The 112,195-nt window shown below is 64.8% G+C and carries 108 protein-coding genes, 1 tRNA gene, 1 other RNA gene and 4 pseudogenes (2 of these 114 cut by a window edge); 55 read left to right on the top strand and 59 right to left on the bottom strand.

All coding sequences use genetic code 11. The features are described 5' to 3' along the window. The 7 genes from VZ068_RS20035 to VZ068_RS20005 form a co-directional block, all read left to right on the top strand. A protein-coding gene (locus VZ068_RS20035; protein WP_349656284.1) for an HpcH/HpaI aldolase/citrate lyase family protein crosses the window boundary here: on the top strand, positions 1-777 show its 3' portion. It extends 99 nt beyond the left edge of the window; 777 of the gene's 876 nt are visible here — the last part of the coding sequence; its start codon lies beyond the left edge, outside the window; the stop codon is at positions 775-777. A 686-nt stretch (positions 778-1,463) separates the two neighbouring features. Further along, complete coding sequence (locus VZ068_RS20030; RefSeq protein WP_349656283.1) at positions 1,464-3,962, top strand: ribonucleoside-diphosphate reductase subunit alpha; 2,499 nt, start codon at positions 1,464-1,466, stop codon at positions 3,960-3,962. Positions 3,963-4,138: 176 nt separating this feature from the next. Next, on the top strand, positions 4,139-5,182 hold the full coding sequence (locus VZ068_RS20025; protein ID WP_024940691.1) for a ribonucleotide-diphosphate reductase subunit beta: 1,044 nt from the start codon (positions 4,139-4,141) through the stop codon (positions 5,180-5,182). 118 nt (positions 5,183-5,300) lie between these two features. After that, positions 5,301-6,071: an ImmA/IrrE family metallo-endopeptidase gene (locus tag VZ068_RS20020; protein WP_349656282.1), complete on the top strand. Its 771-nt coding sequence runs from the start codon at positions 5,301-5,303 to the stop codon at positions 6,069-6,071. A 13-nt stretch (positions 6,072-6,084) separates the two neighbouring features. After that, positions 6,085-6,579, top strand: coding sequence for a flavodoxin (locus tag VZ068_RS20015; protein WP_349656281.1), 495 nt, complete (start codon positions 6,085-6,087; stop codon positions 6,577-6,579). After that, the gene (locus VZ068_RS20010) at positions 6,551-6,877 is read left to right on the top strand and encodes a thioredoxin family protein (protein ID WP_349656280.1); all 327 of its coding nucleotides are present in this window, start codon (positions 6,551-6,553) and stop codon (positions 6,875-6,877) included. Before VZ068_RS20015 ends, VZ068_RS20010 begins: the two co-directional genes overlap by 29 nt. Before the next feature lie 468 nt (positions 6,878-7,345). Beyond that, positions 7,346-7,753: an acyl-CoA thioesterase gene (locus VZ068_RS20005; RefSeq protein ID WP_349656279.1), complete on the top strand. Its 408-nt coding sequence runs from the start codon at positions 7,346-7,348 to the stop codon at positions 7,751-7,753. Positions 7,754-7,759: 6 nt separating this feature from the next. On the opposite strand, the gene VZ068_RS20000 is transcribed toward VZ068_RS20005, so the two are convergent. The 4 genes from VZ068_RS20000 to VZ068_RS19985 form a co-directional block, all read right to left on the bottom strand. Beyond that, a complete protein-coding gene (locus VZ068_RS20000) occupies positions 7,760-8,275 on the bottom strand; it encodes a hypothetical protein (protein WP_043889539.1) in 516 nt (171 codons plus the stop codon). A 935-nt stretch (positions 8,276-9,210) separates the two neighbouring features. After that, positions 9,211-10,149, bottom strand: a complete 939-nt coding sequence (gene panE, locus VZ068_RS19995) for a 2-dehydropantoate 2-reductase (RefSeq protein ID WP_349656278.1) — start codon at positions 10,147-10,149, stop codon at positions 9,211-9,213. A 201-nt stretch (positions 10,150-10,350) separates the two neighbouring features. After that, positions 10,351-11,163, bottom strand: a complete 813-nt coding sequence (locus VZ068_RS19990) for an ABC transporter permease (protein ID WP_259157341.1) — start codon at positions 11,161-11,163, stop codon at positions 10,351-10,353. Continuing rightward, the gene (locus tag VZ068_RS19985) at positions 11,160-12,155 is read right to left on the bottom strand and encodes an ABC transporter ATP-binding protein (protein ID WP_349656277.1); all 996 of its coding nucleotides are present in this window, start codon (positions 12,153-12,155) and stop codon (positions 11,160-11,162) included. The genes VZ068_RS19990 and VZ068_RS19985 overlap by 4 nt, the downstream gene beginning before the upstream one ends. A gap of 35 nt (positions 12,156-12,190) precedes the next feature. Between VZ068_RS19985 and VZ068_RS19980 the strand changes: the two genes are divergently transcribed. Continuing rightward, positions 12,191-13,018 carry a ferredoxin--NADP reductase gene (locus VZ068_RS19980; protein ID WP_349656276.1) on the top strand — a complete coding sequence of 276 codons (828 nt, stop codon included), beginning with the start codon at positions 12,191-12,193 and terminating at the stop codon, positions 13,016-13,018. A gap of 78 nt (positions 13,019-13,096) precedes the next feature. On the opposite strand, the gene dmeF is transcribed toward VZ068_RS19980, so the two are convergent. Next, positions 13,097-14,092 (bottom strand): CDF family Co(II)/Ni(II) efflux transporter DmeF, encoded by a 996-nt coding sequence (gene dmeF / locus VZ068_RS19975; RefSeq protein ID WP_349656275.1) that lies wholly within the window; start codon positions 14,090-14,092, stop codon positions 13,097-13,099. Between the two features lie 65 nt (positions 14,093-14,157). On the opposite strand from dmeF, the gene VZ068_RS19970 reads away from it, so the two are divergent. Then, positions 14,158-14,430: a metal/formaldehyde-sensitive transcriptional repressor gene (locus VZ068_RS19970; RefSeq protein WP_349656274.1), complete on the top strand. Its 273-nt coding sequence runs from the start codon at positions 14,158-14,160 to the stop codon at positions 14,428-14,430. 107 nt (positions 14,431-14,537) lie between these two features. Here the strand turns inward: VZ068_RS19970 and VZ068_RS19965 are convergent, their stop codons facing one another. After that, positions 14,538-16,094: a beta-xylosidase gene (locus tag VZ068_RS19965; protein ID WP_349656273.1), complete on the bottom strand. Its 1,557-nt coding sequence runs from the start codon at positions 16,092-16,094 to the stop codon at positions 14,538-14,540. A gap of 318 nt (positions 16,095-16,412) precedes the next feature. Between VZ068_RS19965 and VZ068_RS19960 the strand changes: the two genes are divergently transcribed. The 5 genes from VZ068_RS19960 to VZ068_RS19940 are packed head-to-tail and all read left to right on the top strand — an operon-like array spanning position 16,413 to position 20,804. Continuing rightward, complete coding sequence (locus VZ068_RS19960) at positions 16,413-17,000, top strand: hypothetical protein (RefSeq protein WP_349656272.1); 588 nt, start codon at positions 16,413-16,415, stop codon at positions 16,998-17,000. After that, entirely contained in the window at positions 16,997-17,197 is a 201-nt protein-coding gene (locus VZ068_RS19955) for a helix-turn-helix transcriptional regulator (RefSeq protein WP_349656271.1), read from the top strand. The genes VZ068_RS19960 and VZ068_RS19955 overlap by 4 nt, the downstream gene beginning before the upstream one ends. Positions 17,198-17,252: 55 nt before the next feature. Next, positions 17,253-18,836 (top strand): alpha/beta hydrolase, encoded by a 1,584-nt coding sequence (locus VZ068_RS19950; RefSeq protein WP_349656270.1) that lies wholly within the window; start codon positions 17,253-17,255, stop codon positions 18,834-18,836. Positions 18,837-18,867: 31 nt separating this feature from the next. Continuing rightward, positions 18,868-19,614 (top strand): ATP-binding cassette domain-containing protein, encoded by a 747-nt coding sequence (locus VZ068_RS19945; RefSeq protein ID WP_259157300.1) that lies wholly within the window; start codon positions 18,868-18,870, stop codon positions 19,612-19,614. Next, positions 19,611-20,804, top strand: a complete 1,194-nt coding sequence (locus VZ068_RS19940) for an ABC transporter permease (RefSeq protein WP_349656269.1) — start codon at positions 19,611-19,613, stop codon at positions 20,802-20,804. Before VZ068_RS19945 ends, VZ068_RS19940 begins: the two co-directional genes overlap by 4 nt. 396 nt (positions 20,805-21,200) lie before the next feature. Here the strand turns inward: VZ068_RS19940 and VZ068_RS19935 are convergent, their stop codons facing one another. The 5 genes from VZ068_RS19935 to VZ068_RS19915 all read right to left on the bottom strand — a co-directional run bounded on the left by VZ068_RS19935 (position 21,201) and on the right by VZ068_RS19915 (position 28,795). Next, on the bottom strand, positions 21,201-22,211 hold the full coding sequence (locus tag VZ068_RS19935) for an energy transducer TonB (RefSeq protein ID WP_349656268.1): 1,011 nt from the start codon (positions 22,209-22,211) through the stop codon (positions 21,201-21,203). Between the two features lie 136 nt (positions 22,212-22,347). Further along, a complete protein-coding gene (locus tag VZ068_RS19930; protein ID WP_349656267.1) occupies positions 22,348-23,913 on the bottom strand; it encodes a tryptophan halogenase family protein in 1,566 nt (521 codons plus the stop codon). A gap of 10 nt (positions 23,914-23,923) precedes the next feature. Continuing rightward, positions 23,924-24,937, bottom strand: a complete 1,014-nt coding sequence (locus VZ068_RS19925) for a cupin-like domain-containing protein (protein WP_259157295.1) — start codon at positions 24,935-24,937, stop codon at positions 23,924-23,926. Beyond that, positions 24,927-25,628 carry a SapC family protein gene (locus tag VZ068_RS19920; RefSeq protein ID WP_349656266.1) on the bottom strand — a complete coding sequence of 234 codons (702 nt, stop codon included), beginning with the start codon at positions 25,626-25,628 and terminating at the stop codon, positions 24,927-24,929. Before VZ068_RS19920 ends, VZ068_RS19925 begins: the two co-directional genes overlap by 11 nt. Positions 25,629-25,780: 152 nt before the next feature. Further along, positions 25,781-28,795: a TonB-dependent receptor gene (locus VZ068_RS19915; protein WP_349656265.1), complete on the bottom strand. Its 3,015-nt coding sequence runs from the start codon at positions 28,793-28,795 to the stop codon at positions 25,781-25,783. 490 nt (positions 28,796-29,285) lie between these two features. On the opposite strand from VZ068_RS19915, the gene VZ068_RS19910 reads away from it, so the two are divergent. The 4 genes from VZ068_RS19910 to VZ068_RS19895 all read left to right on the top strand — a co-directional run bounded on the left by VZ068_RS19910 (position 29,286) and on the right by VZ068_RS19895 (position 35,096). After that, complete coding sequence (locus VZ068_RS19910; RefSeq protein ID WP_259157292.1) at positions 29,286-29,975, top strand: glutathione binding-like protein; 690 nt, start codon at positions 29,286-29,288, stop codon at positions 29,973-29,975. Positions 29,976-30,468: 493 nt separating this feature from the next. Beyond that, positions 30,469-32,706, top strand: a complete 2,238-nt coding sequence (locus VZ068_RS19905) for a S9 family peptidase (RefSeq protein WP_349656264.1) — start codon at positions 30,469-30,471, stop codon at positions 32,704-32,706. 63 nt (positions 32,707-32,769) lie between these two features. Next, positions 32,770-33,243 carry a cytochrome c oxidase assembly factor Coa1 family protein gene (locus VZ068_RS19900; protein WP_349656263.1) on the top strand — a complete coding sequence of 158 codons (474 nt, stop codon included), beginning with the start codon at positions 32,770-32,772 and terminating at the stop codon, positions 33,241-33,243. A 68-nt stretch (positions 33,244-33,311) separates the two neighbouring features. Continuing rightward, positions 33,312-35,096 carry a DUF885 domain-containing protein gene (locus tag VZ068_RS19895; RefSeq protein WP_259167076.1) on the top strand — a complete coding sequence of 595 codons (1,785 nt, stop codon included), beginning with the start codon at positions 33,312-33,314 and terminating at the stop codon, positions 35,094-35,096. 99 nt (positions 35,097-35,195) lie between these two features. On the opposite strand, the pseudogene VZ068_RS19890 reads toward VZ068_RS19895, so the two are convergent. The 16 genes and pseudogenes from VZ068_RS19890 to VZ068_RS19815 form a co-directional block, all read right to left on the bottom strand. Further along, positions 35,196-35,564 (bottom strand): annotated as a pseudogene (locus VZ068_RS19890) (Type IV secretion system protein virB6); the annotation flags it as partial. A 4-nt stretch (positions 35,565-35,568) separates the two neighbouring features. Further along, the gene (locus tag VZ068_RS19885) at positions 35,569-36,918 is read right to left on the bottom strand and encodes a DUF6792 domain-containing protein (RefSeq protein WP_349656262.1); all 1,350 of its coding nucleotides are present in this window, start codon (positions 36,916-36,918) and stop codon (positions 35,569-35,571) included. Then, the gene (locus VZ068_RS19880; RefSeq protein WP_349656261.1) at positions 36,915-37,562 is read right to left on the bottom strand and encodes a hypothetical protein; all 648 of its coding nucleotides are present in this window, start codon (positions 37,560-37,562) and stop codon (positions 36,915-36,917) included. The genes VZ068_RS19885 and VZ068_RS19880 overlap by 4 nt, the downstream gene beginning before the upstream one ends. Positions 37,563-37,691: 129 nt before the next feature. Beyond that, a complete protein-coding gene (locus VZ068_RS19875) occupies positions 37,692-38,030 on the bottom strand; it encodes a hypothetical protein (RefSeq protein WP_349656260.1) in 339 nt (112 codons plus the stop codon). 159 nt (positions 38,031-38,189) lie between these two features. Further along, positions 38,190-38,708, bottom strand: coding sequence for a DUF4189 domain-containing protein (locus VZ068_RS19870; RefSeq protein ID WP_349656259.1), 519 nt, complete (start codon positions 38,706-38,708; stop codon positions 38,190-38,192). A gap of 291 nt (positions 38,709-38,999) precedes the next feature. Further along, complete coding sequence (locus tag VZ068_RS19865) at positions 39,000-39,179, bottom strand: hypothetical protein (protein ID WP_349656258.1); 180 nt, start codon at positions 39,177-39,179, stop codon at positions 39,000-39,002. Positions 39,180-39,384: 205 nt separating this feature from the next. Further along, positions 39,385-39,924 (bottom strand): DUF4189 domain-containing protein, encoded by a 540-nt coding sequence (locus VZ068_RS19860; protein WP_349656257.1) that lies wholly within the window; start codon positions 39,922-39,924, stop codon positions 39,385-39,387. 181 nt (positions 39,925-40,105) lie between these two features. Then, positions 40,106-40,255: pseudogene (locus tag VZ068_RS19855) on the bottom strand (Type IV secretion system protein virB6); the annotation flags it as partial. A gap of 71 nt (positions 40,256-40,326) precedes the next feature. Further along, positions 40,327-40,665 carry a DUF4189 domain-containing protein gene (locus VZ068_RS19850; protein ID WP_349656256.1) on the bottom strand — a complete coding sequence of 113 codons (339 nt, stop codon included), beginning with the start codon at positions 40,663-40,665 and terminating at the stop codon, positions 40,327-40,329. A gap of 212 nt (positions 40,666-40,877) precedes the next feature. Beyond that, a pseudogene (locus tag VZ068_RS19845) lies at positions 40,878-41,231 on the bottom strand (Type IV secretion system protein virB6); the annotation flags it as partial. A gap of 178 nt (positions 41,232-41,409) precedes the next feature. Next, on the bottom strand, positions 41,410-41,916 hold the full coding sequence (locus VZ068_RS19840; RefSeq protein WP_349657762.1) for a DUF4189 domain-containing protein: 507 nt from the start codon (positions 41,914-41,916) through the stop codon (positions 41,410-41,412). A 17-nt stretch (positions 41,917-41,933) separates the two neighbouring features. Further along, a pseudogene (locus VZ068_RS19835) lies at positions 41,934-42,320 on the bottom strand (Type IV secretion system protein virB6); the annotation flags it as partial. 106 nt (positions 42,321-42,426) lie between these two features. After that, entirely contained in the window at positions 42,427-42,957 is a 531-nt protein-coding gene (locus tag VZ068_RS19830; RefSeq protein WP_349656255.1) for a DUF4189 domain-containing protein, read from the bottom strand. A gap of 24 nt (positions 42,958-42,981) precedes the next feature. Further along, on the bottom strand, positions 42,982-44,124 hold the full coding sequence (locus VZ068_RS19825; protein WP_349657761.1) for a type IV secretion system protein: 1,143 nt from the start codon (positions 44,122-44,124) through the stop codon (positions 42,982-42,984). 60 nt (positions 44,125-44,184) lie between these two features. Beyond that, a complete protein-coding gene (locus VZ068_RS19820; protein ID WP_259167059.1) occupies positions 44,185-44,961 on the bottom strand; it encodes a hypothetical protein in 777 nt (258 codons plus the stop codon). A gap of 364 nt (positions 44,962-45,325) precedes the next feature. Next, positions 45,326-45,766, bottom strand: a complete 441-nt coding sequence (locus VZ068_RS19815; RefSeq protein ID WP_259167058.1) for a hypothetical protein — start codon at positions 45,764-45,766, stop codon at positions 45,326-45,328. A gap of 307 nt (positions 45,767-46,073) precedes the next feature. Here VZ068_RS19815 and VZ068_RS19810 point away from each other — a divergent pair, with 307 nt between their 5' ends. The 3 genes from VZ068_RS19810 to VZ068_RS19800 all read left to right on the top strand — a co-directional run bounded on the left by VZ068_RS19810 (position 46,074) and on the right by VZ068_RS19800 (position 50,303). After that, on the top strand, positions 46,074-46,316 hold the full coding sequence (locus tag VZ068_RS19810; protein WP_208621455.1) for a hypothetical protein: 243 nt from the start codon (positions 46,074-46,076) through the stop codon (positions 46,314-46,316). Between the two features lie 88 nt (positions 46,317-46,404). Continuing rightward, positions 46,405-47,394, top strand: a complete 990-nt coding sequence (gene hemB / locus VZ068_RS19805) for a porphobilinogen synthase (protein ID WP_349656254.1) — start codon at positions 46,405-46,407, stop codon at positions 47,392-47,394. A 374-nt stretch (positions 47,395-47,768) separates the two neighbouring features. Then, positions 47,769-50,303: a sulfite reductase flavoprotein subunit alpha gene (locus tag VZ068_RS19800; RefSeq protein WP_349656253.1), complete on the top strand. Its 2,535-nt coding sequence runs from the start codon at positions 47,769-47,771 to the stop codon at positions 50,301-50,303. A gap of 864 nt (positions 50,304-51,167) precedes the next feature. Here the strand turns inward: VZ068_RS19800 and VZ068_RS19795 are convergent. Next, positions 51,168-52,049 carry a TolB-like protein gene (locus VZ068_RS19795; RefSeq protein WP_349656252.1) on the bottom strand — a complete coding sequence of 294 codons (882 nt, stop codon included), beginning with the start codon at positions 52,047-52,049 and terminating at the stop codon, positions 51,168-51,170. A 52-nt stretch (positions 52,050-52,101) separates the two neighbouring features. Between VZ068_RS19795 and aroE the strand changes: the two genes are divergently transcribed. From aroE to VZ068_RS19755, 8 genes are all read left to right on the top strand, one after another. Continuing rightward, positions 52,102-52,953, top strand: coding sequence for a shikimate dehydrogenase (gene aroE, locus VZ068_RS19790; RefSeq protein ID WP_349656251.1), 852 nt, complete (start codon positions 52,102-52,104; stop codon positions 52,951-52,953). 10 nt (positions 52,954-52,963) lie between these two features. Continuing rightward, on the top strand, positions 52,964-53,317 hold the full coding sequence (locus VZ068_RS19785; RefSeq protein WP_349656250.1) for a hypothetical protein: 354 nt from the start codon (positions 52,964-52,966) through the stop codon (positions 53,315-53,317). Further along, on the top strand, positions 53,314-53,541 hold the full coding sequence (locus VZ068_RS19780) for a hypothetical protein (RefSeq protein WP_349656249.1): 228 nt from the start codon (positions 53,314-53,316) through the stop codon (positions 53,539-53,541). The genes VZ068_RS19785 and VZ068_RS19780 overlap by 4 nt, the downstream gene beginning before the upstream one ends. Before the next feature lie 281 nt (positions 53,542-53,822). Further along, entirely contained in the window at positions 53,823-55,958 is a 2,136-nt protein-coding gene (dinG, locus tag VZ068_RS19775) for an ATP-dependent DNA helicase DinG (protein WP_349656248.1), read from the top strand. 530 nt (positions 55,959-56,488) lie between these two features. Beyond that, on the top strand, positions 56,489-57,994 hold the full coding sequence (katB, locus tag VZ068_RS19770) for a catalase KatB (RefSeq protein ID WP_259157275.1): 1,506 nt from the start codon (positions 56,489-56,491) through the stop codon (positions 57,992-57,994). Positions 57,995-58,051: 57 nt separating this feature from the next. Further along, a complete protein-coding gene (locus VZ068_RS19765; RefSeq protein ID WP_259167048.1) occupies positions 58,052-58,627 on the top strand; it encodes an ankyrin repeat domain-containing protein in 576 nt (191 codons plus the stop codon). A gap of 614 nt (positions 58,628-59,241) precedes the next feature. Continuing rightward, positions 59,242-59,568 (top strand): hypothetical protein, encoded by a 327-nt coding sequence (locus VZ068_RS19760; protein WP_349656247.1) that lies wholly within the window; start codon positions 59,242-59,244, stop codon positions 59,566-59,568. Between the two features lie 95 nt (positions 59,569-59,663). Next, positions 59,664-59,888, top strand: coding sequence for a hypothetical protein (locus tag VZ068_RS19755; RefSeq protein ID WP_029221791.1), 225 nt, complete (start codon positions 59,664-59,666; stop codon positions 59,886-59,888). A 34-nt stretch (positions 59,889-59,922) separates the two neighbouring features. Here VZ068_RS19755 and VZ068_RS19750 read toward each other — a convergent pair whose 3' ends face one another. After that, positions 59,923-60,228 (bottom strand): NIPSNAP family protein, encoded by a 306-nt coding sequence (locus VZ068_RS19750; protein ID WP_259157270.1) that lies wholly within the window; start codon positions 60,226-60,228, stop codon positions 59,923-59,925. 125 nt (positions 60,229-60,353) lie between these two features. Here VZ068_RS19750 and dusA point away from each other — a divergent pair, with 125 nt between their 5' ends. From dusA to VZ068_RS19720, 6 genes are all read left to right on the top strand, one after another. Then, positions 60,354-61,358, top strand: a complete 1,005-nt coding sequence (gene dusA / locus VZ068_RS19745) for a tRNA dihydrouridine(20/20a) synthase DusA (protein WP_349656246.1) — start codon at positions 60,354-60,356, stop codon at positions 61,356-61,358. A gap of 335 nt (positions 61,359-61,693) precedes the next feature. After that, on the top strand, positions 61,694-61,996 hold the full coding sequence (locus tag VZ068_RS19740; RefSeq protein ID WP_039427763.1) for a hypothetical protein: 303 nt from the start codon (positions 61,694-61,696) through the stop codon (positions 61,994-61,996). A 71-nt stretch (positions 61,997-62,067) separates the two neighbouring features. After that, entirely contained in the window at positions 62,068-62,751 is a 684-nt protein-coding gene (locus VZ068_RS19735; RefSeq protein ID WP_002808458.1) for a response regulator transcription factor, read from the top strand. 75 nt (positions 62,752-62,826) lie between these two features. Beyond that, complete coding sequence (locus VZ068_RS19730; RefSeq protein ID WP_211287651.1) at positions 62,827-64,197, top strand: sensor histidine kinase; 1,371 nt, start codon at positions 62,827-62,829, stop codon at positions 64,195-64,197. A gap of 204 nt (positions 64,198-64,401) precedes the next feature. Next, positions 64,402-65,910 carry a DUF1800 domain-containing protein gene (locus tag VZ068_RS19725; RefSeq protein WP_349657760.1) on the top strand — a complete coding sequence of 503 codons (1,509 nt, stop codon included), beginning with the start codon at positions 64,402-64,404 and terminating at the stop codon, positions 65,908-65,910. A gap of 67 nt (positions 65,911-65,977) precedes the next feature. Beyond that, complete coding sequence (locus VZ068_RS19720) at positions 65,978-67,165, top strand: DUF1501 domain-containing protein (protein WP_349656245.1); 1,188 nt, start codon at positions 65,978-65,980, stop codon at positions 67,163-67,165. A 370-nt stretch (positions 67,166-67,535) separates the two neighbouring features. Here the strand turns inward: VZ068_RS19720 and VZ068_RS19715 are convergent, their stop codons facing one another. Together VZ068_RS19715 and VZ068_RS19710 are read right to left on the bottom strand one after the other, a co-directional pair. Continuing rightward, a complete protein-coding gene (locus VZ068_RS19715; protein WP_349656244.1) occupies positions 67,536-68,291 on the bottom strand; it encodes a M90 family metallopeptidase in 756 nt (251 codons plus the stop codon). Between the two features lie 8 nt (positions 68,292-68,299). Next, positions 68,300-68,614 (bottom strand): hypothetical protein, encoded by a 315-nt coding sequence (locus tag VZ068_RS19710; protein ID WP_349656243.1) that lies wholly within the window; start codon positions 68,612-68,614, stop codon positions 68,300-68,302. Positions 68,615-68,689: 75 nt separating this feature from the next. On the opposite strand from VZ068_RS19710, the gene birA reads away from it, so the two are divergent. The 4 genes from birA to VZ068_RS19690 all read left to right on the top strand — a co-directional run bounded on the left by birA (position 68,690) and on the right by VZ068_RS19690 (position 71,588). Further along, positions 68,690-69,670 (top strand): bifunctional biotin--[acetyl-CoA-carboxylase] ligase/biotin operon repressor BirA, encoded by a 981-nt coding sequence (birA, locus tag VZ068_RS19705; RefSeq protein WP_349656242.1) that lies wholly within the window; start codon positions 68,690-68,692, stop codon positions 69,668-69,670. Continuing rightward, a complete protein-coding gene (locus tag VZ068_RS19700) occupies positions 69,667-70,395 on the top strand; it encodes a type III pantothenate kinase (protein ID WP_259167037.1) in 729 nt (242 codons plus the stop codon). The genes birA and VZ068_RS19700 overlap by 4 nt, the downstream gene beginning before the upstream one ends. A 242-nt stretch (positions 70,396-70,637) precedes the next feature. Beyond that, positions 70,638-71,480, top strand: coding sequence for an SPOR domain-containing protein (locus VZ068_RS19695; RefSeq protein ID WP_259167036.1), 843 nt, complete (start codon positions 70,638-70,640; stop codon positions 71,478-71,480). Between the two features lie 32 nt (positions 71,481-71,512). After that, positions 71,513-71,588 (top strand) — tRNA-Thr (locus VZ068_RS19690). A 464-nt stretch (positions 71,589-72,052) separates the two neighbouring features. Here VZ068_RS19690 and tmk read toward each other — a convergent pair. The 5 genes from tmk to VZ068_RS19665 all read right to left on the bottom strand — a co-directional run bounded on the left by tmk (position 72,053) and on the right by VZ068_RS19665 (position 75,641). After that, a complete protein-coding gene (gene tmk, locus VZ068_RS19685) occupies positions 72,053-72,733 on the bottom strand; it encodes a dTMP kinase (protein WP_259167035.1) in 681 nt (226 codons plus the stop codon). A gap of 479 nt (positions 72,734-73,212) precedes the next feature. Then, a complete protein-coding gene (locus VZ068_RS19680; RefSeq protein ID WP_046965241.1) occupies positions 73,213-73,752 on the bottom strand; it encodes a GTPase in 540 nt (179 codons plus the stop codon). Then, positions 73,749-74,666, bottom strand: a complete 918-nt coding sequence (locus VZ068_RS19675; protein ID WP_259157190.1) for a hypothetical protein — start codon at positions 74,664-74,666, stop codon at positions 73,749-73,751. Before VZ068_RS19675 ends, VZ068_RS19680 begins: the two co-directional genes overlap by 4 nt. A gap of 94 nt (positions 74,667-74,760) precedes the next feature. Then, positions 74,761-75,120, bottom strand: coding sequence for a roadblock/LC7 domain-containing protein (locus VZ068_RS19670; RefSeq protein WP_259157189.1), 360 nt, complete (start codon positions 75,118-75,120; stop codon positions 74,761-74,763). Positions 75,121-75,188: 68 nt separating this feature from the next. Continuing rightward, positions 75,189-75,641 (bottom strand): roadblock/LC7 domain-containing protein, encoded by a 453-nt coding sequence (locus VZ068_RS19665; protein ID WP_259157187.1) that lies wholly within the window; start codon positions 75,639-75,641, stop codon positions 75,189-75,191. Between the two features lie 319 nt (positions 75,642-75,960). On the opposite strand from VZ068_RS19665, the gene rocF reads away from it, so the two are divergent. The 7 genes from rocF to VZ068_RS19630 all read left to right on the top strand — a co-directional run bounded on the left by rocF (position 75,961) and on the right by VZ068_RS19630 (position 82,715). Further along, positions 75,961-76,884 (top strand): arginase, encoded by a 924-nt coding sequence (rocF, locus tag VZ068_RS19660; protein ID WP_349656241.1) that lies wholly within the window; start codon positions 75,961-75,963, stop codon positions 76,882-76,884. Positions 76,885-76,993: 109 nt separating this feature from the next. Beyond that, positions 76,994-77,146 (top strand): entericidin A/B family lipoprotein, encoded by a 153-nt coding sequence (locus VZ068_RS19655; protein ID WP_039421598.1) that lies wholly within the window; start codon positions 76,994-76,996, stop codon positions 77,144-77,146. 78 nt (positions 77,147-77,224) lie between these two features. Then, positions 77,225-77,359 (top strand): entericidin A/B family lipoprotein, encoded by a 135-nt coding sequence (locus tag VZ068_RS19650; protein ID WP_005989324.1) that lies wholly within the window; start codon positions 77,225-77,227, stop codon positions 77,357-77,359. A gap of 246 nt (positions 77,360-77,605) precedes the next feature. Then, positions 77,606-77,815: a CsbD family protein gene (locus tag VZ068_RS19645; RefSeq protein ID WP_016904514.1), complete on the top strand. Its 210-nt coding sequence runs from the start codon at positions 77,606-77,608 to the stop codon at positions 77,813-77,815. Positions 77,816-77,987: 172 nt separating this feature from the next. Beyond that, positions 77,988-79,277, top strand: a complete 1,290-nt coding sequence (locus VZ068_RS19640; RefSeq protein ID WP_349656240.1) for a tryptophan--tRNA ligase — start codon at positions 77,988-77,990, stop codon at positions 79,275-79,277. Positions 79,278-79,476: 199 nt separating this feature from the next. Continuing rightward, a complete protein-coding gene (locus VZ068_RS19635) occupies positions 79,477-80,415 on the top strand; it encodes an MBL fold metallo-hydrolase (protein WP_349656239.1) in 939 nt (312 codons plus the stop codon). Between the two features lie 647 nt (positions 80,416-81,062). Further along, positions 81,063-82,715: a M28 family metallopeptidase gene (locus tag VZ068_RS19630; protein ID WP_349657759.1), complete on the top strand. Its 1,653-nt coding sequence runs from the start codon at positions 81,063-81,065 to the stop codon at positions 82,713-82,715. A 112-nt stretch (positions 82,716-82,827) separates the two neighbouring features. Here the strand turns inward: VZ068_RS19630 and VZ068_RS19625 are convergent, their stop codons facing one another. Further along, on the bottom strand, positions 82,828-83,223 hold the full coding sequence (locus VZ068_RS19625) for a Rap1a/Tai family immunity protein (protein WP_259157162.1): 396 nt from the start codon (positions 83,221-83,223) through the stop codon (positions 82,828-82,830). A gap of 135 nt (positions 83,224-83,358) precedes the next feature. Here VZ068_RS19625 and VZ068_RS19620 point away from each other — a divergent pair. From VZ068_RS19620 to rarD, 3 genes are all read left to right on the top strand, one after another. Beyond that, positions 83,359-83,435, top strand: a non-coding RNA gene (locus tag VZ068_RS19620) — sX9 sRNA. Between the two features lie 303 nt (positions 83,436-83,738). Then, positions 83,739-84,635, top strand: a complete 897-nt coding sequence (gene yedA / locus VZ068_RS19615; RefSeq protein ID WP_046965234.1) for a drug/metabolite exporter YedA — start codon at positions 83,739-83,741, stop codon at positions 84,633-84,635. Next, positions 84,632-85,549, top strand: a complete 918-nt coding sequence (rarD, locus tag VZ068_RS19610) for an EamA family transporter RarD (RefSeq protein WP_349656238.1) — start codon at positions 84,632-84,634, stop codon at positions 85,547-85,549. Before yedA ends, rarD begins: the two co-directional genes overlap by 4 nt. A gap of 48 nt (positions 85,550-85,597) precedes the next feature. Here the strand turns inward: rarD and VZ068_RS19605 are convergent, their stop codons facing one another. The 5 genes from VZ068_RS19605 to VZ068_RS19585 all read right to left on the bottom strand — a co-directional run bounded on the left by VZ068_RS19605 (position 85,598) and on the right by VZ068_RS19585 (position 91,695). After that, positions 85,598-86,713 carry an alpha/beta hydrolase gene (locus VZ068_RS19605; RefSeq protein ID WP_349656237.1) on the bottom strand — a complete coding sequence of 372 codons (1,116 nt, stop codon included), beginning with the start codon at positions 86,711-86,713 and terminating at the stop codon, positions 85,598-85,600. A gap of 169 nt (positions 86,714-86,882) precedes the next feature. Further along, positions 86,883-88,208 carry an ABC transporter permease gene (locus tag VZ068_RS19600; RefSeq protein WP_349656236.1) on the bottom strand — a complete coding sequence of 442 codons (1,326 nt, stop codon included), beginning with the start codon at positions 88,206-88,208 and terminating at the stop codon, positions 86,883-86,885. Positions 88,209-88,215: 7 nt separating this feature from the next. Then, positions 88,216-89,376: an ABC transporter permease gene (locus VZ068_RS19595; RefSeq protein ID WP_259167029.1), complete on the bottom strand. Its 1,161-nt coding sequence runs from the start codon at positions 89,374-89,376 to the stop codon at positions 88,216-88,218. A 12-nt stretch (positions 89,377-89,388) separates the two neighbouring features. Continuing rightward, positions 89,389-90,078 carry an ABC transporter ATP-binding protein gene (locus tag VZ068_RS19590; RefSeq protein ID WP_259157154.1) on the bottom strand — a complete coding sequence of 230 codons (690 nt, stop codon included), beginning with the start codon at positions 90,076-90,078 and terminating at the stop codon, positions 89,389-89,391. A gap of 372 nt (positions 90,079-90,450) precedes the next feature. Then, a complete protein-coding gene (locus tag VZ068_RS19585; protein ID WP_349656235.1) occupies positions 90,451-91,695 on the bottom strand; it encodes an efflux RND transporter periplasmic adaptor subunit in 1,245 nt (414 codons plus the stop codon). Positions 91,696-92,128: 433 nt separating this feature from the next. On the opposite strand from VZ068_RS19585, the gene VZ068_RS19580 reads away from it, so the two are divergent. From VZ068_RS19580 to VZ068_RS19570, 3 genes are all read left to right on the top strand, one after another. Then, a complete protein-coding gene (locus VZ068_RS19580) occupies positions 92,129-93,316 on the top strand; it encodes a sensor histidine kinase (protein ID WP_349656234.1) in 1,188 nt (395 codons plus the stop codon). Between the two features lie 88 nt (positions 93,317-93,404). Continuing rightward, entirely contained in the window at positions 93,405-94,007 is a 603-nt protein-coding gene (locus VZ068_RS19575; RefSeq protein WP_259167026.1) for a response regulator transcription factor, read from the top strand. Positions 94,008-94,360: 353 nt separating this feature from the next. Further along, a complete protein-coding gene (locus tag VZ068_RS19570) occupies positions 94,361-95,149 on the top strand; it encodes a ThuA domain-containing protein (RefSeq protein ID WP_349656233.1) in 789 nt (262 codons plus the stop codon). A gap of 325 nt (positions 95,150-95,474) precedes the next feature. Here VZ068_RS19570 and VZ068_RS19565 read toward each other — a convergent pair whose 3' ends face one another. Next, positions 95,475-96,017 (bottom strand): cytochrome b, encoded by a 543-nt coding sequence (locus tag VZ068_RS19565; RefSeq protein ID WP_349656232.1) that lies wholly within the window; start codon positions 96,015-96,017, stop codon positions 95,475-95,477. After that, complete coding sequence (locus VZ068_RS19560; RefSeq protein WP_349656231.1) at positions 96,014-97,105, bottom strand: catalase family peroxidase; 1,092 nt, start codon at positions 97,103-97,105, stop codon at positions 96,014-96,016. Before VZ068_RS19560 ends, VZ068_RS19565 begins: the two co-directional genes overlap by 4 nt. A 148-nt stretch (positions 97,106-97,253) precedes the next feature. On the opposite strand from VZ068_RS19560, the gene VZ068_RS19555 reads away from it, so the two are divergent. Together VZ068_RS19555 and VZ068_RS19550 are read left to right on the top strand one after the other, a co-directional pair. Continuing rightward, positions 97,254-97,784, top strand: coding sequence for a sigma-70 family RNA polymerase sigma factor (locus tag VZ068_RS19555; RefSeq protein WP_349656230.1), 531 nt, complete (start codon positions 97,254-97,256; stop codon positions 97,782-97,784). Beyond that, positions 97,781-98,539, top strand: a complete 759-nt coding sequence (locus VZ068_RS19550) for an anti-sigma factor (protein ID WP_349656229.1) — start codon at positions 97,781-97,783, stop codon at positions 98,537-98,539. Before VZ068_RS19555 ends, VZ068_RS19550 begins: the two co-directional genes overlap by 4 nt. A gap of 85 nt (positions 98,540-98,624) precedes the next feature. Here the strand turns inward: VZ068_RS19550 and VZ068_RS19545 are convergent, their stop codons facing one another. The 8 genes from VZ068_RS19545 to VZ068_RS19510 form a co-directional block, all read right to left on the bottom strand. After that, positions 98,625-98,984, bottom strand: coding sequence for a hypothetical protein (locus VZ068_RS19545; protein WP_349656228.1), 360 nt, complete (start codon positions 98,982-98,984; stop codon positions 98,625-98,627). A 17-nt stretch (positions 98,985-99,001) separates the two neighbouring features. Then, the gene (locus VZ068_RS19540; protein ID WP_259157137.1) at positions 99,002-100,372 is read right to left on the bottom strand and encodes a leucyl aminopeptidase family protein; all 1,371 of its coding nucleotides are present in this window, start codon (positions 100,370-100,372) and stop codon (positions 99,002-99,004) included. Between the two features lie 39 nt (positions 100,373-100,411). After that, positions 100,412-101,149, bottom strand: a complete 738-nt coding sequence (locus VZ068_RS19535) for an HAD family hydrolase (RefSeq protein WP_259167020.1) — start codon at positions 101,147-101,149, stop codon at positions 100,412-100,414. Positions 101,150-101,258: 109 nt separating this feature from the next. Beyond that, positions 101,259-102,365 (bottom strand): AI-2E family transporter, encoded by a 1,107-nt coding sequence (locus VZ068_RS19530; RefSeq protein ID WP_259157135.1) that lies wholly within the window; start codon positions 102,363-102,365, stop codon positions 101,259-101,261. A 169-nt stretch (positions 102,366-102,534) separates the two neighbouring features. Continuing rightward, a complete protein-coding gene (locus VZ068_RS19525; protein WP_349656227.1) occupies positions 102,535-102,918 on the bottom strand; it encodes a hypothetical protein in 384 nt (127 codons plus the stop codon). Continuing rightward, the gene (locus VZ068_RS19520) at positions 102,915-103,400 is read right to left on the bottom strand and encodes a phage holin family protein (RefSeq protein WP_349656226.1); all 486 of its coding nucleotides are present in this window, start codon (positions 103,398-103,400) and stop codon (positions 102,915-102,917) included. The genes VZ068_RS19525 and VZ068_RS19520 overlap by 4 nt, the downstream gene beginning before the upstream one ends. 3 nt (positions 103,401-103,403) lie before the next feature. Continuing rightward, complete coding sequence (locus tag VZ068_RS19515; RefSeq protein ID WP_046965216.1) at positions 103,404-103,766, bottom strand: hypothetical protein; 363 nt, start codon at positions 103,764-103,766, stop codon at positions 103,404-103,406. 115 nt (positions 103,767-103,881) lie between these two features. Beyond that, on the bottom strand, positions 103,882-105,318 hold the full coding sequence (locus tag VZ068_RS19510; RefSeq protein WP_349656225.1) for a Do family serine endopeptidase: 1,437 nt from the start codon (positions 105,316-105,318) through the stop codon (positions 103,882-103,884). 242 nt (positions 105,319-105,560) lie between these two features. Between VZ068_RS19510 and VZ068_RS19505 the strand changes: the two genes are divergently transcribed. Then, positions 105,561-106,400, top strand: coding sequence for a histidine biosynthesis protein HisIE (locus VZ068_RS19505; protein WP_349656224.1), 840 nt, complete (start codon positions 105,561-105,563; stop codon positions 106,398-106,400). Between the two features lie 467 nt (positions 106,401-106,867). Here the strand turns inward: VZ068_RS19505 and VZ068_RS19500 are convergent, their stop codons facing one another. The 7 genes from VZ068_RS19500 to VZ068_RS19470 form a co-directional block, all read right to left on the bottom strand. Further along, positions 106,868-107,530: a DUF3313 domain-containing protein gene (locus VZ068_RS19500; RefSeq protein WP_349656223.1), complete on the bottom strand. Its 663-nt coding sequence runs from the start codon at positions 107,528-107,530 to the stop codon at positions 106,868-106,870. A gap of 55 nt (positions 107,531-107,585) precedes the next feature. Further along, entirely contained in the window at positions 107,586-107,876 is a 291-nt protein-coding gene (locus tag VZ068_RS19495; RefSeq protein WP_349656222.1) for a hypothetical protein, read from the bottom strand. Between the two features lie 298 nt (positions 107,877-108,174). Then, positions 108,175-109,365: an ATP-binding protein gene (locus VZ068_RS19490; protein WP_349656221.1), complete on the bottom strand. Its 1,191-nt coding sequence runs from the start codon at positions 109,363-109,365 to the stop codon at positions 108,175-108,177. Beyond that, on the bottom strand, positions 109,362-110,027 hold the full coding sequence (locus VZ068_RS19485; protein ID WP_104612320.1) for a response regulator transcription factor: 666 nt from the start codon (positions 110,025-110,027) through the stop codon (positions 109,362-109,364). Before VZ068_RS19485 ends, VZ068_RS19490 begins: the two co-directional genes overlap by 4 nt. A 147-nt stretch (positions 110,028-110,174) precedes the next feature. Further along, entirely contained in the window at positions 110,175-111,062 is an 888-nt protein-coding gene (locus tag VZ068_RS19480) for a TIGR01777 family oxidoreductase (RefSeq protein ID WP_349656220.1), read from the bottom strand. A gap of 285 nt (positions 111,063-111,347) precedes the next feature. Further along, positions 111,348-111,941: a DUF4142 domain-containing protein gene (locus VZ068_RS19475; protein WP_259157116.1), complete on the bottom strand. Its 594-nt coding sequence runs from the start codon at positions 111,939-111,941 to the stop codon at positions 111,348-111,350. A gap of 76 nt (positions 111,942-112,017) precedes the next feature. Further along, positions 112,018-112,195, bottom strand: partial view of a hypothetical protein gene (locus tag VZ068_RS19470; protein ID WP_349656219.1) — the 3' portion only. It continues 89 nt past the right edge of the window; only the last 178 of its 267 coding nucleotides appear in the window; its start codon lies off the right edge, out of view — the gene reads right to left on this strand; it ends in the stop codon at positions 112,018-112,020.

The raw sequence follows: 112,195 nt of genomic DNA, 5'->3' as shown, positions 1-112,195 counted from the left end.
TCGCTGATCGCTTGCACCGAGGATGCGGTGTCGTCCACCGACCTGCCGCATGCGATGAGTCACATCCGACGCACCTTGCCGACCTTGCCGCCACGGTCGCACGGCCCGCTGCGGTTCATTCGCCCGCGCAATGCTGAAGTGCTTGGGCAACTGCTGGCGATGCACGACATCGATCGCGTACACGGGTTCGTGCTGCCCAAGATCGATACCGACACGCTGGGCGCCTATGAGCGGCAGCTGGCCGATCACGATTTCTGCATCATGCCGACCCTAGAGACGCCGCAGGCGATGGATCCGCTGGGGCAGCGCGAGATTCGTGCCTGCCTGCAGGGTAGCCCGTTGAGTTCGCGGGTGCTGGCGGTGCGTATCGGCGGCAACGATCTGCTGAGCATGCTGGCAATGAAGCGGGTGCGCGGCACCACGATCTACGACACGCCGGTGGGCCTGGTCATTCAGCAACTTGTCCTTGCATTCCGGCCGTATGGCTTTCAGCTCACCGCGCCGGTCTACGACTTCTTCGATGATCCGCAGACATTGCGGCGTGAACTTGCCATCGATACCGCGATGGGGCTGGTCGGTAAGACCGCGATCCATCCGATGCAGATTCCCGTGATCGAGGACGGGCTGCGGGTCAGCGACGAAGACCTGCGCGCTGCGCGCGAGGTGCTCGGCGCCACCACGGCCGTCTTCAAGTCCAACGGCGGCATGGTCGAGAAGGCCGTCCACACGCGTTGGGCGCAGGCCATCATTGCGCGACAGGCCATCGTGGCGCTTTGAACGAATGAGTCGCAGCCGGCGCAGTCGGGCCAGCAGGTGCATGGCATGGACTGGCGCGCGGTGTGAGGCTGGGTGGCTCCCTTTGTTGAGCGGCAGGGGCGCGCAGAACTGTGACCGCCGGGGCCAGCGTATGTGCGGCCGCCAGCCCAACCGGACCCAACTGGTCAGCAAAAATGCCGGTTTAGGGCTTGACTGCGCAGTCCACTTGGACGGGTTCGCAGCCTTCCGCCGACCGTTCGTCAGACAGTGCTTTGTCCTGCAAGGGTTTACGGGATTTTCCTACATTTGGTGTTGACCCCTCCGGGGGACCCCACTATCTTGGGGGAGTCGGTGGTTGGTCGCCCAAGGCGTCCGGACCAGTGAGAGCATTGATTTGCAGCAGGTTGCCCATCAAACGCCTCTCCGCGGCGGCAGCAACGAACGATCACAGCCATCCGGGCGTCGCCTGGAGCGGGCGGCGTGGTCTCGTTGCTCCGCTGTTGTTTCGCCACCGACCACTGCGCGACAGCACACCGCGCGGTGGCGGCCGTGGAATCTCCGGTAAGGAGATGGCTGGTAAGGCGATGCCGCCGCAGACCGTGGGTCTTGCGTGCTGGTCGTCGCGTACCGCCATCGCTGTCCAGGGAGTCCGGATCCGGCCGCAGCCCGTCCCCGAGCGGGTTCGTGTGCCTACGCATGGAGGACGCATGACCACCAACGACACCCTTGCCGCGATCGCCGCCGGTACCCTAGCCACACCCAGCGTTCCCGCCAGTGTCAGCGCGCCCGGTTGCGGCGCGCCGGAGTTGACCGACCCGTCGGACGTCGTGCCGCCCCCCCGCCAAGCCATTGCAATGCACGCACAGACCATCGAAGAACAAGCCGTCGCCACCTGGATCACCAAGGAAGCCGGCAACCGCAAGATTCCGTTCGAGGCCGAGCGCCTGGATCGCGCGATCGACCAGATCCATGCCGAGTTCCCGCAGCTGGACGTGGCCGACTACAAGCGCTCGGTTTTCGGCTTTGTCGAGCGCAAGGACAGCGTCAACGCCGACGACCTGGTCGACCATCTGATCCGCGAGGCCGAGGCCCGCGTCGATCTGACCACTCCGGAGTGGGAACACTTCGCTGCGCGCCTGTACCTGCGCCGCCTGTACAAGCGCGCCAGCCGCAACCGTTTCTACGACGCCAGCCAGAAGTACGGCTCGTTCGTCGGCCTGCAGGAGAGCCTGGCCGACCGCAATGTCTATTCCAACGACATCCTGCGCCGCTACTCCAAGGACGAACTGATCGAAGCCGGCAAGATGATCGAGCCCGAGCGCGACAAGTTGTTTGCCTACAACGGCCTGTACCTGCTGGCCACGCGCTACCTGGCCACCGACAACTCGCGCGGCGTGTTCGAGCTGCCGCAGGAGCGCTGGCTGACCATCGCGCTGTACCTGATGCAGGACGAGATCGGCAATGGCAAGGGCAGCCGCGAGCGCCGCATGCAGCTGGTGGGCGAGGCCTACTGGGCGCTGTCCAACCTGTACATGACCGTGGCCACCCCGACCCTGGCCAATGCCGGCAAGGTCGGCGGCCAGCTGTCGAGCTGCTTCATCGACACCGTCGACGACAGCCTGCAGGGCATCTACGACTCCAACACCGACGTGGCGCGCGTGTCCAAGCACGGCGGCGGCGTGGGCGCGTACCTGGGCTATGTGCGTTCGTCGGGTTCGGCAATCCGCGGTGTGTCCAATTCCTCCGGCGGCGTGGTGCCGTGGATCAAGCAGCTCAACAACACCGCGGTGTCGGTGGATCAGCTGGGCCAGCGCAAGGGCGCCATCGCGGTCTATCTGGACATCTTCCACCGCGACATCGAGTCGTTCCTGGATCTGCGCCTGAACAACGGCGACCAGCGTCTGCGTGCGCACGACGTGTTCACCTCGGTATGCATCCCCGACCTGTTCATGGAAGCGGTCGAGCGCCGCGGCGACTGGTATCTGTTCGATCCGCACGAAGTGAAGCGGATCAAGGGCTGGTACCTGCAGGACTTCTACGACGAGAAGAAGGGCGACGCCAACAGCAGCTTCCGTCGCAAGTACGAAGAAGTGGTGGCCGACGAGCGCATCACGCGCAAGACGGTCAAGGCGATCGAAATCTTCAAGCGGATCATGGTCAGCCAGCTGGAAACCGGCAATCCGTTCATGTTCTATCGCGACGAAGTCAATCGCAAGAATCCGAACAAGCACGAGGGCATGGTCTATTCGTCCAACCTGTGCACCGAGATCCTGCAGAACATGAGCCCGACGCGGATGATGCAGGAGATCATCAGCGGCAATCAGATCGTCACCACCAAGAAGGCGGGCGACTTCGTCGTGTGCAACCTGTCCTCGATCAACCTGGGCCGCGCGATCATCGCGCAGGACGACCAGGCCGATCTGCTGGGCGCCGATGTGCTGGAGCGGCTGATCCCGATCCAGGTACGCATGCTCGACAACGTGATCGACCTGAACCAGTTGCCGGTGCCCCAGGCCACCATCACCAACCAGAAGTACCGCGCCATTGGCCTGGGCACCTTCGGTTGGCACCATCTGCTCGCGCAGAAAGCCATCCATTGGAATGCCAAGGAAGCCGAGGACTACAGCGACGAGCTGTACGAGCGCATCAACTACCTGACCATCCAGGCAAGCATGGAGCTGGCCAAGGAAAAGGGCACCTACAGCGTGTTCCGCGGCAGCGACTGGCATAACGGCGAGTACTTCCGTGCGCGCGACTACAACAGCCCGCAGTGGCTGGAGCTGTCGGCGCAGGTGTCGGTCAATGGCGTGCGCAATGCCTGGATGCTGGCGGTGGCGCCGAACATGAGCACCGCGCAGATCGCCGGTTCCACCGCCTCGATCGACCCGATCTACAGCGCGTTCTATTACGAAGAAAAGAAGGACTTCCGTCGTCCGGTCGCCGCTCCGGGCCTGTCGCTGGAAACCTGGCCGTACTACGAGAAGGGCGCCTACAAGGTCGACCAGTTCGCCAGCGTGCGTCAGAACGCGCGTCGCCAGCGCCACGTCGACCAGTCGATCAGCTTCAACTTCTACGTGCCCAGCACCATCCGTGCGAGCACGTTGCTGGACCTGCACATGACCGCCTGGCGCGAAGGCTTGAAGACCACGTACTACGTGCGCTCCAACGATATCGATATCAGCGAGTGCGAGTGGTGCAGTAGCTAAGCGCATTCGCGCTTCGCTTCCACGGTTCGCGTTGCGAACCGTGGACCCTGCTTCACCAGCTCCCACACCCCGCGCCTTTGGCGCGCCCCCTGACTCAGGGGGCTTTCCTCCAGAATGATTGCTGTCGTCGTCTCCGCTGCACGCGCGCGCGACGCCTGAAACACGAGTAGAAATCCATGTCCGCAACACCGCTTGAGCGCATCAAGATCCTGGAGCCGCGTCACCCCAACCGCTCCACCGCCATCATCAATGGCGAAACCTCCGGCATCCTCAACTGGAACGATATTCCGTACCCGTCCTTCTATCGGGCGTATAAGGAGCTGTCGACCAACTTCTGGATCCCCGACGAGGTGGACATGAAGGGCGACGCGCGCCAGTACAACGAGCTGTCGGCGCGCGAAAAGAACGCCTACGACTCGATCATCGGCCTGCTGGCCACGCTGGATTCGCCGCAGACGCGCTTCATCTACAACGTCGCCGAATACATCACCGACCCGGCCGCGCACGCCAATGCCGCGATCATCGGCCAGCAGGAAGTGATCCATAACGAGAGCTACAGCTACGTGCTGGCCTCGATCACCGGCCTGGCCGATCAGAACCGCGTGTTCGAGATCGCGCGCACGCATCCGACCATCATCAAGCGCAATGCGCCGATCATGGGCGCCTACGAAGACTTCATGCGCGACAAGACGGCCGAAACGCTGATCCGCGCGCTGATCCAGTCCTCGATCCTGGAAGGCATCAATTTCTATTCCGGTTTTGCGTATTTCTACAATCTGGTCCGCCAGAACCGCATGACCGGCACCGGCAAGATCATCAGCTTCATCAACCGCGACGAGCTGGCCCACTCCAAGTTCATCAGCGAGCTGATTCGCGCCATCATCGGCGAGAACCAGGCATTGCAGGGCGACCAGCTCACCGATTACGTGCATAAGGCGTTCGAGCACGCGATCGACCTGGAAACCCAGTGGACCGCCGAAGTGCTGGACGGCATCGACGGTATTGATGTCGACGAGATGATCCGCTACGTGAAGTACCGCGCCAACAAGATGGCCGGCATGCTCGGCATCGAGAAGCTGTACGAAGGCGCCAACGACAACGTGATGCCGTGGATCAAGGCCTACGCCGACAACTTCACCGAAACCAAGACCGACTTCTTCGAAATGCGCAATGCCAGCTACAAGAAGACCAATTCGGATAACGGCTTCGACGACCTCTGAGGCGGAACTATCAACACCTCTCTGTAATTTCACTTACAAGTACGGGGGCACCATGAGCAAGCGATTGGATCCACGCATCTCATCTAGTCGCATGCGACTGGGGAACCCGTACGCGCACATGGAAGAAATTGAGGAGTGCTGGCAAGCGAGCAATGGCCAGAATCGCTATCGATTTGCGAGTTCGGACGGTAAGGCCTTCTCTACAAAGAAAAGCCATAGCTTTGAGTCGATAGAAGCACAGACTAAAGAATTGCAACGCGCGATTTGGAAGAAGCGGACAGATCTCGGGCTGAGCCAGAACGTGCACCCGATTGACGTCTTAGACCCACAGCTTGCCGCAGAGCTTCTGGGCTTCGACTTCACCCTTCATTCTAGTCTTGGCTGGATGGTCAACGGCAGCCGCCAAGTCTCGGTTGCGGGCATGATTGATCAAACGACTCGATCCATCCAAATCGCAACGGATGCTGATCCGAGAGTCATGCGTTTCACTGCTGCTCATGAGATCGGCCACGCAATTCTTCATCCCGATCAAACAGGGCTACATCGGGATCAGCCGTTAGACGGAGTTCGGCAAGCGCGCAATCGAACCGAACTTGAGGCAGATAAGTTCGCTACCTACTTTTTGCTGCCAGAGAAACTTCTCACTGAAGAATTTAATTCTCGCTTCCTGGGTGTTTTTGCCCTAGATGAGCAGACCGCATTTGCTCTACTGAGCAAGCCTATTTTCAAAGTGATTGAAGCTCTTCCGACTCTTCGTCACGTCTCTAGGAAGCTTGCGAGTGCGAGTTATTACAACGGCTCCCACTTCATATCGTTGTCCGAGTCTTTTGGAGTCAGCGTCGAAGCAATGGCCATCCGACTTGAAGAACTGAAACTCGTTATTGAGTGATTGCTTCTCCGAGATGCGCATCCTCCTCGCCCACACCTCGCTGAGCGGTAACACCCGCGACGTCGCCCGTGCGATCCACGCGCGCTGCGAAGAGCTGGGCCATGCGGTCACCTGGATCGATGCCGACGTCCAGACGCTGGAGCAGGCGTGCTCGAACGATGCCGAGCACGATCTCTACATCCTCGGCAGCTGGAGCATCAACGCCGGGCGCACGCCGCCGGAGATGAAGCGCTTCATCGAAGAACTCGTGAATGCGGTCGGTAAGCCGGAGCACCTGGCGGTGTTCGGCACCGGCGAGACGCAGTGGGGCGAGGAGAACTACTGCGGTGCGGCCCGGCGCATCGCCGCGTTCTTCGGCACGCGCTACCCGCGGCTGGAGATCGAACAGATGCCCCACGGCGAACGCGACGCCACCAAGATCCAACGCTGGACAGACCACATTCTTGCCCTCACTGATACACCGTTCGAGAACACCCCCCATGCAGACGCTCCACGCCACCACCCCTGACGACTACGCCGCTGCCCTGGCCGCGCATCCGCGCTTACTTGTCGACTATTACAAGGACAATTGCCCGGGCTGCAAGATGCTCGACATGTCGTTGACCAAGTTCGCCGCCAGCGAGGACGCCGCGGGCGTCGCTCTTCTCAAGGTGAAACTGGAAACAGTTGGCGAGGAATTCTTTCGTGGCCTGGGCTTGCGGCAGACGCCGACCTTGGCGTTGTTCAAGGACGGCTCCGAGGTGGCACGCCTGCCCGGCTTCCAGTCGCCGGCGCAGGTGGAAACCGCGGTCAAGACCAGCCTCTGAGCGATCGCTTGTGCGGCGCACATACGGCCAAGCGCTAGCAAGCATTGCGCTCTCGTAGGAGCGGACCCGGCCGCGACAGCTGCCCACGGTGGCCCTACGCTTTCACTACACTCACTACACTCACTACACTCACTACACTCACTACACTCACTACACTCACTACACTCACTACACTCACTACACTCACTACACTCACTACATTCGCTACACCGATACCGACACCGTGGTTTGCGCATGGACGCGCACGTTCCTGGTCATTTGCTCGCCGGTCGCACGCGACAACGGCATGATGACCCAAGACAGCACGAGTGCCTCGCATTGCGTAGCGTCATCGCCTTCACCTCGCGTTGATCAGGCTATCGTTGTGCTTTCAACGCGCGTGGCATGTCGAAAGTGTGCGCGCCACACATCGGCCCCCCGGCCGCATTGCCTGCTTGCCGTTTGTCCCTTCTTCCCTTGGATCCCACGATGTCAGACAGCTTGCAGACCCAGCCACCGATCGAAGCGCGCATGGCCGAGATCGTGTTCCCCAACCACACCAATCATATGGGCACCTTGTTCGGTGGCCAGGCGTTGGCGTGGACGGACAAGGCGGCGTTTCTGGCCGCGTCGCGCTATGCGCGCCGCACCGTGGTGACCGCGCGCTCGGACCAGGTGGATTTCAAATTGCCGATCCGCCAGGGCCAGATGGTGGAGACCATCGCTCGGGTGGTGTCGGTGGGGCGCAGCTCGATCAAGGTGGAAGTGGAACTGATCGCCGAAGACCTGCTCAGCGGCGCACGCGAGCTGTGCACGCGCGGCAACTTCGTGATGATCGCGCTGGGTGACGACGGCAAGCCAACCACGGTGCCGCCGCTGCCAGCCGTCAGCAGCTGACGGCGCTTATTCCTCGACCTCGCGATCCTCGCGCTTGGTTTCTTCCATCGCCTCTGGCTCCAGCTCTTCGGCACTGCGATTGAGTTTGACGAACACGCCCCAGGCGATCAGCAACAGCGCCGCGCACAGACCCACCGCTGCGGCGTACGGCAGCTTGGCCGGGTCGTCGTGCATCAGCTCGAAGATCGACACCAGCGTCTCGATCGCCAGCGCGATCACGATCACCACGAAGAACCGCGACAGGTAACGCCGCACGCGCGTAGGGCCGCTGACCTTGACATCGCGCAGGATTTCTTCTTCGAAGATGGTCTGGCCCAGTTCCAGCGTCACCAGCGCCACGGTGAGCAGGCCGATCGCCTCCAGCACCACGTTGAAGCGGTCGCGCACCACCATGTCGCCGCCCGGGGTAAAGCCATGCCACAGCTCCAGCCCGGCCATCGCCACCAGCCCCGCCGCGCACAGCACAAAAAACGCCAGGATCACGAAATGACCGGCACGGAACAGGTGGCTGAGCAATTTCATGATGACGACGACGATGGAGGGTTGCAGAGCATCGTGTGCGTGGCGTCGTGGCAGCGCGAAGGCTGCGCCAACCAGGCCCGCCCTCATCCGGCGCCTTGCGCCACCTTCTCCCGCCAGCGGGAGAAGGGAGGGGATCTGCGGGGAGCAGGCGGTGGGGTTGCGAGGAGGTCGCTGTGGCGGCGTGACGGCTGCGGCGAGCGGACGCGCCCTCATCCGGCGCTTTGCGCCACCTTCTCCCGCCAGCGGGAGAAGGAAGAGGTCTGCGGGGAGTAGGCGGTGGGGTTGCGAGGAGGTCGCTGCGGCGGCGCGAAGGCTGCGGCGAGCGGACGCGCCCTAATCCGGCGCTTTGCGCCACCTTCTCCCGCCGGCGGGAGAAGGGAAGGAATCTGCGGGGAGCAGGCGGTGGGGTTGCGAGGAGGTCGCTGCGGTGGCGTGACGGCTGCGGCGAGCGGACGCGCCCTCATCCGGCGCCTTGCGCCACCTTCTCCCGCTGGCGGGAGAAGGGAAGGGATCTGCGGGGAGCAGGCGGTGGGGTTGCAAGGAGGTCGCTGCGGCGGCGCGAAGGCTGCGGCGAGCGGACGCGCCCTCATCCGGCGCCTTGCGCCACCTTCTCCCGCCGGCGGGAGAAGGGACGGAATCTGCGGGGAGCAGGCGGTGGGGTTGCGAGGAGGTCGCTGTGGCGGCGTGACGGCTGCGGCGAGCGGACGCGTCCTCATCCGGCGCCTTGCGCCACCTTCTCCCGCCGGCGGGAGAAGGGAGCTGCGCCAGCGGGAGCAGAGATTTGTTGGTGCCAAGCGGCGAAGGAGCACGTGGGTCGCTCCTCCGGTCACGCAGCGGTAGCTACCATTTCCTTCTCCCGCCTGCGGGGGAAGGTGCCCGAAGGGCGGATGGGGGCAATGCATGCGCAACATGCGCAACGTCGCCCGCCATACCCGTCAGCTCTGCCGCAAGACCTGATACGCCTGCAGATGCACATTCGCCGCCATCAGCAGCGGCGCGTTGCGTCCGGTTTCGCGTACGCGCCTGAGCATGTCGCCGACGATCTGCGCCGCTTCCACTTCCTGGCCGGCTTCCAGGTCGCGCAGCATCGAGGCCTTCAATGGCGAGTCGACCTGCAACAGCGTCTGCAACGCCTTGGCGCGCGCGGCTTCCGGAATCGACTGGCCGGCTGCGTCGGCGGCCCACAGGCATTCGTTGTACAGGCCGTTGATCAGCGCACGCCCGTCGTCGGTGGCCACGATCGCCCCGACCGGCGCACGCATCAGGCAGGTGGCCGCCGCCAGCGCGGTGAGGAAGCTGTACTTGATCCACTGCTCCTGCGCGATCTGCGCGCTGGCCACATGATCGATGCCTGCCTGCGCGCACAGCGCAGCAATCGCCTGCACGCGCACCGATGCGGCATTGCCATCGCGCTCGCCGAAGGTGATCGCCGCCGGCTTGCCCAGGTGCAGGATCTCGCCGTGCGCGCCCTTGGTCGCGCTGATGAAGCACAGCCCGCCCAACACCCGCGCCGCACCGAAGCGTTCGTCCAGCGCCGCGTAATGGCACAGGCCGTTGAGGATCGGCAGCACCGTCGTGTGCTCGCCGACCGCCGGTGCAATCGCCTCCAGCGCGCTGTCCAGGTCGTAGGCCTTGCAGCTGAGGATCACCAGATCGAACGGACGCTGCGCCACCAGCGCCGGCAGATCCTGCGCAGTGATGGTTGCCACCGGCAGATCCGCATCGCCCAACGGGCTGCGGATGCGCAGGCCATCGGCCTGCAGCTGCGCCGCCCGTGCATCGCGCACCAGAAAGGTCACATCGACACCGGCCTGCGCCAGGCGTCCGCCGAAATAGCCGCCGGTACCGCCGGCACCCAGGATCAAGATACGCATGAAAAATTCCTTTCAACTTAATTCGAACGCGCAGACGTCAGCTGTTATTTCAGCCGGATCGGGGATCCTCGGTCGGCATCAGGCTCTGGCGGAATCGCCGGAGCCTTTTGTTTTTACGGGAAGCACTTCAACCCATAGCCGAGATAACGGCCAGCCGCATCCTTGGTCTAACTTCCACGATGTCGTCGCTGTACTGCACGCTCAGCTCCGCAAACCCACGCCACGGCGCAGCAGCCACAGCGCCAGTGCGCTGAGCACCGCGACAAAGCCCAGCATCAGCGCATAGGCCACCCAGATCGGCACGTCCGAGCTGCCTAGCAGGCCATAGCGGAACGCGTTGACCATGTAGAAGATCGGATTGGCGTGGGTGGCCGCTTCGGCCCACGGCGGCAGCAGCTTCACCGAATAGAACACGCCGCCCAGGTAGGTCAGCGGGGTCAGGATGAAGGTCGGCACGATCGCCACGTCGTCGAACTTCTTGGCGTAGACCGCGTTGACGAAGCCGGCCAGCGAGAAGATGGTCGCGCCCAGCAGCACGGTGGTCAGCGTGACCAGCGGATGCGGGATGCGCACCGGGGTGAAGAACATCGCGATGATCAGCACCAACGCGCCCACCATCACCCCGCGCAGCACCGCGCCGGACACGTAGCCCCACAGGATCACCCAGTTGGGCATCGGGCTGACCAGCAGCTCTTCCACATGCCTGCCGAACTTGGCGCCGAAGAAACTGGAGGAGATGTTGCCGTAGCTGTTCTGGATCACGCTCATCATCACCAGGCCCGGCACGATGAACTGCATGTACGAATAGCCGCCCATGTCGCCCACGCGCGAGCCGATCAGCCCGCCGAAGATCAAAAAGTACAGCGTCATGGTGATGGCCGGCGGTACCAGGGTCTGGCCCCAGATGCGCAGGATGCGCTGCACTTCGCGGCGGACGATGGTGCCCAGCGCAATCCAGTTGCGTTGGCGGGATGTGGCGGGCGTGACGGACATCGACGGCTCCGAAGGGCTCATGGGTGACCTGCCGGGCGCACGGGCGCCGCTGCAGCAGGGGCCGGGGTGGCGAGGCTCTCGCCGGGCCCGGTCAGGCGGACGAACAACTCTTCCAGGCGATTGCTCTTGGTGCGCATCGAGCGCACCCGGATGCCGGCATCGCCCAGCGCGGCGAACACGCGGTTGAGGTCCATCGCGCGCGGCATGTCCAGATCCAGCGTGTGGCCGTCGATGGCGGTGAGCGTGGTGCCTTCGATCGCCGGCAACTGCGCCGGCAGCTCACCGTCGATATCGAACAGGAAGCCTTCCACGTCGAGCTTGGCCAGCAGTTCGCGCATCGGCCCCTGGGTGACGATCTGGCCGTGGTTGATGATGGCCAGGTTGCGGCACAGGTGCTCGGCTTCTTCCAGGTAATGCGTGGTCAGGATGATGGTGGTGCCCGACGCGTTTATCTCCTTGAGCACGCGCCACATGTCGCGGCGGATCTCGATATCCACGCCGGCGGTGGGTTCGTCCAGGATCAGCAGGCGCGGCTGGGTCATCATGGCGCGGGCGATCATCAACCGCCGCTTCATGCCGCCGGACAGCGTGCGGCTCATCACCTGGGCCTTTTCCCACAGATGCGCCCGGCGCAGCTCCGCTTCGGCCAGGCGCTCGGCTTCCGCACGCGGCATGCCGTAGAAACCGGCGTAGTTCACCAGGATGTCGAAGGGTTTTTCGAACAGGTTGAAGTTGACCTCCTGCGGCACCAGGCCGATCAGTCGCATCGCCTCGCTGCGATGGGCGACCAGATCGGTGCCGAACACCTCCACCTGCCCGCCGGACAGGTTCACCAGCGAGCTGATGATGCCGATCAGGGTGGATTTGCCCGCGCCATTGGGGCCGAGCAGGGCGAAGAAGTCGCCCGGCGCCACATCCAGCGAGACGCCCTTGAGCGCCTGGGTGCCGTTGTCGTAGGTCTTGCGCAGATCGCACACGCGCAGGGCGGGCGCACTGGGAGAGGGTGAATTCAAGATGGTCCTTCGCGCCGGGGTGCCGGCGCAGCGAGTTGCAGCCCGTTATTATAGAAGCCCGTGGGGGTTCGCCCCGATCACAGACTGTCCCAAATACGTTCGTGCCCGTTCAATTCCCCCTCAAGCTTGTCGACCGGCGCATGATTGCGCCCACCGTGGCCCACTGCCAGTTCGTGCGTGACGACGGGCAGCCGCTGGATTTCCAGCCCGGGCAGTTCATCCAGATCCACTTCAACGGCGCCGATGGCACCCCGACCAAGCGCAGCTATTCGCTGGCGACCATCCACGATCACGCGTTCGGGCCGGGCGAGGCGGTGGATATCGCGGTGAGTTTCGTGCCCGGCGGCTCGGCCACCGCGCTGTTCGAAGGCCTGCAGATTGGCGACCAGGTGCAGGCAAGCGGCCCCTACGGGCGTTTCTGCCTGCCACCGGGCGATGCCAACCAACGTTATGTGCTGATCGCCACCGGCACCGGCGTTACCCCGTACCGCTCGATGTTGCCGCTGCTGGCCGAGGCGATCGCCACCCGCGGCGTGCAGGTGCTGCTGCTGCAGGGCGCACGCACGCCGGCCGAGCTGTTGTACGGCGACGACTTCCGCGCGTTTGCCGATGCGCACCCGCAGTTCCGCTACGTGCCGTGCTTGTCGCGCGAGCTGCCTGCCGCGCCGCATGCCGATGTCCGGCATGGCTATGTGCAGCAGCATCTGCCCGAATTCGCGCCCGATGCGCAGACCGATATCGCCTACCTGTGCGGTAACCCGGACATGGTGGATACCTGCGTCGAGGCGCTGAAGGCTGCCGGCCTGACGAATGCGCAGATCCGTCGCGAGAAATACGTCAGCCCGACGCCGCCGAAAACCTGAGCACCCAGGTCTTCGGCGCAGCGGTACCCTCGGCAACTGCACCGCATGCAACGTGCATGCGGTTGCGAACACGCGGTGCTATGCCTGCGCTGCATGCAGCGCAGGGCGCTGCAGCTCGACGGTGATGTGCACCAGTTCTTCGTGGATCTGCAAGGCGTTGCGCACCGTATCGGCGTCGATGTCGGCAGCAGTCACCAGGCTGACGATGCAGGCGTAGCGGTCGCTTCCGACCCGCCAGACATGCAGGTCGGCGATGTCGATCGCATGTGGGAGTTCGGCGATGACCTGCCTCACTTCCGCCACTACCGGCGCGTCCATCTCCGCATCCAGCAGCACGCCGCCGGTGCTGCGCAGCAGCCCCCACGCCCACGCGGTGACCAGTACCGCACCGACGATGCCCATGATCGGATCCAGCCACGTCACGCCCCAATGCATGCCCGCGACCAAGGCCACGATCGCCAGCACCGAGGTGGCGGCATCGGCCACCACGTGCAGATACGCCGCGCGCAGATTGAGATCGGCGTGACCGTGGTGGTGGTCATGATCATGCTCACCATGACCATGACCATGACCATGACCATGACCATGACCATGGTCGTGACCGTGATGATGCCCATGCGAGTCGCGCAACCACCACGCACAGATCAGATTCACCAGCAGGCCGACGACCGCGATGACCGTCGCTTCCTGGTAGTGAATGGGCTTGGGCGAAAACAGCCGTTCCACCGACTGGAACGCCATCAGGCCGGCGACGCCCAGCAGCAGCATCGCGCTGGTATAGCCCCCCAGCACCTCGACCTTCCAGGTACCGAAGGTAAAGCGCACGTCGCCGGCATGGCGCCGCGCGAAACGGTAGGCGAACAACGCCAGTCCCAGCGCAAGCGCGTGCGAGCTCATATGCCAGCCATCGGCGAGCAGGGCCATGGAGTTGAGCGTCCAGCCGCCGACGATTTCCACCACCATCATGGCCACGGTCAGGATCACCGCCTTGCGGGTGCTGCGCTCCGCCAACGGGTTGGTGCCGGCAAAGCGGTGCGACTGCGCGCAGTGGGGCGCGGTGTGCGTGGTCGACATCGGTGGGAGCTCTGGCTACGATACCCCCATAGGGTATCTGAGATACCCCCATGGGGTATAGCGCAATGTCACATCTGAACCACGACAAATCCAAGCTGCTGGCGCGCGTGCGCAGGATCCGCGGCCAGGTGGAAGGGCTGGAGAAAGCCTTGGCGCAAGACGTGGACTGCACCGCGCTGTTGACCCAGGTCGCCGCTTTCCGTGGTGCGGCGCAAGGGCTGATGGTCGAGCTGCTCAGCGAGCACCTGCGGCATCACGTAGCCGCGCCGGACGTGCTGGGCGACAGGGAGCTGGCGGTCGACGATGTCGCCGCCATCCTCAAGACCTATCTGAAGTGACCTCGCCGCTGGTGTGATGGCGCGCCACCGATTGCCTGCGCACCAGCGTCCATCGCTGCGCTGCCAGCCACCGCGATGGCGTGGCTGCAGCCTCGATTGCGCATCGCTCAGCGCGGTTGCAAGGTCACCAGCACGACATCGTTGCTACGCATCGGCACGCTGACCTCCACCACGCCATCGGCGCCGACACGGATGCGTTTGTCCTGTTCGGGCGTGTCGCGCGTTGCCTGCTGCAGTTGGCTCAACTGTTTCTGGTTCAACGCCTTGGGCAGGCCCATGTCGATGTACAGCGACAGCGGGTCGTTACGCCGGTAGCCGGTCTTGCGCACCTGCAGCTGGTATGTGCCCGCTGGCACATGCGTCACGCGCATGCGCAACGGTGCGCTATCGGTGGCGGCGACCAGCTTGGTATAGAACGGGGTATTGCTCACCGCCTGCACCGGCTGCTGCCAGTCCCACACCAGCGCGGCGATGCGCTTGCCATCCACCGCCGCCAGCGCATGCGCATCGGCCAGCGGAATCTCGCGGCCCTGCAGCGCGTTCAAATACTTGTAGGCAAACCATGCCGGCTTGCGAATGCCTTCGCGATTCATCAGCCCGAAACCGCCGTGGAACGGCGTCGGTGGCGGGCCGGGTTCTTCGAACAGATCGGTATAGGTCCAGTAACTCATGCCCTGCACCAGGCCTTGCACCTGCTTGAGCTTGGTCAGGATATAAGGCGCATTGACATAGCTGTCGTGGACATAATCGCGCGGCGTGTAGCTGCTGCTCCACTCGGTGAAATACAGCGGCAGATCCGGAAATGGCGAGGCCTGGATCTGCGCGTGCACGCGGCGCACATCGCCGACGATGGCATCCGGCGATGCGGACAGTTTGACGTCCTGCTTGCCGTCTTCATCGAGAAAGCCGCCGTCCACGCCGTAGGTATGCGTGGTGACGAAGTCGATGGGCAACTTGTTCCTGGCAACGAAAGTCAGCAGTTCCGGCACCCAGTCCGCACCGGCGGTGGATGGGCCGCCAACGCGCAGCTGCGGGTCGATCGCCTTGATCGTGCGTGCGGTGTTGGCATACAGATCGAAATAGGCCTGCTGATCGGCGTTTTCCCAGAAATCCTTCAGATTCGGCTCGTTCCACACCTCGAAATACCACTGCCGCACTTCATCGGCACCGTAGCGGTCGCGGATATGCCGCACATACGCATCGATCAACTGGGTCCATTTGGCCGGATCCGGATGCGAGGTATTGCCCTTCCAGTAGAACAGCGTTTGCTCGGAGGTCTTCATCGCAGCTGGGGTAAAGCCCAGCTCGACAAACGGGCGGATGCGCTTGGCCAGCAATGCGTCGTAGAGCTGATCCAGCTTGGTCCAGTCGTAGACCAGTTTGCCGTCCACCTGCTTGACGGTGCCAAGCGCATCGTGGAAGACATCGTGGAAGCGGAGATAGCGAAATCCCAATTCCTGCACGGCAGGCACCAGGTGCGCCTGCGTATCGGCGCGGATCAGCGTGCCCGGAAAATCCGAGCCTACCGACAGCGTGGCGAAACGATCCACCGGTGCGCCGGCGGTGGAAAGATCCACCTGGATCGCGCGCGGCGTGGTGTGTTGCGCCATTGCAGGGGCCGTCACGCAGCCCAGTATCGCTGCCAACAAAAAGTCCAATCGCATTGCCGCTCCCGCCCATGTTCGAGCATGTAGCGTAACGCACGTGCGGCGATGCACTGCAGCCGAGCGCGATCAAGTCGGCCGGACAGCATCCGAAGACGCGGCTGCGCCCAGTCTGATGTGTCAAGGGTGCTTGACAGGGCGGGCCAGCGCGCGCATCTTTCCTGTCAAGCAAACTTGACAGGCGAGTGACATGCAGCGGCAGGGTCGACACGTGCACGATTGGCACCACCGCTTATTGTCGCGACCCACGCGAACCGCTGCCCTGTGCTATCACGACGGTCCGCCGTCGCCGGCGATCACGGTGCCGGGACGCGGCGCATGACCCGCTGCAAACGCAATGCGCTGCTCCTGTCCTGCCTTGGCGTGATCCTGATCTGCATCGGGCTGCTTGGCTTGTGGCAACTGCTGCCATTGACCCATTACATCGCCGGGCTCAGCGTCGGCCTCGGCGTGTCGTGTCTGGCGCTGTCGCTGCTGATATGGATATCGCGCGGCGACATGCGCGACAGCACCCGCCCGGCACTGGCAAGGCGCTATCAGCGCGAATTCGGGTTCCCGATGCTGCTGTACGTGGTGGTGATGCTGCTGTGGAGCTACCTGCTTGAGCAGGTGGGTTCGAACTGGGCGCGGGTACTGATCGCCTTGCTGCCGGCACTGCTGGTCATGCTGGTGATCCGTGCGGTGGCGCGCTACGTGCGCGACTCGGACGAGATGCAACGGCGCATCGAACTTGAATCGATCGCCATTGCCGCCGGTCTGGTCAGTGGTGGCTATATGGCCGCCGGATTTCTGCAGGCCGCCAAGCTGATCGACGTCCCGGCAAGTGCGGCGATGCTGTTCGTGTTTCCGATGCTGTGCGCCATCTACGGTGTCACCAAGGGCATCAACGCCCGTCGCTTTGAATGAATAGCCGCGTGCGCGAACTGCGCGAAGCCAGCGGCTGGTCGCAAGGCGAGTTGGCCGAGCAGCTGGGCGTGTCGCGGCAAACCGTCAATGCGTTGGAGACCGGCAAATACGATCCCAGCCTGCCGTTGGCGTTCCGCATCGCACGCCTGTTCGGCGAGCCGATCGAGCACGTGTTTCTTTACGAAGATGGTCAGTAGTTGCGGCGGTCACACGCGACCGTCGGCAACGTCAGGGAATGGGCACCAGGAGAGGATGGACATGCTGAAACAACTGAATGTGGCCGCCGCGGTGCTGGCTGCGCTGCTGGCGGCAGGATGCCAGCGTGCAGAGCTGCCTGCTGCCGGCAATGCCGGCGCATCCAAGCCGGGCGTGGCACAGCCGCACACGACGGACACGCATGAAGGCAGTGCGGCCGGCAATCGTTATGGCCGCCTGCAATTTGCACCGTGCACGCTGAGTTCCGGCAGCGCGGCGGGCAACATCGAAGCGCAATGCGCGCAGTTGCACGTGGCGGAAAATCCGGCCGCGCCGAAGGGGCGGCAGATTGCCTTGAAGATCGCCTGGCTGGAAAGCGACGCCGGTGGCGGCAGCAAACCGGATCCGGTGTTCTTCATCGCCGGCGGGCCGGGGCAATCGGCGACGCAGGTCGCCGCGATCGTGGACATGGGTTTGCATGAGGTACGCAAGCAGCGCGACATCTTCCTGGTCGACCAACGCGGCACCGGCGGTTCCCACCCGCTGGAATGTCGCGATGCGGCCGGCAAGCCGCTGGAAATGGGCGGTGGCGCCGCAGCCAGCGTGACCCAGCTCACCGACTACGCGCGGCAGTGCGCAGACGGTTTACGCAGCGACGCCGACCCGCGTTATTTCACCACCACCGAGGCCATCGCCGATCTGGATGCGGTACGCGCAGCGCTGGGTGTTCAGCAGCTCAACCTGATCGGCGGCTCCTACGGCACGCGCGTGGCACAGCAGTACGCAATGCATTATCCGCAGCACACGCGCAGCGTGGTGCTCGATGGCGTGGCGCCCAACGATCTGGTGATCGGTGGCGAGTTTGCGCGCACCTTCGAAGATGCGATCGCGTTGCAGACCAAGCAATGCGCATCCACGCCGGCATGCGCCAAACGCTTCACGGTCGATACGCGCAGCCAGCTGCGACAGGTGGTCGAGCGCTTGCGCCAGGCGCCGGTGGCCGTGGACTATCGCGACCCGCGCACCGGCGCGCTGCGTCACGAGCAGGTGACCGCCGACACGGTGGTGGGGTTGGCGTTCGGATTTTCGTACGCACCGGAAACCGCGTCGCTGCTGCCGCTGGTGCTGGACGAGGCTGCCGCAGGCCGCTATGCGTCGCTGATGGCATTGGCGCAGATGAGTGCGTCGGACATGTCCGATCAGATGAATCGCCCGATGCAATGGTCGGTGTTGTGCAGCGAGGACGCCGGGCGCTATCGCGTGCCCACGGACAAGGACGCCACGTTGCTGGGCAACGAGGTGGCCGAGATGTTCTTCGCCCCGTGCAAGGTCTGGCCCTCCAAGCCGGCGCCGGCCGATGCCGCCAGGCCGTTCGTATCGACGCTGCCGGTCTTGCTGCTGTCCGGCGAGCTCGATCCGGTGACACCGCCACGCTACGCGCAACGCGTCTTGCAGGGTCTGCCCAACGGCCGCCACATCATCGCGCCCGGGCAGGGGCATGGCGTATTCCGACTCGGCTGCATGCCCAAGGTGTTGAGCCAGTTCTTGCAGAGCACCGACGCCAAGGCCCTGGATGCCAGCTGTGTGGCCAGCCTCAACAACGTGCCCGCGTTCACCTCGTTCAACGGATGGGAACCATGAGCCGCATCGACCACGCCACGGAGGCGCACGCATGATCGTCGTCGAGAATCTGCACAAGTCGTTCAAGACCAAGACCGGGCTGGTGAAGGCGGTCGATGGGGTCAGTTTCAGCGCTGCCGACGGCCAGATCACCGGGCTGCTCGGTCCCAACGGTGCGGGCAAGACCACCACCTTGCGCATGCTCTACACCTTGATGTCGCCGGACCAGGGGCGCGTCGCCGTGGATGGCGTGGACGCCGCGCACGACCCGGTGACGGTACGCCGTGCACTGGGCGTCTTGCCGGACGCACGCGGTGTGTACAAGCGGTTGAGCGCACGCGAGAACATCGCCTACTTCGGCGAGTTGCACGGCATGTCGCGCAGCCAGATCGCAGAGCGCACGCGGGTATTGTCCAGCGCATTGGACATGGACGACATTCTCGACCGCCAGACCGAAGGGTTCAGCCAGGGGCAGCGCACCAAGACCGCCATTGCACGCGCGTTGGTGCACGACCCGCGCAACGTGATTCTGGACGAGCCCACCAATGGCCTGGACGTGATGACCACGCGCGCGATGCGTGGCTTTCTGCAGCAGCTGCGCGCAGAAGGGCGCTGCGTGATCTTTTCCAGTCACATCATGCAAGAGGTGGCGGCGCTGTGCGACCGCATCGTCATCATCGCCAAGGGCACGGTGGTGGCATCCGGCAGCGCCGACGAACTGCGCGCGGCGACCGGTGAAGACAACCTGGAAGACGCCTTCGTCAAGGCGATCGGCTCGGAAGAAGGACTGCACGCATGAGCAAGCGTTCCCTGTTGGCCACGTTGTGGACGGTGCTGCGCAAGGAACTGCGCGACATCTCGCGCGACCGCCGTACCCTGGCATTGGCGTTGCTGCTCTCGCCATTGCTGTATCCGATCCTGATCCTGGGCATGGGCGCGCTGAGCGAAAGCCGCGTGCGCACGCAGATCGACAAGCCGCTGGACATCCCCACCCTCGGCCGCGAACACGCTCCCAACCTGGTGCGGTTTCTGGCCGCGCAGGGACTCAACGCGGTGGACGCACCGGCCGATCTGACCGCGGCGATCCGCAACCAAGATGTGGACGTGGCGCTGCGCATCAGCGACAGCTATGCCGACGATTGGCGCGAAGGCCGTCCGGCGCTGGTGGAAATCATCAAGGACAGCACCCGCCGCGAGGCCGATGTGCCCAGCATGCGCCTGCAGGCAGCGCTGAGCGGCTACAGCCAGCAGGTCGGTGCGTTGCGTCTGTTGGCGCGTGGCATCGATGCGCAGGTAGGCCGGCCGCTGGAAGTCGCCGCACAGGACCTGGCCACCGCCGAAGCCAAGCGTGGCCAGATGATGGCGATGCTGTTACCGGTGTTGCTGGTGATCACCTCGTTTCTGGGTGGCGCCTCGCTGATCCTGGATGCCACCGCCGGCGAGCGCGAACGCCAGTCGCTGGAGCCGTTGCTGGCCACACCGGCGCCGCGCAGTGCGATCGTCAGCGGCAAGATCGTCGCCGCCTGCGTGATCGGCATGGTGTCGTTGTTGCTCACGCTGCTGGCGTTCAAGCTGAGTGCGCAGTTGTCCACCTCGAACCTGGGGCGCCAGCTCAATGTCGGCTTTTTGCCGATGCTGCAGATGCTGTTCATCCTGGTGCCGATGCTGTTTATCGGTACCTCGCTGCTGACCTATCTGGCTGCCGCTGCCAAGAGCATGAAGGAAGCGCAGGCGCACATGACCTGGCTGCTGCTGCTGCCGATGCTGCCGGGCTACGCGCTGATGGCGTATCCGCTGAAGACCCAGCTATGGCACTTTGCGGTGCCGTTCCTGGCGCAGAACCAGATGCTGCTGAAGGTGATTCGCCACGAGCAGATCAACGCGCAGACCTGGGCGGTGTATCTGTTGGCGGGCTTCGGTGTGGCCGCAGTGTTGTGGTACGCGGCGGTGCGTCGTTATCACCAGGAGCGGCCGGCGATTTCCGGCTGATGTGTCCTTCTCCCGCCCGGAGAAGGTGGCGCGCAGCGCCGGATGAGGGGACGGATTGCCAATACGAATGCGCGGTGACGCATGTTGATGTTGAATGATTGAACGTCCTTGTTGTCTGCTTAGGGCGTGACGTCCACTTGGCCGCCGTACCCTCACCCCAACCCCTCTCCCGCAGGAGAGGGGCTTTACTCCTTCTCCCCTCGGGAGAAGGTGCCCGAAGGGCGGATGAGGGGACGGATGGCCAGCCAACAAAAAGCCCGCATCGCTGCGGGCTTTTTGTTGGGCGCCTGGTATTTGCCAGAAGTGCAGTGCATCAATCGTCAGCAACCATCAATCATCAACTATCAACAACCAACGCAGCCGCGTGCAGAGCCACGCAATCGCCCAGCCACCCACTCAACCACCTGGATTGAACGACAACGTACGCCGCGTGGTCACCGGTGCGGCAACCGGCTCGAAGCGCCAGCGCTTGACCGCATTGAGCGCTTCGCGGTCGAACACGCGCGGCGGGTTGGCGCGCAGCACGCGCGAGGCGGTGATCGAGCCGTCGGTACCGACCGTGAGCTCGACCAGCACTTCGCCCGATGTGCCGGCGCGCAGCGCTTCGGGTGGATAGCGCGGTGCCGGGGTGCTGATCGGACGCAGCGATTGCGCAGCCGGCGCCGCAGCGGCGGCGGCCGCTGCCGGGCGTGGTGCGGCCGGGGTCGGGGCAGGGGCCTCCGCCTGACGGCGGGCGGCGGCCTGGCGCTCGGCTTCGGCGGTCTGCTGGCGGGCGGCTTCCTGCTGGGCGGCAATCTGCTGGGCAGCGGCGGCTTCGCGGGTCTGCTGTTCGGCCAGACGCTTCTGCTCGGCGGCCTGCTTGGCCTTGTCCTCGACCAGCTTCTTGGCCTGCTCGGCGTCCTGCTCGGAGCGGTTGGCGGCGGTCTTCATGCCCGTCTCCAGGCCCGACTTCAGGCGCGGCAATGCCGGTGCCTTGGGGTCGACCTTTTCGATCAGTGCGATCAGGCGCTGCGCCTCTGGAAATTCTTCGCGGCTGATGCCTTGTTCGGCGGCGATCAGCGTGTACGGCAGCAGATCGGTCAGCGCGCTGTTGACGGTGGCGTCCTGCGGCTGCTTCTCGCGCAGGGCCAGGTAGTACTCCACCGCGTTGTCGCCGGCCGGGGCGTACATGCGGTTGTCCTGCAGCGCCTTGGTGGCCGATTCGCGCAACTGGTCGGCGGCCATCGACTGCACCTGTGGCGACACCGCGGTGGCGGGCGTCGGTGCCGCCGGTGCCGCCGGCGTGGCGCCGGTGGAAGGCGTGGTGGTGGCGGCCTTGTCTTCCTGCTTGGAGCAGGCAGCCAGGCCAACCAGCAAAATGACCGGCGCGATCCGGCGTGCCATACGGCCCTGTGTCAGATCCAACATGCGTCCCCCTTACCCCGAGTGCGAAAGATAACGTTGCGGCGAGCGCCGGCCATTGTTCCCGCAATGGACGGCAATGCCGCAATCTAGCATTGCTGGGGCGGTGTAAGCCAAGGGTTGCCGCAGCCGGATGCGAAATTCATCCCGCCGGGGCCGCCAGCGCCGCATCCGATGGCATGCGCCGGGCCGGGTCGGGCAGCGGCTGGGCCGGGCAGTGGCGGCGCAGGAAATCCGCATGCGGCGGCAACGTGGCCACGGTCGCGTCCACGCGCTGGCGGATGCTCTGCAGAAAATGGCTCAGCTCCGCATCGCCCATCAGGTCGGCGACCGGGTGGTGCTGCTGCGGGGTGATGCCCTGGCCCAGCATCACCTGCACCCAGGAGTTCTCCGCAAACAACTCGTTGCCCTGGTGGAACACGCGCCCGCTCTGGCGGAACAGCTCCATGCGGTGGCGCAGCGAGTCGGGAATCTCCATCGCCGCGCAGTCGCGCCAGAACGGCGTGTCGCGACGATCGGTGGCGTGGTAATGCAGGATCACGAAATCGCGGATATGCGCGATCTCGTCGGCCGCCTGGCGGTTGTATTCGGCGATGTCGACCGCGTTGACCACCTGCGGGAAGGTCTGCAGCAAGCGGACGATGCCGCGCTGGATCAGGTGGATGTTGGTGGACTCGATCGGCTCCAGGAAGCCGCTGGCCAGCCCCAGCGCCACGCAGTTCTTTTCCCATACGCGGTGACGCTGATTGGGGGTGAAGCGCAGCGCCCGCGGTTCGGTCAGCGCGCGCCCCTGCAGGTTGCGCTCCAGCACCGCCCGGGCACTGTCCTGATCGGTATAACGGCTGGAATACACGATGCCGTTGCCCACCCGGTGCTGCAGCGGAATGCGCCACATCCAGCCCGACTGGTCGGCACGCGACCGCGTATAGGTCACCGGCGGGCCCACCGATTCGGTCTGCACCGCCAGCGCGCTGTCGGCAAACAACCAGCGCGACCAATCCTCGCTGCCCACGCCCAGCGTCTTGCCGATCAGCAATCCCGCAAAGCCGGTGCAATCGATGAACAGGTCGCCTTCCACGCTGGTGCCGTCCTGCAGCGTCAGCGCGGTGAGATAACCGCTGTCCGGGTCGGTCTGGACCTGGCCGATGCGCCCTTCGAGACGCTTTACGCCAAAGCCTTCGCTGAAGCGGCGCAGGAAGCGCGCATACAGGCCCGCATCCAGGTGGTAGGCGTAATTCATGCCGCCGTTGGGCAGGTGCGCAAAGCGTCCTTCCTGGGCGGCGCGCAGTTCCAGGCAGTAGTCGCCGAAGTCGCGTGCCACCCCGCGCTGCCGGCCCTTCAACCAGAAATGCTGGAAGCCCGCGCTCCAGTGATCGGTGCCGGTGTGACCGAAGGAGTGGATGTAGTGCCTGTCCACATCGCGCCAGTGCTCGAAGCCGATGCCGAGCTTGAAGGTGGCCTGGGTGGCGGCCATGAAGGTCGCCTCGTCGATCTCCAGCAGCCGGTGGAAGGTGACCAGGCTGGGGATGGTGGCTTCGCCCACGCCCACCGTGCCGATCTCGTCCGACTCCACCAGGGTGATCTGCAACTGCCGGCCCAGCAGCTTGGACAAGGCCGCGGCAGCCATCCAGCCGGCAGTGCCGCCACCGGCGATGACCACGCGCCGTACCGGGCGCTGCTGGGGGGGCAAGGGGGCGGCGTGCGACATGGTCAGTCCTTCAGCGGTTCAAGCGTTGCAGCAGGCGCGCACGCAGGCTGCGGGCGCGGTTATCGTCCATCGGGGCCAGCACACCGCGCGCTGCGTCGGGCACATGCGCGGCAGTGTCGGCATCGGCGTCGAACACGTAATGCCGGAACACCTCCTGCCAGGTGGCGCGTTGCTCGGCCGGCAGGTCGCGGACGGTCAGCAAGGCCAGCATCAGCGCGTTCATCGGCGAATCCATGTAGGCCGGGCTTTGTCGCCACCAGAAATTGACCAGCACGTTGAAGCTCTCCAGCGCCTGGACGTGGTGCCACCACATGCTGGGAATGAACAGCGCATCGCCCGGTTCCAGCTCGGCCACCAGCGCCTGCTGCAGCGCCTGCGCATAGCGCGGAAAGCGCTGCAGATCCGGTGCGGCGATATCCACCAGGCTGACCGGCTGCCCGGCCGGGGTCAGATCCAGCGGGCCGATGTACAGATTGCGCAACTGCTCGGGCGGAAACAGCGTGAAGCGGCGGCGCCCGGCGACGACGCAGGCCAGGTTGTCCGGCAGATCCTGATGCGCGGCGATACGGGTGCGGTTGCCGATCCAGATGCTGGCCAGCGGCTCGGCCTGCGGCAGCGCGATGGGATTGGCCGCACGCAGGCCGGGCAGGTAGGTGTCCAGCGTGGTGGAGCCGACATAGATCGCCGGCGGCTGCGCGTTGTGCAGGTCGCGCAACAAGGTGTCCAGCACCACCGCCAGCGGCACGCGCTCGGGGCGGAAATTGAAGCCGCTCATGTCCGGGTTATAGAAGAACCGTCCGTCGATCTCCGGCGGCCCGACCTGCGCCACCACTGCCTCGCCGCGATCGAACCCACGCAGGTACGCAGCGGCCGCCTGCGCGGATTGCGCACCGGCGCGGGCCAGCGGCCAGTCGCGCACCAGTCCGCGCAACACCAGCGGCGTGGTCGAGCGCAACAGCGCCGGATCCAGCTGCTGCGGGTCCAGGCCGTGGCGCTCGTCGATGGCGCGCGGCTCAGCGGGCATGGCGGCGATTCAGGCGTTCGAGCAGGGGGCGGAATTGCGCCACCGAGGCCACCGCCATGTACAGCGGCTCCAGATCGCCATGCCGGTGCAGGTCCAGCAGCGCGGTCTTGCCGAGCGCGCGCAGGCGTTCTTCGTGCACGGTGTGCAGACCGGCCAGCCGGCAGTCCAGGCCGTTGTCGAGCGTGGCTTCGAACACGAACGGTTCCAGCAACTCGTAGCGCAACAGGCGCTCGACGAAGGCATCGCTCGCCGCCAGCCCATCGTGCAGCGTGCGCAGCAATTGGCTGATGTGATACAGGAAATCGGTAGTGCCGCCGTGTTCGCGGAACAGCAGCTCGCCTTCCTGGGTGCTGATGCGCGGACTGTCCAGATCCACGTGCACCATCGGCCCTTCCGGTTGCTGGCCGATCAGGAACGGTTGGCGCTGAATCGCCAGCGGGACATACGGCGCATCCCAGCGCGCGCCATCCAGAAACAGGTTCTCGCCCAGGCGCAATCCCAGCAGGGCCAGCGGCTGAAAACGCCCGCTGTCGCTGCGGTGGAACACGATCGGGTACTGGCCCTGCAGCTGGCGGAATTCCTGCGGAAACGTCGCCGCCGACATCACGTCATCGCCATAGGCGGCGCCATGGGCGGTGATCACGCGCAGATCGCGGTGATCGAGATTGTTCAACAACACGGCATTGGTCATGGGGGTCGCCATATCACGCGGGGGCGCGCGGCCCATGCTTGGACAGTTACCCCTCGCGCGGCAAGTGCCGGTGCAGTGCTGCACCTGTCGCAGGAAGGTCGTGCAGGCCCCCCGGCAGACGCGCTGCCGGGGTGCTCGGTACCGCAGTTACATCACCAGAACTTGTAGCGCAGGCCCAGCATGTAGCGCGGGCCGGTCTGGGTGGCGTAGACGATCTGGTTCTTCTGCCTGCCGTGCTGGCGCTGCACCTCGTCGGTGAGGTTGATCGCCTCCAGGCTCAGCGACAGGTTCTCGTTCCACTGGTAGCCGATGCTCAGATCCAGCTGGCCATAGGCTTCGGTGTAGACCGGATTGGGCTGGCCGCTACCGTCGAAACGCGCGGCCAGGAATTCGTCGCGCCAGTTGTAGGCCGCACGCACCTGCCACTTGTCCTTGTCGTAGAAGCCGACCACGTTGGCCGAATCGCTGAGCCCTTCCAGCGCGAACTGCTCGCCGATCACCGCGTTGTTGTAGGTCAGCCCGGAATCGACCATGGTGTAGTTGGCCGACACGCCGAAGCCGCTGGCGCCGAACATGTGCTGCAGGTTGAATTCCCAACCGTCCAGCGAGGCCGAGCGCTGGTTGGCCGGCGCGGTGATGGCGAAGTTGGCCACCGGATCGCCGGGCTGCCCGCTGATCACGCCGGTGGCATTGCCGTTGGCGTCGTCGGCCCCGCGCACCACGCCCGGCGCGCCGCCGCGGTTGCGGAAGATGTAGTTGCGGATACAGGTCAGGTCGGCCGAGGCGCAGCCGTTGCCCAGCGCTTCGTTCCAGTACGCGCCGCCCACCGGGGTGTTCAATCCCAGCGAGGTGTCGTTGCGCGTGGTCACGCCGATGTAGTTGTCGATGTTCTTGCGGAAGAAGCCCACCGAAGCGTAGCTGGCATCGCTGTAGTACCACTCCAGCGAGAAATCGATGTTGTGCGAGAGCAGCGGCTTCAGGCCCGGGTTGCCTTCCTGGCCGGTGCCGCCTTCCAGGCGCGCGATCTGGTTGAGCGTCTGCCCGCCCTGGATATCGCCCCAGCCGGGCCGGCCGATGGTTTCGCCGTAGCTGCCGCGCAGCACCAGGTCTTCGGTGAGCTTGAAGCTCAGGTCCAGGCTGGGCAGCCAGTATTCGTACTTGCCGCTGCCGCCGGCGAACGCTGAGTCGGCCAGGCGGATCGGCAACTCGTTGTTGGCGACCCAATCGATGCCCACTGCCACCGGCACCAGCGCCTGCGCGTCCACCTTGGTTTCTTCGTAACGCACGCCGGCGGCCAGGCTGATCGGCACGCGCAGATCGTCCCAGCTGTTGTTCCACTGCAGGTAGGCGTTCTTGGATTTCTCGGTCACGCGGCGGTCGGTGGTGAACTCCGGCGAGATGCGGTACAGCGCGTCATCGCCGGCGGCTTGCGCGGCGGCCTGACGTGCGCGCTCGAAGTCGAACAGGAACAGCTGGTTGAACTGCGCCGGGTTGCCGCTGCCGCCGATCGCATCGAAGTACTGCGCAAACGCACTGGGAATCCACAGATCGTCCGGATAATCGGCCGCAGTGCCGTTGCCGCCCCAGGTATCGCGCTGCACGTTGGAGAACGCCGAGCGGTTCTTGACCTCGGTGCTGCCGATACCGAACTTCAACTGCGAATAATTCTCGAAGGTGAAGTCGCCGTTGACCTGCGCCTGGTCGATCTCGGATTTCATGTAGCTGTTGCGGAACGCCGAGCCGGTGACCAGCGTGCGCGAGGGGTCCAGTCCGTTCAGGCCGAAGCCCAGCTGCTGCTGCAATACCGGGAAATCCTTGCTGAAATCCACCACCGAGGTGCCGCGGTAGAAACCCGACACGCCCAGCGAGTTGCTCGACCCATACGGGCTGTCCGCACCGGCTTCGGCGGTGGAGCGGTGGATGTCGAAGTTGAGCTTGAACTGGTCGTTCACCGCCCAATCCACATTGAAGCCCAGCGACTTGTTCTGGTTGCGCGTGGCCGCGTTGGAGCCGGCGGTGGCCAGATCGCTGGTGGCCGGGTTGACGATTTCCGAATACGTGATCGGACCGGCCACCGGGCCGTTGGTCCAGGCGCTGGCCGACGGCCCGTAGTTGAACCACACCGACATTTCGTTGCGCTGCTGCTGGATCTTGTTTTCCGAATACGTGTAATCCAGCGTGGTGGTGATGTTGTCCAGCGGCTTGTACTGCAGTACCAGCTGGCCGTTGGTGCGCTGGCGTTCGACGCCGACCACGCGGTAGTTGAGGTTCTGCGGCACCGAATAGATATCGTTGGGGCCGGGGCGGTTGACGATGTTCTCCGAACCCGGCGTACCCGGCTGCGGAATGGTGCCGTAGGCGGTGGAATCGCCACGGAATGCGCGCCAGCCATTGGGCACGCCGACCTGGCTGTAGCCGAAGTCGCGCTCCTGGTAGCTGCCGCTCAGCGACACGCCAAAGCGGCCATCGTCCGAGGTGGTGCTGAAGATGCCGGAGATTTCCGGCGTCAGCGAATCGCCCTGCAGGCGGCCGGGCAGGTTCTCGTTGGACGCATCGTGCACGCCCTTGAGGCCCACGTTGGCATGCATGCCCGGGTTGTCCAGCGGCCGGGCCGTCTTGATGTTGATGGTGGCACCGATGCCGCCGGTGGGCGTGCTGGCGCGGCTGGTCTTGAACACCTCGATCCCGGAGATCGACTCCGACGCCAGGTTGGCGAAGTCGAACGCACGCGAGTTGGAGGCGTTGGATTCTTCGATGCTGGCGCCCGGCATCTGCCGGCCGTTCAACAGCACCAGGTTGAAGTCCGGGCCGACGCCGCGCACGGTGACGCGCGAGCCTTCGCCCAGCGAGCGGTCGATCGACACGCCGCTGATGCGCTGCAATGACTCGGCCAGGTTGGTGTCGGGGAACTTGCCGATGTCCTCGGCCACGATGCCATCGACGATGCCTTGCGCATCGCGCTTGACGTTCATCGACGAGGTGAGGCTGCCGCGGATACCGCTGACCTGGACGGTATCGAGCGTGGCAGGGTCGGCCTGGCTGGAGCCGGGGACGGTGGATGCCGACTGCGGCGCAGGCGCGGTCTGCGCGGCAAGCGGCGTCGACAATGCGAACAGCAAGGCAGACGTCAAGCGCCGCGTGCGCGGCAGGGTGCGTAGCTCTCTCACGATGATTCCATCCCCAAGCAAGGAAAAGCCGGCCCCGAGCGGGACAGGCAAAAGGTCGACCAGCAATCGCGCATTTGTTAGCGCCGGCTTAACGAAGTCAATTTGCAGTGCAGCATCGGCCGCGAGCCACTGGCGTCACACATCGTTCCAGTCAGGGCACCGACCGATACACGCGCACGCAACGGCTTGGCCGTACCATCGAACGGCGATGGGGCAGTGCCTCAGCGCTGGGACGTGGCAGGGGTCATTCGGAATCGGCGACGGCTCGCAGCCCCCAGGCTCGCGCGAATCCCCGATTCCACTGCCGCATCCTGTTGCGAAGGACCATCGCTGCGACCGACAGGACGGCCCCGCGTGCACCGGCGAACACCGCCGGCACACAGGTCGGCCTGGCCGCAAGGTCGCTGCCGATCTCACGACGCGTGCCTGCGCGCGTTGGTGGCCGCCTCGTTGTCCCCGTCGCGCATCACCCTCACGTACCGGAGCACGCATGATCGACCTGTATTACTGGCCCACCCCCAACGGCCACAAAGTCACCTTGTTCCTGGAAGAATCCGGGCTGGACTACACCCTCAAGCCGGTCAATATCGGCAAGGGCGAGCAGTTCGAGCCGGCGTTCCTGCAGATTTCGCCCAACAACAAGATGCCGGCCATCGTCGACCATGCCCCGGCCGATGGCGGCGGGCCGCAGAGCGTGTTCGAGTCCGGCGCGATCCTGCTCTATCTGGCCGAGAAGACCAGCCGCTTCCTGCCACGCGACGCCCGCGGCCGCATCGCCGCACTGGAATGGCTGTTCTGGCAGATGGGCGGGCTGGGCCCGATGACCGGCCAGATGGGCCACTTCAACGTCTACGCCCCCGAAAAGATTGCCTATGCAATCGACCGCTACAACGCCGAGGTACGCCGCCTGCATGGCGTTCTCGACAAGCGCCTGGCCGATCATGCGTTCCTGGCCGGCAACGATTACGGCATCGCCGACATGGCCAGCTATCCATGGATCGAGGTCTATGCCGACATCCGCCCCGATTACGCCGACTTCCCGCACCTGAAGCGCTGGCACGACGCCATCGCCGCGCGTCCGGCAACCCAACGCGCGTATGCGCTCAAGGAGCAGGTCAACCCCAACGCCGGCAAGCCGCTCAGCGACGAAGAGCGCAAGCACCTGTTCGGCAAGCGTTGAGGCAAAGCGGCAGGAGCGCTCGCGCAACAGGCCATACGGCGAGAGCGGCGACTGTTGCAGCTGCGCAGCAACAACCACCGCAAAACCGCATCAACAAGCAACAAAGACAAGCAGCAAGCAGCATCACGGGTTGGCAGAGGCATGCGCATGCATGACCCGTGCACAACACAAGCCCGGCGCCTCGAGCCCCTCTCCCCCGGGAGAGGGGTTGGGGTGAGGGTACGCAAGTAGCGCCAGACCCACCGCCCCCGCAAGCTGCGCCGCATGAAATGCGCACCTCTCATCGACAGCGCGTCAACTGCAACCACCAGTCCACAGGCATCTCTGCTCGCCGGAAAGCAGCGTCACCAACAACCCCAGCACCACGCTGCAGCACACGCGTACCGCCGCGCGTACATCCCTCATCGCGCGCGCGCCATCGCCGCCCATCGCCGCGCTTCTCAAACACCCCACGCGCCCGCATCCTGTGCGCTATCCCAAGACAGGATCTTCGATGCGCGCCCTGTTCGCCGCTCTTGCCCTCATGCTCAGCACCGTCCCCATGGCCCACGCCGAAAAACTCACCCTGGAGGCCATCACCGGCCCGCTGCCGCTGTCCGGTCCGACCTTGCTCAAGCCCAAGGTGGCTCCGGATGGTTCGCGCGTGACCTTCCTGCGCGGCAAGGACAGCGACCGCAACCAGCTGGACCTGTGGGAATACGACATCGCCAGCGGCCAGACCCGGCTGCTGGTCGATTCCAAGGTGGTGCTGCCCGGCACCGAAACGCTCAGCGATGTCGAAAAGGCCCGCCGCGAGCGCCAGCGCATCGCCGCGTTCAACGGCATCGTCGATTACCAGTGGGCGCCGGATGCGCAGGCGCTGTTGTTCCCGCTGGGTGGCGAGTTGTATCTGTACGACCTGCACAGGACCGGCGCTGCCGCAGTGCGCCAGCTGACCCACGGCGAAGGCTTCGCCACCGACGCCAAGCTCTCGCCCAAGGGCGGCTTTGTCAGCTTCGTGCGCGAGCGCAACCTGTGGGCGATCGACCTGGCCAGCGGCAAGCAGCTGCAGCTCACCAGCGACGGCAGCCAGACCATCGGCAACGGCGTGGCCGAGTTCGTCGCCGACGAAGAAATGGATCGCCACACCGGTTACTGGTGGGCGCCGGACGACTCGGCGATCGCCTTTGCGCGCATCGACGAATCGCAGGTGCCGGTGCAAAAACGCCCGGAGGTCTATGCCGACCATACCGAGGTGATCAGCCAGCGCTATCCGCAGGCCGGCCAGCCCAACGTGGCGGTGCAGTTGGGTGTGATCGCACCACGCACCGGTGCGGCGCCACGCTGGATCGACCTGGGCGACAACGCCGATATCTACCTGGCACGCGTGGATTGGCGCGATGCACAGCGCCTGACCTTCCAGCGTCAATCGCGCGATCAAAAGACGCTGGAGCTGATCGAGACCACGCTGGCCAGCGGCAGTCAACGCACGCTGATCACCGAAACCTCGCCGACCTGGGTGCCGCTCCACAACGATCTGCGTTTTCTCAAGGATGGCCGCTTTGTCTGGAACTCCGAACGTAGCGGTTACGAACATCTGTACCTCGCCTCCGAAGACGGCACCACGCTCACGCCGCTGACCTCCGGCGCCTGGGTGGTGGACGCGCTGCTGGCCGTCGACGAGCAGGCCGGCCTGGTGTACTTCGCCGGCAGCAAGGAGTCGCCCACGCAAACGCAGCTCTACGCGGTGCCGCTGGCCGGCGGCGTCATCGAAAAACGCTCGGCCTCCAACGGCACGCATGCGGCCAGCTTCGCCAACAACGCCAGCGTGTATGTCGACAGCTGGTCCAACACCACCACACCACCGCAGATCGAGCTGTTCCGCGCCAATGGCGAAAAAATCGCCACGTTGCTCAAGAACGACCTGGCCGATCTGCAACATCCCTATGCCAGGTACCGTGATGCACAGCGCCCGATCGGTTTCGGCACGCTGACCGCAGCCGATGGCAAGACTCCGTTGCACTACCGGCTGACCAAGCCGGACAACTTCGACCCGAGCAAGCGCTACCCGGTCATCGTCTACGTCTACGGCGGTCCCGCGGCACAAACCGTGCTCGATGCCTGGCCCAGCCGTGGCGATGCGTTGTTCGATCAATATCTTGCGCAGCGTGGCTACGTGGTGTTTTCGCTGGATAACCGCGGCACCCCGCGACGCGGCCGCGACTTCGGTGGCGCGCTGTACGGCAAGCAGGGCACGGTGGAAGTGGACGACCAGCTGCAAGGCGTGGCCTGGCTCAAGGCGCAGCGTTGGGTGGACCCGGCCCGCATCGGCGTACAGGGCTGGTCCAACGGCGGCTACATGACGCTGATGCTGCTGGCCAAACACAGCGACGCCTACGCCTGCGGCGTGGCCGGCGCACCGGTCACCGATTGGGGCCTGTACGACACCCACTACACCGAGCGTTACATGGACCTGCCGGCCGGCAACGCCGCCGGCTATCGCAACGCGCGCGTCGCCACCCATCTGGATGGCCTGCACGCCAGGCTGCTGCTGATCCACGGCATGGCCGACGACAACGTGCTGTTCACCAACTCCACCGCGCTGATGAGCGAGCTGCAGCAACGCGGCACGCCGTTCGAGTTGATGACGTATCCAGGCGCAAAGCACGGCCTGTCCGGCAGTACTGCGTTGCACCGTTACAAGACCGCCGAGGCGTTCTTGCAGCGCTGCCTGATGCCGTCGCAGCAGTAGACGCTCGCCGCTTCGTTCCAGGTCTCGCCTGCCGTTTTCCCCTGCATCTGCGCAAGGAGTGCCATGTCGCTGCCGCCACCCATCCCCGCTGCATCGCCGCAGCGCCCGCGCGCTGTCGATGTCTGGAGCCGGCATTGGAAGTGGGTCGTGCCCGGTATCGGCGTGGCGTTGTTCGTGCTGCTGGCATTGGTGATCGGCGCGCTGATCTACGCGATTGCCGCAGTGGTGAAATCCAGCGATGTGTACCGCGACGCGCTGCGCATCGCCAAGGCCGATACGCAGGTCGTGCAGACCCTGGGCACGCCCATCACCGAAGCGCTCCTACCCGATGGCAGCATCAGTTACGTCGGCGACATGGGCGAGGCGCATTTCAGCGTGGGCCTGCATGGGCCGCGCGGGAACGGCAGCGTGCAGGTGGATGCCACACGCCGGCATGGCCGTTGGACCTACCAGACACTGACCTTCGCCGGCACCCATGGCGGCCAGATCGATATGCTGCCGGCCACAGCATCGCCACCGCAGCCCTGCCTGCCATGACCTAAGGCAGATTGCCGCGGCCGTTGCAGATGGGTAGGGTCGCGCTACTCAATTCGCGGATCTGCCTCATGAAGCCACTCGTTCTCGCCGTTGCGCTGGCGCTCGGTTCCTCGTTGCCGTTGCAGGCACAGACCGGCAAGACAGCGCCGACACAACCCGCCAGCCCGGCCTGGGTACAGACCAGCAACGGCTATGCGCAGATCCTGCTCAACGCGCAGGCACCGTTCCAGCCCGAATACGCCAGTTTTTTCGGCGTGCCCGGCTATGACGACCAGGTCGTCGACCTGGGGCCGGACAACGCCGCGCGTTATCGCGATGCCATGCGCAAGGCGCGCGCCACGCTGCAAACCAAGCTGACCACCGAGCGCGATGCCAACGTGCGCCAGGACCTGCAGATCATGATCGGCGCCGCCGAGCAGAACATCGAAGGCAGCGAGCTCAACGAGCGCTATCTGTTGCCCTGGAGCGACGCGCCTGAGGCGGTCTTCAGTGGCCTCAACGGCCTGCTGTCCGACCAGACCGTGCCTGAGCGCCGCGCCAAGGCGCTGGACCGCCTCAAGCGTTACGTCGGCCTGGTGCCGGGCAGCACACCCACCACCACGCTGGCGCGCCAGCGCTACGAGGAAAAGCTGGGCAACAAGGCGTTGCTGCAGCCCACCCAGCGCGAAGTGGAGCAGGCGCTGGCCAACGTGGACACCTACGTCGCCGGCATCGGCGAGCTGTTCGCCAAGTACAAGATCGCCGGCGCCGACGAAGCGCTCAAGGCCATGTCCACCCAGCTCAAGGACTATGCCGCCTGGACTCGCAGCACCGTGCTGCCCAAGGCACGCAAGGACACCCGCCTGCCGGAACCGCTGTACGCGTACCAACTCAAGCAGGTGGGCATCGATATCGCCCCGCAGCAGCTGATCCAGCGCGCGCAACTGGAATTCATGGAGACCCGCTCGGCCATGCGCCAGCTGGCCCCGCTGGTGGCCAAGGCCAAGGGCGTGCAAGGCGCGGATTACGTGCAGGTGATCCGCGCGCTCAAGGGCAACAAGATCGCCGACGACCAGCTGGAAACCCACTACCGCGGCGTGATCGACCAGATCGACCCGATCATCCGTCAGCAGCGCATCGTCGATGTGCCCAACCGCCCGATGCAGATGCGCCTGGGCAGTGCCGCCGAAAGCGCTGCGCAACCTGCGCCGCACTTCCTGCCCGCGCCGTTGATCGGCAATACCGGCCAGCAGGGCCAGTTCGTGCTGCCGCTGGGCAACCCATCCGCCGAGGGCGGCAAGAAAGAGCAGTACGACGACTTCAACTTCGGCTCGGCCGCCTGGACGCTCAGTGCGCACGAAGGCCGCCCCGGTCACGAACTGCAGTTCACCGCCATGGTCGAACGCGGCGTGTCGCTGGCGCGCAGCATGTTCGCGTTCAACTCGGTCAACGTCGAAGGCTGGGCGCTGTATGCCGAAGCCGAAATGGTGCCGTACGAACCGCTCGACGGGCAGCTGATCGCCCTGCAGTTCCGCCTGTTGCGCGCTGCCCGCGCCATGCTCGACCCGATGCTCAACCTGGGCCTGATCGACCGTGAACGCGCCCGCCAGGTGCTGGAAGACGACGTCGGCCTGTCGCCGGCGATGACCCGCCAGGAACTGGACCGCTACACCGTCCGCGCCCCCGGCCAGGCCGGCAGTTACTTCTACGGCTACACCCGCATCCTCGAACTGCGCATGCGCACCGAACTGGCCCTCGGCAAAAAGTTCGACCGCCTGGCCTTCAACAATTTCCTGCTCGACCAGGGCCTGCTACCACCGGATCAGCTGGCCAAGGCGGTGGAAACGCAGTTCATTCCGGCGCAGCAGAAGTAATCACGGTACTCGCTGTTCTAGATGCCAGTTCCTGGCAAACAAGCGCCTGGTCAGATCGCGCGCTGAAACGCGCGATCTGGTTCCGGGCCGTGTTGGCTTAGCCAACAGCGCGATCTGGATGTAGGCCAGGGTCTCGTCGATGGCATCGGCGGCGGTGCCTTCCTTGCCGGTAAAAAGGGTGTGGATCTGCTGATCCAGATTCTGGGTCGTGTTTTGGCGCAGCATGGCGCCATTGCGCCCGGTGCCGAGGCAAGGCTGATGATGAGGACCACCTTGCCGGCCTTGATCATGGTGGCCATCGCACTCTCGCGCGATTGCCCGGTGGCGATGCAATAGCACAGAATCAGCACCCACAGCGGGTCACCGTCAGCGCAATGGTGCTGACCCACTTCATGCACGGCCCATCAACGCCAAGCCAAAGTCCTGGAAGGTAGGGCTGACATCGTCGTTGTCGATCAGCCGCGCCATCGCCCTACATTACACGCGTCGGTGTCGGCGCTGTCATCTCCGGCTGCGCCCGTTGCGCATCCAGTGCGCGCAACTGCTGCTGGCTCTCTTGCAACGGCGGTGCCTCCGCCGCCAGATCCACTTTGGCACGGAACCCCGGCGTATTGCCGACGATCCAGGCATTGCCCTCTTGCATGGTCACGCTGCGCAGCTGGTGGACGTCGACGATGCCGGCGCGTTTGGCTTCCACAGTCGCATGCATGGCCATGGCATCGGACGTGCCCTGCGGCAACTTGCTGTGGATGGAGCGGTACAACGGATCATTGGACATGGCCTCCGCGCCCGGATCTACGCAGCGCTCTGGGGTACTGCCCAGCGGCAGCTTCCAGCCAGGGGCCACATAGACCGGTTTGTCTTCGCGCTCCATGCGCTGCTGCGTTTCCTTCCAGCGCTCGGCTGCCATCTCCTCCGCGCCGGCACCAGGGGCCAGTGTGCCATGTAGGTGTTTGATGGCATCGGGTAAGTTCATCGATTGGGCGCTGCGCGATGCCAGGGTCAGGCCGCCGCGCAAGAGCGCCACATCGCCACGGTACTTGTCGATCATCGGTGCGTACTGATGCGCCAGCTGTTGCGATTTGGAGTCTTCCAGTACCGATCGATCTGGCTTGCCATTGCCGTCAACGGGCAGGAAGTTATGCATGCGATGCGAATCGCCCAACTCCAAAGCGGCAAGCGGGTTGCGGTCATCCAGCACACTGCGGTCGTTGGCATAACCGGCCTTCCGCAATGTGGTCACTTCTTGTGGCGTGGCGTAGATCTTGACCTGGCCATAATGCTCGCTGGCAGCACTGACCGCATCGCCAGCCATCACGTGATTGATGACATCGGTGCCGCCTTCGGGGATGCGCCGGTCCAGGCTGACCGCGCCGTAGGCGTTGAACGTCTCGCCTTTGAGGCCGAAGTGGTGTGCGGTCACCTGGGCCAAGTCGCCGCCAAGCGAGTGGCCGGTGACGGTGACTTCCACCGTTTCACCGTCCTTACCGAGTTTTTGTGCATAGACCAACGCCTGCTTAGTCAACTCAATTGCTTCGGCGGCCTGGCGATTGTGACGTGCTGCGACCATGCCGCCATCGGCGTAAACACCGTCCTGCTTAAGCTCGCGCTCAGTCTCGGTGCCACGATGGGCGACGATGATCTCGTTGGTATCGATCCGCTGGTAGACCATGCCTTGATAGCCTGAAGGGCTGTCTACATACTCGAGGCGCTTGTAGGTAATGCCGCCAATATTTACAGGGCGACTAACCGGGCCTGTTTCTCGCGGCTCCTGATAAACATCGTCAGAGAGAGCGGCATATTGCTGGCTCGTAAGGCTCATCGGGTCACCTTTTCAGTAGTCAGGGTGACTTTGAAGATGTCATTACGGGCATTGTCATTGAATTGGTCGATTCTTGATCTGCCGCTGTCAGGGAAGTTCTCTACATCTTCCTTCGGGTAGCGTCCTTTCCAAAAGTAGGTAGCCTTTGGAGCTTTGCTGTAAATCTCGTCCTTAAACAGGGCGGGCTGAAAGCGTGTGTCTTCATGCTTTTCGGAAGCTTTCAGGGAGATTCCAACTCCGTCTAACTCAAAATAACACGTCCCCTTGCCATAATAGTCCGCATCTACCATGCCGTCGGCATAGACCGTGCCAACATACGTGGATGCATTTATCCTCTCAAAGTGGATGGGAACTCCGTCTTCACCAGACTTGTTCCACACGCCGGCAACGGGTTCGATTGGCGTGCATTGCGTGTGGTTGGTCATCTGGTAGAACGCCGTACCCGAGACCCACTCGAACGGCCCCGGCGCATCCTCGATTGTCATCGTGATCCGGTACGCTTGCGTCGGATGCGGGTTCTTCCGGTAAGTCGGATCGCTGGTCGTCGCGTCGGCTTTTGAGGATGGGGTAGTTATGGGTTTGCATCCTGCAAGGAGAAGGGGCATGAGGATGAAAGCGAAACGACCGATAATCTTGGGATTCATTGGAAATGCTGTCGCTGCCTGTGCGCATTGCGCAATCGAGGAAATGCAGTTTTGGCCCGGATTGGGCGATTCGCTGATCCCGACATCGCACTAGTGCGGCGACGCGAACTTCCCAGGACCAGCATAGGTTCAAAGGACACCTCGAACAACCCCGCCTGATCCAATGCGGCCCATGCACGATACTGCCCTGTCATTCGAAAAATCAGCAAGCTGACATGTTCGGACACGCCCCCAGCTGGCCCATGCAATGGGTGTGGCGCTCTTTCGGCTCGCGGCCATGTTGTAGCAGACCTTGCATGCGTTGGATGACACTTCGAGCTTGTCATCCGGGTCATCAATGAACAGGAAATTGTTGTAGCGGACCTTGCATCCATACGTCGAATAGCAGGCGGCGCCGAAGCTATGCCGTACAAACTTTAAGGGCCAATCGGCCACGGTATTATCAGGTTTTGCATAGGCAGCGTTCATAGGGTTGCAACCTGTCAAAAAAGTAGGGCAAAGCAGAGTAGGGTTTTTATAAATAGGTGCTGCATAACGAGCTTGGTCTCTGGCAGATTTTCAATTCTGTTATAAGTCGTGCTCGCGTGCAATAAATCAATTTACACGTTGGTGTTATCTATAGAGTTCCTAGAACTCTTCAAAAATTGGCTCTGAGCATGCAGAATAAATAACCTTGCATTGCATTGTAGGATTTCTCCTTTCGCAAATTTTTAAAGCTTCTTTAATTGCGTTTTCTTGGCCTGGTTGTCGTGCGAACTGAACATATCCGTTCGGATCTGGCTTCCCATTACTCTGAGGTTCACCTATTGCTGTACATTGGTTGCGATAAGTAACAACAATGTTGCAGTTGTCTGCGCCTAGCTTCGTACATCTTGCAAGAGCTTCTTTTTTTGCGGAAGATTCGCTAGGTAATCCCGTTGGCACGCCGTAATTCGGAACCCCATCAATAGTTCCTAGCGCAATAGCACCCCAAGTCTTAATCCATTTTCCGCTTGGGCGAGGTCGCGACTGTTGAGTGGATTGAGGTATAGGAGCACATGCAACTGCGCCCTGACCGCCAATTGGGTATTGCCCGGATGGACAGCCTTGTTCCGCTAATGCGGAACAAGGAATTATTAGAAAAAAAATAAATAATAGTCTCAACATCGGCGCTACCTTCTAATCAGCTCTTAGGCGATTCGGTTGTCTGTACCTGAATTTGATAACCTCGCGAACCAGCTGCAGCCGTGACAGCACTACTGGCAGAGGATCCCGAAACTCGGCCGGCACTCAGGTCTGCTGGTCGAGATTCTGGGGTAGATCTGGCTCCATCATCACTGCGCGCTGGTGTGTAAGACCCAGGCGGCTGTCCCTGTGACCCGGGTGCAGCACTGCTAGCACCAGCGGTACCAAATGCCGAGTACGCCATAAACATTCCCATGCTTCCCTGCCACAGTGCTACCGCAATAGTGGGCATGGGATGATGAGGGTGGCCAGCAGCAAGCTGGTACCGCCTTGTTGCAAGGCTTGCGAGCTCAGGCCTTCCGTATTGTTACCCATCAGCCCGGTGATGCCTTTGGCAACCCAGAGCGCGATGGCGACCTTGGTGGCGAGCTTGAGCACGATGGCCGAAGTCACACTAATGCATACGTACTGTGATCAGTCTAGGCTGTAAAACGTTCCCGAAGAAATCCCTTGGCTAGACGCCGAAAAGCTATGGGGAATTTGCAATTATCGTGATTTTGCCTGAAATGTAAGCGGAGACAAGAGTAGGATGGCTAAACGCATACTATTTCATAGCCATTCCGGCCGTTCTATGAGTCTGTGTTCCATTTAAAATAATTCAAAACTTCTCAAAAATTTGCTCAGAACAAGCGGTGTGAATTATTTTGCACTCAGCGCCTGGATTTTCCTCGCTGCATCCACGAAGGGCTGCGCCTTTTGCAAGCTGTTCGGTAGGCTGCCTTGAAAACTCAATAATACCATCAGGTTTTGGCGATCCTTCGATTTGAGGTTCACCTATGGACATGCATTGATTACGAAAAGTCGTCGAGGGCCGACACCCCTTGGCGCCTGACTTGTTGCATCTATCCAAAGCTTCTTTTTTTGCTGCGTCTTCTGAGGCGAGACCAACCGGTACGGCATACAGGGGTTTGTCGTCCAATATACCAACTGCAACCGCACCCCAGGTTTTTAGCCACTTTCCTGCTGGGCGTGGGGGCTGGTTTTTGTTTTGTTGATAATATCCTTGAGGAATAGGCCCGCAAGAGGTAACTCCTGCCCCAGCTTGTGCGGGAATTTGTCCAGCTGGACAGCCCTCCTCTGCCATTGCTGAGGTGGCTGCCAGTAGGCTGAAAAGTAACGTTATCGTCCGTATGATCATATATTCTCTTTGGAGTGCGCTCAAACGACTCGACTATTATCGGTAGCATTTGCTGCTCCGCGCGATCCGGGCGCAGCTAATGCTGGAGTGCTGCCAGAAACTCCCGATGTTCGTACGGCACTTAAATCGCGCATTTCTGTTTGATCATTGTTTCTTGGCCCATCATTTCCTCGTTGGTGAGGATATAAGACCCTGCGGGCTGCCCTTGTGGACCAGGTGACGAAGCTCCACCTCCGCCAAATGCTGAGAAGTGCATGAAGCTGCTCATGCTTCCTCGCCACAGCGCTGCCGCAACGGTTGGCATCGTGATGATGGCTGCGGCTATCATGAGTAACGTTGACGCCGTCTTGCACCTATTGGATTGCAAGCTACTTTCCATATCCAATACAAAAAATAATAGAATCAGAATTCTTGAAAAAATTGTTCTGTGCAATTCCTATATACAATTTTACATTCGATGTTAGCGGTAGCGGCGTTCTCGCTTTTGCAGTTTCTTAATGCTATCCCACTCGCCTTTGAGATCGTTGCAGCGCCGGTGAATCTTACAAATCCTTGAGAAAGAGGTTTTCCATCGATTTGTGGTTCGGCAATGACTGCGCACTGATTTTCATAAGAAAGCGCAATTTCACAATTATCCTCGCCATGAGATGCGCAGCGTCTTAGAGCATCCTGTTCCGCTTCTGATTTCGAGATTTTGCCCGAGGTAACCCCATAGCTCGTAGTCGAATCGATTGAACCCATGGCAATCGCCCCCCATGTTTTTATCCACTTTCCACTTGGGCGAGATTCTTGCTGAGCACTTCCCTGTGAGATTGGGGCGCATGCGATTGCTCCTTGACCCCCAATTGGGTATTGCCCCGCCGGGCACCCGCCTTCAGCCTTCGCTAGAGGTGAAAAGCAAATAATCAAAACTAGTAAGAGGAGTGTAAAGTGGATTCTCATAACTATTTCGCTCAAGTGAAGCGGCTGTTGTTATTGGCTGCACTCCTCGAACCGCTACCTTCTTGCGGCGTGGAGGTTTGTAGTGATCCTGAGTAATTATGACCACTTGGCATCTGGCGTGAGGTTTCTGGAGTAGAGGTGTTACTTCCGCCATGCTGGGGAACATACGACCCCGGTGGCTGTCCCTGTGGCCCGGGTGCAGCACTGCTAGCACCAGCGGTACCAAACGCCGAGTACGCCATAAACGTTCCCATGCTTCCCTGCCAGAGCGCTGCCGCGACGGTAGGCATGGTGATGATGAGGGTAGTCGGCAGTAAGCCGATACCACCTTGCTGCAAGGCTTGCGAGCTCACGCCTTCCGTATTGTTACCCATCAGCCCGGTGATGCCTTTGGCAACCCAGAGCGCTGAAATTTTCAAATTAGCCTCCAGCCTAAGTGTTGAAGACGCGATCCTGGCCGTCTTGCCCATCACTGCTATGGCCAATTCCTGCGACTGACCGGTGGCTAAACGACAGCCTCCAAGCATGTTACGGTCTAAATTCTCAAAACTCTTGAAAAACTTGCTCGGAACAGGCTGTGTGAATAACCTTGCACTGAGCACCGGGATTTTCCTTCATGCATCTACGTAGTGCCTCGGCGCTCGCCTTTCCTTCCGTGGGTTGTCCTGAGAATTGAATAATTCCATCGGGCTTTGGCAAACCATCAACTTGAGGTTCGCCAATAGCCATGCACTGATTTCTAAAAGTCGCTCCTATTCGGCAGCCTTGAGCGCCCGACCTGTTGCAGCGCGCCATCGCCTCTCGTTTTGCTTCAGCTTCTGAAGCAAGTCCAACTGGGACACCGTATCGAGGTGTAGCATCTAGTACACCTACTGCGACTGCGCCCCAAGTCTTTAGCCACTTTCCAGTAGGACGAGGCTGCGTGACTGTGGGTCGGTCTTGCGGAATAGGTGCACATGAGATCGCTCCCTGTCCTCCAATTGGATACTGGCCAGCCGGGCAGCCTTGCTCTGCAAATGCCGGAAAAGACAGGGCTATCCCCAGAAGCATTATTGTAGCTTTAAGCATTAGTAATTCTCTGCAAAGAAAAGCTCGACGAGCCGATTGGTGTCGTTAGTCGGCGCGATCCTACGCGAACCGGGGGCTGCGGGGCTAGATGTGGCAGTGGTGCCGCCGGAAACTCGCCCAGCATTTAGGTCCGGCATGTTCATTTGCTCATGCGTTGCACCATCTCTCGGTTTTTGCGACGGCGTATAAGACCCTGGTGGCTGCCCCTGAGGCCCCGGAGAAGCATTGCTGGCACCAGCGGTACCAAACGCCGAGTACGCCATAAACGTTCCCATGCTTCCCTGCCATAGCGCTGCCGCGACGGTAGGCATGGTGATGATGAGGGTGGTCAGCAGTAAGCCGATGCCGCCCTGCTGCAAGGCTTGCGACTTAAGGCCTTCCCCATCGTTGCCCATCAATCCATTGATGCCTTTGGCTACTCGCTTGGGAATCTTTGCTTAATTGACTCAGTGGCGCGAGGTGATTGGCAATCAAGATGCTGAATTGAGAAAATCAGAATTCTTCAAAAATTGGCTCTGAGCATGCAGAGTAGATGACCTTGCATTGCATTGTTGGATTTCTCCTTTCGCAACTTTCTAAGGCCTCTTTAACCGCGTTTTCTTTGCCTGGTTGTCGCGCGAATTGAACGTAGCCATCTGGATTCGGTCGTCCGTCGCTTTGCGGTTCACCTATGGCTGTACATTGGTTTCGGTAAGTTGCAACAATATGGCAGTTGTTTGCGCCTAGCTTTGTGCACCTTGCAAGAGCTTCTTTTTTTGCGGAGGCTTCGCTAGCTAATCCCGTCGGTACACCGTAATTCGGAACCCCATCTATAGTTCCTAATGCAATAGCGCCCCAAGTTTTAATCCATTTTCCAGTAGGGCGCGGAGATGGGTTGTTTTTATAGTATCCCTGAGGTATCGGTCCGCATGAGGTAGGTCCACCGCCTGCCTGTGCAGGAATTTGTCCGGCAGGACACCCCTCTTCAGCGGTTGCTATGTCGATAAAATTTAATAAAAATAAGATCAATATTATCTTATGCACTACGACTCTCCAATGGCTCAAAACCTAAGCTATTCGATTTCCGTCGTTTGCCAGTCCGCGCGTACCAGAAATCTGGGGTGGCTGGTTGTCCGACGGAAGACCTGAAGCCCGACCAGCATTAATATTTGCAGGTCTTGCCTCGGGCGTGGATCGCGCGTCATCATCGCGTCGAGCAGGCGTATAAGACCCTGCGGGCTGCCCTTGTGGACCAGGTGACGAAGCTCCACCTCCGCCAAATGCTGAGAAGTGCATGAAGCTGCTCATGCTTCCTTGCCACAGCGCTGCCGCAACGGTTGGCATCGTGATGATCACTACAGTCAGTAACATCCCGATACCGCCTTGCTGCAAGGCTTGCGAGCTCAGGCCTTCCGTATTGTTACCCATCAGCCCGGTGATGCCTTTGGCAACCCAGAGCGCGATGGCGACCTTGGTGGCGAGCTTGAGCACGATGGCCGATACCACCGAGAGCATCGACATCGAGAATAAGGTGCCGATCACATAGAACAGCCACTTCTTGAAGAGATCCTTGGTTGCATCAAACATCAGTGCCAGGATGAAGATGGGGCCAACGCCGACCAGGAACGCCATCGTGAACTTGAACAACAGCAGCATGGCGCCTGCCGCCATCGCGGGACTTGCTGTGCCAAATCCGGCAAGCAGCATGGCATTGCTCTTCTTTTGAAGCGCCTCCGGATCGTCGGAGTCGATGTTCACCACATCCACGGCGGCCATCGCAAGCTGCGTATAGCCAAGATTTTCGTCGATTGCATCGGCTGCTGACGTACCGCTTTCGCCTGTGAACAGTTCGTGGATCTCCTTATCCAGGTTCTGCGTCATCGTCTTGTGCAGCATCGCGCCGTTGCTTCCCACCGCGGTGGCGATACTCAGGATAAAGACGATTTTCGCGGCCTTACCCATGGTCTCCATTGCCGAATTGCGAGACTGCCCGGTCGCTAGCCGATAGCCAACGACCATCACCCACAGCGTGACCAAAATCATGGCGATTACGCTCACCCACGTCATGGCACGGCCGATGAGCTCCATACCGAACGTGTCGATTTCCTTATTTAGGTAATCATTGATCAGCTTGAAAAAAACATAGTCGCCAATGCCTACATCGGCCATCGGCTTAAGCCAACTCAATGCACCCTGAAAAACGCTGTCCATAACCGCCCCGATTTGATCCTGAAAAACTGCCTGCCGTGCATGACAAATGTGCAAGTGCATTCAATCAACTGATAATGCCGCCTTCAAAGCAGCAGCCTGTACCAGCTGGGTGACCAGTGGAATGCCGCCCTCCTTATTGCCATCAAAGGCGCGCTTGGTCAGCTTTCGCTGGTCGCCTTTCAAGGAAGCCTCGTAGTAGTCGTAGGCCTTCAATTTTGCCTGCCAGTAATCGAGCTCCATCGAGTTCTGCGCCACAAAGCGTGCGACCTCGTTGTCATTTGCGGCAAGCGCGCCCTGGCTGGTTCCGACGCCTTTCCGTTGCGACTGAATCCTCTGATCGAACTCTTTGTTGCGCTGAATCAATCGTTTGAGCATGCGGACAGATTCGTTGTAGCGCGCGTTGTCAGTCATCACCATCAGCTGACAGATCTTGGTCTGCTCAGTCACGAGGTTGCCATCCATGTTGGGCAGCATGTTTTTGATGCTTGTCATAATGCCTCCCAGGCCACCGCCTGTACCAGAGCATGCTGCTGCCATCCCGTAGTTGAGATCGCGCTCGACGAAGTTGTCTTCCAACTTCGTAACGCTCAAGTTCAGGCTCTGCAGCCTGATCAGCTGTTGCTGGTAATGCGCATATTCCTTCTGGTATTGCGAAATGGTCTCCTTCCAGCGCGATAATTCCTTTCCGTATTCACCCAAAATGCTTTCCAGCGTCAGCGGGTCATGGGTAATCACCCCCTGTGCATTTGCTTGACCCGCACAAAGTCCCACGGCGAGGAACAAGCCTGCTGCAAGGCGGGAAAACGGGGCGCGCGAACGACGGACATGGTCAGTCATGGCAAGTCTCACTGAATTAGCTTGATACGGAAAGAAAGACAGACGGCAGCCCCGACCGGTCCTCTCGGCGGCTTTCCTGAGAGCGGACCCAAGGCTGCCGATGCAGCGATAGACGCCCGCGCTGGCGCTACTGTCAGCGCTGAAATTGTTCGTTTGAGTGCCTGCCACGGCCATCTTCCTTGTGTGCGGTTAAACGCAGGTCTGCCGTAAGGTGCCACAGAGCTAACCGCATTTCCAGACTTTTAATGCCTATCACCTGATGAATGTCTTCAGATTCTCGGCAGGAGCCCGTTCCAGGCGACGTGCGTCCTAACTGCTCGTCCTCGCAAGGAATCTCCGGCGCGCTGCCGTCCTGAAGCGACTCTCAGGGTTCTTTGGTGGCCGTCTCCCTGGCCCCCGCCGGCACCCAGATCGCCATACCCGCCGCACGCTTCTGGGTGGTCGGGATGCCGATGCCCAGGCCGCCACCGACGCGGCCGCCGTAGCTGCCGCCGCCGACCGACAGGCCGCCGCCGGAGCGTTCCGAGCCGACGCCGACAATGACCACGCCGTTGGCGCCCAGCTTGGCGGCTTCGCGCTTGAGGCGTTGCACGGCGGCATCGGTCTGGCCCTGGGTACCGAAACCAGCGGCGCTGGTGGATTCGAGCTGGGCGATCTCCACCGAGCCGACCGGGGCATGCGAATAGACCTGCACCTGGGCGGGGTCGATCGGGGCGCGTGCCTGGCCGAGCATCACCTTGGAGCTGCTGGCGCAGCCGGCCAGCAGCAGGGCCAGCGCGGCGCCGACGACGAAATGCCTGTTCATGATGTGGCCCCCTGGAAGATGGTGATGACGGCGATGATCCGGCGCCCTGACTGAAGAGTGGCTAACACGACGCGGCAAGACGACGTGCCACCTGGCGGCGACGACGCCATGGTCCTGGCAGCACTCTGAAACCCATCGGACGCTGTCGCACACTAGCCACGCCCGTGTGAGGCTGCCGCCAAGCCGCCAAGCCGCCAAGCCGCCAAGCCGCCAAGCCGCCATTGGTCAGGGTGACCACCTGCCCACGCCGTGCGGACGGTCGCGCCGGTATGCTCGCGCTTTGTTCAAGGAGAGGTGGCACGTGGGATTGATCAGTCTGTTGTGGGGGATCGTGGCGCTGCTGTGGATGGTGCTGGCCTTCATTCCGCTGCTGGGCTGGGGCAACTGGTTCCTGATTCCGTTCGCGGCAGTGGGTGCGTTGATCGCGGCGATCGCACTGTTGTTTACCTCGGCCGGCCATCGTGGCCGCGCCAAGACCGGCCTGCTGCTCAACGGTCTGGTGATCGTGGTCGGGGTGATCCGCTTGAGCCTGGGCGGCGGCGTGATCTAGCCGTTGCAGCGCTGCGACAGTGCGTCGCAGCGGCGTCCGCAGCAAGGTGGCGGGCGTAGACTTGTGGGCTGTCACAAGGAGCCTTGTCATGGCCCACCCGCACTATCGTCCCCGCCGCATGCGCCACGATGCGTTTTCGCGCCGCCTGATGCGCGAAAACACCTTGACCACCGATGACCTGATCTGGCCGGTGTTCGTGCATGAGTTGTCCGGCCGCGCGCCTATCGCCTCGATGCCGGGCGTGGAGCGGCTGTCGCTGGACGAGCTGCTGCGCGAAGCGGAAAACGCGCTGGAACTGGGCATTCCGGTGATCGACCTGTTCCCGGTGATCGACCCGGCCGGCAAGAGCCTGGATGCGGCCGAGGCCTGGAACCCGGATGGCCTGGCGCAGCGTGCGGTGCGCGCGCTCAAGGCGCGCTTCCCGGAGCTGGGGGTCATGACCGACGTGGCGCTGGACCCGTACACCACCCACGGCCAGGACGGCATCATCGACGCCAAGGGTTATGTGCTCAACGAGATCACCGTCGACGCGCTGGTCAGGCAATCGCTGTCGCATGCCGAAGCGGGTGTGGACATCATCTCGCCCTCGGACATGATGGATGGCCGCATCGGTGCGATCCGTCGCGCGCTTGATGCCGACGACCATCTCAACGTGCGCATCATGGCGTATTCGGCCAAGTACGCCTCGGCGTTCTACGGCCCGTTCCGCGATGCGGTCGGCAGCGCCGGCAATCTGGGCAAGGCCGACAAGACCACCTATCAGATGGACCCGGCCAACAGCGACGAGGCCATGCGCGAGATTGCGCTGGACCTGGAAGAGGGCGCGGACATGGTGATGGTCAAGCCGGGCATGCCGTACCTGGATGTGGTGCGCCGGGTGAAGCAGGAATTTCGCGTGCCGACCTTCGCCTACCAGGTCAGCGGCGAGTACGCGATGCTCAAGGCGGCTGCCGCCAACGGCTGGCTGGACGAACGCCGCTGCGTGCTGGAAGCGCTGATGGCCTTCAAGCGCGCCGGTGCCGATGGCGTGCTGACCTATTTCGCACCGCAGGTGGCGCGCTGGCTGCGCGAAGGTTGAGCGCGTTTAGACGTGCTGCGTGAGAGGCGTTGTGGTGGCATCTTTCGTGGATGCCGCTCAACGCGCATTCGATGCGGTGAAGAGGGCATCCAATGGTCGTGTCGGATCTTCCGCGTTGTTGCACGGACCGGCAGCGCCGGCCTGTTGTGCGCGGTAGCGGTTCGATCTGATCCACGCGATCTGCTGCTATTTCCTGGCACATCGCCGGCTTAGGGCCGCAGGCCGGCCACCGGGCGCCTGATCGCGATGCGCAAGCAGCGTGGCTGGCCAGGGCTGCCTGCAAGACGACGCATTCGCCATCGATCTAGGCGCGCCGACTGCGATAACGATTCTCATCTACAATAGCGAGCCCTGCTGCTTCAGGTTGTTCGCGCGTGTTCAAGACGGTTCTGTTCCAACTGCACTGGCTGCTCGGCATCACGGCCGGGTTGGTGCTGTCGGTGATGGGCGTGACCGGCGCGCTGATGTCCTTCGAAAACGAAATCGTGCGGCTGGCCAACCCGGCCATCGCGCAGCTGGCCGTGCGGCATGCCGCCGACGAGCGCGCGTTGCCAGTGGATGTGTTGTTGCAGCGGCTCGACCTGACTCCGCGCGATGCAGGAAAACAGCAGGCGGTGACACGCATGCTGATCGACCCCACCGGCGCGCGGCCTTCCACCGCACGTCTGGCAGGCAAGGGCGGCGGGCGCGTGTACTTCGACCCTTACACCGGCGAGCGCGTTGCCGCGCCGCGCTTGAGTGGCGCGTTTGCGTTTATCGAAGACCTGCACCGCCATCTGACTGCGGGCAAGCGCGGCCAGGCAGTGACCGGGGCATGTACCTTGATCCTGCTGTTTTTCTGCGCGTCCGGGCTGTATCTGCGTTGGCCGCGGCGCTGGTGGAGCCTGCGGACCTGGTGGGCGGTGGAATGGCGGCGGCAGGGGCGCAGTTTTCTGTGGAGCCTGCATGCGGTGTTCGGCACCTGGTGCCTGCTGGTCTACCTGCTGGTCGCGCTGACCGGGCTGACCTGGTCGTACGACTGGTATCGCGACGGCATGGTGGCCTTGCTCGGCAAGGAGCCGGCCATGCGCGGCGACGGGGGCGAGCATCGGCCGGCGACGGTGGATTTCGCGCGCGTGCAGCGCACTCTGGACGGTATCCCGGGCACCCATCACGCCGCGTTGGATCTGCGGGTCCCCACCCGTGCCGGGCAGCCGATGAGCGTACGGTTCTTGCCGGACCGGCCCGACCACGACCGCGCCTACGACAATCTGGAAATCGACGCCGCCAGCGGCGCCTTGCTGCGTCGCCAGGATTACGCGCAGTTGCCGCGCGGCCAGCAGTGGCTGGTGAGCATGTTCCCCCTGCACTCGGGCAGTTTTTTCGGATTGCCGGGGCGCATCGTGGTGATGCTGGCGAGCATCGGCATGTCGGTGTTCTTCATCAGCGGCTGGATGCTGTACCTGGATCGCCGCCGCAAGAAGCGCGAGTTGCGCGCCGCACGCGTGCTGCTGCAGGGCGCGCCGCCGGCCTCGCAGGCCGAGCCGTGGTTGATCGCCTTCGCCAGCCAGAGCGGCTTTGCCGAGCGGCTGGCCTGGCAGGCGGCCGGGCATCTGCAGGCGGCCGGCCTGCCGGTGCAGGTGCGCGCGCTGGCGCAGGTGGATGCGCCGCAGTTGCAGGCCACCCGGCACGCCTTGCTGGTGATCAGCACGTTCGGCGATGGCGAGCCGCCGGACGCGGCGCGCGGATTCGAGCGCGAACTGCTGCGCCAGCGCATCGCCTTGCCGCAGCTGGCTTACGCGGTACTGGCACTGGGCGACCGCCAATATGCGCAGTTTTGCGGATTTTCGCGGCGCATCGAGCAGTGGCTGGACGCGCAGGGCGCACGCGCGTTGTTCCCCGCCGTGGAAATGGACAACGCCGACCCGCAGGCGCTTGCGCAATGGCATGCGCAGCTGGCGCAGATTGCCGGCGCGCCGGTGGCCGCTGTCGCGCTGACGCGGCCGCGCCTGACGCAGTGGACGCTGTCCGCGCGCACGCATCTCAACCCGGGCAGCGAGGGGGCGCCGATCTGGCGCATCGACCTGCAGCCATCGCTGCAGGCGCACTGGCAGGCGGGCGATATCCTCGAGGTGCAGCCTGCGCACGCCGATGCGCAGGTGCGTGCATGTCTGGCGGCGTGGGGCCTTTCGCCCGATGCATTGGTGCATGTCGATGCGCAGTTGCTGCCGCTGCATCAGGCCGCCGCCGAGCGTGTGCTGCCGCCGCCGCCGGCCGCGCCGCCAGCGCCGTGTCCCGATCCACAGGCCTGGCTGGATGCCTGCGACTGGCTGCCTACGCGCGACTATTCGCTGGCCAGCGTGCCGGCCGATGGCGTGGCCACGGCGGTGGTGCGCCTGACCGCCCGCAGCGATGGCAGCCCAGGGCTGGGCTCGGGCTGGCTGATCTGCCATGCGACGATGGGTGCGGCGGTGCGCGCGCGGTTGCGCACCAATCCCGGCTTCCATCGCGTCGAAGCGGCGCCGATGGTATTGATCGGCAACGGCACCGGCATCGCCGGTTTACGTGCCTTGTTGCGCGAGGCCGAGCTGGCCGGCGTGCACGGGCATTGGCTGCTGTTCGGCGAACGGCAGGCCGCGCACGATGGTCTGTTTGCCGACGAACTCCAGGCCTGGCATGCACGTGGCCATCTGCAGCAGCTGGACCGGGTGTTCTCGCGCGACCAGGCGCACAAGCGCTACGTGCAGCATCACTTGCGCGAGACCGGCGACGCCTTGCGCCACTGGATCGATCGCGGTGCGGTGATCCATGTCTGCGGCAGCCTGGATAGCATGGCGCGTGAGGTCGATGTCACGCTGCGCGACTTGCTGGGCGAGACGCGGCTGGAGTCGCTGACCGCAGCGGGACGTTATCGGCGCGATGTGTATTGAGCGCGGTCATGGCCACTGCATCGCTGCGTTGGAGCGGCTAGTAAAACGTGGCGTGCGGCCGCTAAGCGGGTGCGAGCGGTTTGGAGAAATCGCGGTGAACGACCGATATATGCTGCGTCCTAGCTAGTCTCGACCATGCACTGCTTGCAGCGTGCGCGGTGGTTTTGTTAGCTGCCAACCATGGCGGCATCTAAGCGCGGTCCGATGCTTGAATCGAAAGCCTGGTTGATCGAGGGCGCGATGCCCTCACCACTTCCGGGACACGCCGTGAATCCGTCCATGCAGGCTCCTTGGCGGCATCCATGCCGCCAAGGGTCCCGGAACCGGTAAGGACATCACGCCTGCCAAGTTGGTCGTGCGCTGATGGAACCGCACAAGCGGGATAACTTAAGCGAGAGGACTTAACGCAGCGGCCTGGCTGCTTGTATGCATGTGTGGATGACGATTAGCGATAGGGGGAAGACCCCATCCACTTACTGCCCGCCTTCGACGGAAAGTTTTGGAAATCAGACCACGTCTGCCAGATCACAAGGATCATGCAACCACCGCTGCATCTGACCCGCTTGCTGCCGCTCCCGCTTTTGACCATGCACACCTACCATCTCGACTGGCCCTTGTCCGCCTACCGGCGCGGGACCTTACGCGGCACGGATGCCGCGCAAGAGCCTACCAGGACGTACTTGCGGCGTGTCCTGCGATGGTAGGCGCGCAAGGGCCCTGCGACCAAGCCTCAGATCAGCAGCCCTGCAGTCACACCGCAGATCAGCGCACTGCAGCGTGACCCAGATCATCCGCTGTGCAACAGCTTGGCGTGAAGTCGTGTCCCAGGCAGCCCCTGGCAAGAGTTTGCGCATCCATCCGCCTTCAACGGCAGCTGGCATCTCCCTCCACCGCCGGCGCCTTCATCCGGTAGATATCCAGTTGCCCCGCGCGTGGTGCGCGCGCGCTGCCGGTGACCAGCAGCTCGCCCGGTTTGGCCGCATCCACCACCGCGCCGAACGTGCGCTCCTGCGGCCCGTTGAACGACAGCGGCAAGGCCTGGTCCTGGGCGTAGTGCCCGTTGCTGCATGTGGCCAGCAACAACTGGCTGGGGCCATCGACTGCACCGCGCGCCCATACCAGGCCACGCCCGTCGCCAAGCCAGGCCGCATCCAGTTCGTCGGCGCCGGTATTGATGTCGCGCAGTGGCGCAGGTGCGGTGAACGCGCGCCCATCCCAGCGCGCCACCAACACATCCATGCCGCCGGCGCCGCCGTGGCCATCGCTGGCGAACAGCAGGTGCGTGCCGTCCAGCGACAGGCTGGGCGCGCGCTCGTTGCCGCGGCTGTTGATCGCCGCGCCCAACGATTGCACCGCGCCCAGGCCACCCTGCGCATCCACCGGCACGCGGTACAGGTCGCTGCCACCGGTGCCGCCCGGCCGCGACGAGGCGAACAGCAGCCAGCGCCCATCGGCACTGAACAACGGCGTGATCTCGTCCTGGGCGGTATTGATCGGCAGCGGCTGCGCGTCCTGCCAGCGCCCGCCGCGCAGATGCGCCTGCCACAGGTCCCAGCCACCGGGGCCACCGGCGCGGTCGCTGGCCCAGACGATGCGTTGCCCATCCGGGCTGAGCGTGGCGTGCGCCTCGTTGGCCGGTGTGGACACCACGCCCATGCCTTCGATGCCGAACTCGGCAAGTCCCGACGCGGACGGGACGAAGAGTAAACTCGCCGCCAGCGCGAGCGGCGTCCATCGAAGTTGCATGCGGTGTTCCTGCTCCAGGTCGCGCACAGTCTAGTCAACCAGAGAGCGTTTCATGCCCGTATCCCGTTATGCCGTGTTCGGTCACCCTGTCGCCCATTCGCTGTCACCGGCCATCCACGCCGACTTCGGCAAGCAGACCGGCATCGCGCTGGACTACACCGCCATCGATGCGCCGCCGGAAGCGTTCGCCAGCACGCTGCAGCGCTTCGCCGACGAAGGCGGCAAGGGCGCAAACGTCACCTTGCCGTTGAAAGAGGCCGCCTTTGCGCTGGCCGCCAGCCTGAGCGATCGCGCGCAGCTGGCCGGGGCGGTGAACACGCTGGTGCGCAACGATGGCCAGTGGCAGGGCGACAACACCGACGGCATCGGCCTGGTGCGCGATCTCACCGATCGCCACGGCCTGGATCTGCGCGGTCGTCGCGTGTTGCTGCTCGGCGCCGGTGGTGCCGCCCGCGGCGTCGCCCCGGCCTTGCTGGAAGCGGGCATCACCGAAATGGTGGTGGTGAACCGCTCGCCCGAGCGCGCCGATGCGTTGTGCGATGCGCTCGGCGAACCTGGTCGGGTGGTGTCGCGTTACATCGAAGACCTGCGCGAGCTCGGCGACTTCGAGCTGATCGTCAACGCCACCGCCGCCGGACGCGACCGTGACGCCGGTGCGTTCGCGCTGCCGCTGGGCCTGGTCAACAGCCTCACTGCCGCGGTGGATCTCAACTACGGGCAAACCGCCATCGCGTTCCTGGCCTGGGCGCGCGCGGCGCAATGCCGTTACGCCATCGACGGCCTGGGCATGCTGGTGGAACAGGCTGCCGAAAGTTTCGCGCTGTGGCACGGCGTGCGCCCGGATACCGACCCGGTCTACGCCGCGCTGCGCGCACGCGATGCCGTGCTGGTCAGCGCGGACTGAGCCGTTGGCCATGACCACCACCGACATCCTGCTCAGCCTGATCACCGGCCTGTTGTCGCGGGTGCCGATGCTAATCGCCTTGTTGCTGGGGCTGGTACTTCTGTGGCGCGCCCCCTTCGGGCCGTTGCGGCGTGCCGCGCTGGCCGGGCTGTGGCTGCTGCTGGGCTGTGTGCTGGCCGAGGTGGCCCTGCAGGCGATTCCGATGTTGTTGATGCAGCAGGGCAACGTGCGCCAGATCGGTCTGGTGATGGGCGTCGGCCGCTTCGTGCTGACCGCCGTGCAAGGCGTGGGCATCGGCGTGCTGGTGTGGACCCTGGCGCGCAGCCTGCAACGGCTGCCGCCTGCTGCCGGTCCGCGCGCATGATCCCGCCCAAGGCGCTGGCGCTCACCCTGGTCGGGCTGATCTGTGCAGGGCAGGGCGGTTGGACATTGCTGCATCCGCAGTCCCTGGCGACCGTCAACAGGGCGGGCCTGCTGTACGAGCGCTTCGGTCCGGCCGGGGTGGGCATCGGCATGCTGGCGGTGGGCGCGATGATGGCGGTGATCGGCCTGGTCTGGACGCGTTACGCCTGGCCACAACGCGCCTGATCGCACTGGTCTGACAGTCTGGCGGTGCTTGCCGGGTGCCGGTCTTCGAGCGCGTCCACGCATCGCTGCCTGGCATTCAAAACAACCAGCAGTGCGCGACAGCGGCACGCACGGCAGGCAGGCACGTGTCGAGCGCAGCGTTTGCCTCTACCCGCCGACGCCCCGCCGTTCTTCCGTTCCAGCGCTTGGGTCCCAGGCGATGCATCGGCAGTGCACAAACAGGTTCAGCTGCCCAGCGTATCGGTCGCAGGCGCTGCGCCGGTCCGTGCGAAAATAGCGCGATGAGTGATCTTGCCCCACCGGCTGCGCCGTCCGCGCCCGTTCCCACCCAGCGTGTGCTGACCGACCCGATCAAGGCCGGCATTCGCGACGCCTACGCCAAGCTGCAGGCCAACACGCCCGGCTTTGCCACCCGCCGTGCGCAGAGCCAGATGATCGGCCTGGTCTCGCGTGCGCTGGCCACTTCCGGTGGCATCGGCATTGCCGAGGCGCCTACCGGCGTCGGCAAGAGCCTGGGCTATCTCACCGCCGGCGTGCCGATCGCACTGGCCACCAAGAAGAAGCTGGTGATCAGCACCGGCACCGTGGCGCTGCAGTCGCAGCTGGTGGAGCGCGACATCCCGGCCTTCCTCAAGGCCACCGGGCTGGAAGCGACCGTGGCGCTGGCCAAGGGCCGCACCCGCTATCTGTGCACGCGCAATGCCGCCGAACTGGAAGGCGACACCAGCCAGAACGCCATGTTCGAAGACGAGCAGGCGCTGTACGACCGCCCGCTCAGCCCCGTCGATGCGGACCTGGCCAAACGGCTGGCCAAGGCCTATGCCGCGCGCACCTGGAACGGCGACCTGGACGATGCTCCCGAGCAGGTTTCGGTGCCGCTGCGCATGCGCATCACCACGCCTGCCTCCGGCTGTGCGGGGCGCCGTTGCAGTTATGCCGCGCAGTGCCCGGTACTCAAGGCACGCACCGATGTGCGCGAAGCGCAGATCGTGGTCACCAATCACGCCTTGCTGCTGTCTTCGCTGTCGCTGGGCGATGCCGAAAACGGTCAGCCGCTGATCGCCCCGCCGTCGGACATGCTGCTGGTGCTCGACGAGGGCCATCACATCGCCGGCGTGGCGATCGACCAGGGTGCGGCCAATCTGCCGCTGGACGAGATGGCCAAGCGCACTGGCCGCATGCAGATTCTCATCGCCGCTGCGTACCGCGCGGTGGACAAGGACAGGATCGGCAACCTGCTGCCCAACGAAGCCATCGACGTGGCGGCGCGAGTGGCAAAGCTGCTCAAGGCCTTCCATGCCGAGGTCGAGCGCGTCTGGAAGCCCGAGCCAGGCGAGCGCGATCCGTTATGGCGTGCTGCCAACGGCAAGTTGCCGCCGCAGTGGGGCCCGGCCATCGAAGAACTCGGCGAAGAAACCCGCGCGCTGTTCAACTGGGTGCATGCCGCCCATGGCGCGGTGGCCAAGGGCAAGCAGGACGATGCCGCACGCGAGCGCCTGCAACGCAACCTGGGCCTGGCGCTGGAAATGGCCGAGCAGCAGCACAATCTGTGGAGCGGCTGGCGGCGCGAGGACAAGGAAGGCCAGCCGCCGATGGCGCGCTGGATCACCCTCTCGCGCGACGGCGACCTGGTCTGCCACTGCTCGCCGGTGTCGGCCGCGCAGGTGCTGCGCACGATGATCTGGAACGAGGTAGATTCGGTGGTGATGACCTCGGCCACGCTCACCGGCGGCGGCGATTTCCAGTCCTTCGCCATCGACAACGGTCTGCCCGATCACGCCGAAATGGCCTCGCTGGCCTCGCCGTTCGACCTGCCCAATCAGGCCGAGCTGATCGTGCCCAATTTCCCGGTCACCCCGGACGACCGCGAAGGGCATCCCAAGGAAGTGGCCAGGTACCTGGTGCGCGAACTGGATTGGAACGCCAAGGGCAGCATCGTGCTGTTCACCTCGCGCTGGAAGATGGAAAAGGTCGCCGACCTGATGCCGCTGGCGCAACGCAACCGCGTGCTGGTGCAGGGCGAAGGCAACAAGTCGCAACTGATCACCGAACACCTGCGCCGCATCGCCGCCGGCGAGGGCTCGGTGCTGTTCGGGCTCAATTCCTTCGGCGAAGGCCTGGATCTGCCCGGCGAGGCCTGCACCACGGTGGTCATCACCCAGGTGCCGTTCGCCGTGCCGACCGATCCGCAGACCTCCACCTTGAGCGAATGGCTGGAAAGCCGCGGCCATAACGCCTTCAACCTGATTGCCATTCCGCACGCGCTACGCACGCTGACGCAGTTCGCCGGCCGTTTGATCCGCAGTTCCAGCGACCACGGTCGCGTCATCATTCTCGACTCGCGCCTGCTGACGCGTCGCTACGGAAAACGCATCATCGATGCCTTGCCACCGTTCAAGCGGGTGATCGGGCGTTGATCCACTACCAGGTGCCGCATCGGTGCAGGTTCTGCATCGATGCAGGCATCGGCCGATACACAAGCGGTGCCGCTGCGTCAGCATCGCTGTATGAGCGAGATCGCACCCTGCGTTCGTACACCGATCAGCGCATCGTCATGCAGGCAGTGATTGCTGCGGCGACAGCCGCGGCGGCAGATGGACAGCGCAGCGCATGCATGCCCGTGATCTCATTCCGCCCCGAAGAGTGCGTTTGGAACGACGGCGCTCTGCCAATCGCTCCAGGCGTTCCAACCTTGCAGCGCAGCATTGCGCTAGGCTCATCCGCACTTTCTTCATGCACGGCGAAGTCCGCGTGGGGCGTTTGCGCGGACACAACCCGACGATCTGCAACCTACTGCCTGGGCATTTAGCGATACATATCACGCAACGCAGTCATCATCATGTTCGCCTATCGCTGCGATCATAACTAACGACTTCTCTCGCTTCGGCCCGCTCGCCATGATTCAGCTCCCTCAACACGAGCTGACGCCATGCGCCCTGGATCCCTCATGGTGCTAGCCCTGCTAGCCCCCACATTGATCGCCCCACCGGTCTTCGCCCAATCCGTGCTGACCCGCGACAACGGCGCCAAGGTGGGCGACAACCAGAACTCGCAGACTGCCGGCGCCACCGGCCCGACCCTGCTGCAGGACGTGCAGCTGATCCAGAAGCTGCAGCGCTTCGATCGCGAGCGCATTCCCGAGCGCGTGGTGCATGCGCGCGGCACCGGCGTCAAAGGCGAGTTCACCGCCACCGCCGATCTGTCCAACCTGACCAAGGCCAAGGTGTTCAGCGCCGGCGAAAAGACCCCGGTGTTCGTGCGCTTTTCATCGGTGGTGCACGGCAATCACTCGCCGGAAACGCTGCGCGACCCGCATGGTTTCGCAACCAAGTTCTACACCAGCGAAGGCAACTGGGATCTGGTCGGCAACAACTTCCCCACCTTCTTCATCCGCGATGCGATCAAGTTCCCCGACATGGTCCACGCGTTCAAGCCGGACCCGCGCACCAATCTGGACGACGACTCGCGTCGCTTCGACTTCTTCTCGCACGTGCCCGAAAGCACCCGCACGCTGACGCTGCTGTATTCCAATGAAGGCACGCCTGCCGGCTATCGCTTCATGGATGGCAACGGCGTGCATGCCTACAAGCTGGTCAACGCCCAGGGTGAGGTGCATTACGTCAAGTTCCACTGGAAGACGTTGCAGGGCATCAAGAACCTCGATCCCAAGCAGGTTGCCGCGGTCCAGGCCAAGGACTACAGCCACCTGACCAACGATCTGGTCGGTGCGATCAAGAAGGGCGATTTCCCGAAGTGGGACCTGTACGTGCAGGTGCTCAAGCCCGAAGACCTGGCCAAGTTCGATTTCGACCCGCTGGATGCCACCAAGATCTGGCCGGACGTGCCGGAGCAGAAGGTCGGCCAGATGGTGTTGAACAAGAACGTCGACAACTTCTTCCAGGAAACTGAACAGGTGGCGATGGCACCGGCCAACCTGGTGCCGGGGATCGAACCGTCCGAAGACCGTCTGTTGCAGGGGCGTATCTTCTCCTACGCCGACACCCAGCTGTATCGCGTCGGCACCAATGGTTTGAGCCTGCCGGTGAATCGTCCGCGCGTGGCGGTCAACAATGGCAACCAGGATGGCGAGGCCAATCACGGCCACACCACCAGCGGCGTGAACTACGAGCCGAGCCGCCTGGAGCCGCGTCCGCAGGACACCGCCGCCCGCTACAGCGAATTGCCGCTGTCGGGCACCACGCAGCAGGCCAAGATCGCCCGCGAGCAGAACTTCAAGCAGGCCGGTGAGTTGTACCGCTCCTACAGCAAGAAGGATCGCGCCGATCTGGTGCAGAGCTTCGGCGAGTCGCTGGCCACCACCGATACCGAGAGCAAGCACCTGATGCTGTCGTTCCTGTACAAGGCCGACCCCGAGTACGGCACTGGCGTCACCCGCGTTGCCAAGGGCGACCTGGCGCGCGTCAAGCAGCTGGCCTCCAGCCTGCAGGACTGATCCACCCGACGGCATCGCGGCCATGCCGCGATGCCGTCCCCGTCTTGGGAGAGCGATATGCGCACCCTGCTGTTGGTCATGCTGAGCGCCCTGTGCGCGCCAGCCATCGCTGCCTCGCCGTCTGCCACGCCCGCAGCGCCCACGTCATCCACGTCGAGCCCGGAGCAGATCAAGCTGCAGCTGCGTGAGTACTTCTTCGATGCCGCGCGCGAAGGCCGCCAGGACATGCTGGCCGAGTTCATTCGCTCGCACTACGACCTCAACACCCGCGACGAGAAGGGCTATACCGCCCTGATCCTGGCGGCCTATCACGGCCAGCGCCCGGCAGTGGAGCAGTTGCTCAGCGCCGGCGCCGACCCCTGCGCGCAGGACAAGCGCGGCAACACCGCGCTGATGGGCGCGATCTTCAAGGGCGAGCTCGGTATCGCCAAGCGCCTGATGCAGGCCGACTGCGCGCCCGACCAACGCAACAACGCCGGCCAGACCGCGGCGATGTACGCAGCGCTGTTCCAGCGCACCGACGTGCTCAAGGACCTTGCCGCCAAGGGCGCAGACCTCAGCCTCAAGGACGGGCAGGGCAACGATGTGACCAAGTTGCAGCGCGGCGAATTCGCCACCGCCCCGGCCCGCTGATCGGTTTGGTCGAGCGCTTCGCATGCCTTGCGCGCCTTGCCAGTTGCGCGTCTGCTCAAGCTGCTCTTGATAGTGCGTGACACCTCGCGGCGTGGACGATGGTCTAGAGCGACACGCGCCGGCCGGCTGTTGACGTCACGCGTGCTGATGCTCCCGGCGATATCGCGCTTGGCGCGCGGAAGCGGCCAACACAGCCATCGCGTCGTACTGCCGCGCAGCCCGCAGGCAGGCGCGACCGATGTCGGGTTTTGCATCGACCGCGCGGACCCAGCGGCGGTTCCAGAGCGTACGTATCTATCCGATCCTTGCCCGCTACGGGTGTGAGCCGGTCCCGGTACGTCGATAGCGCGCAATGATCGCGGCCGGTACGCGGTCGACGCAGGCGAGTAGGCAGGCGAGTTCAGGGCAGCTCACACAGGGACGGTGCGCCCGCCAGGCGCGCGTCTGCGGCGTCGGTGCGCATGTATCGCTCGTACGACCCTGGGTGCGGGTGCCGTCCACGCCGATCCGATGACTGCCCGCCACGTTGTTGCCGGCCGCTCCTCTTCCTGCGCCAATTGCGGACAGACGGCGGTAGATCATCCAGTCCGGGGCGCCCGTCCGGATGGCTCCGCATGTCACTGGCCACGGTGTCTCACGGTTCCGGCAAGCGCCCGGACGGATACGCCGTTGACCGCGCTGTCGCCCGCATCTGGGCGTCTGTGCGGCGCGATCATCCCCGTGAGGGCGTGCACATCAGCAGTGCAACGACAGCTGCGATCGCGGTGCCCGTGGCCTGGTTTCGAGCGCGCCAAACCGTGACGTCCATCCTGTCGGGTTTCCGTCGCGCCTGCGCTGGAAGTCTGGCGCCGGTGATGATTTTTCCGCCATCCCGTCAGGAGATTTCCGACGCGCAAAGCCTTGCGCGCCAAGGCTTTGACATAAAACTGAGCGCGCGCTGACTTGCTTAAAATTTGCTCAGAAAAAGCGCAGAAAACAGTTCAAGAACCGGCCGGGAACGCCGATGCTTCAGCCATCGCAGCCTGGAACCCCCGCCATGAAGATCGATCCCTCCATCCCTTTCCTGATGTCGCTGCTGGCCATGGTGCTGTGCACCGCAACCGCCGTCGTCGCGCTGGTGTTCGGCCAGGTGCATGTGCTGGCGACCTCGTGGAGCTTCTACGCGGTGATGGGGACCTCGCTGATCGTGCTGGCTGCCTCCTACCACGCCCTCGGCAAGCCGCTGAGCGCCGAAGAGCGTGTGGGTTTTCGTAACCCGTAATCGCATCAGCGTCCAGGTAGCGGGCGCGACGCGCCTATCCGAGCACCGGACGAAAGAAGCTGCGCTCGTAACTGATGATGCAACGCGTTCGCTCCGCATAGGCGAACGCAGCCAGGCACTGCGCATCCTGCAGCGATGCCTCCCGATAGCGCGCGTACTCGGCGAGCGAGGGAAACGAAAACAGCGCCAGGGCGATATTGTTCGCCCCTTCCGAAGGCAGGAAGTAGCCGTGATGCTGGCCGCCGAAGCGCGCCACCAGCGGGATCCACAAGCGAGCGTAGTGTTCGAATTCGGCCAACTGATACGGATCGATCACATAGCGCAGCGAACAGGTGATCATGTAACGCCTCCGGCAGGCAGGGCGCCCCAGCATGCCATGCCGCACCGCCGCAGATTCATCGATGCCCGTGTAAGCTGTTGATCCTGCTTCGCATTCCAATGGTCGCTCGCTGCGGCCAACCGTCGATGACCGTTTCCGCCGATCGCTACGCCGCCTCCCTGCGCCTGTCCGTTGCCCCGATGATGGACTGGACCGACCGCCATTGCCGGGTGTTCCATCGCCTGCTGGCGCCGTCCGCACGCCTGTATACCGAGATGGTGCATGCCAACGCGGTGATCCATGGCGATCGCGCACGGCTGATCGGGTTTGATACGGTCGAACACCCGCTGGCGCTGCAACTGGGCGGCAGCGATCCGGCCCTGCTCGCGCAGGCGGCCGGCATCGCGCAGGAGTGGGGCTACGACGAAATCAACCTCAACTGCGGCTGCCCGTCCGACCGCGTGCAGGCCGGGCGCTTCGGTGCCTGCCTGATGCGCGAGCCTGCGCTGGTGGCCGAGTGCGTCGCTGCCATGTGTGCGGCCACTGACCTGCCGATCACGGTCAAATGCCGTCTGGGCGTGGACGACGATGACGATTACGCGGTGTTCGCCAGCTTCGTCGACCTGGTGGTCGCGGCCGGCGCGGCGATGGTGGTGGTGCATGCCCGCAATGCCTGGCTCAAGGGCCTGTCGCCGAAGGAAAACCGCGAAGTGCCGCCTCTGCGCTACGACTGGGCATACCGCCTCAAGCAGGAGCGTCCCGGTTTGCCGGTGGTGCTCAATGGGGGCATCGCCGCCGTCGATACCGCGCTGGCGCACCTGCAGCAGGCCGACGGCGTGATGCTCGGTCGCGCCGCGTACCACGACCCATATGTCCTGCATCAGCTCGATGCCGCATTGACCCAGCGCCCGCAACAGCCACGCGAGGCGTTGCTGCGTGCGTTGCGCCCCTACGTGGAGTCGCAACTGGAACAAGGGCTGGCGCTCAAGCACATCACCCGGCACGTGCTGGGCCTGTTCCATGGGCAGCCAGGCGGGCGGGCGTTTCGCCAGGTCCTCAGCGAAGGCGCACACCGTCCGGGCGCTGGCTGGGAGCTGGTGGAGCAGGCGCTGCAGCGCACCGACAGCCGCCCCTGGCGCATTGTGGCGTGACTGGCCCGGCGCTTGCATCAGCTGAATTGGCAGATCGGGACTGTTCCTAGCTGCGGTTTGACGGCCCGGCCTCCAGAGCGAAAGCCTTGCTGGCAGGGCGTCTGCCCGGTAGAGACATTCATTTCACTGAATGGCGTTAACACGAAGCTAAAAAGTTCAGATCGGATTCACCCCCAAAAATCAAGAATTTGGCTCAATTTCCGTCGCCCGGCCCTGTGTGATGCACTGCCGGTTTCACGAATTTTGAATGTTCCTGAACAACCCGCTAGGATCCAGTTGTGACCCATCCGCTCAGCCGCGCTCGCTATGTCGTCCTGGTCGCCCTGTGGGGTGCCATGGCCGCGCCGTCGGCGTGGAGCCAGGGGTACCCGATGGCGCAGGGTGGTCGCGAGGGCATGCCGGCATCGGCGCGCGGCAACAGCCGCACCTTGTCCGACACCATCCGCCATGTGCAGCGGTCCACCGGTGGACAGATCCTGGGGGCCGAGCGCGTGCCGTTCGATGGCGGCAACCTCAATCGGGTCAAGTACATGAAAGACGGGCGCGTCCACACGGTGTACGAGCCGGAGCAGACGCAGGCCGCGCCACCGCGCAGCCCCCCGCCTCCCGACGCGCCACCACGCGACGATAACCACTGAACGTAGATAGTTCGGCGTTCAGTCTCATAAATTCCCCGGCCGTGGGCCGATAACGTTACTAGGGAGAGTGCATGCGTATTCTTTTGGTCGAAGACGAAGCTCCGCTGCGCGAGACCCTTGCCGCGCGTCTGAAGCGTGAAGGCTTTGCTGTCGACGCTGCACAGGACGGCGAAGAAGGCCTCTACATGGGCCGCGAAGTGCCGTTCGATGTCGGCATCATCGATCTGGGCTTGCCCAAGATGTCGGGTATGGAGCTGATCAAGGCGCTGCGCGACGAGGGCAAGAAATTCCCGGTCCTGATCCTGACCGCGCGTTCGAGCTGGCAGGACAAGGTCGAAGGCCTCAAGCAAGGTGCCGACGATTATCTGGTCAAGCCGTTCCACGTTGAAGAGCTGCTGGCTCGCGTCAACGCGCTGTTGCGCCGTGCCGCCGGCTGGAGCAAGCCCACGCTGGAATGCGGCCCGGTGGCACTGGATCTGGCGGCGCAGACAGTGAGCGTCAACGGCGCCAACGTCGACCTGACCAGCTACGAGTACAAAGTGCTCGAGTACCTGATGATGCATGCCGGCGAATTGGTCTCCAAGGCCGATCTCACCGAGCATATCTATCAGCAGGACTTCGATCGCGACTCCAACGTGCTGGAAGTGTTCATCGGTCGCCTGCGCAAGAAGCTCGACCCCGATGGTGAGTTGAAGCCGATCGAGACCGTGCGTGGTCGGGGCTATCGCTTCGCCATTCCGCGCACCGAAGGCTGAGTCCGCGCGTCGGCAGGCAGGAAGACTTAGGTGCCGATGCGCTCCAAGTGGTACAAACGCTGGCGTCCGCGCTCTTTGCAGGCGCGCCAGCTGCTGGCCGCCAGCCTCAGCCTGGTGGCCTTCCTGGCGCTGGCCGGGTACGCCCTGGATGTCGCCTTTGCCGACACCGCCGAGAAGAACCTGCGTGAGCGGCTGAAGAATTACGCCTCGGCTTACGCTGCCAACATCGACTTTGTCCGCGACGGCTCGATCTATATCGGCGGGCAACCGCCCGACCCGCGCTTCGATGTGCCAGGCGGCGGTCTGTACGTGGAAGTGGTGCGTCCGGACGAAAGCTGGACCTCGATGTCGGCCGAAGGCCCGAACATTCCGCATGGCCGCATGCTGGAGCCGCGCCAGGAAGAATTCATCGGGCCGCTGGAGATGACCCAGATCGATGGCAGCCTGGGCCAGTTGTATCGCTATGGCCTGGGCGTCAGCTACGTCGAGCGCGAGCACGGCGGCGAGATCCCCTACACCATCTATGTGATGGAAGACGCGCGCTCGATGGGCGCGCAGCTACGTGTTTTCCGTGGCGCGGTATGGTTTTACCTCGGCAGTGCCGGCGTGGTGCTGCTGGTGCTGCAGGCCTTCATCCTGCAATGGAGCCTGCGTCCGCTGCGGCGCGTGATCAACGAGCTGACCAAGGTGCAGCGCGGCGAGATCCAGCGCATGAGCGAGCAGCATCCACGCGAGCTGGAGCCGCTGACCGACAGCATCAACGCCTTCATCGAGAGCGAGCGCGATAATCTGGAGCGCCAACGCAATACGCTGGCCGACCTGGCGCACAGCCTGAAGACGCCGATCGCGGTACTGCGCACGCAGCTCGATAGCGGCGCTTCCGAGCACGACCTGCACAAGGAGATGGACGTGCAGCTGCGGCGCATGAACGACCTGGTGTCGTATCAGCTGGCGCGTGCAGCCTCCAGCGGCCACAAACTGTTTGCCGCCCCCTTGCAGATCGAGCCGTCCGCCGAAGAAATCGTGCGCGGTCTGGAAAAGGTGTATTCGATCAAGGGCGTGCTGTGCGAATTCGATATTTCCCCGGATGCGCGCTTTCATGGCGAGCCGGGCGATCTGCAGGAATTGCTGGGCAACCTGCTGGAAAACGGCTTCAAGTGGGCGCGCAGCCGGGTGCTGCTGACCGCACAGCCCGGCCCGACTACCGGCAGCCGGCGTGCCGGCCTGATTCTGTCGGTGGAAGACGACGGCCCCGGCATTGCGCCGGAAGATGTCGCCAAGATCCTGCAACGTGGCGTGCGTGGCGATGAGCGCGTACAGGGCCATGGCATCGGCATGTCGATCGTGCAGGACCTGATCAAGGCCTACCGCGGTGAGCTGCAGGTGGTGCGCTCGCAGGAGCTGGGTGGCGCCCGCTTCGATGTGACCCTGCCTCCGGGCTTGTGACGCGCGCGCGTGTCCGGATGAACCCGTGGGCAATGGCCTGCACGGCTCCGACAACCGTTTAACGCCTCGAACGTTTGCTTGACCATACTTGTCCGGTTGCAGGTACCTGCGATGGAGAGCTGCATGAGCGAGCGCGTTGCACAGGTCTCTTGCGCGCAGACGCGCCCTTTGCCACGGCGATGGCCGCGCACCTGGGGCCGTGCGTTGCTGCTTGCCGGCTGCGCGTTGGCTGCGGCCGGCCACGCGGCCGAAACGCCGCTGACACCGACCCAGACGCGCTGGCTGCAACGTGCCACCTACGGTGTGGATGCCGATGGCGCAGCGCAGTTGCAGCGGCTCGGCCCGAAACGCTATGGCGCGCTGCTGCTCCAGCCCGGCGACGATGCTGCGTTACCGGCGCCGGTGCGCGCGCAGCTGCAGGGCTTCGATGCGTTGCATACTCCGCTGGAAACCTTGCTGACCCGCTACGAGGCCGACAAGATCCGGCTTCAGGCCATGCCCGATGGCGATGAGAAAGTGGCCTTGCGCAAGGACTGGCAGGCGCGCGGCGGGCAGATGCTCACCCAGGCGCGTCAGGCGCAACTGCTGCGTGCGGTATATGCACCGGATCAGCTGCGCGAGCAACTGGTGTGGTTCTGGCTCAATCACTTCAGCGTGTACGCCGACAAAGGCCGCGTGAAGTGGATGGCCGCCGATTACATGGAAAACGCGATCCGTCCCAATGCGACCGGCAAGTTCGCCGACCTGGTGATGGCCACGCTGCAAAGCCCGGCGATGCTCGAGTATCTGGACAACGCCAAAAATGCCAAGGGCAAGGTCAACGAGAACTACGCGCGTGAGCTGATGGAGCTGCACACGTTGGGCGTGCATGGTGGCTACACCCAGCAGGACGTGCAGCAGCTCGCGTTGATCCTGACCGGCGCGGGCCTGGTGCCGATCAAGGCCGATGGTGCGCCGCCGGTGCCGGCGACCGTGCCTGGCCAGCCACAGGCGGTGCGCAAGGGAGTGTTCGAATTCAACCCGGCGCGCCATCAGCCCGGCGACAAGATGCTGCTCGGTCAGCGGATTGCCGGCGGTGGCCTGGATGAGATTGAACGTGCCGTGCAGGTGTTGGTGCGCCAGCCGGCATGTGCGCACTTCGTCTCGCAACGCATGGCCGAGTACTTCGTCAGCGACACGCCACCGCCAGCGCTGGTTGCGCGGATGGCCAGCGTCTTCCAGCGCAGCGACGGCGATATCGGCAAGGTCATGCAGACCATGCTGGCTTCTGCGGAATTTGCACAGGCGCAGCCGCGCAAGTTCAAGGACCCCAATCGCTTCGTGGTGTCGGCGATGCGGCTGGCCTACGAGGACCAGCCGGTGATCAATGCCGCCCCGATGGCCAGCTGGGTGCAGCAACTGGGCGAGCCGTTATTCGGCCGCATCACACCGGATGGATGGTCGCTGCAATCGCAGGCCTGGACCAGCTCCGGGCAACTGGCGCGCCGATTCGAAGTGGCGCGCGCGCTGGGCAGCGGCCCCAGACAATTGTTCCGGCGCGATGGCGACAACGACATGCCGATTCCGCCGCTGACGCGCATCGACACGCGCGCGGCGTATCGCTGGATCGCGCCATCGCTGGCGACAGGCACGCAGCAGGCGCTGGAGCAGGCGCGCTCGCCGGCGGAATGGAACGGATTTTTGCTGGCGTCGCCGGACTTCAACTATCGCTGACTCACATCACTGGTTCACCGCTGCGGATTCACCGAGTGCGATGCAGTCATCGCCGTGGGAGTACACCATGCAACGACGTCAATTCCTGCTTGCTTCTGCCGCCGCAGCCACAGCGCTGCCTTGGGCCGGCCGCTTGTTTGCCGCGCCACGCGATAGCGCGCGCATGCTGGTGGTGTTCTTGCGCGGCGGCTACGACAGCAACAATCTTTTGGTGCCGCACGGCAGCGATTTTTATTATCAGTCGCGGCCCACGCTGGCGATTGCGCGACCGGATGCGGCCAATCCCGACAGCGCCATCGCGCTGGACGCGCAATGGGGTCTCAACCCGGTGATGCGCGATGCCTTGCTACCGTTGTGGCAGCGCAATCAACTGGCGTTCGTGCCGTTTGCCGGCACCGACGATGTGTCGCGCAGCCACTTCGAAACCCAGGACGACATCGAATCCGGCCAGGCCGGCAAGCATCGCGATTACCGTTCCGGGTTCATGGCACGCCTGTCGGGCGTGCTCAGCGGTGTGCCGGCGATTGCCTTTACCGATTCGCTGCCGCTGACCTTCCAGGGCGGCGGCGATCTGCCCAACGTGTCGTTGAGGGGCATCGGCAAGGGCGGACTGGACGCGCGTCAATCGCAGATCCTGTCGCAGATGTACGACGCTACGCCACTGGCGACGGCAGCGCGCGAAGGACTTGCGTTGCGCCAGCAGGTCACCGCCCAGTTGCGCGAAGAGATGGAGCAGGCCGGCCGTGGCGCTGCCAGCGCACGCAGCTTTGCCGATGAAACCCGGCGCATGGCGAGCTTGATGCGCGAGCGGTATCGGCTGGGGTTTGTGGATGTCGGCGGCTGGGATACGCATGCCAATCAGGGCAGTGTTGCGGGAGGATTGGCCAATAACTTGCGCAATCTCGGCGAAGGGCTGGCTGCGTATGCCGATGCGTTGGGCCCGGCGTGGAACGAGACGGTGGTGTTGGTGATCTCCGAATTCGGCCGCACCTTCCGCGAGAACGGCAGCAAGGGTACCGATCACGGGCATGGCACCACCTACTGGGTGTTGGGTGGTGGCGTGCGCGGCGGGCGCATTGCCGGCGAGCAGGTTGCGGTGGATCAGGCGCAGCTGCTGCAAAATCGCGATTATCCGGTGCTGACCAATTACCGCAGCCTGTTCGGCGGCGTGCTGCAGCGGCTGTGGGGGCTCTCGCCGGCGCAGCTGGAGCGCGTGTTTCCGGGCGCGACACCACGGGATCTTGGCTTGGTGTAGGGCGCGCCGACCGCCGATGGCAGGACCGTTGGGCGCGCAGGGCGGTGTTGAAATCGGCATGCACCGCGCAATGCAGCGGCTCTGGGCCGTGCGCATGAACTGGCGGCCATGTGCTGTCGATCAGCCGCTCCCGGTGCGCGTCAAAACGATGCTGCTCTCAGGCAACCGAAGCGCCGCTGGCCTTGGGTGCGAGGTGCTGGCGCGTCCGCTCCCGTTGTCCAAGGTTCCGGACCATTCGCCGCTCAGCGATGACTCGTTGCGACACGCGGGTGCATGCGTGCGGGTGTCGAAGCGCCCGGCCGCACTATCTGCAAACCAAGGAATGCTTCAAGCGCTTGCCGCAGCCATGCACAGCCACCGCGCAGCACCATCAACGCGCCGGCGGTGATGCAAACGGCGATCGCCCATAAACACCGACCAGATGTGCGGCCACGGCCGGCATCAGGCGTTCCAGCACCTGCGGCGCGGAGAAGTGGTATTCGCTGACGACCGCGAAGAATTCCTCCGGCGCTTCGGCAGCGTATGGGTCGATCTCGGTGTCTTCGCCGGCATCCACACGTTGGCAGAACGCATCGAAGGCCTGCTGGAAATCGCGTGCCCAGCGGCGCTGCACCTCGTGCGGCAGTGGCGGCGTGCCATCGAGCGCACCATCCAGGGCATCGAGCTTGTGCGCCATCTCATGCACGATCACGTTGAAGCCGGCGCACGGGTCGTGCAGGTCTGCCTGCACGTCGGCCCAGCTGACGATCAGCGGCCCCTGCTCCCACGCTTCGCCGATCAGGGTGTCGTCCCAGGTATGCATGACGCCGGCCGCATCCACATGGGTGCGCTGCACGCGGAAGGCGTCCGGATAGACGATCAGCTGCGACCAGCCGCGCCATCCCGCTGCGCCGATTTCCAGTAACGGCAGGCAGCAGGTGGCAGCCAGCAGGACGTGATCGTGCGGCTGCAGTTGCAATCCATCGACCGGCGAAATGGTCTTCTGATCCAGGAACTGCGCGGTGAGCGCACGCAGACGTTGCTGGCGCTGGGCACCGAGGGCGGCGATCCAGGCGCAGCGGTCACACACCGGTTGCCAGAGCGCGTCAGGAATCTCGAGCGGCGGCCGGCGTAGCCAGCGCGTCAACCACTGGATCAGCGGAACATACCCGGCAGAAAGCTGTGCCAGCGCGGCATCATGCGCATGCGCGGGAACAGTGCGTCTCCATCGCTGCCACCACCGCCGGTTGCCGGTGCCGGCTTGTGCTGCGGCGCGCGTGCCGGTGTTGCCGGTTCGCCACTGGGCGTTCTGCCGCGTGCGGCCGAGTTGGTGCTGACACAGCTCTCATGATCGCCGTCGACCAACTGGTCCGATGCCAGGGCGGCAAGCGGAGCCAACAAGAACAGCAGGCAAACCGTGAGTCGGCGCATCGTCCACATCCAGGGCAAGCGGCGTGAGTCCCCGATCATAACGCGCTTTTCACTCCCTCACGCAAGCCGTGCTGGGCGGCTGCGAAGGCTTGGCGCATACTTTCACGGATCGATTTGGGAACCGTTGCCGTGGACGACCGCGCGTTGCTGGCCAAACTTGCAAGCGGCCGGCTGTCCGGCGATGCGCTGGCGCGCGATGCCGGGTTGACCCGTGCCGCGGTGTGGAAGCGCATCCGGAACTTGCGCGCTGCCGGTGTCGACATCGACGGGCGGGCAGGCGATGGCTACCGCCTGGCCGCGCCGCTGGACCTGCTGGATGTTGCGCGTATCCGTGCCGCCATGGCGGCCGACGCGGCAGCGGGCCTGGCCGCGCTGGAGCTGGCCTGGACCCTGGAATCCACCAACACCACGCTGCTGGCACGCCCGGCACCCGAGCGCGGGGTGTCCGTGTTGCTGGCCGAGCGCCAGACCGGCGGGCGCGGTCGACGCGGCCGTCAGTGGACCTCGCCGCTGGCCGCACACATCTATCTATCGGCATCGCGCCGTTTCGGTGGCGGGTTGGGCCAGCTGGCCGGGCTGAGCCTGGCGGTAGGCGTGGCCGTGGCCGAAGCCCTGCGCGGGTGCGGGTTTGCCGATGTCGGTCTGAAGTGGCCCAACGACCTGCTGGCGCGCGGACGCAAGCTGGGCGGGCTGCTGATCGAAGGCGGTGGCGAGATGGCCGGCAATGCGCGCGCGGTGATCGGGCTGGGCTTGAACGTGCACATGCCGCCAGCGTCGGCCGCCGCCATCGACCAGCCCTGGGTGGATCTGGATACCCTGGCCGGCCGTGCGGTGGCGCGCGACACGGTGGTGGCCGCGGTGCTATCGGCGCTGTTGCCGGCACTGGACCTGTTCGAGGCGCAGGGGCTGGCGCCGTTTCTGGACCGGTATGCGGCGCTGGATGTGCTGAGCGGGCGCTCCGTGCAGGTCGAGGAAGCCGGGACTTTGCATCACGGCATCGCGCTCGGCCTGGCCGCCGACGGTGCATTGCGGGTGCAACTGGGCGAAACGCTGCGCCTGTTCCACTCCGGAGAAGTCAGTGTGAGACCTGCATGAGCGAGTGGTTGTTCGACCTGGGGAATTCGCGTTTCAAATACGCGCCGCTGCACGGCAACCGCGCCGGCGATGTGCAGGCGTGGGCGCACGGTGCCGAAGCGATGGATGCGGCCGCGCTGTCGGCGCTGCCGTCCGGGCGCATTGCGCACGTGGCCAGCGTGGCGGCGCCCGCATTGACGCAGCGGATGATCGCTTGCCTGCAGGAGCGCTTCGAGCAGGTGCGCATCGTGCGGACCATGGCCGAATGCGCCGGTATCCGCATCGCCTATGCCGACCCGGGCCGCTTTGGCGTGGATCGGTTTCTGGCCTTGCTGGGCGCACGTGGCGATGCGCCGGTGCTGGTGGCCGGGGTGGGCACCGCGCTGACCATCGACGTGCTCGGTGCCGATGGGCAGCACCACGGCGGGCGGATCTCCGCCTCGCCGACCACCATGCGCGAAGCGCTGCATGCACGCGCGGTGCAATTGCCGGCCAGCGGCGGAGTCTATGCCGAGCTGGCCAACGACACCGACGACGCGCTGACCTCCGGCTGCGATGGCGCGGCGGTGGCGCTGATTGAGCGCAGCCTGCACCACGCACAGTGTAGCCTGGGTGTGCCGGTGCGGCTGCTGGTGCATGGCGGCGGCGCGCCACCGCTGCTGCCGTTGTTGCCCGATGCCAGCTTCCGCGCGGCCTTGGTGCTGGACGGACTGGCGACCTGGGCGATGCATTCGTCCTCGCCGTAAAGCGCTGCCTTATGCGGGTTGGACGAGATGCGTCGGGCCCCCGTGGTCCGCATGGATATCCTGTGGTGGCGGGCTGCCTGGCGCGCCGGCGTCGTAGCCTCATGCAGAGCTGCGCGTTGCCGCCGGCCGGGGCAAGGGGGAGTGCGGTGGCGCGCCGAGCGTGCGTTGCGCGCATGCTGCAGTCGCGCCACGGGACGCTTCGCACTCGCCCCAAGCCGCATGACACGCTCTAAAATCGGCGCATGTACGTACGCGCGCTCATCGTTGTCCTGATCATCCTCAATGCCGGGGTGGCACTGTGGTGGGCCTTGCAGCCACCGCCGGCGCCACCGGCCGCGCCGCCGCAGCCGTCCGGGGTTGCCCGATTGGACCTGTTGCCGATGTTGCCGACCAGGGCGACAGCAGCGGTGCCGCGTCCCGACGCGGCGACCGCCGCGACCCCGGATGCCGCTGCAGCGGCTGATTCCACTGCGCCGGCCTCTGCGGCGACAGCAGCAGCGGCGGTGCCTGTGCCAGCGCCGGCGGTGGCCGAGACCGCCGCGCGTCCAGCGGCAGCGAACAGCACGACCAGATCTGTTGACGAAAGCACCGCCCGCGCCAAGCCGGCTCCAGCGCCGACACCGCCGGCCGCCCCGGAGCGCTGCGTCAGCGTGGGGCCGTATGCGGCACGCAGCGAAGCCGATGCCGCACTGGCGCGTGTCCGCGGCCAGGCCAGCCGCGCCGGCGTGCGCGAGGACACCGACGCCGGGGTCAGCACGTTCCGGGTGATGTTGCCCAACGTGGGCGACCGCGCCGCGGCGCAGGCCCTGGTCAAGCGCATTGCGGCCGCCGGCATCGGCGACTACTACGTGATTGCGCAGGGCGAGGACAACACGGTTGCGCTGGGGCAGTATCAAAGCCGCGAGCGCGCGGAGCGGCGTCAGGCCAGTCTGGTCAGTGCAGGCTTTCCGGCGCAGTTGGTGCCCAGCGGCAACGGTCAATCGCGCTGGTGGATCGATGTGCGCAGCACGGCGGCGGCCGCGGCCTTGCAGAGCGCTGCGGGTGCAACGCGTCAACGATCGCTAGATTGCGCCGCGCTGCGCTAGAATGCGCACCGGCGCGCAACGCGCCCACCAGTGCCGGCATAGCTCAGTTGGTAGAGCAACCGCCTTGTAAGCGGTAGGTCCCCAGTTCGAATCCGGGTGCCGGCACCATCTTGGACACTCCCATCAAGCTTTCGATCGCGCGTGCTGCTGGCGCGCTCGCTGCGTTGTGTCTGTGTCATGCGGGAGCGTGCGCGTGCCTGTGGGCAGGTCGACCTTCGCGTTGATGCCTGGCGGTGGCGTCGATGTCGTCGCACGCCGTTCCCGTACCCCAAGGACTGTTCCGGCCAGAACAAACGCGGCGCGCGTTTCGATACTTTTCGCAAGGGCAGGTGTGTCGGGCGGACGGGGTAGTGGCGCGCGGGCGGGCAGGTCCATTCGCAGGACACCTGCGTGCGGCGATGTCCGCTGCGACGCTGTGGTCTCGACGTGGCTGCGTGCCCGGACCCTCCCCCCAGCGCCTTTCCCGGCGGGAGATGGGCTGGGTCACCGGTAGGGCGCGTTATCGGTGTGAGGCGTGGGTGTCGTGTCGGATTGGGCCGCCAGGAGCACGCGACCTCTCCCTGGCGTGGCGATCAGGCAGGGCGGCCCGCTGACAGCAGGTCCAGCGCGGCCTTGCCGGCGTCTGCGTGCGCGTCGTTGCTCAGGCGCTCGGACAGGGCGGCAATGACGATGGTCAGAGCCTGACGCAGCACGCTATCGGCATCGGCGCTGGCGTCCACCACCTGTTTGCCGGGCAATTGCAGCGCGTTGAAGATCGCGCGGCAGCGTTCCAGGTTGTCCTGGGTTTCGAAGTGGTTGGGCGCGTCGCCACGGGCGCGGATGCGGGCCAGGCCGGTGGGCGGCGGCAGGTCGAGCAGCAACAGCACGTCCGGGCGCGGGGCAAAGGCGTTGCGCTCCAGCAGCGCGTCCAGCGGCAAGCCGGCAGCGCCCTGGTAGGCCACCATCGACGGGAAGTAGCGGTCCAGGATCACGACCTCGCCGCGTGCCAGCGCCGGCGCGATCAAGCTGTCGACGTGTTCGTGGCGGTCGCGGATCAGCAACTCGGCTTCTTCATCGGCGCTGAGGCGGCCGGTGGCGGCGGATTGCCGCAACTGCGTGCCCCAGGGGCCGTTGGTCGGCTCCTTGCTGGAGACCACGCGTGCGCCAGCTGTCTGCAGGGCGGCCGCCAGGTTGCGCGCAAGCGTGGTCTTGCCGGCGCCGTCGATGCCTTCGATCGCGATCAATAGCCCGCCGGGCTTCAGTTCGATTGTCATCGCGCTACTTTATCTGATCGTGGCAATGCAGCAGTAGCCGGCGATCTGGCAGGGCGGTCATCAGGCAGTTGCTGCGGGCGTTGGATCGAGCAACTGCACCGAAGGGCGGGTGCACGACGACCTGAGCAGACATGCGCACATTGCGGCGGCCAGCGGCGATGGCAGTACACCGTCGGCAGGCAGCAGTGGTCGCCGTCGCCGCTATTGCCGATGCTGTATCACGGGTATGTCTTGCGCGATGTCGGGAATGTCCCGATGTCCGCGCTTCTGTCCGCTGGGCATACTGAATAAGTCAGACGCAGCGCTCATTCGTAGTACGACTGAGTCGCGTTTCTGGCTTCAAGGAAGAAGGACGCGTCGCCGCCACCCTAGAGGCGGCATCCCCCGCGTGACGCCCGCTCAGGCCCGTCGTGACCGGATTCCTTGTTTATTTTTGCGCGGCTCACCGCCAGCCCGCCGCAGCGGACCCGCGCCGGTGATCAGCTTGCCGAGGTATAGCGATAGGACAGCAGCGATTTCACCAGGAAGGTGATCTGGGTGGCAGAGCGCGCATCCACGCGCATCACCGGAATACGAAAGCCTTCGGCCGCCAGCGCATCGCGAAATGGCGGCAGCAGAAAGTCCTCGACCTCGTCGGTCATGGTGATGCCCACCGCCAGGCTGGCGTCCGGTGCGATCTGCGAAAACTCACCCAGCAGCGCCAGGGTGGCCTGCAGCATCTGCGGGTCGCGCGCATTGGTCAGCACGATCACGCCCAATGCGCCGTCGCAGACCAGCGGCCACATGAAATCCAGATATTTCTGCCCAGGCACGCCGTAGACGTGCAGCAGCTCGCCGTCTTCCAGCTCGATGGAGCTGTAGTCCAGCGCGACCGTGGTGTAGGTCTTGTCGCCGTAGGCATCCTGGCTGAGCGGCATTTCGGTGCTGACCGGCTCCACGTCGGAGATGGCGCGCACCGCGGTGGTCTTGCCGGCACCCATGCCGCCAACGAACACCAGTTTGTTGGCTGGAAGACTCATGACTGCGCCTGAGAAAGAGAGAGGCCAAACCGACGTGCGACCCAGGAAAAGAACCGGGAATTGCTGCTGTCCGGACGACGCGGCGTTGAAGGCACGGAAATCTCCGCAGTCTGGGCAAGGCCGCTGGCAAGTGCAGCGGCGAACAGGCATTCCACCGTCTGCAGCGGCAGCTTGCAAGCATTGGCCAGCGCCTGCGGGCGCCACGGGCGCGCATGCAGGTGAGCGATGGCCAGCAGGTGCGCAGGCGAACTTGTCTCTGCGCTGAGTTCAGGCCACTGCCGTAGCTGCAACGCATGGCTGGGTTCCACTGCCGGCAGCGCGGGGCGCAGGTGCTCGGGCAAGGCGAAATACAGCGCTTCGAACGAGAGGCGTTGCGTCAGTGCGGCATCGGCGTCGTCGGCCACGCGCTGCCAACCGGGCCGATCCAGCGCGGCAACGAGCTCGGGCAGCGACACGCCGGCTGGCAGGTGCATGCAGCGACCGGATGGATCCACGCGCACCTGCAGGCGCGCATGCCGCAGCAGCACCGGGCCTGCGCCGAATTCGCCGCGGCAATGGCGCAGCAGCAGCGCCGGTTCGGCGACCTGTGCGGTGTGTGGCGAGGACAGCAGCAGACGCATCTGCTCGTTGAGTTCGCGCACGGTGGCACCGTGCTTGAGCCAGGCGCCGGCAACAGGCGTGCGCGAAACCACCAACACACGCACCGGCTGGCCTTGCAATGCCTGCCATGCAGCAAGACCGTCGGCCGTTTCCAGGCCCAGCACCACCACGTCGGCCGCGTGCTGCGGCCATTCGCCCAGCTGCACGTCGATGCGCTCGGCAAGCAGCAGCGAGCACGCCAGTTTCAGGCGCGTGGTGTGCAGCAGGTCCAGGCCGGCCGTGGCGACCCGCATGGCGTGGATGGGTGTGGTCATGGGAGGGCGCCGTCGGGGCGCAACAGAACGGCGACGCCTGCCGGTCCGCACCGGCAGGCAGGGTCGGTGACGCGGAGGCGCCGCCGGTCAGGCATCAACCGAAATCCAGGGTCTTTTCGAACGCCTTGAGCTCGTGGCGCGCCATGGCCAGATTGGCCTTGGAGCGGTCCAGCACGACATACAGAAACAGCGTGCCGTTGCTTTCGAGCGGACGCAGCAGGTGGTACTGGCGCGACAGCGTGATCAGGATGTCTTCGATCGTGTCGTGCAGACCGAGCTGCTCGGCGATGCGGCGTTTGGCACGCACCACTTCGGTGTTGCCGGCCGCAGCCAGCTCGAGGTTGAGTTCGGTGCCGCCGGTCATGCCCAGGGCCATGCCGCTGTCGCTGTCGACCAGCGCGGCGCCGACAAAACCGGCGAGCGAATGCAGTTGTTCCAGATTGAGTTTCGACATCGGTGGTCCCCTTCCAAACGGTGAGAAAAATTGGTGCGCTCGTGCAAGCACAAACAATGCCAACGGCATCAGCCGGCCGGCTGCGCCAGTGCAGTGGCCAGGCGGCCGGCGCAATCGCGCGCGTTGAACAGCAGTGCGGCGGCATTGAGGTCGGCGCTGCCCACGGCGGTCAGCGTCAGCGGTTTGTCGGCCCGGATGCGGATCAGCACCAACTGCCCGCCACGCGTGCTGATGGTGGCGTAATCGGCTTCGCTCAGGCTCGACTCGCGCGCCAGCGTCTCGCCCAGGGTCAGGAACGAATTGGCCATCGCGGCCAGGCGACGCCCGTCCACACCCAGGCTGGATTGCTCGGTGATGGCGCGGCCATCGGCGGTAGACAGCATCAACAGCCGGATACCCGGCTCGCGCTCGATGGTCTGCGCGAATTCGCGCCCGATCCGGTGCAGGTCGTACTGATGCGACGCCCGCGCGACCTCGCCCACGGCAGCCTTGACGACCTGGTTGACGGCGTTATGCGGCATGAAACTCCCCTGTTGCTGATGGCCCGAGCGCGTACGTGATGCGTGTCCTGCGCTGGCCGGCGCACCATACCATCGAGGTATTAGAGCGCAGTCACACCAGCCTCAGGCGCTTAACTGGGCGGTCAGACAAGCAGAATGTGCAAAGTCCAGCGCGCCACAAACTGCCGTGGCACGTCACTGTAGCGGCGCGTCGAGGCAGATCTAAACCTGTTCGTTTTGTCTGCAGACAGATGCAATCCCCATGCCGTGCTGCGCTGCCGCGCGTCACTGCGCGGGCGCGCCACTAGACTGCACGGCTTTATCGATGCTGGAGCAATACATGGCAACGCAGTACGTGCCGGTTTCCCTGATTGGCGTTCCCACCGACATCGGTGCCGGCCACCGCGGCGCACGGATGGGGCCGGAGGCGCTGCGCATCGCCGGCCTGCAGGAGGCCTTGATCGGCCGTGGCGTGGAGGTGCGCGACCTGGGCAACCTGGACGGCCCGCGCAATCCCTGGCAGGCGCCGCAGGCCGGTTACCGCCATCTGGACGAGGTGGTCGCCTGGAACCAGGCGCTGATGGACGCCAGCTACGCCGAGCTGCAGGCCGGACGCATGCCGATCATGCTGGGCGGCGACCACTGCCTGGGCATCGGTTCGATCACCGCGGTGGCCAGGTACTGCCGCGAGCAGGGGCGCCCGCTGCGGGTGCTGTGGCTGGATGCGCATTCGGATTTCAACACCAGTGAAGTGACCCCGTCTGGCAATGTGCACGGCATGCCGGTGGCCTGCCTGTGCGGGTTGGGCCCGCAGGCGCTGACGCACCTGGGTGGCAGTGCGCCGGCGCTGCTGCCCGAACAGGTGCGGCAGATCGGCATCCGCTCGGTGGACCCGGAAGAAAAACGCCTGATCAAGCAGCACCGCATCGACGTCTATGACATGCGTTACATCGACGAAGCGGGGATGAAGCGCACCATGGAAGCCGCGCTGCAGGGCATGAGCGCCGACACCCAGCTGCACGTGAGCTTCGATGTGGATTTCCTGGACCCCAGCATCGCGCCGGGCGTGGGCACCACGGTGCCGGGCGGCCCCAATTACCGGGAGGCGCAACTGGTGATGGAGATGATTGCCGATACCGGGCGAATGGGCTCGCTGGATATCGTCGAGCTCAATCCGGTACTGGACAACCGCAACGCCACCGCCGAGCTGGCGGTGGATCTGGTCGAAAGCCTGTTCGGCAAGTCGACCCTGATGCGAGATTGATCCAGCGCTGAACGCAGCGTGCCCTCGTTCACATCAAATCCACGTCCGCGCAGTCAGATTTGGCGCCAAGCGAGGTGCGTTGGCACCGGGCGCAGACCGAGGAAGAGCAATGAAACGACTGCTGACACTAATGGTGCTGGGCCTGTTCTCGGCCGGCGTGATGACGGGCTGCAACACCATGGCCGGCGCCGGCAAGGATATGCAGGGTGCGGGCGACAAGGTCGAAAAGACCGCCGATAAATGCAGCGACGGTAAGTGCTGATTCGTCACCGTCGCGTGGCACGTGTTTGATGTGATTGATCTGCGGCAACACGCCGCTTTACCCACGAAGGAGTTTGTTATGAAGCGTGCAATTGTGCTGCTGGTGCTGTCGATGTTCTCGGTCGCGATGCTGTCGGGTTGCAACACCGTCGCAGGTGCTGGCAAGGACGTGCAGGGTGCCGGCGAGAAAGTGGAAGACGCAGCGCGTAAGTGATCTGACGCCGCATGCAACAAAAAACGGGCCGCAAGGCCCGTTTTTTTTGTCCGGCATCGGGCGCGCTCTGGCCGATGTGCACCGCATCGCCGCCGTCGCCCCGCCTGCCTGCGGATGTGGCACAACGCTGCACGCGCCTGTTCAGTGCGGTGATCGCCGGCTTGACACCTCTTGATGCACAACAAACGCGCGCGTGGGCAACCTGCCGGCACGGTCAATCGCGGCCGCATCAGCGGAGTCAACGCAATGAACACTGACATCATTTCCGGCAAGTGGACCCAACTCAAAGGCAAGGCACAGGCCAAGTGGGGCGACCTCACCGACGACGATTTCAAGGTTGCCGAAGGCAATGCGGAATATCTGCAGGGCAAGCTGCAGGAACGCTATGGCTGGGACCGCGACCGCGCCCAGACCGAGGTCCGCGCGTTCGAGAAGTCGCTGCGCGACGACACCTGATCGGCAGGCACTCGCGCTCCCGCAAGGTGAGCGAGAGTGCCCGGTACCGATGCACGCAACGGGCCGCGCTATGCGGCCCGTTGCGCGTCTGGCAGGGACGTCGTCGGTGGTGATGGGATGGGCAGCACGCGGAACCGTTAAACTCGCGCGCTGACTCCCTGGCATTACGCAGATGACCACTCGCGTTCTCACCGGCATTACCACCTCCGGCACCCCGCACCTTGGCAACTACGTCGGCGCGATCCGCCCGGCCATCCAGGCCAGCGCTGGCGACGACGCGGAGAGCTTCTATTTCCTGGCCGACCTGCACAGCCTGATCAAGGCGCAGGATCCGGCGCGCACGCAGCGCTCCACCCTGGAAATCGCCGCAAGCTGGCTGGCCTGCGGCCTGGACCCGGACAAGGTCTGGTTCTATCGCCAGTCCGATGTGCCCGAGACCACCGAGTTGATGTGGTTGCTCACCTGCGTGGCCGGCAAGGGCATCCTCAATCGCGCCCATGCCTACAAGGCGGCGGTGGACAAGAATCGTGCCGACGGTGAGGACGACGATGCAGGCGTGAGTGCGGGCTTGTTCATGTACCCGGTGCTGATGGCGGCGGATATCTTGATCTTCAACGCGCACAAGGTGCCGGTGGGGCGCGATCAGATCCAGCACATCGAAATGGCGCGAGATTTTGCCCAACGCTTCAATCATGTGTACGGCCGCGACTTCTTTACCCTGCCCGATGCGGTGATCGACGAGCAGGTGTCCACCTTGCCGGGCCTGGATGGCCGCAAGATGAGCAAGAGCTACGGCAATACGATTGCGCTGTTCGCCCCGCGCGAGGAACTGCGCAAGCTGGTGTTCTCGATCCTGACCGATTCGCGTGCGCCGGGCCAGGCCAAGGACACGCAGGGGTCGGCGTTGTTCCAGCTGTATCAGGCTTTCGCCACGCCGCAGGAAACCGCTGCATTTGCCCAGGCATTTGCCGACGGCATCGGCTGGGGCGATGCCAAGCAACAGCTGTTCGAGCGGATCGATCGGGAGATCGCGCCGCTGCGCGCGCGTTACGAAGCATTGATGGCCGAGCCGGCCAAGATCGAAGCGATTCTGCGCGCCGGTGGTGCGCGCCTGCGTGCGCGCTATGCCACGCCACTGCTGGCCGAGCTGCGCAATGCGGTGGGTCTGCGCGATCTATCCGATCAGGCCGGTCCTGCGGCCGCGCAGGCGGGCGAGAAGATCGCCTTGCCGGTGTTCAAGCAATACCGCGAAAACGATGGCCAGTTCTATTTCAAGTTGAACGATGGGGCCGGTGCGCTGCTGCTGCAGAGCGACGGTTTTGCCTCGCCGCGCGATGCAGGCCAGCTGATCGCGCGGCTGAAACAGGCCGGGCAGGCCAGCGATCTGCAGTTGCCGGGCGTGCATGCGCAGGCGCACGTCGATGCGATTCTTGCGGCGATCCAGGTGCTGCGCGACGCGTGACCGAGGCACGCGCGCAAGCGGCGGCGGCAGCCTTGCACGCGTGCTGATCGCATCCCGCGTGCGGCGCCGAGATCGATCACGTCGCCTGCCAGGTGTTTGAATCACTTGCGTTAATTCATCGTTGCCTGGAACCGTCGGCACACCGCGCACGCAGTGCCTGCGCCTACACTGCGGCTGTCTTCATCGTCACGGGGCAGGAATGACAGCACTGGCCGATTCCAGCATCCACACCGTCGACACCGGCTTCGGCGGCGTGCAGTTCGACGCGGCGTATCTGATTGTCGAGGCGCAACGCGGGGCGTTTGTCGATTGCGGGACCTCGCTGTCGGTGCCGCACATGTTGGCGGCAGTGCAGGCGGCCGGATTGACGCCTGCGCAGGTGGAATGGTTGATCCTGACCCATGTGCACCTGGATCACGCCGGCGGTGCCGGGGCCTTGCTGCAACATCTGCCCAATGCGCGCGTGCTGGTGCATCCACGCGGTGCGCCGCATCTGATCGACCCCGCACGCCTGATTGCCGGCGCTACCGCGGTGTATGGCGAGGCGGAAATGGCGCGCAGCTACGGCGAGATCGTGCCGGTGCCTGCCGAGCGCGTGGTGGAGGCGGTCGATGGTCAATCGGTGCTGCTGGGCGAACGTGCGCTGCGCACGATCGATACGCCCGGACATGCGCGCCATCATCTGTGCGTGTGGGACGCGCGCAGTCGCAGCTGGTTCACCGGCGACACGTTCGGGCTGTCGTATCGCCAGCTCGATAGCGCGCAAGGCGCCTTCATCGTGCCGACCTCCTCGCCGGTGCAGTTCGAGCCGGAGGCGATGCTGCAGTCGATCGCCCGCTTGATGGAGGTTGCGCCGCAGGCGATGTATCTCACCCATTACGGTCGGGTCACCGCGCCCGAGCCGCTGGCGCGCGCATTGACGCAGCAGATCCATGCGATGACCGAGATTGCGCTGGGCTGCGCAGCACGTGCGGACCGTCACCGCTGCATGGTGGCGGCGTTGACCGAGTTGTATCTGGAGCGCGCGCGCCAACATGGTTGCCGCCTGGACGATGCGGCGGTGGAGCAGTTGCTGGCCATCGATATCGAGCTCAATGCACAGGGCCTGGCGTGCTGGCTGGATCGCGCGACGCGCTAGCCTCTTGGAGTAGCTGGCACTTGCAGCGTGTCCCGCGATGGTGGGTGGATAAGGCCCTGCAGCAAGTGACAGACCAACTGCCCCACAACTGCACCATCTACGCTAGCCAATCATTTCCGGATGCCGAGATTTCGCGCCTTGCGGGCGCGGGCTATCTTCAAGCCTGGTGAGTCGAGTGCGCGGTGCCCTCACCGCTTGCGGGACACGCCGTGACCCGTCCATGGGAGCTCGATGGCGGCACCCATGCCGCCAACGGTCCGGCAAGCGGCGAGGGCACCGCACCAGACAGGTTGTCGGTGACCCTCTTCAACGCTCCATCATTGCTCGGCTTGAAGCGGGAAGCTCACCGCGCACGCAGCCATATCGACAGTGTCAGTGATGGCCAGATCACAAACACGCACACCGTCCATTTCGACGGTCGTTGCCCGCGCGCACCATCGCGGAAGGTCCTATCGGGACGTACGGGCGGGGTGCTCTGCGATGGCGTGCTGGCCAGCGTCCTGGCGCCAAACCAGGAATCGTCTGCTCTCAGCCAAGCGTCCAGCTCCTCCGATTGGATGCAGTGTCCTGGCATACCCCTCCAGTGTTGGCCGCGCGCTTGTAAACTGTGTGTCATCTACCTGTTGCAAGGCCTTGCCGTGAACCCGATGCGCATCCTGTTGTTGTCTGCCTGCCTGTTCGTGGGAGGTGTGGCGCAGGCCGCCAACGATCTGCCCGGTGGCGGCATCGATGCCGAGGCGTTGTCGCGGCACGTGCGGCTTCTGGCATCGGATGAATTCGAAGGCCGTGCGCCGGCCAGCGCCGGCGAGCAGCGCACGGTCGATTATCTGGTCGAGCAGTTCAAGGCCGCGGGCGTGCAGCCGGGTGGCGAGCAGGGTGGCTGGACCCAGGCCGTGCCGCTGGTCCGTGCGCAGGTGGATGGCCCGGTCGGGGCGATGTTGCGTGTGGGCGGCAAGACGCAGGCGTTGGTCAACGGTACCGATGTGACCTTGCAGAGCCTGCGGCCGATCGACAAGGTGGCGTTGAAGAATGCGCCGCTGGTGTTCGTCGGCTACGGCATCAGCGCGCCGGAGCGGCAGTGGGACGACTACAAGGGCGTGGACCTGCGCGGCAAGATCGCCGTGGTGCTGATCAACGATGCCGACTTCGACACCGCACAGCCCGGTGCGTTCGACGGCAAGGCGGTCACCTACTACGGCCGTTGGACCTACAAGTACGAAGAAGCCGCTCGCCGCGGCGCCGCCGGTGTGCTGATCGTGCACGAGACCGCGCCGGCCGCGTATGGCTGGGCCACGGTGCAGAGCTCGGGCCTGTCGCCGTTGTTCGATATCGAACGCAGCGATGCCGATGCCCGCGCGCAGCATGTGCCGGTGCGCGGCTGGATGCAGCGGACCCTGGCCACGTCGCTGTTCAAGCAGGCCGGGCTGGATTTCGAACAGGCCAAGCAGCGCGCGCAACAGCGCGACTTCGTACCGATGCCGCTGGGCGATGCCACGTTGTCGGTGGACTTCAAGCTCAAGCGCGAACGCGTGGTGACGCATAACGTGGTGGCCAAGCTCACCGGCAGCCAGCATCCGGACGAGACGGTGATCTTCTCCGCGCACTGGGATGCGTTCGGGATCGGCAAGGCCGATGCCAGCGGCGACACGGTGCGGCGCGGAGCAGTGGACAACGCCACCGGCGTGGCCAGCGTGCTGGAACTGGCGCGCGTGTTCGCCGCCGGCCCCAAACCGCAGCGCACGCTGTATTTCATTGCATTGACCGCCGAAGAAAAGGGCCTGCTCGGCGCCAACTATTACGCCGCCCATCCGCTGGCGCCGTTGGACAAGACCGTGGCGGTACTCAACATGGAGATGTTCAGCCCGGATGGCCCGACGCGCGATATCGCGTCGTGGGGCCGTGGCCGCGTGTCGCTGGAAGGCGATCTGGAACAGGCAGCCAGGGCGCGCGATCGCACCTACTCGCCGGACCCGAATCTGGAAGCGGGCTTCTTTTACCGCGCCGACCATTTCGCCTTCGCGCGTATGGGCGTGCCGGCGATCACTGCAGGCCCGGGTCTGGACATGCGCAAGGGCGGCGTCAAGGCGGGCAAGGCGTTGCGCGATAAATACTTTGCCGACTGCTACCACCAGCCCTGCGACCGCTGGACCCCGCAGTGGGATGCCACCGGGCATGCGGCTGATACCACGCTGGTCTACGACGTGGGCGTGGCGCTGGCCAACGGCCGGCAGTGGCCGAGCTGGCAGGATGGCTCGGAGTTCAAGGCCATCCGCGCCAGGAGCGATGCCGCGCGCAAGTAAGGCCTGACTGGTGTGACGCCCGGCGCGGCTTTACCGGCCCGGGCGTTGCGTGGCCATCGCTGGCCGTGCACGCTGCCTGCAACGGCCCGGGCGCGGAGCATCGGCTGCGGCTTTACGTGTTGCGTTTGCCACATGGATAGCGCTTGCGCAGTGCCTCGATGATCAGGCCGGGGGCCGCCTCGTCCAGGCGCGCATCGGGTAGCGCGACAAGGTCGGCGATGATGGCCTGCAGGTCCGGCAGGTCTGCCTGGCCCGCAGGCAGGCACCATTGCGTGCGATAGCTGGTGCTGGCCACGCCGAGCACATAGGCGCCGGCGCGACTGGCCGACACCATGACCTTGAGTTCGGGCTGGTTCGGCGCGTCGATCTCCGGCGCCAGCGAGCCGTCCAGCCCGGCCTCGATCAATTTGCGTCCACTGAGCTCCCACGGCTCGAGCGTACGTGCCGCTGCAGTGGTGGATAAGACGGTCAGGGCGGCCATGGCAAGCCAGGGAAGGCGACGCTGCATCTGCGCTCCGGCACGAGGGTTGAGCTGCACGATAGCGCGCGAAGCGGGCAAGGGCATGCATGCAGCGGCTCAGGGCAGCTATCGAAACGACCGTGCCCCTGCGCCAGGCGGTCGCGGCCGGTGCTTTGGTGCGGCATGTACCGCGCGTAGACTGCGGTTCCGAGCGCGCCTTGCACACCCACCTGACGATTGCCCGCTACGTGTTGGTAGCCGTTGCTGGAGCGACCAGCACAACGCGTGCGCGACCAGCAACGCGCGCGGCCGGTGCCCGGCAGTGGCAGGGACGGTCGATCGGTTGCAGTCCCTGCGCATGATCCACATCGCGCCTGTCGGCCGGCTCTTGCGTCGCGTCAAACAGCTGCTGCGGTTGCGCGCATCGACACGCCAGCGCTGCCGTAGTGGTGCCGCATGCCGTCCCTGCGCCTGGTACACGCTTGCCAGCTGCCCCCCAGCCGTCTTCGGGTTTGGGCAGGTGCTCTAGAATGGCGGCTTCCGCTGCACTTGGCTCTGTTCCGATGTCTTCCTCTCACGACGCTGCAGCGCCTGCGCGCAGCGGGCTGGTCGCTGTTGCGTTGCTGCTGGTCTATGTGGTCTGGGGCTCGACCTATCTGGCGATCCGGTTTGCGCTGGAAGGCGGCGCGCAGCCGCTGACGATGGTGTCCGGCGCGCGCTTCATCATCGCCGGCAGCGTGCTCTACAGCGTGCTGCGCTGGCGGGGCGTGGCGGCGCCGACGCGTGCGCAATGGAAGAACGTGGCCTTGATGGGCGCAGCGTTGCTGCTGCTGGGCAACGGCATGGTGGTGCTGGCAGAGCGCAGCGTGTCCTCGGGCTTGGCCGCCACGGCGGTGGCGTCGGTGCCGCTGTGGATGGCGCTATTCGGCGCGTTGCGCGGGCAGCACGCCAGCGGCGGCGAATGGCTGGGCATCGTGATCGGATTCGTGGGCGTGGTGTGGCTCAACGCCGGCAGCAGCCTCACCGCAACGCCGGGAGGATTGGTGTTGCTGCTGATCGCGCCGATCGGCTGGGCATTCGGCTCGGTGTGGTCGCGCGGACGCGATCTGCCGTCGCCCTTCATGACCGCCGCCGGGCAGATGCTGTGCGGCGGCGTGTTGCTGGTGAGCACCGGCCTGCTGATCGGCGAGCGCCCGCATGCCTGGCCAACGCCGCATGGACTGATGGCCGTGGCGTATCTGTGCGTGTTCGGCTCGATCGTGGCGTTCACCGCGTACGTGTGGCTGCTGCATCACGTACGCCCGGCGCTGGCCGGCAGCTATGCCTACGTCAATCCGGTGATTGCGGTGGCGTTGGGGGCGTGGCTGGGACATGAGCGCTTCACCGCGCACGACATCGGCGCGATGGCAGTGATTCTGGGTGGCGTGCTGGTGGTCACCCTGGCCAGGGCGCGGCGATGAGCGCGCCTGTGCCGGTGTCGGCGGTGGAAGCGCGGCGCGGTCTGCTGATGACCGCCGCGAGCTTTGTGATCTGGGGCCTGGTGCCGTTGTATTGGCATCTGCTCAAGGTGGTGCCGTCGCTGCAGATCATTGCGCACCGCATCGTGTGGAGCGCGCTGCTGGTGGTGGCTTGGCTGGTGGCGAGCTCGGGGCTGCGTTGGTGGCGCACGATCGCCGCGCAGCCGCGCGCGTTGTGGATGCTGGCCGCCAGCAGCGTGGCGATTGCCTTCAATTGGGGCCTGTATATCTGGGCCATCAACGCCGGGCATGTGATCGAAGCCAGCCTGGGCTACTTCATCAATCCACTGCTGAGCGTATTGCTGGGCGTGCTGGTGCTGAAAGAGCGCCTGCGCGGCATCCAGTGGCTGGCGGTGGCGTGCGCCGCCATCGGCGTGCTGTGGCTGACCATCGATGCCGGCGCACCGCCGTGGATCGCGCTGGGGCTGGCGGTCTCGTTCGGCCTCTACGGATTGCTGCGCAAGCTGGTGGCAGTGGACCCGGTGGCCGGCCTGGGCGTGGAAAGCGTGTATCTGTTCTTGCCGGCACTGCTGCTGGCGGCCTGGGGCGAGCAGGGCCACGGCGGCGCGTTCTTCAGCGGCTGGGATCTGCGGACCGATCTGCTGCTGATCTTCGGCGGCGTGGTGACGGCAGTGCCGCTGATCGGATTTGCGTACGGCGTGCGGCGCATCCCGCTGTCGCTGGTGGGCATCCTGCAGTACATCGGGCCGAGCCTGCAGTTGTTGCTGGGGGTGTGGTTCTTCCATGAGCCGTTCGACCAGGGGCGTGCGATCGGCTTCGCTGCGATCTGGATCGGGCTGCTGCTGTTCGTCGGCGACAGCGTGCTGCGCGCGCGGCAGCCGGTACCGGCGCGCTGAGCGGGTGCCGGGCGGCGTCCTGTACACAGGACGCAGCGGCTGCGGCGATCAGCTACTGGGCACCGGTACCGGCATCGCAACCGCCAGCGTGGAGGTCGGCAGTGCCTGCGGGGCAGGGCAGTGGCCCGGGCTTTGTTGAACCTGCGCCAGCCAGTGGTCGATCGGTGCGCCGAGCAGGTCCAGCCGCAACGGGAGGCTCAGATGCGTTTCGCCGGGCAACTCGACGTAATGCGCGCGCGTGCTGACCAGCGCCAGGGCGCGGCCATGCGCCACCGGAATGTGCTGGTCGGCATCGCCATGCAGCAGCAGCACGCAGCTGCGCGTGTCGGCCAGCGCCTGCGCCACATCGACGTGGTCCAGATCCAGCTTGAGCTGGGTGTCGGCGGCGGCGATCACCGCATCCAGATTCTGGTCGGCATAGCGCCAGCGCGCATACGCCGCCACCGCGTGCCCGCGCCAGCCGCTGGGCTGGCTGGTCAGCAGATGCGGCACCATGTCGCGGATGCCGCGCCCGGCGTTGGCGAAGGATTCCATCGCCACCACGCCGGCCACGCGCGGCCCAAGCTTGTCGGCAGTGAACAGCGCGGTGGCCGCGCCATAGGAAATGCCGAACAGATACAGTGGCCCGTGGATTTCGCCGCGCGGCTGCAGTGCGTTGATGACATCGATCACGTCGTCGGACTCGCGCGTGCCGTAGCCCGACGGCCCGCCGCCGGAATGGCCGTGGTTGCGCAGATCGATGGTGATCACCCGGTAGCCGGCCTGTGCCAGTTGCAGCGACCACGGCAACAGCGAATCGCCGTCCATCATCCAGCCGTGCAGCACCACCACGGTGCCACGCGGCGCTGGCGGCGGCACGTGGGGTACGCTGAAGCTGAAATCTACATCCAGCGCATGCGCCGGGTCGTTGCGCTGGCCCAGGTAGCGGTAGCGCATGGCGTACTGACCCGGATCGATCGCACGCCAGAAGATCGGCACCTGATCGCGCGTGGTCACGTGGCCGCTGCGGCTGGGCACCGTGGCGATGGTGGCGGCGATGCGTTCTTCGTCCAGCAACGGCGACACGCCGCCGGGCGCGACCAGGCGCTCGCTGAGCGAGGTGGAGGACGAAGAACAGCCGGCCAGCCACAGGCAGGCGCAGGCCAGCAGAAACAGGCGCGTCATGGCAGTACATCGCTGGATCAAACGGCCGAGCAGGCTACGGCCTGCCCGGCCCGCGCATCTACCGCACTGCGGTGACAAAACGATGACAGCCTGCAATACATTCAGATACCGAAAGCACGCGCCTTGCTCGACTCTACGAATCCCGAATCCCGACGGGCCAAAGGCCCGCCTACACCTCACGCAATGCCGTGGTGATCGGCAAGCGCGCCGCCCGCAACGCCGGGAACAACCCCCCGACCAGGCCAATGCCCAGCGCCCATTTCAAGCCGCTCCACAGCAGCTCCGGCGACACCTTGAACTGGAACACCACCTGGCTGAAGTTGTTGCCCAGCGTGGAGACGGTATAGCCGTTGAACACCGCCCAGGCGATCAATCCGCCCAGCAACCCGCCCAGCAGTGCCAGCAACATGGTTTCCAGCATCAGCGCCATGATCACCGGCGTGCCGCGAAACCCGATCGCGCGCATCGTGGCGATCTCGCGCGCACGCGTGGCCACCGCCGCGTACATGGTGTTGAGCGCGCCGAACACCGCGCCCACCGCCATGATCGCGCCGATCACCGTGCCCAGGATGCTGATCAACCTGTTCAACCCGCCGCCCTGCTTGCCGTAATACGCGCGGGTGGTTTCCACATCCAGCTTGAGCCGCGGGTCGGCCGCCATGGCCGTCTTGAACTGATCGAAGCCGGCCTTGCCGGCGGTACGCACGGTGATCGACTGGTACGCGCGGCGGTTGTAGGTGGTGGCCAGCGTCTGCGCATCGGTCCACATCTCCGAGTCGTGCGCATCGCCGGAGGCGAACACGCCCACCACCGTCCATTGCTGGCTGCCCAGGGTCAGCGTGTTGCCCAGCTCCAGGCCGCGGAACTGGTTCAACGCGCCCTTGCCGACCACCATCTCGCGCAGGCCGGTGGTGAAGCGGCGGCCCTGCACGATCTTGACCTTGTCGTGCACGCCCCAGGCCTGCTCGCCCACGCCACGCAACTGCGCGTTGACGTCGGTGCCATCGGAGCGCGAGGCGATGTTGACCACCTGCGACAACTCCGGCGATACCATCGGGCGCCCGTTGGCATCGGCGGCAATGCCGGGCAGGCTGCCGATCAGCGGCACCAGGTCGCGGGTGATCACCGAGTTGGTTTCCGCCTGCGAGCCGCCACGCAAGACGATCGCGGTGGTGTCGTCGCCGGTGCTGTTGAGCGTGGCCTGGAAGCCCTGGCCCATCGCCAGCATCGCCACCAGCACGCCGACCACGCCGGCAATGCCGACCACGATCACCGACGTGGACCCCCAGCGTTGCGGCAGGCTGGCGATGCCGATGCGCGCGGCCGCCAGCGACAGGCGGCCCGTGCGCGTGACCGCCAGCCACACCGCCAGCAGCACCGCGATCGGCAGCAACCACATCCACGGCAGCACGATCCACAGCCCCAGGCCGAGCGCCAGCAGCACGATGGACAACAAGGTAACGCCACGATCTTTCCATTTGCGTTGCATGTGCATGCTCCTGTCAGCGGCCGGCGAGGGCATCGACGATCTTCAAGCGCTGCGCGCGTAACGCCGGCAGCACACCCACCACGATGCCGATGCCGGCCATCAGGCCAAACGCCACCAGCCAGGTCTGCAGCGGCACGGTCTGGGTGGGCATCAGCCCGCCGCTGCGCGCGGACACCGCAGGGATGACCAAGGCTGCCAGGCCCATGCCGATCAGGCCACCCAGGCCGATCAACAACACCGATTCGATCATCACCAGGCTCAGCACCGTGCGATCCTGAAAGCCCAGCGTCTTGAGTGTGGCCAGCTCCGGAATGCGCTCGCGTACCGCCTGCGCCATGGTGTTGCCGGTCAGCAGCAGCAAGGTGAAGAACACCGCGGCCATGATCGAGGTGACGATCAGCCCGATATCGGCAAACTGCTTGACGAAGGCCTGCTGAAACGCCGATTCGGTTTGCGATTTGGTCTCGTGATCGGAGTTGGCCGACAACGCATCGATGGCCTGCGCCACGCGCGAGGCCTGGTCGGGGTTGCTCAGGGTCACCGTCAACCAGCTCACCTGGTTCTTGATGTAGTCGTTGGATTCGTCGAAGTATTTCCAGTTCATCATCAACTGGCGCTCCTGATTGGCCGCCACGGTGCGGTCTTTCACACGAAAGATGCCGACCAGTTGCAGCGGCCAGTCGTTGCTGCCGCCGCGCGGGAAGATGGTGGCCTGCAACGGGATGGTGTCGCCGAGCTTCCAGCCGAATTCCTTGGCCAGGGTTTCGCCGACCACCGCGCCGGTGCGCGTGGTCTGGAACGCCTTGAGCTGGTCCTTGGGCAGCGCGTATTCGCTGTAGACATCGAAAAAGTTCGGCGCCACCGAAAAGTTGGCGAAGAAGTTCTTCGGGTCGCGATAGATGCCGCCGAACCACATCGCCGAGGTCACATCGCGTACGCCCGGCACGCTGCGCACCTGCGCTTCCAGCCGGATCGGTAGCGACTGGGTGATCGACAGGCGCGAGGCCACCACCAGGCGGTCGACGCCGCTGACGCTGCCGCCGGAGTTGAAGGCCACGCGTACCGAATCCAGCATGCCGAACAATAAGAACGCAGCCACCACAGACAACAAGGTCAGCAAGGTCCGCGTCTTGCTGCGGAACAACTGCGCCCATACCAGCGAGAAATACTTCATGGCAGCGCTCCCTTAGAGCGCGAGTGGCGCGTCGGCCAGCTCGCCCTTGTCCAGATGGATGGTGTGGGTGGCGTACTCGGCAGCCTTGGGGTCGTGGGTGACCATGACGATGGTCTTGCCGTGCTCGCGGTTGAGTTCCTGCAGCAGGCGCAGGATTTCTTCGGCATTGTGGCGGTCCAGATCGCCGGTGGGCTCGTCGCAGATCAGAAAGGTCGGGTCGGACACGATGGCGCGCGCAATCGCCACGCGCTGCTGCTGGCCGCCGGACAACTCGCTGGGCTTGTGGTTGCGGCGTTCCTGCAGGCCCACCAGGGTCAAGGCGATCTCCGCATTGCGCTTGCGCTGGCCGGCATTGAGCGAGGTCAGCAGCAGCGGCAATTCCACATTCTTCTGCGCGGTGAGCATCGGCATCAGGTTGTAGAACTGGAACACGAAGCCGACGTGGTGGCTGCGCCAGGTGGCGAGTTGCCCACCACTCATGCGGTCGATGCGCTCGCCTTCGATTTCGATCTCGCCTCCGCTGGGGGTGTCCAGCCCGCCGATCAGGTTGAGCAAGGTGGTCTTGCCCGAACCGGACGGGCCCATCAACGCAACGAAATCGCCGGCGGCGATTTCCAGATCGATGCCGTGCAGCACCTGCACCTGCTCCGGGCCGCGTTGGTAGGTCTTGGTGATGTTGCGCAAGCTGACGAGAGCGGTCATGGCGACTCCTGGCGATGCAATGGGATGAGGAAGCGGTGCGGCACAGCGACTGCGACTGCAAGAGCGGCGATGCGATGCACGACGACGGTAAGGCGATCAAGCGGCAGCGCGTTGCTGCGCGGTGTGCGAGGCGAGCCAACCCAGCCGGATCGCCGTATGCAGCACTCGCGGGTAACCTCGTGTTCGATGCCGTTCGAAGCCCTTCAAACAGCACAACAACCTGCTTCAGGCCGATGGGCTGGATCGCGTTCGGCTCTCCAGCGAGGATGTTTCATTGCAGCAAGCCCATCCGGATGCAGCGTGGTGGGGACAACATCGCTACGGTGCTGCGAGCGATAACGCGGACCGGCGCTGTGTTCGCCGGGCCAGCCATTACTGCGCAGCGTCCGCATCCGCTTCGGCCACGGTGTCGCCATCCTTCAATGCCGTTGGCGGGTTGAGCACCACACTGTCGCCGGCACGCAATCCGGACACCACCTGGCGGTCTTCGCCCATGGTCATGCCGGTGGTGACGGCGCGCTCGCTGACCGCGTTGCGCTCGCCGACCACGAAGGCCACGGTGCGCGTATCGCGTTCGACCAGCGCCGCTGCGGGCACGCGCACGCCTTGCGGCTTGGCGGCTTCCTGCGGCTTGGCCTGCTCCAGAAAGCTCACCCGCACGCCCATTTCCGGCACGATGCGCGGGTCCTTGACCTTGAGCGCCACGCGCACTTTCACCGTCGCCTTGCCGCGGTCTGCGGTAGGGATGATGGCGATCACCTCGCCAGGAATCTTCCATTCCGGGTAGGCGTTGAGCACCGCTTCCACGGGCATCTTCGGCTGCACCCGGCCGATATACGACTCTCCCACTTCTACTTCGATTTCCAGCGATTCCATGTCCACGATGGTGCCGATGCCGGTGCGGGTGAAGCCGCCACCGGCAGACAGTGGCGAGACGATTTCGCCCGGTTGCGCCGCCTTGGCGGTGACCACGCCGGCAAACGGCGCGCGCACCACGTTGAAGTCCGAGCGGATGCCGGCGATGGCCAACTGGTCCGATGCCACCTGCACGTTGCGTTGCGCGTTCTGCAACTGCGCGCGCAATGCGTCGCGCTGCGCGGTGGCCTGTTCGTACTGCGAGCGCGACACCAGTTGCGCACCCACCAGCGATTGCAGGCGTGTGGCATCGGCATTGGCCACGGCCAGTTGCGCCTGCATGTTGTCGACCTGGCTGCGCGCGGCCGACAACTGCGATGCAGACAGCGTGCGCTGCGCATCGGCATCCAATGGGTCGAGCGTGGCCATCACCTGGCCCTGTTCGACGCGCATGCCTTCTTCGATCATCACTTCGCGCACCTTGCCGGTCACCTGCGCCGACACCGTGGCCATGCGGCGCGCCACCACATAGCCCGAGGCATCCAGCACCGAGGCGCTGCTGCTGCCGGCGCTGATCGCCACCACCGGCGCGGTCTGCACCTTCAGCACCGGTGTGCGCGTGAACCACCATGCGCCCACAGCCAGCACGATGACCACGACGATGGTGGCAATGATCCAGCCGGTGCGGCGCGCGGGCGGCGGCGTGGCAGGACGCTGGCGGTCGATGCGGAGTTGCTTGAGCAGATCGGCGGATGTGTTCATCGATAACCAGGACAGAAGGCTGCGCAGAATGTGACCGCCTGCAGGGCGCGCCGCAAGCTGCCGGAAGTCACCAACTGCAGCGAGGCGACCAACGGTCAGCCGGTACGGTGCAACTGCAAGGTGCTGCGCAGCATGCGGCTGGCCGGCCGCCGCGACCAGTGACAGGTGTCACCTGCATGCCATGACAGGCGCGACTGTGCGTAGCCCGCGCGAGCGAGCATGCTTGCGCCGAGGCCTGACTACCGACTCCGTTTGCGTTACGGGTGCCGCTCCACCATCAATGCGCTGGCTGCCGCGCCGCCGCAAGGCGTGCCATCCGCAGCCAGCTTCACTCCACATGCATGAGGCCGCTCACCCATCCTGTCCTGCCACGGAGCGCGCCCAGGCGAGCGCGGCGGTGGCAGAATCCGCTCACTCCCACGGATCCATTCCGATGCACCTGAGTCTCCCGACCTGGCTTCGTCCGGACGCAAATTCGCAAGTGGCCGCGCGCCTGGCGCAGGGCCAATCGCCGTGGATGGATGCGGTGCATCTGCTGTGGTCGGCCTGGGTGTTTGTGGTGCCGGTGTTTTCCACGCGCGGCTACGACAGCACCTGGTGGCTGTGCACGTTGCTGTCGTACCCGGTCTTCCTGTTGTTGTACGCGCGCATGTTGCTGGCGCCGCGCGGCACGCTGTACCGCTATGCCTGGGCGATGGGGGCGCTCAGCGCCGCGCTGCTGCCGGTGTACGCGTCGGGCATCAGCTACTTCGTATTTGCCTGCCTGAGCCTGCGCCCTTCCACGCGGCATGCGCTGTGGCGGCATTTCGCGATATTGGTGGTGATGAATGTGCTCTACCTGGGCTGGGCGCATTGGCTGGGGATGCGCCTGCAATCGCTGGTGTGGTTGCCGGTGTCGGTGCTGGGCATGGCAGCGGTGGGCGCGGTGTACAGCATCAACGAACGCAAGGATGCGCTGCTGCGGCTATCGCAGGACGAAGTGCGCCGGCTGGCCGCCACTGCCGAGCGCGAGCGCATCGGCCGCGATCTGCACGACCTGCTGGGCCACACCTTGTCGCTGGTGGCGCTCAAATCCGACCTGGCCGCGCGCCTGATCGAGCGCGATCCGCAGGCTGCACGGAACGAGATCGATGCGGTGGCGCAGATCTCTCGCGATGCACTGGCGCAGGTGCGGCGTGCGGTCACCGGCATCCGCGCCGCCGGGCTGGTGGCCGAGCTGGCATCGGCCAGGGTGCTGCTGGACATGGACGGCATCGCGCTGGAGCACACATTGGAGCCGCTGCCACTGCCGCCCGAGCACGAAACTGCGTTGGCGCTGGTGGTGCGCGAGGCGGCCACCAACGTGCAGCGTCACGCACAGGCACGGCGCGTGCGGGTGAGCCTGCGTGCCCATGGCCAACACGCATTGCTGGAAATCACCGACGACGGACGCGGTGGGGTGATCGTGCCCGGCAACGGCCTGGACGGCATGCGCGCACGCGTGCAGAGCGTGGGCGGTGCGTTGGAGGTGGAGGCCTTGCCGCGCGGCATGCGCCTGCGCGCCAGCGTGCCATTGCCGCAGTCCGCGTCGGAGCCGGCAAGTCCGCCGCTGTCCGCGCCGCTGATGCCGCAACCGCGCTGATCGCTCCTGGCTGGCGCAGCGCTGCCATGCACGTCATGCGTCAGCGCTGTTATCGTGCTCAGCCGTTGCACACAGACGAGCGCGCGCGATGATCCGGGTGTTGTTGGCCGAAGACCAGGCGCTGCTGCGCGGCGCCCTGGTGGCCCTGCTGGGGCTGGAAGAGGACATCGACGTGGTCGGCAGCGCCGGCGATGGCGAAGCCGCCTGGCGCGAGCTGCAGCGGTTGCAGCCGGATGTGCTGGTCACCGATATCGAGATGCCCGGGTTGAGCGGCCTGGAACTGGCGCAGCGCATCCAGCGTCAGGCGCTGCCGGTGCGGGTGATGATCGTCACTACCTTTGCCCGGCCAGGATTCCTGCGCCGCGCGCTGGAGGCCGGCGTAGCCGGCTATCTGCTCAAGGACGCGCCGGCCGAACAGTTGGTCAGTGCGCTGCGCCAGGTGCACCGGGGCGGCCGGGTGATCGACCCGCAACTGGCGATGGATGCCTGGGTGGAAGCCGACCCGTTGAGCGAGCGCGAACGCACCGTGCTGCGGCTGGCCGGCGAAGGCCGCTCGGCCAGCGAGATCGCACAGCAGCTGCAGCTCTCGCATGGCACCGTACGCAATTACCTGTCCGAGTGCATCGGCAAGTTGGGCGTTGCCAATCGCATCGAAGCGTATCGGTTGGCAAGGCAGAAAGGCTGGTTGTAGCTGCTGGTGGACGCCGCAGTACGTGATCGCCATCGGCGTGTTTAGCTTGCGGCATCGGCACAGTGCTGCTGAGCGCAGAGCGAACGCGGCCAGGGCGGTGAATCGGCAGAGATCCTGCGAGCGGCCGGTCGCCGCACTGCAGCCATGCATCTGGTGCGCGTGTGTGCGGCATCGTGTAAGCAAGCGCACTGCGACGTTGCACGCAGTGCGTGCTTTGCGATCGCGTCGATACGCAGCCGCCTGCATCGCCCATGCGCTCTGGCGCGAATCACAGCTATTCCAAATGCGTGCGAAGGCATGCCGTCGCCGCGCAGGTACACTGCCCGGCGATCGTCACCAACACGAGTAACTGCATGAAACCTGTGTGGCTGTTGGGCTTGCTGCTGATCTGCGCATTCAATGCATCGGCCGAGCAATTCAAGATTCTGGTGGCGGCTATCCCCAACCAGTACCACCACGATTACATCCCGGTGGCCAAACCGCAGTTCGAGGCGATGGCGCGCAAGCATTACGTCGAGATGGTGTGGGCATGGAATGCCAAGGCCTTCGATGGCGACCTCTCGCAATACGCAGCCATCGTGCTGCTCAATACGCCGGCCACCGATCTGGATCCTGCCCAGCGGGCCAACTTCCAGAAATACGTGCGCAACGGCGGCGGCGTGGTGTTGGTGCACAAGGCATTTGCGATCAGGCGCGGCGAGTGGGAGTGGTACGACCATCTGATCGGCCGCTCGTTCCGCACCCATCCGTACATGCAGACCGCGATGGTGGACGTGGTAGAGGCCAATTTCCCCGCCACCGCGGGCCTGCCCAAGCGCTGGGTGTGGAGCGACGAGTGGTACGAATACGACCCGCCCTACAGCGACGATCTGGTCACGCTGCTGACGGTGGATGAAACCAGCTACGACCCAACGCTGATCTGGCCGGGCCAGGTCGCCAAGGGCATGGGCAAACACCACCCGGTGGCGTGGTACCACCATTTCGAAGGCGGCCGTGTCTTCGCAACGGCGCTTGGTCATCTGGCCGAGGCGTACAACGACCCGCGCTATCTGGAGCATCTGTACGGCGGGATTTACTGGGCAGCGACCGGCAAGGGCATCGCAGCGCCGGAATCTGCGACAAAAGCAAAACGCGCCCGCTGAACCACCGCGCTCTTGCATACATGCAGGACGAAACCGAGCCGCGCTGCGTCAATGCGAAGCGCAAGGCTGGGTTGCGCAGCTCTCTGCCAACCGAAGTGCCGAGCGTGATAAAGCCCCTCTCCCACGGGAGAGGGGGTGGGGCGAGTGGACGGGGCGAAGCCACGCGTGTGGCTCCAACCGCAATAGGCTCCGCCCCTCCCCTCATCCGCCCCGTGGGGCACCTTCTCCCGGCGGGAGGAGGGAATTTGGCGCTGCCGCTGAATGCAGTGGACCATCTGCCGATCTCTCGCAGCTCTCCGTCAATCCACGATCAACCTAAACCCTGTCAACGCGCAGACCGCTCCCCACGCGCCATGCTCGAAAACACGCCGTCGCGGCGCACCCACGCATGGAACAGCGCCGCGCTCAGATGCCCCAGCACGGTGGCGAACAGCAGATACGCCAGCCAGCCATGCGCCGTGCGTAGCCACGCATACAGCGCCGGGTCGTGCGGAGCGATCGCCGGCAGGTTCGCGCCGGGCCACAGCACGATCGGGTAGCCACCGGCCGACAGCATCGCCCAGCCGATCAACGGCATGCCCAGCATCAACGCATACAACAGCCAGTGCGAGGCGATCGCGGCGGCCTTCTGCCAGGCAGGCAAATCCGCAGGCAGTGCCGGCGGCCGATGGCGCAGGCGGTTGATCAGGCGCAGCACCGCCAGGACCAGGATCGCGATACCCAACGGGCGATGCAGATCGATCAACCACGGCCGTTGCGTCACCGAGGCGACCATGCCGACACCGACGAACAGCATGGTCAGGATCATCGCGGCCATCAGCCAATGCAGCACGCGCGCGGGCAGGTTGAAGTGCGTCGGACGGCTCATTGATGGGCTCCCTGGCCGGTGGCGGCACTGCCCTTGCCGCTGGCGATCTCGCGCTCGCGGCGGTTGAACGACTGCGAATACACCGACGAGCGCGCGGCCAGGATCGGGTCGTTGGAGGCGGCAAGGCCCTTGGGCAGGATCAGCGGATCGTAGTTCAGATCGCGGCACGGCCCGTTGGCCTGCGGTTGCGCATGATTCAGGGTCAGCGTCCCGGCCACGATCTGCTTGCGGCTCTCCGGCCACGGCTGCGAGGGATCATCCACCGCATCGCCGGGTTCGGCCACGGTCAACACCATGTCCCAGCGCAACGGCCCCTGCGCCAGCCGCGCATCCAGGTCGGTGGCGAGAAAATCGCCATCGGCCTGCTTGCGTTGCTCGGCGCTCAATTCCTTGAACGGCGTATGCGGGCGCATCGACCAACGGATGTAGCGCTCGCGCCCATCCGCTGCGATCGCGCGGAACGCATTGACGCCGTTGTACTGCGTGTTGGCCCAGCTATCCGACCACGGTGCGGTCTTGGCCCACTGCTGGAACTTGGCGGCCTCTGGATATTGCTTGCCGAAGGCGGCCAGTTTTTCCGGATCCGGTTTGCCAGTGGCCGGGTCCGGCTTGGAGGCCACATTCAGGGCCTGGAAGCCGGCCGGCGTGGCCACCACGAAGAACGGAAAGCTGTTCATGGCGGTGCGCCATTCCTGCCCGTCGTCGCTGCGCAACAGCAGCGCCATGCTGCGCACGCGCGCCGCGCCATCGGCGCCATGCGGGTCGCCGCCGCCGATCGACATGCGCCCCAGCACCGGCGTGCTGGCCTGGCTGAAGATGCGCGCCGACGACAGCCAGCTCGCCTTGCCGCTGGACTGGAATTGCCCGCTCACGCACACGCCCTTGGTATGCGCACGCCGAAAGCCCGGATGCGGCGGCCCGCTGGATTCGATGGTATCGGTCATGCGCGCGGCGGTGAGCCGGTCGCCGCCGATCCAGCCGGCGGTCCAGGCAAACGCGATGGCGATCCCACCGGCGATGGCAGCAATGCCCAGCAACGGGAGCACCGGGCGGCGCGTGTGTCCGGGGGAGGGAGGTGGCAACGTCATGGCTGGCTCCGAGTGGATGGATGGAGTGAGACGGCGCGTAGACCCATCTATTCCACGACCGTGCATGCGGTGCGAGACGTTCGCTGCAGGCAGGGAATAATCCTCCTCCCGGCGCGTCCATATCGTGATGCCACTGCCACCACTGCCCATGCATGAGCTCGACGACACCCAGCTACAGGCGGTGCTGCCCCCGTTGCGGCGTTTTGCGCGTTCGCTCGCCGGCGAACCGGCCGCTGCCGACGATCTCGTGCAGGCCACCCTGGAGCGCGCACTACGCCGCTGGCGCACCCGCCATACCAGCGATGCCTTGCAGCCCTGGCTGTTCGCCATCCTGTACCGGCAGTTCCTAGACGGAAAGCGGCGTGCCGCGCGCTGGCAACGCGTGCTTGGCCTGTTCTCGGCGCAACAGGAGAGCCAATCCGCCTCCGCCGAACGGGTGCATGCTGGCAGGACCTTACTCGCCAGCCTTGGCCAGTTGCCACCGGAGCAACGCGCACTGCTGTTGCTGGTCAGCGTGGAGGGTTTCAGTTACCGCGAGGTGGCCGATACCCTCGGCATCCCGATCGGCACGGTGATGTCGCGTCTGTCGCGGGCCCGCGACCGCCTGCGGCTGCTCAATGAAGGTGCGACGGCACCGAAGACCGTCTCGCCGGAACCGGCGTTGAGGATCCTGAAATGACGCGCCCGACGCCCACCGAGCATGATCTGCACGCCTACGTCGATGGTCGCCTGGACGCCGATGCGCGCGCCTGGGTGTCGGCCTGGTTGCAGGCGCATCCCGACACCGCCTCACGCGTGGCCGGCTGGAAGCGTGACGCCGAGGCATTGCGCGCGGCCTATGCAGGTCCGCAGCTGGTTGAGTCCACTGCCTTGGTGACACCGGCAGCCGTGCGTCGCCGCCTGCAGCAGCGACGGCGCACCATCGCCGGTGTGGCAGCCAGCTGCGTCTTGGCGCTGGGTCTGGGCACCGGGCTGGGCTGGCAGCTGCGTGAGCGCCAATTGGCCAGCCAGCGTGTTCCGATGGCCGATGCCGTGGCCGCGTATCGCCTGTTTGCCGATGCCGAAGTTGGTGCGCATCAGGGCGTGGCATTGGACGTGCGGCGCCGCAGCGAGCTGGAGCCGTGGTTACGCGCGCATTTCGGCCGCGCCGGCGCCGTGCCGGATCTGCGTGCGCAGGGCTATACGCTGCATGGGGGGCAGTTGCTTTCCACACCGGAAGGCGCGGCCGCGATGCTGGTGTATAGCGATGCCGACGGCGCGCGCATTGGTCTGTATCTGCGTCCACGCAGCGGGCCGATGCCGACTGGCGAACGTCGCGATGGCCGGCTGTTGGCGCAGTACTGGGCTGAAGGCGAAACCGCATTTGCCTTGGTCGGCCCGGCCACCCAGACACGCATGCGCACGATTGCGCCGTTGTTGCGCTCGCCGGGGTAGTGGCTGGTGGGAACGCCTGCTACATCGCCAGCGACCAGCAAGGAGTCAGTCGCCGCCGAGGCGGGTCTTGCTGCCGATGTCCGGATCAAGGCGGCAGTAAGGGAGCGGAGTGTGCCGGCTCAAAGGCAATGCACTGGATCATGCCGTCCTTCAGCATCACCCAATAGCCCGCGTCGTCGATCGGGTAATACCACGCTTGAAGCGTTTGCCCTTTGGAGACCGCAACGCAGTGCGTTGGGCCGCCCTTGAGATAGGTAGTCGGGTTGCTGACAAGCAGCTGTTGTGTGATGGCAGGGGTACCAAGAAGATCAACCAACCGCGACCGACTTCCGCCATTCTCGCCGAGGAGGTGCAGGTTTTCCCGCCACGCGTTCGAACGCGGCGTCTCGGCATGCAAGAGAAACGAAAACGTCGCTATCGTCAGTGCGAGAAAGGCGCGTTTCATTTCCCGGCCGATGCCGCTCAGCCGCCGTAGCGTTGCTGCAGCATCGCAAATGCCGAGCGCAGCGCCAGCGCTTCGCCGCCGGCGGGGCGGCCTGGGCGGTCGCTGTCGTTCCAGGCGTAGACGTCCAGATGCGCCCATGGCTGGCCTGGTGCCACGAAGCGCTCCAGATACAGCGCCGCGGTCACCGCGCCGGCCATGCGCGAGCCGGCATTGGCCATGTCGGCCACATGGCTGTTGAGATAGCGCAGGTACGGCCGCCACAACGGCATGCGCCAGACCGGGTCGCGGGTCTGCTCGCCGGCGCTGATCCAGGCCTGTGCCAATGCATCGTCGTTGGCGAACAGGGCTGGCAGATCCGGGCCCAGCGCGATGCGTGCGGCACCGGTGAGCGTGGCGAAATCCAGGATCAGGTCCGGGCGCTGTTCGGTGGCGTAGCTCAGCGCATCGCACAGCACCAGGCGGCCTTCGGCATCGGTGTTGTCCACTTCCACCGTGACGCCGGCGCGGGTGGTGATGACTTCGCCCGGGCGGAACGCATCCGGGCCGACCGCGTTTTCCACCGCGGCGATCAACAGGGTCAGCCGCACCGGCAACTGCTGCGCCATCACCAGGCCAGCCAGCGCCAACGCATGCGCCGCGCCGCCCATATCCTTCTTCATGTTGCGCATGCCATCGGCGGGCTTGAGATCCAGCCCGCCGGTGTCGAAGCACACGCCCTTGCCGACCAGCACCAGATGCGGATGCGCGGCGTCGCCCCACTGCAGCTGGATCAGCCGCGGCGCACGATGCGAGGCGCGGCCCACGGCGTGGATGGTGGGGAAGTTCTGCGCCAGCAGCGCATCGCCCACGATCGCCTCCACCTGCGCGCCGTGGGCCTGCGCCACTGCGCGGGTGGCGTCTTCCAGTTGCTGCGGGCCCATGTCTTCAGTCGGCGTATTGACCCAGTCGCGCACCTGCAGGCACGCAGCAATCAGTGCGCGCGTGGCGGCCGATGGCGTGGCCGCCAACTCGGCCGGTGCGCGCGGCACCTTGCGGTAGCGCGCGAAGCGATAGGCACCCAGCCCCCACCCCAGATGCAGCAACCCCAGTTCGGCGTCGCTCAGGCTGTTGGCCAGCGTCCAGCGGCTGGCTGGCGGCAGCGCCATCGGTGCATGCGCATAGGCATATGCATCGGCGCGGTCGCCGACGCCCACGATCGCGCCGGCCAGGCCCTGGTCGCCGGGCAGCAACAACACGCTACCGGGCGCGGCATCGAAGCGCTGCGCCTGCGCCCACGCCAGCACCCGCGTGGGCTGCTCGGCGCACCAGCGCGCAAAGCCCTCGCGGTCGAGCACATACAGCGGCAGCGCGGCGGCGGCGGGATCGGTGAAACCGGTGAGGTGCGACATGGACATCCTTCAATGGCGGTGTGCGCGGTCGGATTGAACTCAGGCGGGAATGCAGACGCCGTCGCGCGCGGCGCCTGGGTGCGGTTGCTGCGCGTCCAGCCAGTCGGCCAGCCCGGTCATGCTGTCGAACTCCAGGTCCGGCTGCTGGGTCGGGTGCGACCACGCTGCGCCGTCGCGATTGATCCAGCAGGCACGCAAGCCGGCATCCAGCGCGCCCAGCACATCCATGCGGATGTGGTCGCCCACATGCAGCACCTGCGCGGGCGGCACCTCCAGCCGCGCGCAGGCCGCCAGAAAAATGCTCGCATCGGGTTTTGCGCTGCCGTGTTCGCGCGAGCCCAGCTGAAACGCGAAGTGGTGCATCAGCCCGATGCGCTGCAGATCGGCATTACCGTTGCTGAGCGCGGCCACCGGCACATGTGCGGCGATGCGTGCCAGCGCGTCGAGCGCATCCGGATAGCATTCCACCTGGTTGCGCGCGGCATAGAACACCTCGTAGGCCGGTTCCAGCAGCTCCAGATCGCCGCCGCTTTCGCGCAGGGCCATTTCCAGCGTCAACCGGCGCAGCGCGCTGAGGTCGTGATGCAGCTGCGGGTTGTCGGCAAAGCTGCGCTCGCGCAACTCGCGCATCGCCTCCACCGGAAACCGCTCGGCAGTGACCGGGCTGTGCTCGCGCATCCAGTCGTACAGCACCTGATCGATGCGCGCACCGATCGGTGCGAAGGGCCACAACGTATCGTCGAGGTCGAGGGTGATGGCGCGGATTGGGAAACTCATCGCGAGATTTTACGGTCTTGCGTTGGGATTGGGGAATCGGGATTGGGGATTGGCAACGGCAGCTGCCTGTTGCGTTTACCAATCCCGAATCTCCAATCCCAAATCCCGGCTACTCAAGCAGCCTGGCCCAGCGCTGCATTCCCTCCACCCGGCTCAGCACCATCTTGATGCAGACCAGCAGCGGTACCGCCAGCAGCAGGCCGATCATGCCCCACAGCCAGCCGAACAGCATCAGCGCCAGGATCAGCATCAATGGCGAGATCGCCATGCGCCGGCCCAGTACGATCGGGGTGACCACCTGGCCCTCGATGGTGTGCAGCGCCAGATACAGGATCGCCGGCAGCATCGCCGACAGCGGGGTGCGAAATTCCACAAAGCCCATCAGCAGCATCAGCATCACGCCGATCAGTGGGCCGACGTAGGGTGCGAAATTCAGCAGCGCCACCACCGTGCCCCAGAGCAGGGCTTCGGGCAGCGGAATCTGCAAGACATACAAAATGCCGGCAAAAATCAGCCCGACCAGCGTATTGATCACGCTGATGGTGAGCACATAGCGCGACACCTCGCGCTCGATGTCGAGCATGATCTCGGTCGTGAAGCGTTGCTGTTGCCGGTTGGGCAACAACGCAATCGCATGCCGTTGCAGGCTTTCGCCATAGACCATGAAGAAAAACGTCAGCAGCACCACGGCAAGCACCGAGGCGGCCAGCTTGGGTGTACGTACCAGCGCCTTGTACGGGTCGTCCATCTGCGTGCGCACGATCTGCACGCCGCGCTGGCCTTCGCCACCGGCCGCGCGTGCAAAGTTTTCCGCCGCCTGATTGGCCTGCATCACCGGCTTGGTGAAATCGCGCACATCGCGTGCGATCTGCCGCATCTGGCGCGGCGCCTGTTGCACCCATTCGGCGGCAGGGCCGGCCAATTGTGCGGCCAGCGTCACCGTACCGGCCAGGCCCAGGCACAGCACCAGCAGGGCGCCGAGAAAGCGCGGGATGTAGAGCTTGCGCAGTCCACGCAGGATGGGATTGCCGATCAGTGCGAAGAATGCCGCCAGCATGATCGGCAGGATGATCGTCTGCGCCGCCCATAAGGTGTAGCCCACCGCAAGCGTTGCCAGCACCACCAGCGAGGCCGGTGCCCGTGGGCGAGGCGCCGGAGGCGGGGGGAGCGGATCTGCCGGAATGGCAGTGTCCAAGGAATCAACGGGGATAGACATGCGCGCCCTGGCAGCAGACTGGCGTGCTGCCAGCGGTGGGCCATTATCGGCACAATGCGTCAACGGCGCGCACAGGGCCTGTGCGTGCGGTGTCAGTGCGAGGATGCAGAGCTGGCGGCCTCGACCATGCCAGGACGCGGCGCAAGAGCGCCGCATCCAATAGCGACGATCAGGCGGCGCGTTCGGCGGGTACCTGTACCACCGTGACCGTCGGTTCGGCCGCCACTTCTTCGGCATTATCGGCTGCACGCTCGGCCTGCTCGGAGGCTTCCTGCGCGCGGTGCGCCGTAAACAACGCAGAGATCGTGCTGATCATCTGCAGAATCTTGGGAATGCCGCCCAGCTTGCTGGCGATGCTGCCCAGCGCGGCCTGTGGTTCGTTACGGCCGGTGACAAAGCCCAGCCCGAAGCCAACCAGCATGATGCGTGCCGGCGACCAGCCTGCACGCCAGGTCTGGCGCAACTGGCTCCAGTGCGTGCGCGTTTCCTGCGCGCGCCCTTCCACCAACAATTCAGCGCGTTCCACGTGTTGACGCATGGTGCCGAACTTCATGGATGTCCCCCACTGACAGGTGCGGCGGCGGTATCGTCCTCGTTGGAATCGTCGAAGATGCCCAACTTGATCAACTGACGCCGCGTTGCGTTCATGCCGGTATGATCGAAATAGAAGAACACTCGCCATGCCGCGATACCGGTGACCAGCAAACTGGCCAGGGCGGTGAAAAACATCGCCTGAAACCACGACAAGCCGGCGCGTTGCAGCAAGGCGATGATGGCGCCTGCCAGCAACAGCCATGACGACGCGCCGAACACCACTGCCACGCACGCCCACGCCAGGCCACGTCCGAATGCACTGCGTGCCAGCCGTAAGTCGGCCGACACCAACCGGCGCAATGCGCGACCGGTGTCCTTGGCCGAGCCCAGCGTTGCGCGGCCTGCAGCGCCGACCGCACGTACGCTTTCGTCCAGGCCCGGCGTTTCCGGACGCGCCTCTGGCGCGCCGGAACCGGCAGCTGTAGAAGCCTGATCGCTCACGACTTAGTTATCGTTGCTACGTGCCAGCTTGGCGATGACCCAGCCAGCGGCAAACGCAACGCCGAATGCGGCCAGCGGACGCTCGCGGATCAGGTCGGTGGCGCTGTCGAGCAAGTCGTTGCCCTTGGCGACCAGCACGTCCATCTGTTCCTTCGCTGCTGCGCCGCCGAACTCGGCCGCGGCCATGCCAGCCAGTGCGGTGTCGGACAGTTCGGCCTTGACGTTGGCACGACCGAGTTTGAGCTCGTCGCCCGCAGCGCTGGTGGCGCCCTTGACGGCTTCACCGGCGGCGCTGGCGGCCGACTTCAGGTGGGTGCCGGCTTCGCTCAGGTTTTCCTTCAGCTGATCGGTATTGGTGGGGCTCATGCGATATCTCCTTCGGTCATTGATGGCAGCCGCCACTTACGTGCGGTCGTGCAGTAGCAATAGCATCGGGGGGGTGTAGGAGGCGTTAGTGGAAACAGCGTGCAGTCACGGCGCCTCAACGCATCAGCGCGTCGTATTGCGCGTTGCCGCGCAGGATGCGCACCACCAGCTGCTGCGGTCTGCGCTGGAAATTGGCGCGCCAGCTGGCCAGGTCCGCAAACTCGCCCATGCTGCTGGCCACGATCACATCGCCGGACACCAGGCCGTTGGCCGCTGCGCGTCCGCCGCGTTTGACCTCGCTGACCATGACACCGGTGATGCCGGACTGACGTAGCGACTCTGGCAGGTCCACGAACGTGGCGCCGCCCAGCCGCGGGTCGAGCATGTCGCCGGTGACCGCGCGGTCCTGTTCCTTCAGCGTGGCCTTGAGCTTGAGCGGCTTGCCGTCGCGACGGATGTCCAGTGTCACCGCACTGCCAACCGCTTGCAGGCCTTCGTAGTTGTGCAGCGCTTCTGCGCTGTCCACACGTTGATCGTTGGCGGCCACCACGACGTCGCCGGGCTGCACACCGGCCGCGGCCGCCGCAGAGCCTGGCAACACGCGCGTCACCAGTGCGCCGCGCAGCGAATCCACACCCAGGCCCTGCAGCATTTGCTGGGTGAGGTTCTGGGTTTCCAGGCCGAGCGTGCCGCGCACCACCACGCCCTTGGTCACCAGTTGCTCGACCACGTTGCGCGCAAGGTTGGAGGGAATCGCCAGCCCCAGGCCGATATTGCCGGCCATGCTGCCCTGCGGGTTGAAGCTGGCGGTGTTGATGCCGACCAGCTGACCCTGCAGGTTGACCAGCGCACCGCCGGAATTGCCGGGGTTGATCGAGGCGTCGGTCTGGATGAAGTTCTGGTAGCCCAGGCCGCGAATACCGCTGCGTCCCACCGCCGAGACGATGCCGGAGGTCACGGTCTGGGTGAAGCCGAACGGGTTGCCGATCGCCACCACAAAGTCGCCTACGCGCAAGGCGTTGCTGTCGGCCAGCTTGATGTCGGTGAGGTTGTCGGCCTTGATGCGGATCAGTGCGATGTCGGTGTCGGCATCGGAGCCGATGAAGTCGGCCTTGACCGTGCGTCCGTCGCCGAGCGTCACCTGCACGTCGTCGGCATTTTCGATGACATGATGGTTGGTCAGCACATAGCCTTTTTGCGCATCGATGATCACGCCCGAGCCCAGCGATTCGTTGATGCGGTCCTGCGGAATCTCCGGAAACAGCCGGCGCAGGATGGGGTCGTTGAAGAAGGGGTTGCGCACGCGCACCACCTGCTTGGTGTTGACGCTCACTACCGCCGGCATCGCCTGCTGCAGCATCGGTGCCAGCGAGGGCACCGGTTGCCCGGCAACCGCGGCCGGTAACGCGGCAGCTGCCGGCAAGGTGAAGTTGGTAGTGCCGGCCGGCGTGGCTTCGGCGCGGTTGTCCAGCCACGCGTTGATGCCGGTGGCGGCAAAGCCGCCGAAGGCGGCGGCCAGGGAAAGCGTCAGCAAGGTGGGAAGCGGTCGCATGGAACGGATTCCGGGTTACGCGGTGGAAGAGCAATAGGGGGTCTGGCTGCGTAAATCAAGCTGAACGAGAGTGCCAGCCAGCAATTTAACTGCCGGTGAAAGAGCCGCGCATGCCTTGCCGCCATTGCGTTGACAGCCCGCCGAGCCGGGCGTAGCGTCCGCTTGATCCGATGCCTGTTCAGCATATGCATGCCGTCGTGCATCGCCCACGTTTCCCGCACTGACGCCCCTAAGGAGGGTCTATGAGCAACGGCAATGGTGTGACGGCAACCCTGTCCGACGCCGTCGATAGCGTAAAGAGCACTGCAACCGAGCTGACCGACACCATCGCCAGCACCACCAGCGAGGCGGTGACCAGCGCGCAGGAAGCTGCAGGCGTGGCTGTGGCAGAGGTCAAGACGCGCGTCGCCAAGGCCCGCAAGGCGGTGGTCAAGGCGGAGAAGAACGCGGTTGCCAAGGCCGGCGAAGCGGCGACCGCAGTCAAGCGTAGCGTGGCCAAGACCAAGCGCTCATTGACCGCGACCAAGGACGCCGCCAAAGACAAGCTGACGGCCACCAAGGATGCAGCCAAGCAGAAGTTGCTTTCCACCAAGGATGCGGCCAAGCACAAGCTGACCTCGACCAAGGATGCCGCCAAGCAGAAGTTGAGCAGCACCAGCGCGGCGGCCAGGAAGAAGATCTCCGATACCAAGGCCAACACCAGGCAGAAGCTGGAAACCGCCAAGGCCAACGCCAAGGCCGAAGCCGCTGCGCTGAGCGCCAAGACCGCCGCCAAGAGTGCGGCGCGCAAGACCGCAGTGGCAACGGTGAGCGCGCGCACGGCCGCGAAGAAGGCCGCAGCCAAATCGGCCTCGCTCAAGAAGTCGGTGGCCAAAGGCATCGCCAAGAAAGCACCGATCGCCAAGCAGACCGCGACCAAGCAGGCGGCAGTAAAGAAGGCCCCGCTGAAGAAGGCCGTGACCAAGACCGCCTTGAAGAAGGCGGCCAAAGTCACCAAGACCCCGGCAACGCGCGCCGTGGCCAAGACTACTGCGGCTCGCAAGGCCGTGGGCAAAAAGGCCGTCAAGCGCGTCACGCGCTGAGGGTTGAGGGTTGAGGGTTGAGGGTGGCATTGCGTCGCGTCGCTCGTGCTGTCAGCGCAGATGTGTGCGGCAACTTGGACGTACGTGCAGGACGAGATAGACGTGCAAGTTGAGATTTACGTAACGAGATTTACGTAAAGGTGATGCATATCGAGAGAGGCCGGCGCGCTCGTAGAGCGCCGGCCTTTTTCATGTGCGTAGCAGACGCGTTCGCCGCGGTGGGTAAGCCGGCGCTGAGCTCAAGCCCCTCCTGCGGGTGGGGTGAGGGCACGGGGCGAAGCGCGCAGGGTGATTCGATTACGGCGCGTGATGCTCCAAAGGGATTTCGACTCCACGTCGCGTTGCTACAACTGCACAAGGCCGCGCGCCCACGCTCATCATTCGCGAGGCTGCGCGCGTACCCTCGTCTGCCCCTGCGGGGCGCCTTTTTCTCCCGGTGGGGCAAGGGAAGCAGCTCCTGCTCTTGGCTACTCGAGCCCTTCAACGAGCTGCTCGGCCCCCTTGCGGATTCCCGCCTTTGCCGCATCGTATGCGCCCAGGCTGGCCTTGATGTTCATTGCGCTGGGATACTGCTTCTCGACATACGCGGCGAGCAGGCGATCGCTTTGCGCATCGAAGATCTCCACCGCATAACTGACCGACCCGGAGAATGCGCCTTCCTTGCCGCGTGCGGCCTGTACGGCGTTGTACGAACCGCCGCCCAGATCCACCTTCATGATGGTGCCCAGCACGCGCTTGCTGGGCTTGGCGCCGGTCAGGGTGATGCGTACCCGCAATGTGTCGCGATTGGCCGACGTCGTCGGGCGCCAGCGCCGCGCAATGGCATTGCCGAATTCCTGCTGCATGACGTCGGCCAGCATGCGCTTGTCCTGCTCCGGCACGTTCTCGAACTGCGCGTCCGGACCGCGGTAGATGGCGACCGGCTCGACAATGGCTGCGTGGTAGTGCGTCCAATCCACATCGCTGTGATACGCGTACGGCATGCGATCGCCGCGGCTGCCGTCGTGCGGACGCAGGTAACCGGACGATGGCAACTGGCGATACGGCATGGGGCCGGTGCTGGCGCAGCCGATCAGGGTGATGCCGACAACGGCAAGCGTGCAGCAACGGGTGATGACATGGACAGGCATGACTGGGTCCTGTAAGACACAAAACGGTTGTGAAGGAAGCGGCGTGCGCGAATGCTCAACGCAGCAGAAGACGTGCCAGCGCCAGCGCAAACAGCGCACCGGCAGCCGTGAACAACACACCGCGCGTGGCCCAGCGTTGCAGGCGATGTGTCTGGCGTGCGCTGCGGATGTCCGGTAACGCACACCAGATGTCGCGGTTGCGCGTACCGGTGCGGCCGCAGCGAAATTCCGCTGCCGGTGCCAACGCCGTGCTAGACGCGATCACACTGTCGTTGGCGGCGCGTTGCATGGCCAGTTGCGACAGCGTGGTCGAAACCTGTGGGGTGGAGCGGGTCGGGCGAATCATCACCATGCATCCTGGATGCGTGCGGTGAGTGCACTCTAGGCAGGCAGGTTTAGAAAGTTATTGGAAGCCGACAGCACCCCGCCACAGCGCGCATGACCTCTTGCTGGGATCGGCAAACCCCCTGCGCCCACCGGATGAGCGCGGCCGCTTACGCTGGCGACGTCGTTGTGCGCTGGGTCCTACAGCGAGGTCAGGCCTATGCGATCTCCCCGCTCGCGCAGGGAAGCGGCAAGGGGCAGCCGTCCATCCCGGTTTCAAGGCGCGAGCCACACCTGCGTGGCGGCCGCGCCATGTTTGGTCAGCTGCGCTTGGCAGTTGGCGCGCTGGTGCCGGCAAACACCACGCGCACGCACAGGCCGCGTCCTTCGGTGCCTTCGCAGGTTTCGATCGTCGCGCCATGCAGTCGGGCAATGCCGGCGACCAACGACAGCCCGATTCCGCTGCCCTGCACTTCGCTGCCGGGCACGCGATAAAAGCGCTCGAAGATCGACGCATGCGCGGCCTCCGGCACGCCGGGGCCGTCGTCGCTCACCTGCACGAAGGGGTGCAGCACATCGGCACGCAGGCAGTAGCCGCAACTCACTTCCACCGTGCCGTGGGTGCGCCCGTAGCGGATGGCGTTGTCGACCAGGTTGCGGATCAGGATGCCCACCGCATCCACATCGCAGCGCAACAGGCACGGCGATGCCTCCACCTGCAGGTTGATCTGACGTGCGTCGGCCTGCACGCTGAACTCGTCCAGTACATGCGAAATCAATTCGCCCATGTCGACCTGGTGATAGGCGGCCGAACTGATGCCCGCATCCAGGCGCGCCAGATCCAGCAACTGTTCGGCCAGGCGGTTGCTGCGGCGTGCGGTCTCCAGCAACTGATGCAGCGCCGCGTCCTTGGCCTCCAGCGTGGGCGCACGCAGGGCGACCTCTGCATACGCATGCAGCGCCGACAGTGGCGTGCGCAGCTCGTGTGCGGCGTCGGCAACGAAATCGCGCTCGGCCTGCACTGTTTTTTCCACGCGCGCCAGCAAGGTGTTGAACGAGGCGATCAGCGGGCGGATTTCATCCGGTACACGCTCCAGCGGCACCGGCTCGGTGTCCAGCCCGGTGCGCTGCGCAATGGCGAGCGAGACCGACCGCAGCGGCCCGAGCGAGGTGCGTACCGCCCACCACACCAGCACGCCCAGGATCGCCAGCTGCAAGGTGTTGAGCACCACGGCGGTCAATGTCTGGTTGAGGCTCATGCGCGAGGACATGGCACCTGTCGTGGCGACAACGCCCGGCGTGCCGGTGGCATCGCTGGCCATATCGAAGCGCCGTTCCAGCGTATCGGGCAGCGCGCTGACCAGGCGGTCGCCAAGCAGGTTGAGTTCCTGCTCGACCACGCTGTGATGGCCCTGGGTGACCAGCGCGATCAGGATCCATAGCGAGGTCGACCAGCTCAGCAGGACGATGGCCGCCAATGCCGCCAGCATGCGCGCCTGCAAGGAGGTCATTCCGGTGCCTTGCCGATCATGTATCCCTGGCCGTAGACGGTGGAGATCAGCTCATCGCCGAGCTTGCGCCGCAACTGATGCACATACACCGCAATCATGTTGCTGCCGCCTTCCGACGGGCCGCCATACACGCCTTCTTCCAGCTGATCCTTGGTGACCACGCGCCCGGCACGCTCCATCAATGCCAGCAGCAATCGATATTCATGCGCGCTCAATGCCACCCAGGTACCTGCACGGGTGACCTTGCGGCTGCTCGGATCCACGCAGACATCGCCCTGGCTGAGCACCGGTACCACGCGGCCCTGGCTGCGCCGGGTGATCGCGCGCAGCCGCGCCATCAGCTCGTCGAACTGGAAGGGCTTGACCAGGTAATCGTCGGCGCCGGCGTCCAGGCCGCGGATGCGGTCGGTGAGCTGGCCGCGTGCGGTCAGCGCAATCACCGGGGTGGCGTCGTAGTGGCTGCGCAAAAAGCGGATCACCGTCAGCCCGGACTCGCCGGGCAGGCCGATATCCAGCAGCACTGCGGTGTAGCGGTGATCCACCAGGGCGGTCTTGGCCGCGTTGGCGCTGCCGACATGGTCGATGGTCCAGCTCTGCTGGCGTACGCCGTCGCAGATGGCATTGGCCAGCATGGTGTCGTCTTCGACGAGGAGCAGGTGCATAAGGGGTCCGCTGGGCATCGGGCAATCCGAGATCCGCAGCACTGTCGAAGATGCGCGTTAGGGAAATATTAGTGCATGCCCCGTCCGGCGCGGCTGCGTCCCCGATGGGCGGCCCAGGAGCCCGAACCGCAGGGCTCGCCGGGCGGCTCAGTGCTGCAGGATGGCGCGCAGCGCCGGCTCCAGTTGCGTGTACTGGAAGCGGAATCCGCCATCGAGCGCACGCTGCGGCAGCACGCGTTGACTGATCAGCAGCAGGTCGGCCATCTCGCCGAATCCCAGCCGCAGCAGCCCGGCCGGCAGCGCCAGCAGCGCGGGGCGATGCAGTGCCTTGGCCAGCGTGCGCGCGAACTCGGCATTGCTGACCGGGTTGGGCGCGGTGGCGTTGTAGGCGCCGGGCTGGCCGTGCTGCAGCAGCCAGACCAGCAGCGCGACCATGTCGGCGCGGTGGATCCAGCTCATCCAGTGCCGGCCGTTGCCGAACGGCCCGCCGCCGCCCAGCCGAAACGCCGGCAGCATGCGTGCCAGCGCGCCGCCGTTGCGGTCCAGCACGATACCAGTGCGCACCCAGCTTACGCGCGGGCCAAGCGCGCCGATGCGTGCGACTTCCGCTTCCCATTCGCGGCACAGCGCGGCCGAGAAGTCATCGCCTGCGGCATCTGCTTCGGTCAAGGTGGTGTCGCCGCGCTCGCCGTAATAGCCCACCGCCGAGCCGGAGATCAGCACCGACGGCCGCTGCGCAGCTGGCTGTTGCGCAATCCAGTCGTGCAGTTGGCGGGTGATGCCCAGCCGCGAATCGCGAAAACGTTGCTTGCGGGCGGCGGTCCAGCGTCCGGCGGCCAATGGTTCGCCGGCCAGGTTGATGACGGCATCGGCCTGCACCCCGTTCAGTGTGTCGACGGCGGTCACGCCGGGCAGGGTACGGCTGGCCCGGCGGATGTCCCGCGTCAGCACGCTGATCTGATGGCCGGCATGCAGCAGCGCGGGGCACAAGGCCTGGCCGATGAAGCCGGTGCCGCCGGTGATGAGCAAACGCATGTGAGGATCCTGGGTCGAGTCGATGCGGCACCATAGGCCAGGGCGGACCCAGGCGCAGTGAAGTGAAGCGGGCGCGCGGAACGCAGGCAACCTTACCGATGCTGCGGCCGATGTCTTCGTGCAGATGGCTCGGGACGGCGGCGTCCAAGGTGGTGACGTGCAACCGCACCTAGCGTGTCGGGCCCGCGAATGCAGCCGCGCTGCAATGCGCTCGATGCACTGCGACGGCCAAAACGCAAACGCGCCGAACAGGCCGGCGCGTTGCAGGGTGCAGCGGCGGTGCGCTTACTTCGACGACGAGACCGCGTGGGCGCGTTCGAAATGTGCCGACACCACGCGACGGGTCTCTTCCAGGTGCTGCTTGACCGGCGCACTTTCGGCGGCGGGCAGCAGTTCGGCGTCGATGATCTTGATGGTGTCGCCATGGTCGATGACCATGTTGCGCATGAAGGCGTTGCGGTACGCGTCCTTGCCGTCGGGCAGGGTGAGCGTCTTGGACAGCGCTTCTACAGCGGCCTTGCCCCTGGCGCGCATCGCATCCGCACGCGCGCTGTCTGTTGCCCCCAGCGCCTTGGTCTTCTCCAGGTTGGCTTCGTGGTCGCGCAACATCTGCTGGGCGAACTCGCCGGTAGCGCCGCCCAGGTCTTGCTCGACGGCCTGCTTGGCTAGTGCAATCTCGTTTTCGTCGATCGCAGCCAGCACGCCCAGCGCACCGCCATCGCCCTTGGCCAGTTCGGTTGCTCCGCTCCCGCTCACCGGTGCGGCGGTCGGCTCCGGCGATACTGCCGGTGCAGTGCGCGATGCGTCGCCACCGGGGCGATCGCAGGCGGTAAGGGTCAACATGGCCAGCAACGATGCAGCAACAAGAGTGGATTTCATGAATGTCTCAGGGTGAGTCGGCAATGCCGACGGTGAAATGCAAAGGAGCCGCTACGCGGCTCCGGTACGACGTTGATCAGGCCCACTGCGGCTGGGCGGCCGGTGCCATGCCCAGGGATCTGATCGGTGTGCGGATCGCATCCTGCGCGGTGCGGCACTGGCGTGCCATGCGCACGGTACGTTCGCGAATCATGGCGTGCTCGCTGACTGGGGCGCTGCCCAGCAGGCTGGCCACATGGAAGCCAAGGATTTCC

This window comes from Xanthomonas sp. 10-10 (assembly GCF_040182365.1).
Lineage (GTDB): Bacteria > Pseudomonadota > Gammaproteobacteria > Xanthomonadales > Xanthomonadaceae > Xanthomonas > Xanthomonas arboricola_F.
Note: the sequence above shows the minus strand (reverse complement) of the source record. Positions and strands in the feature narration are given on the sequence as shown.

Coding starts and splice junctions, on each gene's coding strand:
- VZ068_RS20030 (WP_349656283.1), top strand. CDS start 1,464: ATGACCACCAACGACACCCTTGCCGCGATCGCCGCCGGTACCCTAGCC.
- VZ068_RS20025 (WP_024940691.1), top strand. CDS start 4,139: ATGTCCGCAACACCGCTTGAGCGCATCAAGATCCTGGAGCCGCGTCAC.
- VZ068_RS20020 (WP_349656282.1), top strand. CDS start 5,301: ATGGAAGAAATTGAGGAGTGCTGGCAAGCGAGCAATGGCCAGAATCGC.
- VZ068_RS20015 (WP_349656281.1), top strand. CDS start 6,085: ATGCGCATCCTCCTCGCCCACACCTCGCTGAGCGGTAACACCCGCGAC.
- VZ068_RS20010 (WP_349656280.1), top strand. CDS start 6,551: ATGCAGACGCTCCACGCCACCACCCCTGACGACTACGCCGCTGCCCTG.
- VZ068_RS20005 (WP_349656279.1), top strand. CDS start 7,346: ATGTCAGACAGCTTGCAGACCCAGCCACCGATCGAAGCGCGCATGGCC.
- VZ068_RS20000 (WP_043889539.1), bottom strand. CDS start 8,275: ATGAAATTGCTCAGCCACCTGTTCCGTGCCGGTCATTTCGTGATCCTG.
- panE (WP_349656278.1), bottom strand. CDS start 10,149: ATGCGTATCTTGATCCTGGGTGCCGGCGGTACCGGCGGCTATTTCGGC.
- VZ068_RS19990 (WP_259157341.1), bottom strand. CDS start 11,163: ATGAGCCCTTCGGAGCCGTCGATGTCCGTCACGCCCGCCACATCCCGC.
- dmeF (WP_349656275.1), bottom strand. CDS start 14,092: ATGTCGACCACGCACACCGCGCCCCACTGCGCGCAGTCGCACCGCTTT.
- VZ068_RS19970 (WP_349656274.1), top strand. CDS start 14,158: ATGTCACATCTGAACCACGACAAATCCAAGCTGCTGGCGCGCGTGCGC.
- VZ068_RS19965 (WP_349656273.1), bottom strand. CDS start 16,094: ATGCGATTGGACTTTTTGTTGGCAGCGATACTGGGCTGCGTGACGGCC.
- VZ068_RS19960 (WP_349656272.1), top strand. CDS start 16,413: ATGACCCGCTGCAAACGCAATGCGCTGCTCCTGTCCTGCCTTGGCGTG.
- VZ068_RS19955 (WP_349656271.1), top strand. CDS start 16,997: ATGAATAGCCGCGTGCGCGAACTGCGCGAAGCCAGCGGCTGGTCGCAA.
- VZ068_RS19950 (WP_349656270.1), top strand. CDS start 17,253: ATGGACATGCTGAAACAACTGAATGTGGCCGCCGCGGTGCTGGCTGCG.
- VZ068_RS19945 (WP_259157300.1), top strand. CDS start 18,868: ATGATCGTCGTCGAGAATCTGCACAAGTCGTTCAAGACCAAGACCGGG.
- VZ068_RS19940 (WP_349656269.1), top strand. CDS start 19,611: ATGAGCAAGCGTTCCCTGTTGGCCACGTTGTGGACGGTGCTGCGCAAG.
- VZ068_RS19935 (WP_349656268.1), bottom strand. CDS start 22,211: ATGTTGGATCTGACACAGGGCCGTATGGCACGCCGGATCGCGCCGGTC.
- VZ068_RS19930 (WP_349656267.1), bottom strand. CDS start 23,913: ATGTCGCACGCCGCCCCCTTGCCCCCCCAGCAGCGCCCGGTACGGCGC.
- VZ068_RS19925 (WP_259157295.1), bottom strand. CDS start 24,937: ATGCCCGCTGAGCCGCGCGCCATCGACGAGCGCCACGGCCTGGACCCG.
- VZ068_RS19920 (WP_349656266.1), bottom strand. CDS start 25,628: ATGACCAATGCCGTGTTGTTGAACAATCTCGATCACCGCGATCTGCGC.
- VZ068_RS19910 (WP_259157292.1), top strand. CDS start 29,286: ATGATCGACCTGTATTACTGGCCCACCCCCAACGGCCACAAAGTCACC.
- VZ068_RS19905 (WP_349656264.1), top strand. CDS start 30,469: ATGCGCGCCCTGTTCGCCGCTCTTGCCCTCATGCTCAGCACCGTCCCC.
- VZ068_RS19900 (WP_349656263.1), top strand. CDS start 32,770: ATGTCGCTGCCGCCACCCATCCCCGCTGCATCGCCGCAGCGCCCGCGC.
- VZ068_RS19895 (WP_259167076.1), top strand. CDS start 33,312: ATGAAGCCACTCGTTCTCGCCGTTGCGCTGGCGCTCGGTTCCTCGTTG.
- VZ068_RS19885 (WP_349656262.1), bottom strand. CDS start 36,918: ATGAGCCTTACGAGCCAGCAATATGCCGCTCTCTCTGACGATGTTTAT.
- VZ068_RS19880 (WP_349656261.1), bottom strand. CDS start 37,562: ATGAATCCCAAGATTATCGGTCGTTTCGCTTTCATCCTCATGCCCCTT.
- VZ068_RS19875 (WP_349656260.1), bottom strand. CDS start 38,030: ATGAACGCTGCCTATGCAAAACCTGATAATACCGTGGCCGATTGGCCC.
- VZ068_RS19870 (WP_349656259.1), bottom strand. CDS start 38,708: ATGTTGAGACTATTATTTATTTTTTTTCTAATAATTCCTTGTTCCGCA.
- VZ068_RS19860 (WP_349656257.1), bottom strand. CDS start 39,924: ATGATCATACGGACGATAACGTTACTTTTCAGCCTACTGGCAGCCACC.
- VZ068_RS19850 (WP_349656256.1), bottom strand. CDS start 40,665: ATGGGTTCAATCGATTCGACTACGAGCTATGGGGTTACCTCGGGCAAA.
- VZ068_RS19840 (WP_349657762.1), bottom strand. CDS start 41,916: ATGCTTCTGGGGATAGCCCTGTCTTTTCCGGCATTTGCAGAGCAAGGC.
- VZ068_RS19825 (WP_349657761.1), bottom strand. CDS start 44,124: ATGGACAGCGTTTTTCAGGGTGCATTGAGTTGGCTTAAGCCGATGGCC.
- VZ068_RS19820 (WP_259167059.1), bottom strand. CDS start 44,961: ATGACTGACCATGTCCGTCGTTCGCGCGCCCCGTTTTCCCGCCTTGCA.
- VZ068_RS19815 (WP_259167058.1), bottom strand. CDS start 45,766: ATGAACAGGCATTTCGTCGTCGGCGCCGCGCTGGCCCTGCTGCTGGCC.
- hemB (WP_349656254.1), top strand. CDS start 46,405: ATGGCCCACCCGCACTATCGTCCCCGCCGCATGCGCCACGATGCGTTT.
- VZ068_RS19795 (WP_349656252.1), bottom strand. CDS start 52,049: ATGCAACTTCGATGGACGCCGCTCGCGCTGGCGGCGAGTTTACTCTTC.
- aroE (WP_349656251.1), top strand. CDS start 52,102: ATGCCCGTATCCCGTTATGCCGTGTTCGGTCACCCTGTCGCCCATTCG.
- VZ068_RS19785 (WP_349656250.1), top strand. CDS start 52,964: ATGACCACCACCGACATCCTGCTCAGCCTGATCACCGGCCTGTTGTCG.
- VZ068_RS19780 (WP_349656249.1), top strand. CDS start 53,314: ATGATCCCGCCCAAGGCGCTGGCGCTCACCCTGGTCGGGCTGATCTGT.
- dinG (WP_349656248.1), top strand. CDS start 53,823: ATGAGTGATCTTGCCCCACCGGCTGCGCCGTCCGCGCCCGTTCCCACC.
- katB (WP_259157275.1), top strand. CDS start 56,489: ATGGTGCTAGCCCTGCTAGCCCCCACATTGATCGCCCCACCGGTCTTC.
- VZ068_RS19765 (WP_259167048.1), top strand. CDS start 58,052: ATGCGCACCCTGCTGTTGGTCATGCTGAGCGCCCTGTGCGCGCCAGCC.
- VZ068_RS19760 (WP_349656247.1), top strand. CDS start 59,242: ATGTCACTGGCCACGGTGTCTCACGGTTCCGGCAAGCGCCCGGACGGA.
- VZ068_RS19755 (WP_029221791.1), top strand. CDS start 59,664: ATGAAGATCGATCCCTCCATCCCTTTCCTGATGTCGCTGCTGGCCATG.
- VZ068_RS19750 (WP_259157270.1), bottom strand. CDS start 60,228: ATGATCACCTGTTCGCTGCGCTATGTGATCGATCCGTATCAGTTGGCC.
- dusA (WP_349656246.1), top strand. CDS start 60,354: ATGACCGTTTCCGCCGATCGCTACGCCGCCTCCCTGCGCCTGTCCGTT.
- VZ068_RS19740 (WP_039427763.1), top strand. CDS start 61,694: ATGGCCGCGCCGTCGGCGTGGAGCCAGGGGTACCCGATGGCGCAGGGT.
- VZ068_RS19735 (WP_002808458.1), top strand. CDS start 62,068: ATGCGTATTCTTTTGGTCGAAGACGAAGCTCCGCTGCGCGAGACCCTT.
- VZ068_RS19720 (WP_349656245.1), top strand. CDS start 65,978: ATGCAACGACGTCAATTCCTGCTTGCTTCTGCCGCCGCAGCCACAGCG.
- VZ068_RS19710 (WP_349656243.1), bottom strand. CDS start 68,614: ATGATCGGGGACTCACGCCGCTTGCCCTGGATGTGGACGATGCGCCGA.
- VZ068_RS19700 (WP_259167037.1), top strand. CDS start 69,667: ATGAGCGAGTGGTTGTTCGACCTGGGGAATTCGCGTTTCAAATACGCG.
- VZ068_RS19695 (WP_259167036.1), top strand. CDS start 70,638: ATGTACGTACGCGCGCTCATCGTTGTCCTGATCATCCTCAATGCCGGG.
- tmk (WP_259167035.1), bottom strand. CDS start 72,733: ATGACAATCGAACTGAAGCCCGGCGGGCTATTGATCGCGATCGAAGGC.
- VZ068_RS19680 (WP_046965241.1), bottom strand. CDS start 73,752: ATGAGTCTTCCAGCCAACAAACTGGTGTTCGTTGGCGGCATGGGTGCC.
- VZ068_RS19675 (WP_259157190.1), bottom strand. CDS start 74,666: ATGACCACACCCATCCACGCCATGCGGGTCGCCACGGCCGGCCTGGAC.
- VZ068_RS19670 (WP_259157189.1), bottom strand. CDS start 75,120: ATGTCGAAACTCAATCTGGAACAACTGCATTCGCTCGCCGGTTTTGTC.
- VZ068_RS19665 (WP_259157187.1), bottom strand. CDS start 75,641: ATGCCGCATAACGCCGTCAACCAGGTCGTCAAGGCTGCCGTGGGCGAG.
- rocF (WP_349656241.1), top strand. CDS start 75,961: ATGGCAACGCAGTACGTGCCGGTTTCCCTGATTGGCGTTCCCACCGAC.
- VZ068_RS19655 (WP_039421598.1), top strand. CDS start 76,994: ATGAAACGACTGCTGACACTAATGGTGCTGGGCCTGTTCTCGGCCGGC.
- VZ068_RS19650 (WP_005989324.1), top strand. CDS start 77,225: ATGAAGCGTGCAATTGTGCTGCTGGTGCTGTCGATGTTCTCGGTCGCG.
- VZ068_RS19645 (WP_016904514.1), top strand. CDS start 77,606: ATGAACACTGACATCATTTCCGGCAAGTGGACCCAACTCAAAGGCAAG.
- VZ068_RS19640 (WP_349656240.1), top strand. CDS start 77,988: ATGACCACTCGCGTTCTCACCGGCATTACCACCTCCGGCACCCCGCAC.
- VZ068_RS19635 (WP_349656239.1), top strand. CDS start 79,477: ATGACAGCACTGGCCGATTCCAGCATCCACACCGTCGACACCGGCTTC.
- VZ068_RS19630 (WP_349657759.1), top strand. CDS start 81,063: ATGCGCATCCTGTTGTTGTCTGCCTGCCTGTTCGTGGGAGGTGTGGCG.
- VZ068_RS19625 (WP_259157162.1), bottom strand. CDS start 83,223: ATGCAGCGTCGCCTTCCCTGGCTTGCCATGGCCGCCCTGACCGTCTTA.
- yedA (WP_046965234.1), top strand. CDS start 83,739: ATGTCTTCCTCTCACGACGCTGCAGCGCCTGCGCGCAGCGGGCTGGTC.
- rarD (WP_349656238.1), top strand. CDS start 84,632: ATGAGCGCGCCTGTGCCGGTGTCGGCGGTGGAAGCGCGGCGCGGTCTG.
- VZ068_RS19605 (WP_349656237.1), bottom strand. CDS start 86,713: ATGACGCGCCTGTTTCTGCTGGCCTGCGCCTGCCTGTGGCTGGCCGGC.
- VZ068_RS19600 (WP_349656236.1), bottom strand. CDS start 88,208: ATGCACATGCAACGCAAATGGAAAGATCGTGGCGTTACCTTGTTGTCC.
- VZ068_RS19595 (WP_259167029.1), bottom strand. CDS start 89,376: ATGAAGTATTTCTCGCTGGTATGGGCGCAGTTGTTCCGCAGCAAGACG.
- VZ068_RS19590 (WP_259157154.1), bottom strand. CDS start 90,078: ATGACCGCTCTCGTCAGCTTGCGCAACATCACCAAGACCTACCAACGC.
- VZ068_RS19585 (WP_349656235.1), bottom strand. CDS start 91,695: ATGAACACATCCGCCGATCTGCTCAAGCAACTCCGCATCGACCGCCAG.
- VZ068_RS19580 (WP_349656234.1), top strand. CDS start 92,129: ATGCACCTGAGTCTCCCGACCTGGCTTCGTCCGGACGCAAATTCGCAA.
- VZ068_RS19575 (WP_259167026.1), top strand. CDS start 93,405: ATGATCCGGGTGTTGTTGGCCGAAGACCAGGCGCTGCTGCGCGGCGCC.
- VZ068_RS19570 (WP_349656233.1), top strand. CDS start 94,361: ATGAAACCTGTGTGGCTGTTGGGCTTGCTGCTGATCTGCGCATTCAAT.
- VZ068_RS19565 (WP_349656232.1), bottom strand. CDS start 96,017: ATGAGCCGTCCGACGCACTTCAACCTGCCCGCGCGCGTGCTGCATTGG.
- VZ068_RS19560 (WP_349656231.1), bottom strand. CDS start 97,105: ATGACGTTGCCACCTCCCTCCCCCGGACACACGCGCCGCCCGGTGCTC.
- VZ068_RS19555 (WP_349656230.1), top strand. CDS start 97,254: ATGCATGAGCTCGACGACACCCAGCTACAGGCGGTGCTGCCCCCGTTG.
- VZ068_RS19550 (WP_349656229.1), top strand. CDS start 97,781: ATGACGCGCCCGACGCCCACCGAGCATGATCTGCACGCCTACGTCGAT.
- VZ068_RS19545 (WP_349656228.1), bottom strand. CDS start 98,984: ATGAAACGCGCCTTTCTCGCACTGACGATAGCGACGTTTTCGTTTCTC.
- VZ068_RS19540 (WP_259157137.1), bottom strand. CDS start 100,372: ATGTCGCACCTCACCGGTTTCACCGATCCCGCCGCCGCCGCGCTGCCG.
- VZ068_RS19535 (WP_259167020.1), bottom strand. CDS start 101,149: ATGAGTTTCCCAATCCGCGCCATCACCCTCGACCTCGACGATACGTTG.
- VZ068_RS19530 (WP_259157135.1), bottom strand. CDS start 102,365: ATGTCTATCCCCGTTGATTCCTTGGACACTGCCATTCCGGCAGATCCG.
- VZ068_RS19525 (WP_349656227.1), bottom strand. CDS start 102,918: ATGAAGTTCGGCACCATGCGTCAACACGTGGAACGCGCTGAATTGTTG.
- VZ068_RS19515 (WP_046965216.1), bottom strand. CDS start 103,766: ATGAGCCCCACCAATACCGATCAGCTGAAGGAAAACCTGAGCGAAGCC.
- VZ068_RS19510 (WP_349656225.1), bottom strand. CDS start 105,318: ATGCGACCGCTTCCCACCTTGCTGACGCTTTCCCTGGCCGCCGCCTTC.
- VZ068_RS19505 (WP_349656224.1), top strand. CDS start 105,561: ATGAGCAACGGCAATGGTGTGACGGCAACCCTGTCCGACGCCGTCGAT.
- VZ068_RS19500 (WP_349656223.1), bottom strand. CDS start 107,530: ATGCCTGTCCATGTCATCACCCGTTGCTGCACGCTTGCCGTTGTCGGC.
- VZ068_RS19495 (WP_349656222.1), bottom strand. CDS start 107,876: ATGATTCGCCCGACCCGCTCCACCCCACAGGTTTCGACCACGCTGTCG.
- VZ068_RS19490 (WP_349656221.1), bottom strand. CDS start 109,365: ATGACCTCCTTGCAGGCGCGCATGCTGGCGGCATTGGCGGCCATCGTC.
- VZ068_RS19485 (WP_104612320.1), bottom strand. CDS start 110,027: ATGCACCTGCTCCTCGTCGAAGACGACACCATGCTGGCCAATGCCATC.
- VZ068_RS19480 (WP_349656220.1), bottom strand. CDS start 111,062: ATGCGTTTGCTCATCACCGGCGGCACCGGCTTCATCGGCCAGGCCTTG.
- VZ068_RS19475 (WP_259157116.1), bottom strand. CDS start 111,941: ATGAAATCCACTCTTGTTGCTGCATCGTTGCTGGCCATGTTGACCCTT.